Here is a 101151-nt window from a genome sequence, read left to right on the forward strand (position 1 = left end):
GCTTTTCTGCGATTCCACACCAAAGACTTTTAGCCGCTCCATAATGGCCTCTCCTGCCCTGTCCTCGCCTTTTCCTTTGGAAATGGTATCGGAACAAACGACAACATCCGCAGTCAGTCCTTCTGAATTTATTTTGAAAGAGGATTTTCCTCCTTTTTTCGATTTGAGGCGAATGGTGCTGATTTCAATATTTTTATCAATGGGTTTGAGCATATCGTACATCGTGAGGGCAACAATGCTTGCTCCATGCATCGCCTCTACCTCTACCCCTGTTTTGTAAATGGTCTTCACCGTCATCGAAATGATGATGTCCAACCCATCGATTTTATAATCAATTCCCGTGTATTCAATGGGCAACGGATGGCAATCGGGTAAAAGGTCGGGTGTTTTCTTCACCCCCAACAAGCCGGCTGCCTTGGCCATTTCAAACACATTCCCTTTGGGAACATCGTTGTTTTTGATAGCATCTATCGTAGCCTGACTGCTCGTTTTCACGATAGCTTCCGCCGTGGCTTCCCGTAAACTGGTTATTTTATGTGTAATGTCTACCATTTACTTGTTTACTTTCCATTGATGGGTTTCGTCCTCAAAAATCTCTTTACCGAATACAGGCACTTTCGCCTTGATTTCCTCCACAAAAAAGTTGGTGGCTTCAATCGCAATCTTTCGGTGAGCGGAGGATGTGAACACAAATAAACAGAGTTCTCCAACCTTCACCTTGCCCAAACTGTGATAAATATGGGCGCAAGTTATGTCGAACTTGGCAAATGCGGTTTCCCGTATTTCGTGGAAGACTTTCTCCGCCATTTCCTCATAGGCCGTGTAATCGATAGCGGTCACGGTTTTTCCATCCACTTCGTCGGCCCTAATTTGCCCCAAGAAAATACTGTGGGCACCAATTTTGGTCTTGCTTTGATGATTCGCTACCGAATTGGCTATTTTTTCGGGAGGAATTGCTCCTTGTACAAATACTTTTTTTGGTTTCTTCTTATCCATCAATTATTGTTTCTATTCCGCCTTCCACATTTTTGAGGTTGTGAAAGCCAAATTCATTTTCAAGGATTTCAATTGCGTTTTTGCTTCTTTTTCCTGACTGGCAGAACACAAAAACTTCTTGATTGTTCGGTATTTCCTCGTGCCGAGTTACCAAATCGTTCAAAGGGATACTCAACACGTTTTTCCCTTTTGGCTTGGGCTGCTCGAACACTTCGCGGACATCGAGGTACCAATGCTCCTTATGCTTTAAATCGCAATCAATATAAACAGGGGCAATCCCTTCTTTGCGTATTTTTTCAACTTCTTCGGGGCGCTTGTTTATTTTGATGGTCTGCTCGCTGGCCTGCATCATGTTGATAAGCTTAATTTTGCCCGAAAGCACCTCACCTGCACCCAAAATAATTTTGAGCACTTCCGCAGCTTGCAGGGTTCCCAGAATACCTGGCAGTACACCCAATACACCCGTAGCTTCGCAACTGATATTCTGTCGCGTACTTTTCGGGAACACACAGCGATAAGTCGGCCCATCGTTATAATTGAAGACTGATAATTGTCCTTCATTTTTATAAATGGAGGCAAAAACCCAAGGTTTGTCCACTAGTATACAAGCATCGTTGATGAGATACTTGGTTTCAAAATTGTCGGTTCCATCCAGGACAACATCGTATTGGTTGATGATTTTTTCTGCATTTTCAGTGGTCAACGGCTCTTCATAAATCTCAAACTGTACCTCACTGTTCTGTTTTTCCAAACGTTGTTTGGCCACCACTGCTTTGGGCCTCCCCACATCCGATTCTTGGAACAATACTTGCCTGTGCAAATTGGACATTTCGACTTTGTCGTGGTCCATTAGACCAATTTTGCCCACTCCGGCTCCCACCAAATACATCGCGGCGGGACAGCCCAAACCACCAACACCAACAATCAAGACCTTGGCATTGCGAAGTTGTTCTTGCCCTTCCGGCCCAACTTCCTTGAGTTTTATTTGTCTATCGTATCTGCTCATCCTCCTGCGAACGGTGGCAATAAGGCCACTTCGTCCCCATCTTTTAGGGTTATTTTATCGTCCAAATTTTGATTCACCGCAATCTGCACGGAATCTTTATCCGCAATGGCAAGTCCGTTCAGGCATTGTGCTTTCAGCTCCGAGGCCGTGAGCTCTCCGTTGAACTCCAAAACCTCTTCGAACTTGTCGGCTGCTTCTGCCACCAAACCAAAATATTTGACTGTCACTTTCATACCTCCATTTGCTTTAGTTGCTGTACATCTTCTTCGGTATCCACATCAAATCCTCCATTTTTGAAGGTTTCCGTACAGAAATTAAACTCTTCTAAGTGCATTAGTTTTTTAGCTCCTTCGTCACCTTTCAATTTCAATAACAGCGGAAACGCTGCTTTACCAAAAATGGCCGGCACTCCAATATTATCACCATACTTTGAATACGTCGCTTTAGGATTCTTGGTCAGTTGGGTGTGCACCAACTTGATTAGATTGGTAGGCTCCAAAAAGGGTTGGTCCGAGACCAAGAAAAGTATGTGGTCCAATCCATTTTCTTCTGCAAGCGCAGCTTCTAGTCCAATTTTAATACTAGAGGCCATTCCTTGCTCCCAATCAGGGTTGGTTGCAACTTTAAAACCATCCGAGCTTATCTTTTGCTGAATTTTGTCTTGATTGGCACCCAGCACCAAAATCTTGATCTGGAAACCTAACATATCCACCTGGTCCAAGGTGCGTTCCAAAAGGGTTTTTCCGTTGAATTCCACCAATTGTTTGGGTCGACCCAATCTAGATGAGCCTCCTGCCGCCAAAACAACAACTGCTATGTTTTCTTCTGCACTCAAATGGATATTTTTTGAAATTCGTTTGCTGTAGTATCGTGAATGGGTTCGGTTTTTTGCTTTAAGGGTCGGGCATCTTTTTGCTTCAAAACACTTTGAATTTCAGCCAAAATGGACAATCCAATCTCTGCCGGTGTCTCTGCTCCGATTTCCAAGCCTACTGGTGCGTGAATTTTGTTCAAATCGTCCTTGGAAACTACTATTCCTTCGTCTGCAAGCTCGTTGAGCATACGGTTGTATTTTTTTAATGGCCCGAGTATGCCTATATAGGGTGTCTCCGTTTTTCCCAACAATAGCTTTAGCACTGATAGATCATAATTATAATTATGGCTCATCAATACAAAACAAGTGTGCTGGTCTATATTAATGTTTTCCAAAGTTTCCTGAGGTTTGGCGACAATCACTTGGCAAGACCCGACAAATCGCTCTTTGTTGGCGTGCGTGGGACGTCCATCGGTTACGGTTACGTTCCAGCCCAATAAATCGGCTTGTTGCGCCAAAATTTGGGCATCGTTCCCTGCTCCAACCAAAACCACTTTAACGGGTGGTTGATGCATTTGAATAAATAGATAATGCTTCTCATCATCAATCTCTAGCTCACCAAAACAGGAATAACCTTCATTGATAACCTCTTTGCCTTTTATAAACAAAGCTTTGTGCAAATCATTATGGATTTGTTTGCTCAAAACAACCTGATTTTCATCGGACACTAAAACTGTTCCTGATTGCTTTTGGGTTTTATCCAAATTAAAAAGTACGGAAATAGCCATGGGTACTTCCTGTTCGGAAACGGCTCTCAAAAGCTCGCAGGGATTATTTGCATCAGTATAATCAATAGGCTCAAAAAGCACCTGAATGATTCCATTGCAGCCTAATTGTGCTCCGATTATTGCATCATCTTCGTCGCTGGTATCATAAGTCACCAGTTTGTTTTCTTGTTTGTCCAAAGCAAAAAGTGCCTTTCTTAGTGCATCTCCTTCCAAACAACCTCCGCTGATGGCTCCCGTAATATTCCCGTATTCGTCCACCAACATTCGTGCACCCGGCCTACGGTACGATGAACCATCAACATGAACCACAGTGGCCAATACGCAGCGAATGTGCTGTGATTTCAACTCCAAATAACGTAATATGATGGTATCCAACTCTCTCATAGACTGACAGTTTTTAGTTGGTTGACGGCTTTTTTGATTTCGTACACGGCCTTTTCAATATCTTCGGAAGTGGTATTTAGCCCTGTGCTGATGCGTAAGCTCGCCAAAGCTGTTGCATCATCGTACCCCATGGCTTTTAGCACGTGCGATGGTTTTACAAGGTTCGCATTACAGGCTGAACCGCGAGATACGGCCAACTTGTTGAGATACCGCAGCAATTTAGAACCGTCCATATTTGAAAAAGAAACGTTGGTAGTATTGGGCAAGCGTTCCTCTACATTACAATTAATTGTTGCTCCCCCGATAGCCAAAAGCTCTTGCTCCAATTGGTTTCGCAGGTTTAATTGCTTTTGATGGTCTTCTTCAATGCTTTGTTGGGCAATGGCACAAGCTTTTCCAAAACCGACTATTCCAGGAACGTTTAAAGTTCCTGGTCGAACTCCTTTTTCATGATTTCCTCCGAAAAGATGTTTCGCAATTGATATTTTGTTGTTTTTGTTCAAATAAAGTGCTCCGACCCCTTTAGGACCATATAGCTTGTGAGACGAGAAAATGGCTAAATCAATTCCTAAATCCTGAAGATCAACGGGAATTTTACCAACAGCTTGCGTAATATCGGACATTACAGAAACTCCTTTGGAATGCGCTAATTCGGTGATTTTTCTTATGGGGTGAATCAGGCCTGTTTCGTTGTTGGCCAACATGATGCACACCAAAATTGTAGATGGTTTAAGAGCAGTTTCTAACTCGTTCAAATCAATATTTCCATGATTGTCCACATCCAGGTAGGTGACCTCAAATCCATCGGCTTCCAACGCATCCATACATTCGAGTACGGCTTTGTGCTCTGTTTTACATGTAATAATATGATTGCCTCTACTCCTATTCCTCCTGCAAAACCCAAACAAGGCCAAGTTCGCAGCTTCCGTTGCGCCCGAAGTAAAAGTTATTTCTGTAGGTCTGCAGCTCACAAGCTTTGCCACTTGGTTGCGCGCAGTCTCTACCGCATCATCAGCACACCACCCAAAGGAATGGTCGCTACTTGCATTACCAAAATTCTCGGTAAAATAAGGCAGCATCGCCTCCACTACCTCCGGGGTCGTAGGAGTAGTTGCATTATAATCCAGATATATTTTTTCGGTCAGAGACAAATTATTATCGTTATGTACAGATATGCATAACGCAATTTAATAAGAATAACAATGAATTCATTACATTTTTCAAACCATTATGAAATTAATTTCATTTTTTTTTGGCTCGTCAGTTATTAATCGTAATATTGCAATGAATAAATATTAAAAAGTGGGATTAACCAAGACTGAAATATTCACCGATAAGCAGAACCAGATTGCACTGTACGCCAAAGCTTTTGGTCACCCTGCCCGTGTCGCCATATTGCAGTACTTGTTTAAACTGAACGCCTGTGTTTGTGGGGATTTAGTGGATGAAATCGGTTTGGCCCAGCCTACCATTTCACAACATTTAAAAGAACTTAAACATTTGGGCTTGATTAAAGGCAACGTTGAAGGTACTAGCGTTTGTTATTGTATTGACGCTGAAAATTGGAAAAAGATGAAATCGGTAATGTTCGATTTCTTGGACCAAGACCTCACCTCAAAAGAGTGTTGTTAAAAAAATTTGAATCTATTAATCGCAATATTACAATAAATATATATAATCATGAAGTTAGAAGAAGTAAAATCAGCCTTGCAACAATTGAATACCATCGCCTTTCAATTACCTAACGGCGAATTGGTCCCCAATCATTTTCATGTTACCGAGGTGGGTAAAATAACAAAACATTTTATCGATTGTGGCGGAACTGTCCGTAACGAAGAAGTTGTCAATTTTCAACTTTGGAACGCGAATGATTATGACCATAGGTTACATCCTGAAAAATTGGTCCATATTATTGAACTATCCCAAAAAACTTTGGATATTGGAAATTTAGAGGTGGAAGTGGAGTACCAAGGGCAAACCATAGAGAAGTTTTCTCTTGATTTTGACGGTACCAACTTTTTGTTGACCACCAAGCAAACCGATTGCTTGGCTAAGGACAAATGTGGTGTGCCCGACGAAAAGCCCAAAGCAAAATTGTCCGAATTACAAAGTTCTGAATGCTGCACCCTGGGTAGCGGATGCTGCTAATCCCACTAAAACACTCTGGACTTGAGGTTCATAGGTTTAGAAAGACAATGAAATTGCCGTGGTTATTAGGTTTTTGCCTGCTTGCCGCAAGCGGGAGTTATTCAGCAAGCACAGATTAACCCAGTCACCTAATAACTTAATAACTCATAGGATGCACAAAATAAACCATGTATTTGAAATCCATAGTTTAAAGAAAAGAATAAAATTCTTTGTCCATCCAGTATCAAGTCCTCCCTTAATCCCTCCCTTTGGGGGGGCTGGAGAGGGGGCATCTATAAATTTATAGTAACCAAAGTAATATGGCACTTTTTAAAGTATTGACCGATTTTGTCTTAGCGTTGGACATACAATCCATTGCAACGGAAAGAAAACAAACCTTATCATCCCTTGTAGATTATATTCAGCAAAAGGTAGATGATGGAAAATCCATACGCATCAATTTTATTTGTACACACAATTCCCGACGGAGCCATTTGTCCCAAATCTGGGCACAGACCCTGGCGTATCAATTTGGAATAGAAAACGTGACCTGCTACTCTGGAGGAACCGAAGCTACCGCCCTATTTCCAATGGTGGCAGAAACCTTGACAAATACAGGGTTTGAGGTGAAAACGCTTTCCGAAGGAAACAATCCCGTGTACAGCATTAAATTTTCAGAGAACGAGCATCCCGTAATAGGTTTCTCCAAACGAATGGATGATGATTTCAACCCAAAATCAAACTTTGTAGCCATTATGACCTGTTCCCAAGCAGATGAGGGATGCCCTTTTGTTCCAGGGGCCGAAAAACGGATTCCAATCACTTACGAAGACCCTAAAGCTTTTGACAATACTTCCCATCAAGCTGAAAAATACAGCGAGAGGAGTACTCAAATCGCAGCGGAAATGTCGTATGTTTTCTCTCAAATAAAAAAATAATGGCAACCAAGAAATTAAACTTTTTAGATAGAAACCTGACCCTTTGGATTTTTGTTGCAATGGCCTTTGGTGTTGCAATAGGTTACTTTTTCCCCAACTTTCCGGATTTTGTGGATTCTTTTAGCAGCGGAACAACAAATATTCCCATTGCCATTGGGTTAATTTTAATGATGTACCCTCCATTGGCCAAGGTTAAATATGCATTGTTGCCCAAAGTATTCAAAAACACCAAAATCCTATCCATTTCGCTTATTTTGAACTGGATTGTAGGACCTATTTTAATGTTCGCTTTGGCCATTATCTTTTTAAGGGATTATCCGGAATACATGGTTGGGCTTATTTTAATTGGTTTGGCCCGTTGCATTGCCATGGTGCTGGTCTGGAACGATTTGGCCGAAGGCAGCAGCGAATATGGGGCTGGATTGGTGGCGCTCAACAGTGTTTTTCAGGTATTTGCGTATAGTTTTTATGCCTGGATTTTCATCACTGTTCTCCCTCCCTATTTCGGGTTTGAAGGAGCCATTGTCGATATTTCCATCGGTACCATTGCCGAGAGCGTGGCCATCTATCTTGGCATTCCGTTTTTAATGGGAATTTTAAGTCGACAAATTCTGGTGAAGCTAAAAGGCGAGACTTGGTATACGGAAAAGTTTATCCCTGCCATTTCCCCTATTACATTGATTGCCCTGTTGTTCACCATTGTGGTTATGTTTTCGTTGAAAGGAGAACTGATCGTTGAGATACCCATGGACGTTTTGATTATAGCGGTGCCATTACTGATCTATTTTGCGTTGATGTTTATTATCGGTTTTTTCACCACCAAAGCTATGGGAGCCGAATACGACAAAACAGCCTCGGTCGCCTTCACGGCTGCAGGTAACAATTTTGAATTGGCCATTGCCGTTGCTATTGCCGTATTTGGATTGAATTCAGGACAGGCCTTTGCTGGAGTAATCGGTCCATTGGTAGAGGTACCTGCACTCATTTTATTGGTAAAGGTTTCATTCTGGTTGAAAAAGAAATACTACGGCAGCGCTAAAGTCAAGGCTTAAAGTCAAATCATCATTTTAAAAATGCGAAGAGTTTAGTAAATTCAACCCTGTAAAAATTTCAAACAAACTAATTTTATCATGGGTAAAGGAGTTACTATTCTTGGAGTCCTGGCATTACTGCTGTCCTGTAATTCAAAAAAGGACACTTCCCAACACGAATTGGGGCTGGTTTACAATGTTTTAAGGGATGTTGATATTGATAATTACGAGGTTTACTCGATGAATCTTGATGGTTCCAACAAAAAAAACATCACAGACCTTTATAATGTGGAGTGGACCTATTATTCTTACGAGGACACTTTGTATTTTATTTCTGATAGAGGTTCCTGCAAGCGTTGCTACTTTTTGTACAAGAGCAATTTTAAAGGAGAAAATCCAAAGAAAGTTAGCGATTTGGAATTGGCCGATAGCTGGATGAGCTCTAGAAAAGATGGAGATGAACTTATTGTAAAGCCAAAACTGATTACCGAATCCACGTTTTATATTCTTGACAGAAATGGGAAAATCATCAATCGATTGGATACCGGACTACCTTTTGCCGCAGACCCGTTGTTCGTTAATGATGGAAAACAAATAGTGTTCAGGGGCGGCAAAACTGTAGGTAAACATATTAATGGGTTTGAAGAGGAACTTTATATTATGGATGAAGATGGGCAAAACCGTAAACAATTGACCCATTACCCCGAAAAGGATACCACCGCCGGGAAATTTGGTTACAGGGCGGGAGCACCTAAATTACACCCAACGGAAAACTTCGTTTCTTATCAAAGCAAACAGAACGGAAAGTACAGTTTATATGCCGTTAGCTTGGATGGTAGCAAAACATGGAAATTGACAGAAAATAGCGAGAACGAAGGATGGCATGATTGGAGCCCAGATGGCAAATGGTTGGCTATAGAACTTTTCGACGATGGACAACAATTTCATATTGGTTTGATGAATTGGGAAACAAAGGAAATGGAAATTTTGACCGATACTACCTTTCAATATCAACAGGCTCCACATTTTATATATAAAAACTGATTGTCCGCAATCAATCATATAGAACTCGTCTTGAGTTTTCAGATTCATGCGAAAATCCCAGATTTTGGGTCCAGATGAAGGCTTTTTCGAGGTGCATAGCGGAGCTACGGACCGAGAAAAAGACAAAATATGGGCGCAAAAGAGGTATTTGCAGCGAATTATGGAAACTTAAGACGAGTTCATAAACAAAAAATGTCAGGTCGAGCGCAGTCGAGACCTCATTTTTAAGACGTTGGATCCAATAACTTCTCGACTTAAGTTTATCTTGAGCGGAGTCGAAAGGCTCGAAGTGACAGTGTACCATGATTGATTGCGGATATTAAATATAAAAATTAATTTTTGTAGGAAAAATACCTCTTTTTAAGCATCTAAAGTGCATTTCGTCGATAAAATTGACATTTTTTATTAAAAAAGTAGGGTTTTTTAAATTTTGATTGTTTAACACATATAAAATCAGAACAGGGATAGTTATGCCCTGAAAAATTTAAAACCCCATACTATGAGAACAAAGTTAATTTTTAGTTTACTAACGACGCTGGCCCTAATTATAATGGGCTGCTCAGATGGTGAAGGTGAAGGATCAGGAAATGCTGAAGATACAGGTACATTATCAGTACAATTAACAGATGCTCCTTTTCCTTACGAACTGATGGCCGAGGCCAATGTAACAGTTTTTAAAGTTGAAGCTCGCCTAGTAGACGACGATGAAGATGATTCCGGAGATGATTCAGACGACAGCTCCGATGAAGGCTCCCCTTTCATAACATTAATGGAAGAAGAGATTGAAGTAAACCTATTGGAACTTACCAACGGATTAACACAACAATTGGCAGAGATAGATGTTCCTGCCGGATCCTACGATCTTATTCGTGTTTATGTTAAAGGAGTGAATGTGGTTTTGACCGATGGAACAGTTTTCGATTTACAAGTTCCGAGCGGCGGTGCCTCTGGAATAAAGGTTTTTGTTGACCCAGCTATCACGGTTGCCGGTGGTCTTTCTTCCGATTTGTTATTGGATTTTGATGTAAGTCAATCTTTTGTTGCCAAAGGAGACATTAGCACGCCAGCAGGAATCAATGGATTTAATTTTACCCCAGTGATCAAAGCAAGTAACCTATCTACTTCGGGTACACTTTCTGGTAATGTAAGTACCGTTGAAGAAGAAGCGTCAGTTGCCTTGGAAGGTGCCCAAATCTCTGTAATTGCGGCAGACACTTTGAATACGACTTCCTTTTCCGATGTAGATGGCAACTATGCCATTCTTGGACTTGAGGCCGGTATGTACAAAGTAGTGGCAGAACTCGATGGCTATCTGGCAAGTGATACTCTTGATGTACAAGTCGATGCTGCCAACATTACAACTCAAGATTTTGTACTGGAAGTGGATCCTGAAGCCACCGAAGGTGAAAATACTGATGATGGTTCTACCGATGGTGGGAACTAATAAATTCTAGATATAATTATAGAAGAGCCCCGATAATTATCGGGGTTTTTCATTTTAACGTAAACTACCTCGGGATAAGCCCACGAGGCACTTGCCTACCGGCAGACAGATTGGCAGGAAAACATATTTTGATTTCGAGGCAAGCCTCGGAGCATTTATCCCGATACCTATCGGGACGATTATCGAGTAAAAAATCAATCTAAAGATTGATAGTTTAATTCTTCTCCATATAATCATCCACAAAATCAATCAAATCCTGCCCATGAAGGTTTTTTGCCAGTACCCTGCCCTCCTTATCCAGTAGAAAATTAGCTGGAATCGTTTTTAAACGCAATGCATCCATAAAAGGATTTTGATCGCCCTCCAAATGAGAAGCATGCAGCCATCGATGGGCTCCATCTTTTTCAATGGCATTATTCCAAGCTTTTTCGCTGCTTTCCAAAGCATAAGCAACAATCTGAAAATTTTGGGGGTTATATCTTTCCCAAAGGGGCACCAAGATGTCTCGGTTCTCCACTCTGCATGGAGCGCACCAAGACGCCCAAATATCCAACAGGATTAATTTTTTACCATTGATTACTTCTTGCAATGAGACATCTTCCCCATTCTTCATCGGGAATTGTAACTCAGTAATTGTGTCTCCGATCAAAATGGGAAGTGCTCCCTTATCGGCCACGGAAACAAGTTCCTTTACCCAATCATGTTCAAGGAATATGGCATTCCATTTTTGGGCCTGAGCGTAAATAAGTTCAGCAATGCGTTCATAATCCCCTTCGGGACTTGCCCACCTCAAGGCCATCAAAGCCGGTAATAATTCTACTGTGGAATCCGAAAAATGAATTAATTTTTCTTGATAAGAACGGAGGTTTTCTTCGCGCTCCAATAAATTGTCATCAACATTATGTTCACTTGCTTGTCCTTTTAAATACTTTTTAAAAGCGGCCATTCGCTCGTCCCTTAATTGCAGCATGGCTTTATTTGCTTGGGACGGCTGTTCCAAGGAAAAAGAACTTTGAAAACTAGCGATAGCTGCATCTATTTTAATTTTAGCATTGGGTTCATAAACCAATGGGAAATAATTATCTGTTTCAGGGTTTTGGTTGATTAACCTATTGGGAAACTTTTCATTCTTTCTTTGGACCACGACTTTCAGCAATACTGGTTCTTGAAATCCCGGCGAATTCACAAATTGAAATTGACCATTGCCATTTACTTTGGCAGAATCCAAGATTTTAGCTCTAAAGCTTTGGGCAACCTCATTAAATTTTTCAGGCTGCACCAAATATACCATCGGCTTCCAATCGGTTCCATCCGACATGTTTAGCGTACCTGTCAACCATGCTTCTTGCGAGCAGGATATCAAAAAAAATATGAGCAATATTGAGGCTCTGAACAAATATTTCATACCGATAAAATTAACTTTTTAAAAGATAGTATTTCTAATTTCCTGCCTTTAAAAATTGCCCTTGTCTCTTTATACTTCTTGCATAAAGGTTATTTAAGCGATAAAACAACGACCAATTCATCAAACAAACTATTCAGTAACATTATGACAGCTAAGTCCATAGCAACTACAATTTTGAGAATTATCCCAGCAGTTATCTTATTGCAGACCTTATTTTATAAGTTTTCCGCAGCCCCGGAATCCGTTTATATTTTTGAAACATTGGGGCTAGAGCCTTGGGGACGAATAGGCTTGGGCGTATTGGAGCTGATAACGGCCATTCTTATCCTTGTTCCTAAAACTACATGGCTGGGCGCGCTGTTGGGTATTGGCATTATGGGCGGTGCCATTTTTTCGCATTTTGCTATATTAGGAGTGGTCGTCCAGAACGATGGAGGCACATTGTTCCTTCTTGCATGGATCACCTTTGTTTGCTGTGTGGTTTTGGTTTGGATTTCCCGCCATCAAAATCCATTGTTGAAAAAATAAACCTCAAAACGACCGTAATTGAAAAATATACAATCTGGTTTATAAAATGTTAATTGGTTTTTCTTATTTGGAACAGAAGAAACTCTGGGCATATATTTATAAGCATAAATATATTTTAAACCGTAATCATCTTCATAGGAATAACTAATGAAATCAAGAGTTTTGATACCAAACACTGGAACAGATAATACTGTAATTCAACGATTAATGGATTATCTGTTTCAAAACTCTATCCCCAAAGAAAATTTTATAGGAGCACACGAAAAACTTATAGAGCAGTATAAAGTTATGGCCAAAATAGCTGAAATACCTCTTGTACTTTTAAATTATTGGAAAGTATTTGGCTGCAATAATGGTGGACTTTTTAATGAAAAATTAATAGACACAAACTTAGAACATATCCTTGACCTCTATCAAGAAGGGTTAAAGTGGGGGTATGATCTAGAAAAATTTCCTGTCTTTGCGTTTTATTTAATTGGAGGTGAAATCTCTTTGGATATCAAAAAAAATGCGGACAATCCCCCAGTACTGTCAACAGACCAAGGTGAGGTTTTTGAAATAATCTCTAGTTCTCTTGAACTCTATCTGATGCGTTCCGCAATAAAATATGTTGAAAAAAGAAAGCGAAAATATGGAATTTGGTTTTCCAACTCCTGTAATTCTGCCAAAAAGCATCTCCCATATAGAGAAGGAAAGCAATCTGCTAGTGATGAAATAAATCGTTTGGCCAATAATTTAGCTTTGAAGAAAGTATGGGTCAGTGATCCCTATTGTCAAATATTTATGGACAATAATATTTGCCTTTTCAGCCTTATTGAAGAAGAAAACAGAATCATGATCTATTTATTTTCAGACATTGAATTAGATGATAGCACACTTCACAATATTGAGGTAACATTTGGTGCTACTAAAGGAACAACTCATATATTAGGAACATAAAAAACTACTAATGTAAATCCTCAACTAAATGTAGGTGAACTTGTTTTAGGTTTTTGTTACCTGTAATCAGAACGATGGGGGGCACTTTGTTCCTTCTTGCATGGATTACCTTTGTTTGCTGTGTGGTTTTGGTTTGGCTGCACCGTTCCCGTATTCCTATTAATAAAAATTATTCTGATTTATAATACCCTTGGCCCTGTCGTTTTTACCTTTGGGATAAAATTATTCGGAAGTGAACAAAAAAATGCCCAACGAATTATCCTGGAGCGACTTTACAAAGGTAGAGATGCGAATAGGAACCATTATTGAAGCTGAAATTTTTCAGGAAGCGAGAAACCCTGCCTATAAAATGATCATCGATTTTGGAGCCATCGGCAAAAGAAAAACCTCTGCGCAGGTTACAAAACTATACACCCCTGACGCACTTTTAGGAAAACAAGTGGTGGCTGTGGTCAATTTTCCCCCTAAACAAATTGCCAACATAATGAGCGAGTGTCTTGTTTTAGGTGGTGTTGTCGGGAATGGGGAGGTAACGCTGATCCAACCGGAAAGGGAAGTGAAAAATGGAACAAAAATCGGGTAAGCCTATATAGCACACTTTACGCAGAGTACACTCTCAGGGCGAATCATAAGACGGCCATCGGGAATGGGCTGCTTACATTTACGGCAAATGCCAAAATCTGGCTCTTTGACCTTGTCGAGTACCAATTTCAGTTTTCTTTGACGAAGTTCGGCCTCCCGAAGAGCTGCATCGTTCACACTTTTATTGTTTTATGGCATCCATCCGCGACACACGCCCAATGGCATCATTGGGTGCAATCGGGTTGGTCATATCTTTGTACATGGAAATGGTTCGCTCCAACCTTTCAAGCTCCTTTTTTACGGTCGCTTTAAATTTCTCCTTATCTTCCAAACCAGCAAAAAAATGGCACGTTCACGGGTTATTCCAAGACATTGACATTGATCATCTTGTCCGCTTTGATCAACAGCTTGTGGCTCGCGCTCGATAGATTGGTAATATATACCTTTTTGTCCACTTTGTGGTACCGTTCGGTAAGCTTGTTCACCGCCTCGATTGCGGACATATCCACGATACGGCTTTCCCTAAAGTCGATGATGATTTCCTTGGGGTCGTTGAGCACATCGAACTTTTCATTGAACATTTTTATGGAACCAAAGAACAAGGGGCCATAAATTTCGTAATGCTTGATGCCCTTTTCGTCGATTCGCTTTCTGGCACGGATACGTTTGGCGTTGCCCCAGGCATAGACCAAGGCAGATATAACGACTCCGATTAAAACAGCAAGTGCCAAGTTGTGCAAAAATACCGTTACAAGTATCACGATGACCATGACGATGATATCCGATTTGGGGTATTTATCGAGCACTTTTAAGCTTACCCACTCAAAAGTTCCGATGGCCACCATGATCATTAGCCCGGTCAAGGCCGCCATGGGCAATTTTTCGATCAAGGGTGCGCCAAACATGATAAAGATAAGCAGGGCCACAGAGGCTATAATTCCAGATAGTCGAGCACGTGCCCCATTGGATATGTTGATCAAACTTTGTCCCAACATGGCACATCCGCCCATTCCTGAGAACAGACCAGAAGCAATATTGGCAAGGCCCTGGGCGGCAGCCTCTTTGTTGGTGCGTCCCCTGGTCTCGGTAATCTCGTCGATAAGTTCCAAGGTTAGCAAACTTTCTATCAAACCAACACCGGCCACAATGGCCGCATAGGGGAAAATAAGCGTCAAAGTTTCCAGTGTAAAGGGAATGTCGGGGATATGGAACGGGGGAAACCCACCTTTAATGGATGCAATGTCCCCAACCGTCTTGGTGTCTATCCCAAAAACGACCACAATACCAAAAACCACCAAAATAGCGGCTAAGGATGCCGGGAATGCCTTCGTGATCTTGGGCAGTCCCCAGATAATCAGCATGGTCAATACCACAAGTCCCAAAATAATGTACAGTGCATTGCCAGTGAGCCAATTACCGGAGGGATCCTTGAACTGATCCAATTGAGACATGAAAATGATGATGGCAAGACCATTTACGAAGCCATATACCACAGGTAATGGTACCAATCGCATTAACGTACCCAATCTCAAAGCTCCTGCAAGAGCCTGTATAATACCTGCCAATACCACGGTGGCAAACACATATTCTACTCCGTGGCTATTTGCCAAAGTTACAATCACTACTGCAACGGCTCCTGTTGCCCCAGAGATCATCCCGGGCCTACCACCAAAAACAGAGGTCACCAGACCCATAACAAAGGCGGCGTACAGCCCGACCAATGGAGACAAGCCCGCGATTAAGGCGAAGGCTACAGCTTCGGGAACCAATGCTATGGCAACGGTAAGCCCTGAAAGCACCTCGGTCTTATAGTTTACTTTCTGTGAGAAATCAAATAGTTTTAAATATTGTTTCATAATGATCGTGGATGATGGTCAAGACCAAACGGTCAAAACCGTATGTAATATGGTTAAAAATATTAAACTGAAATGCTTTGGACGATAATGTCCAATAAGGGAGAAGCTTTAGGGCGGAGTCGCCACTGGCAATACAAAATGATATGTAACTGAGGGCTTACTCATTTTTTGAAGCTGCAAATTTAATACAATTAATAAATCTTCAAAATAAAAATGACAAATGCTTTGCGGTGTAAAAACCTTGCCAGCCAAATCCCCGAATAGGAAAAGGTGCGAATGAGTTCTATCCTTGATGCTATCATTTTTTATTCCTCGGTACCATCCAGCTATTCAGCTCTGGACAGTGAGAGTGAAGCATACACTTTCTCCAAAATTTCTGGTTTGTCCGTAAGCACCACCAATTTATCATTTGCCTTTATCACCGTTAACCCATTTGGGGTAATGTAATTGCCATCACGTTCTATCATGGCAATGATCGCTTTTTTGGGAAAGTTCAAGTTTACGATTTTCTCCCCAGTAGCCGGGCAAGATTCACCAATCATAATTTCTTTCATAATTGCTTTGGGATGCTCGGACAATAGTTCGTCTGTTGGTGAAAGGGGCTTGGCACTTTCTGGAAGCCCAACATGCAACCATTTTGCAACAATGGACAACGTACTACCCTGAATAAGTACTGAGGTCAAGGAGACAAAAAAGACAATATTGAATATAATGTTGGCCTTTTCAATTCCTGCCAAAAGTGGGTAGGTAGCAAATACAATGGGTACTGCTCCACGCAAACCTACCCAGGAAATGTAGAATCTTCGTCTCAACTTCATCTTAAAAGGAGACAGAGAGATAAAAACCGCCAACGGCCGGGCGACAAAAATCAGGAACAAAGAAATTAACAAACCTATTCCCATATAAGGAACAATTTGAGTGGGAAATACCAACAATCCCAATGTTAGGAACAGTACAATTTGCATTAACCAAGCCAAGCCATCAAACATTCGCATAATGGTTTTCTTGTGAATCAAATTTTGGTTGCCCAAGTAAACTGAACATATATATATGGCCAAAAAACCGTTGCCTCCTATAAAATCCGTTGCAGAAAAAGTAATGAACATTAGGGCTATGGTAAGCACGGGGTAAAGTCCCTCAAAATCCAACCTAATCTTATTTATTATAATTTTACTGAGTTTTCCAAATAGGAATCCTGCCGCTCCACCCAGTATCATTTGAAGGAAAAACATGGGCAAAACGGATGCAATATTTTTCTCGGGGAACTGCACAAGAGTCAAAAAAGCAATGGTAAGTACATAGGCCATGGGGTCGTTACTTCCACTCTCAAGTTCCAGAGTGGGCCTTAAGTTCTTTTTTAAAGCCAGATTCTTACCTCTTAAAATGGAAAAAACCGCTGCAGCATCGGTAGATGATACAATGGCACCCAACAACAAACTTTCATAAAGGCCAAAGTCGGTAATCAAATAAACAAAGTACCCCAGTCCCACCGCCGTGAGCAATACACCTACGGTTGAAAGTACAATTCCTTCCCGAAGTACGGGTTTTACCGATTGCCAGTTTGTGTCCAGCCCTCCGGAGAAAAGAATAAAGTTTAGGGAGACCACACCGATGAACTGCGCGATTCTTGGGTTGTCAAAATAAATACCACCAATACCGTCCGATCCCGCAAGCATCCCAATGGTCAAAAACAACAAAAGGGTGGGCACACCAAAACGATAGCTCGTTTTACCAGCCAAAATACTGATCAGCAGGAGTACAGAACCAATTAAGATGATATTTTCAATGGTAATATTCAAAGGATGGTCTATCTAGGTTTGAGGTTACTTTAAAGAAGTTAATGAAATAGCTTCCTAATAATAGAAGATATTTATCAAAAAAAGCGAAGTTAATTCAATTTGTATGATTTAAAGTCCAAAAAATGTCGTGGGCACCATGAAAAATAAATATATAATCCTTTAATGTTGATAAAATTGACCAAGGTTTCTACAATCAAGATCAGTCCGTTAAAACACACAAAAGACCGTTTAAACGCATTTTTGATACTCCAAACATGTTAAATTCCGAAAAAATATTCGTTGAAATACACTTTTTAGTCGTTAAAAGTGAAAACCTATGAAAAATTGATAAGTATTCGCTCCGATTGTTTTTGATCTTTGTAATGTATTAACCCCCAAATCTATACATCATGACACGATCTATTATTTACAGTCTACTTGTTTCAGGAACTATGCTAGTCAGTCAAACTACTTTTGCACAGGCCAATGAAAAAATAATCAATGACACTATGAACGGTAGTGTTTCCACTATTGATGGATACGTACCAAATATGTCCATTACCGAAGATGGGAAAACGGCATACTTTAGTAAGGGCACCTATGAAAAGCCCCTTTATGGTGTATTCTCCAAAAAAGAATTGGTGTACCACGTTTACCGTGCTGAAAATATAAACGGCGAATGGACCAATGTTACCCAATTGGATGTATGTCCAAGATACTATTCGGCCAAACACCCTACAGTTACTTCTGATGGATCTCGTTTGTTCTTTGCGTCCAACATGAAAGGCACTTTTGGCAAATACGATATTTATGTAGCTGATATCGCTGCAGATGGAAGCCTTGGTGTATCTAAAAATCTTGGACCAAAGGTAAACACCAAAGAAGACGAGCTTTACCCTAGCATATACAACGAAACCCTATTGTTCTTTGCCTCAGAAGGTAGAGATGGTTACGGTGGATTGGACCTTTATGCTTCACAGGTTGTTAATAACACACTTACCACATCTGTAAACTTAGGTGGACACATCAATAGCAATAGCGATGAGTATGCCATTCAATTGAGCCCAGAGAAAAAATTAGGATTTGTAGTATCCAACAGAGGATTCAATAACACCATTTCACAATATACTGTTGCTTATGGACGTTCAAAGAATCAGGATCAGTACAACGATGTTGCTAAGAACGATGAGGAACTAGAGACTGTTATGAACAATGAAGCCTATGAATATGTAGGTACCTCATTCCAAGACGAAGAATAAACTACTTATTGAATCGGTCAATAAACCTGAAAAGTGTCTTATGATGTTGTTTCATAGCCGAACTTAGAAACACTCATGGCAATGATAAGAAAGACAGGGGGAAACTGACAGACTATCATTAGAAAGCGGGTTGTATTATTTCAATCTGACCGATTTACACCAAGAATAGGATGCCGATGGGACGGCATCCTATTTTTTTATGCAAATAACTGAAATACAGCCACCTACAATTTAAAGGATTGCTCCTGCCCTCCTCTATTTCAAGCAAATCGAATTTTCCAGAAGTGCATTTGAACGAAAACAACTACAAAAATTGCCCTCAATTGTTAAAAAATTCTAATTTAACTCTTGAAATAATACAATCCCAAATCTATTATGTCATGAACAAAAACTACAACATTCGAAAAAAAGGCGTCCCAAAACCTCTTTTCACCTTACTTTTTTGATGAGGCAACACCTCAACTAAACAGAAATTTTAGCGCTTAATCCCTTTAGGGATTACACCCATTTTTGAAGTAAACTTAAATGGAACTGTGATTGTTTTTGCTCCAAGGGCAAAGCGATGGTTTTTCATTTGTTTATCCCAACTTCAATAATGTGAAGCAGGACATTATGTCCTAAAACTTAACCTACAATACATTATGTAAGAGTATTAATCCCCCAAATCTTTCTTATCATGAAAACAAATTCATTAAAAATTGCCATTATCGACAATGATGATGCTATCGGCGGCATTTACAATCAGTATTTTGAGGAAAATGAAGCATACGAACTTCTTGGCACTTACAGCTCCGTTCAAGACTTGCTTTCCAATTTTGGGCGTTCCCATCCGGATATTATTATCTGCGAAGCCATGCTCAACGGAATTTCGGGCATTGACGGTCTGGAATATTTTTACCGCAAGAACAAAAACCTGAAGGTATTGATGATGAGCCAAAAAAATGATTTCAAACTCATAAAAGAAGCCTTTAAAAAAGGGGCTAGCGGCTACCTCATTAAACCAATCACCAAGGATAGATTGTTCAATGCATTGGACGCGCTTAACCAACACGGGGTTGCTTTGGAACTGGACGTGGCTAAAAAAATCATTGATTCCTTCCAAACAAAGTCGTTCGATGTGTTCTCGAAAAAGGAAAACCAAATCATTGACCTCCTTACCCAGGGGTTTACTTATAAAATGATTGCGGACAAGCTTTTTGTAACACCCAGCGCGGTCAATTTTCACATTCAGAACATTTATGTAAAGCTCAACGTAAATTCAAAATCGGAAGCTTTACGAAAACTCAAGGAAATGGAAATGCAACAATTGAATGCGGCGTAAACCCAGTTTATTCCTCTTTTAAAACAAAAAACCCTGACGAAATCGTCAGGGTTTTTCTATTTATATGAATTAAGTAAGCTTATTTCACTTCTTCGAAGTCAATCCTTCGGCTTCGCTCAGGACAGGCTACTTGACTTCTTCGAAGTCTACGTCTTCCACGTTGTCTCCTTCAGAGGCTCCCTTTCCAGCGCTATCGCCACCGGTTGCGTCTCCTCCAGCAGCTCCTGCTCCTGCAGCGCCGCCTTGTGCTTCAGCTTGTGCTTTGTACATTTCTTCGGAAGCTACTTTCCAAGCTTCGTTGATTTTTTCCAAAGCAGGCTCAATAACTGCTAGGTCCTTGCCTTCAAAAGCTTTCTTCAGTTCTTCCAAAGCATCTTCGATCGGCTTCTTCTTGTCATCGGACAATTTATCGCCAAACTCGCTCAATTGCTTTTCAGTTTGGAAGATCATGGCATCTGCCTCGTTCAATTTATCGGCAGTTTCCTTAGCTTTTTTATCCGCATCGGCGTTAGCTTCTGCTTCAGCTTTCATCTTTTCGATTTCTTCCTCGGTCAAACCTGAAGAAGCTTCGATTCGGATGTCCTGTGACTTGCCAGTGGCCTTGTCAGTTGCTGAAACCTTGATTATACCGTTCGCATCAATATCGAAAGTCACTTCAATTTGAGGTGTTCCTCTTGGTGCTGGTGGAATACCGTCCAAGTGGAATCTACCAATGGTTTTGTTATCTGCCGCCATAGGTCTTTCCCCTTGCAACACGTGGATTTCAACCGAAGGTTGATTGTCAGCCGCAGTGGAGAACACCTGTGATTTCTTGGTTGGGATGGTGGTGTTCGCCTCTATCAATTTAGTGAACACGCTTCCCATAGTTTCGATACCCAAAGAAAGTGGGGTTACATCCAACAAGAGCACGTCTTTTACATCTCCCGTCAAAACACCACCTTGAATAGCAGCACCAATGGCCACAACTTCATCTGGGTTTACTCCTTTGGATGGTTTTTTATTGAAGAACTTCTCCACTGCTTCCTGCACCGCAGGGATACGGGTAGAACCACCTACCAAGATAATTTCGTCGATATCGCTTTTGGAAAGTCCCGCAGATTTCAATGCTTTCTCACAGGGCTCAATGGTTCTTTTTACCAAATCGGCGATCAATTGCTCAAATTTAGATCTGGACAATGTTCTTACCAAGTGTTTTGGTCCTGAAGACGTTGCTGTTACGTAAGGCAAGTTGATTTCTGTCTGTGCAGAAGAAGACAACTCAATTTTTGCCTTTTCGGCAGCTTCCCTCAAGCGCTGAAGTGCCATTGGGTCTTCACGAAGGTCCATATCTTCATCTTTCTTGAACTCTTCGGCCAACCAATCAATAATTTTTTGGTCAACATCGTCACCACCTAAATGGGTATCACCATCTGTGGCCAATACTTCAAACACACCGTCACCCAATTCAAGAATGGAAACATCGTGTGTACCTCCACCAAAGTCAAACACCACTATTTTTTGCTCGGTATCTTTTTTATCGAGTCCATATGCCAAAGAAGCGGCGGTTGGCTCGTTAATGATTCGTTCCACGGTAAGACCTGCAATTTCACCAGCTTCTTTGGTGGCCTGTCTTTGTGAATCGTTAAAATATGCTGGAACGGTAATTACCGCTCTTGTTACATCTTGCCCCAAGTAATCCTCAGCAGTTTTCTTCATTTTTTGAAGAATCATCGCTGAAAGCTCTTGAGGTGTGTACATACGTCCGTCAACATCCACTCTAGGAGTATCGTTGTCTCCCTTTACCACTTTATAAGGAACCCTTTTGGCTTCCTTGCTGGATTCTGAGTATTTGTTACCCATAAATCGCTTAATGGAATAAATCGTTTTGTGAGGGTTGGTCACGGCTTGTCTTTTTGCAGGGTCACCGACCTTGATCTCCCCTCCTTCAACAAATGCGATCATCGATGGAGTAGTACGTTTACCTTCGGCATTTGGAATTACCACAGGCTCGTTACCTTCCATAACAGAGACGCAGGAGTTGGTCGTACCTAAGTCTATACCTATAATCTTGCTCATCGTATCTAAAGTTATATCTGTTTAAAAATTCGTTTTCGTTTCGTTCAGTAAAATGTCAATGATTATGCCACGAGCAAGAATATGACAAGGTGTCAGATTGTTGTCAAAACCCTTGAATATCCCAGCATAATTACTGATGTCATAAAAATTATGGGGAAAGCAGCTTAGATATTTAAATATTCAAATTTTTATACCGTTTAGCTTCCTATATTTGACACTGTAAATTGAGTTTATGGAGTGCATAAGTTTGTTTGATATGCTTAAGATTGGTGTAGGACCTTCCAGCTCGCACACCCTTGGGCCTTGGCGTGCCGCCGAACGCTGGACAGCCGAACTTGAAGAACAAGCGGTTTTTGATGATGTTCAATCCATCAAGGCATACCTCTATGGGTCACTCTGCCTCACAGGAAAAGGTCATGCCACCGATATTGCCGTGGTGATGGGATTGTTGGGTGCTGACCCTGAAACTGTTGACATTGACAGCATTTCAGGAAGTATTGACAGGATTAAGGCTGAGAACAAACTAAATCTTGGTGGAAAAAGAGCGATTTCTTTCAGTTTTGCAAACGATATTGTGTTCAAAAAGGAGTTTTTACCATTTCATGCCAACGGTATGCGGTTTGAAGCTGAATTGGCCAATGGCGAAACCGTTGCCGAAACCTATTACTCCATTGGTGGTGGATTTGTGGTGAAAGAAGAACGCATTCACGCCAAAGAGAACAAGGAGACTTTTAAAACCTTTCCACATCCTGTAAGAACCGGTGAGGAGCTACTGCAACATTGCAACGCCCAAAACAAGTCCATCTCCACTATTGTGATGGAGAACGAGCTTTCTCTACGAACCGAATCAGAAATAAACGAAGGCATTGCCCGCATCTGGAATACGATGTTGGAAAGCATCTATGTTGGTTGCCACACCGAAGGTAAACTCCCTGGTGGATTAAATGTGAAGCGACGTGCCTTCGAGATGCATCAAAAACTTAAAGGGGATGTCCCCTACTCCAATCCACAGGAATGGTTGGAGAGTATCCGTGATACCGAAGTTAGGTTTAGGCAAATCATCAAATGGGTCAGTTGTTTCGCGCTCAGTGTAAACGAGGTCAATGCATCATTGGGGAGAGTGGTTACCGCTCCCACCAACGGAAGTGCTGGGGTTATTCCTGCCGTTTTAATGTATTATATGGTTATTGAAAACCACGATGCTAATTTTGACGACGTAAAACAATTCTTATTGGTGGCCAGTGAGGTGGGAAGCATCTTTAAAAAAGGAGCTACCATTTCAGCGGCCATGGGTGGCTGCCAAGCAGAAATTGGGGTATCCTCGGCCATGGCCGCAGCTGGATTGACAGAACTTATGGGTGGTTCTCCCGAACAAGTATTGATTGCTGCTGAAATTGCCATGGAACACCACTTAGGTTTAACCTGCGACCCTATTGGCGGACTGGTACAGGTTCCATGCATTGAAAGAAATGCCATGGGGGCCATTAAAGCCATCAACGCAGCAGAATTGGCACTGGACACCGACCCAAGTGAGGTGAAAGTACCATTGGACAAAGTGGTAAATACCATGTGGGAAACAGCAAAAGACATGAGCTCCAAATACAAAGAGACCTCCGAAGGTGGGTTGGCCGTAGGCGTATTTTTAAGTGATTGTTAATCCATACAGCCTTCCTTGCCCCTAGTATCAATCAAGTAAATAATCTTCCACTTCCCATCAAAATTGACGAGTTGGAACGAATTGATACCACAGTGACTGAACTCGCCGTTCACCCAAAATTCGTACCCCACCCAAGCATTGGCCATCGTCCTATCCACTTGAATGGAAAAAGACGTGAGTTTTTCTTCAAACCTTGTGGTTTCAGGTATGCCGACAATGGACTTTAAAAATTTTGAAAATTCTTCCGTTTTGAAAAGTGTTTTACCTTCTGGGGTTCTCCCCGTTGTCTGCAGTACAATCTCGTCCGCAACGGTACTTTTAATTATTGTTGAATCTTGCTTGTGAAAACCATCAAAAAAAGTTTCGATTACTTGTTTTACTTGGTTTTCAGCTTCTCCGTTTGATGGATTAGGTCCTTGGGCATATCCTAACGTACCCAAAGCAAACAGTACTACGCAACTTAACAGTTTTCTCATTTGATTAGTTTTTTGATTGAAGCCTAAATTAAACAAATCTGCTTACTTTTAGCCATCAAATACAATTACGATGTCTACAGCTAAAAAAGAATATAAAAGGGTAACAGTAAAATCGCTGGTGGAAATGAAAAAGCATGGGGAGAAAATTAGCATGCTCACCAGCTACGATTATTCCATGGCCAAGATTGTGGATGGAGCCAATGTAGATGCCATTCTGGTAGGTGATTCCGCCAGTAACGTAATGGCCGGCCACGAAACCACCTTGCCCATTACCCTAGACCAAATGATTTATCACGCCACTTCCGTGGTCAGGGCTGCCAAAAGAGCACTTGTAGTTGTAGATATCCCTTTTGGAAGCTACCAGAGCGATTCCAAGGAAGCCCTGCGTTCGGCAATCCGGATCATGAAAGAAAGTGGCGCCCACGCCATCAAAGTAGAGGGTGGCAGTGAAATCAAGGAATCCGTAACACGAATTCTTCAGGCAGGCATTCCCGTGATGGGACATTTGGGGCTTACCCCACAATCCATTTATAAATTTGGAACGTACACCGTACGTGCTAAAGAAGAAGAGGAAGCCGAAAAGCTAAAATCTGACGCCAAACTACTGGAAGAATTGGGCTGTTTTGCCATTGTTTTGGAGAAAATTCCAGCCAAATTGGCCAAACAAGTTGCGGAAAGTGTTTCCATTCCCATTATTGGAATTGGCGCTGGCAACCACGTGGACGGACAGGTTTTAGTAGTGCATGATATGTTGGGTATGACACATGAGTTCCATCCAAGATTTTTGAGGCGATACCTCAATCTTTATGATGAGATGAGCAATGCCATATCCCAATACGTGGATGATGTAAAAAGTCAGGATTTTCCGAATAAGGATGAATCTTATTAAATGTATAATAAAACCGTCAGTTCGAGTTTTTTCGGAAGAAAAAAGTATCGAGAACCAGGTTTGAGTTAGCATGAATTCTTTTCTCGATACAATTTTTTGAACTTGGGTTCAAAAAACCACTCGAAATGACAAATTTTTCATCAAAGTGATTTCTAAATTCAAATCCTCGCTAAAGTGAAATCCAAAAATCCAAAAATCGAAGAATCCAACAGGTCCACTCCCTCCAACCTTCAAGTGCTCTTTGAGGATAACCACCTAATTGTTATTAATAAGCGAGTTAGTGATATTGTACAGGGTGATAAAACTGGCGACGACCCCCTCAGCGAAGTGGTAAAGCAATATCTTAAAGAGAAATACAACAAACCCGGAAACGTGTATTTGGGCGTGGTGCATCGATTGGACCGCCCTACTTCGGGAATTGTGCTTTTCGCCAAAACATCCAAAGCCTTGCCCCGACTCAATAAAATGTTTGCCCAAGGGGAAACCAAAAAAATGTATTGGGCGGTTGTTAAAAATCCCCCAGTCCCAGAAAGTGGAACCTTGACCCATTGGTTGGTGCGCAACCCCAAGCAAAACAAATCCTACGCCCACACCAAAGAAGTGTCCAATAGCAAAAAAGCCGTTTTGGATTATAAAATCATAAAAAAACTGGACAGCTATTTTTTGTTGGAAATTGACTTAAAAACGGGCAGACACCATCAAATAAGGGCACAATTGGCAGCCATTGGCTGTTCCATCAAAGGAGATTTAAAATACGGTGCCGACCGTAGCAATAAAGATGGTGGCATTCATCTACATGCTAGAAGTTTGGAGATTGTGCACCCCGTAAAAAAAGAACCCGTTGCTTTTTTGGCGCTTCCACCAGAGGATCCTGTTTGGAACGCCTGTATTAGCGAGTAAGTGCTAAGGCTTTTTCTCTGATTATCTGTCCTACGGGCTTGTTCTGCAAGTGACTTTCCAACCACGAAAGGATATCCAAATACAAGAATGCCCTTTTCTCATAAGGATGGTTCTCGTATTTCTTTAACTCGTTGTACAGTTTCTGAAATTCACTCTTCAAATCGGTTGGGTAGATGTCCCCAAGGTTTCTCAAGAATTTGATCATTTCCTTTTGCACCTCGTGTAAGTCGTTCATTTTCAGCAAGAATTTGTAGGTGCTCTTAAGCTGCACTTCCAAATGATAGTCCATTCCTGCTTCGTAATGTGCCACAAGGCTCAACACCCTCGCAAAACACATCAAATCCTCGCGCATCTTTAATTTTTTGTTGGAAATTATTTTTTTGAGGTAGGCAATACAGTTCTTATTGTCCCCATTTCCAAAGTAAAGGCAAGCAATCTTGTAATAGAGCAACATAACATGATGCTCATCTATTTGCTGTCTGTGCTTTTTGATGCCATAATCAATAATGTTCACCAAATAAATGCCCTTATCAAAAGTTCCCTCTAAAAAATGAAGGTTCAATTTGTTTGTGTTGATATACAAAAAGGCCAATGAGCTTATGTTATCATTTTTGGGAAACTTAGGGTCTTGCACCTGATTCTCCAATCGCTCCAAGGTTTCCCTAAACTGCGATGCGTATTTTACAAAGAAAAGCGACTCCAACAAGTAATGATTGCCCTTTTAAAAAAACACAGGGTTCAGTGGAATCATGTGTTTGTTTTCGTAAAATAGGTCCACCCATTTACTGGCGTATTTGTAGGCTGACAAAAAGTCCTGAATCAAAAGGCTATACCACAAATGTGCCTTGTACAACCATAGTTTTTCACGGAAACCAAGTTTTTCAATTTCGTATTTGGGCAAATGTTCATCAAAATAACTTTTTACTTTTTGAAGATCCTCGTCACTTCTGACATAACCCACTTTCAACATCATTCCATACAACTGCAACGAAAGATTGGAAAGTTTGCTTGTCATTACGTTTAGTGCAGAAAGTTGCTTGGCCTCTATCGCAAGTTCATCCGCCCTATCCGGGATACTTCGGGTGATGTATTGTGTTTCAATCACCTTTTCCAGTTCCACAATTTCATAGGCAACGTTTTTCTCTTCATTCTCAATGGCGAAACTCTTTGCCTTTTCCAAAATCTTCAAGCTTTGCTTGTACAATCCCTTTTGATAAAGAATGGTGGCAAAATCCAGTTGTTCCCTAATCTGAATCCGCACATTTTGGTTCACGGGATTCAAACGTAAACTCACCAAAATTTGCTTGTACAAATGTGCCTTAAGATTGGAAAGCTGTGATTTCTTGACAATGCCACTGTCCAAAATCTGACGCTCATCGTACTTCCGCATCTTATCCAACAAATTAAAAAGAGCCAAAAATTTAGCATCCGTATTAACCCCCAATCGGCCAACATAAAGCTTAAATTGCCGTTTTTCTGATTTGGAAAGCGAATTTACCAATACAAACAAAGCGTCCTTATGGGCATTTGTCATCGTAAAAAATGTTATTTAAACTATTGTTTATCAGTTATTTAAATCCTGCCAAAAGCAGTTAAACGTTGTAACATGCTCTCAGCTGTTTTTCGTCTTCAGCCTTCCTTTACTACTTTCGTTAGCCATAGTAAAAAACAGGTTGAGATAATGGGTAAAGATAAGGTAGAAATTTTTGACACAACACTAAGAGATGGAGAACAGGTACCAGGTTGCAAACTGGATACCGAGCAAAAATTAATCATTGCCGAACGATTGGATGAACTAGGAGTTGATGTAATCGAAGCAGGGTTTCCCATATCCAGTCCCGGTGATTTCAAATCCGTGAACGAAATTGCCAAATTGATCAAAAATGCAACGGTCTGTGGATTGACCCGTGCAGTGAAAAAGGACATTGAAGTAGCCGCTGAAGCTATCAAAGATGCCAAAAGACCAAGAATACACACGGGAATCGGAACTTCCGAATCACATATCAAATACAAGTTCAACTCTACACAGGATAAAATTATAGAACGTGCCGTTGATGCCGTGGCTTATGCCAAAACTTTTGTAGAGGATGTTGAATTCTATGCAGAGGATGCTGGCCGTACCGACAATGAATTTTTAGCCAGAATCTGTGAGGCTGTTGTAAAAGCCGGAGCAACCGTACTTAACATTCCTGATACTACAGGATACTGCCTTCCAGAAGAGTATGGTGCCAAAATGAAGTATTTGAAAGAAAATGTAAAAGGTATAGACAGGGCCATTCTTTCCTGCCATTGCCACAACGATTTAGGATTGGCCACCGCCAACTCCATCGCAGGTGTTGTGAACGGTGCAAGGCAAATTGAATGTACCATCAACGGTATTGGGGAAAGAGCCGGAAACACTTCCTTGGAAGAGGTTGTGATGATAATGAGACAACATCCGCACTTGAATTTGGATACCAACATCAACAGCAAATTGCTTTGGGACACCAGTACCATGGTTTCTCAAAAAATGGGAATGCCTGTGCAGCCCAACAAAGCGATTGTTGGTTCCAATGCATTTGCACACAGTTCCGGTATTCACCAGGATGGGGTAATCAAACGCCGGGAAACCTACGAAATCATTGATCCTAAAGATGTTGGGGTCAGCGAATCTTCCATTGTATTGACTGCAAGAAGTGGACGCGCGGCATTGGCTTACCGTGCCAAAAATGTAGGTTACGAGCTCACAAAACTTCAATTGGATACGGTTTATCAAAACTTTTTGAAGTATGCCGACGTTAAAAAAGAAATTTTGGATGAGGACATCCACGAGATTGTTGAAACCAGCAATATCGGAATGAAGAGCATGGCTTAAATCATGGTTGCTGCTATATGGTATTGAAAATCGCGTTGCTTGCTGGAGATGGAGTTGGACCTGAAGTGTTGGCTCAGGCGGTAAAATGCCTAAAGGCCGTTGAAGAGACCTTTAATCACCATTTTATTTTTAAAGAAGCTCCTGTTGGCGCCATTGCCATGGACAAAAAGGGAGTACCTCTACCCGACTCCACACTCAGATTATGCCAAGAGTCGGATGCCGTTCTTTTTGGCGCCATTGGCGACCCAAAATACGATAACGACCCCGATGCAAAAGTGAGGCCCGAGCAAGGATTGCTTCAATTGCGAAAGGAGTTAGGGCTATTTGCCAACATTAGACCAGTGTTGTCCCATCCAACTTTATTGGATAAATCCCCTTTAAAGAAAAGGGTAATCAAAGGAACCGATTTTGTAATCTACCGAGAACTTACTGGAGGTATTTATTTTGGGGAGAAAAAATCGAACCCAGAGGGCACCGTAGCTTCTGACCTTTGCGAATACTCCGAAGATGAAATTAGCCGTATTGCCCATTTAGCCTTTAAGGCTGCAAAGGGTCGCAAAAAGAAGCTTACTTTGGTAGATAAGGCCAATGTACTTGAATCTTCAAGACTTTGGCGCAAAGTTGTTACACGAATCGGTGAAAGTTATCCCGAAGTTACCTTGAATTTTTTGTTCGTGGACAATGCCGCAATGCAAATCATCCTCAACCCCAAACAGTTTGATGTTATTTTAACGGAGAATATGTTCGGGGACATTATTTCTGATGAAGGTAGCGTAATCGGTGGTTCCATCGGATTATTGGCTTCAGCTTCTGTTGGTGAGGAAAATGCGTTGTTCGAACCTATTCACGGTTCCTATCCGCAAGCCACAGGTAAAGATATTGCCAACCCGATTGCTTCCATTCTTTCCGCAGCCATGCTATTGGAGCATTTTGGACTCGCCGAAGAAGCGATGGCAGTTAAAATGGCCGTGGACAAGTCTTTAAGGAAAGGGGTTGTTACTCCAGATTTAAGAGAAAACAGTCAATACGGCACTAATCAAGTTGGGGATTTTATTGCCCATAATATTGTGGATATTGAAGATGACTCCCTAATGAACGATGAAAACATCGATTTGGGTAAGTCTACGATTATCTGATGCCCTTATCAAGTGTAAGCACCAAGCTCCAAATCCCCAAATTCCAAACTCCAAATCCCAAATAACTCACCCCCTTGAGGGAATCTTAGGGATGTTTCTTCCGGAATGGACACTCCCGTATGCAGTGGACACGAATTTCACTAATTGCTCGAATCAGGTTTAAGTGCAAGAACAAAAGAAAGAAAAACATGAACCAAGACTCACGACTAAGTTATTGAGTTACTGTATTACTGCCCACTGCAACTGAGAACTGCTAACTGGCTTCCGACATCCAACCTCTAACACAAAACCCAAGCCGTAGCCTTCTTCACTGGTAAGTCCACAATATTTTAACTAGCTCTCAGTTTCAGGTGCTTCAGAAGTCAGCTCTTTGATTATTTTATTGAACTCTTTTTTGAATTCCACAAATTTTTTGCCTGTTGCGGGGCCATTAAAACCTGTATGGATTTTACGTACCTCTCCTTTTTTATCAATGTAAATAGTAGTAGGGTAAGAAAGTATATGGTTCAGCATCGGCAATTTTTCGTTGGCCTTTTGCTTGTTAGATGTTCCGTATTGCGCCAATAGAACTGGATAAGGTACTTCCTCTCGCTCCTTGAGTCTTTTTATGCCCTCAAAGGCTTTCTCCTCCGTTTTTGCGTATTCGAACGCCAATCCCACAAATTGCAAATCCAAATCTGGATTGTTTTTGAGGAAATCCACATAAAACCGTGTTTCATCCAAACAATTGGTACACCAGGTTCCCATTATCTGAACCAGCACTACCTTGTTATCAAACATTGGGCCGTCCAAACCCACCATCTCTCCATCTGAATTTGGAAAAGAAAAATCGAACTTATCATAACCTTCACGCAAATAAGTGAGGTCGTTGGAATCTGGAAGTTCAAAAGCTTCATTTCTGGCACCCATAAATTCTTGGACAGCATGTTTTCCAGAATAAAACTTACCATCCAAAGTGCTATCGGTCACTTGTGCCAAAAACAAAAATACGTGCGAACCATCAAAAGCGGAAAGTTTCATACTATCCCCGGTAACAACGCCATCCAAATAGCGATAATCCCCTGTTTTGGTCCTAAAAGTACCTTTAACCTTGTTCCCGTTCTGCATAAAAATGCCTTTTGCAGGATATTCATCTTCAGTATTTACCTTAAAATAGGTTTCCCAAATACCCGAAATATTAACAACTGCGTCCTTTTCTGCCTCAAAACGATCTTTTGCTCCGTAAGTGGCCCTAAAGGGAACACTTCGCTCCTTACTTTCCTCAATAAACTTCCCTATTATTTCATTGGATGTATAGGTGCCAGATATATGACCTTCAAAAATCGGCATCCGAATATCGATGGAATCTCCATTAAAGGTGAATTCATCAATAGTGATAACTTCTTCTGCATTGAATACTTTCATCTCGTATCCGCCATCTTCATTTTGTGAAAGCGTAAATTCAAAAGGCAACTGTTGCGATTCGGAAACTTCAATTTTTCCCAGCCAATCGCCCACCTTCAATTTAGTTTTTCCATCATTTACACAAGAGGTCAATAAGACTATAAGTCCTACCATTGCCAACCCTATCTTATTCATACAGTAAAAGATTTTACCTAAATGTAGGAAATACATTTTAAAACAAAACAGACCTTACGGTTTATGGTTATTATTATCGTTGAATCTGTTCCCCTATTGTTATATATTTGTCCCCTCTAAAAATGGGGTATGAAGATTTCTTACAACTGGTTGAAGCAATTTTTGCAAATTGATTGGGATGCTCAAAAAACAGGCGAACTTTTAACGGATTTAGGTCTGGAAGTTGAGGGCATATCACAATTTGAATCAGTTAAGGGTGGTTTAAAGGGCATTGTCGTGGGACATGTGCTTACTTGTGAAAAACACCCAAATGCGGACAGACTTAAATTAACCACTGTTGATGTTGGGCAAGAAGCCCCGTTACAAATAGTTTGTGGTGCACCCAATGTGGCAGCTGGGCAAAAAGTGCCTGTGGCCACTGTTGGCACTACTCTCTATACCAAAGAAGGTGAGGCTTGGGCAATCAAAAAAGGAAAAATTCGTGGCGAGGTGAGCCAAGGCATGATTTGTGCCGAAGACGAAATAGGACTTGGAGAAAGCCATGATGGAATTATGGTGCTAAACGCAGAGCTGGTGCCCGGCACGCCTTGCTCCAAAGTTTTTGAAATTGAAAACGATGAGGTTTTTGAGATAGGACTCACCCCCAACAGATCCGATGCCATGAGCCATTTTGGTGTGGCTCGCGACCTTAAAGCAGGTTTGGAGCAAAAAGAAATTCAAAAGGAGTTGGTAACCCCTTCGGTCAGTAATTTTTCTATTGACAACCGCTCGTTAAAGGTTGATGTAGAGGTTCTGGAAAGTGACCTTGCCCCAAGATATTGCGGGGTTACGATAAGTAATCTTGTAGTTCAAGACTCTCCAGATTGGTTAAAAAACAGATTGAAGGCGATTGGATTGGCTCCGATAAACAATATTGTGGATGTTACCAACTACGTACTTCACGAATTGGGTCAGCCGTTGCACGCTTTTGATGCATCCAAAATAAAAGGGAACAAAGTAGAGGTAAAGACCTTGCCCTCTGGCACCAAGTTTACGACCTTGGACGAGGTAGAGCGCGAACTGCATGAAGATGATTTGATGATCTGCGACGCAGGTAGCCCTATGTGTATTGCTGGTGTTTTTGGTGGGCTTCACTCCGGAGTTACCGAGCACACTACCTCTATATTTTTGGAAAGTGCCTATTTTGACCCAGTTTCCATAAGAAAAACAGCTAAAAGACATGGCTTGAACACGGATGCCTCCTTTAGGTTTGAAAGGGGCATTGACATTGAAATGACCAAGTATGCCCTTAAAAGGGCTGCACTTTTAATCAGGGAAATTGCAGGAGGGTATATTACTTCAGAAATTGCTGATTTATTCCCCAAAAAACCACAGGAGAGACAGGTCTTCTTAACTTTCAATAAAATCAACTCACTGATTGGGCAGGAAATTCCGCAGGATACCATAAAATCCATACTTTCCGCATTGGAAATACGAATCAACAACGTTACGGAGTCTGGACTGGGCCTTACCATACCAACATACAGGGTAGATGTTACCAGAGAGGTTGATGTGATCGAGGAGATTTTAAGGGTTTATGGTTACAACAATATTGATTTTAAGGAAAAACTGAACGCCTCCATTGCCAAATCATCACGTTTTGAAAACTACAGGATTCAAGATGTGATCGGAGATACATTGGCCGCGAAAGGGTTCTTTGAGATTATGACCAATAGCCTGGTCTCGTCCGATATTGCTTCAGAAGATGAAAGCGCCGTACAGATGTTGAATCCGCTGAGTTCAGATTTATCTGTTCTTAGAACATCAATGCTACATTCTGGGCTTCAAACGGTCAGCTACAACCACAACAGGCAAAAAACAGACCTCAAGCTGTTCGAGTTCGGTAAAACCTACCACAAAGTGGGTGGAAATCACCAAGAAAAACAGCACTTAGCCATTTTCATTTCTGGGGAACGCACACAAAGTAGTTGGGCCGTTGCCTCAAGAAGGTCAGAGTTTTTCTATTTAAAAGGTATTGTAGAGAATGTTTTTGAGCGTTTGGGCATAAGGGATATTGACACAAAACCACTAACGGACTCGGATTTTGCCGAGGGAGTTTCCTATGTGAAGAACGACAAGGTTTTGGTGTCTTTGGGACTGGTCGGAAAGACAGCTCTAAAGCGATTCGACATTAAGCAAGAGGTATTTTATGCTGATTTGGATTGGGATGCCATTCTGGAATGTGTCAGCACCCAAAATATAGCTTTCAAGGAAATTCCTAAGTTCCCAGAGGTAACAAGGGATTTTGCTTTGTTATTGGATGATTCCGTTTCTTTCCAAAAAGTGTACGACATAGCCTGGAATACCGAGAAAAAACTGCTTAAAAAGGTAAACCTGTTCGATGTGTATACTGGTAAAAACCTTCCTGAAGGAAAAAAATCCTATGCGGTGAGCTTTACTCTAATGGACGATAAAAAGACTTTGACAGACAAGCAAATCGAAAAGATAATGGGTAAACTATTGTCGCAATACCAAAAGGAATTGGGGGCGGAACTTCGCTAATTACATTTGTGCAGGTAGGATAACACTATCAATTTCGTGAACCACACCTTCATTTTCTAATTTTAGATCGGCCGCTGTGATTCTAGCAGTATTGCCAATGGGGTCGGTGAGCACAATATCATACCCATCCAAATGTGCAGTTAATTTTTTCCCCTGAACGGTTGTGAAACTGGCCATTCCATTGCCTCTTCCAATGGCACGCAACATACGGGAAGCCGTAAGTTGCCCAGCAACAATATGGTAAGACAGCAAAGATTTTAAGGCCCTTTTATCTTCCGATTTGATCAATTCCGCTATTTTATTGTTCGAAAATTTCTCAAAGGCGGCATCTGAAGGTGCAAAAATGGTAAATGGACCTGATTTTTGAAGCAAAGCACCCAATTCGGTGGCGTTTACAGCACTCAATAAAATTTTATGATTGTCCAGCTTACTGGCGTATGATAATGCGTTGGAAGTATTTTGAGCAGTAGTCGTATAAATAGAAAAAGCCAAGCAAAGGCCGAGCAAAAATTTTGTTACGGGGGTACTCATAAAGTTGGTCGAATTTTAGGGCTTGTTCTTTTTAGTATGCTTATACGATTAACTACCAAAAACTTCGATAAGATACATTTTTTTTAATGATATCACTCACATTTTTTACCCCTAAAATCCATTTAACACAAACTTAACATTGTGTTTTTCTGACAAATGTCAGAATCGAAAATTCAATTCCTTAAATTTGAGTGTATTACTAAAAAACTGCGCGATTTTGAAAGGAATAAACATAGAGCACAAACTTCAAAACAGGAGAGGTAAGAAATGGGATAGCGAGCAAATTTTGGCCGAAGTCCAGCAGATTTTGAGCGAAGATTCCAAAAAAGAAGAGCAAATAGCCCATCAATTGGGTTCAAAAAACAATGTTCGCGCCAATGATTTTGATTTTGACCTATTGAAAACGGAAAAAATCTTCCATATTGATCAAATCAAAGAAATCTGTATTGATTACCGACTGCGATTTTTGAACAGCTCTTATTTTAAAGGTAAGATTCCACAAGAAGCTATTTCCAAAATCAAACTCTTAGAAACTATCCACAATACATCGCTAAAAGGTTTCAAAGTTATGGCTCCTTCCAAATTGTTTAAGCTGGAAGACAAGGACGACCCACTCCTCTTTGCCCCAATCGGAAACGATTATTACTATTTGATCCACAAATGGGGCAACGACCTTCATCCATTGAGAAAACTGTTTGTTTGGCCCTTTAAAAACATTTCGAATTTGGTTCTCGTGGTGCTATTGATCAGTTACTTTGTAACGCTTATGGTTCCAGAGGGGCTGTTCTCCAAAAAAAATTCTACGGCAGAGTTTTGGATCATCTTCTTTTTTATGTTCAAATGCATTGCGTCCATAGTAATTTTCTATGGATTTGCACTGGGCAAAAACTTTAACCCAGCCATTTGGAAAAGTAAATATTATAACGCTTAAACAGTAACGGCGTACATTTTTTCACGCTGCTCCTTAATGGATTTATCGGACATATAATCGTCAAACGTTAAGTAGCGATCAATGGCTCCATTTGGCGTCAACTCGATAATTCTATTGGCTACCGTGTTCACAAATTCGTGATCATGCGTAGTAAGCAGAATGGTGCCCTTAAAGTTTTTCAATGAATTGTTGAAAGCGGTAATACTTTCGAGGTCCAAGTGGTTTGTAGGCTCGTCCAACATAAGAACATTGGCACGAAGCATCATCATGCGGCTGAGCATACAACGCACTTTTTCACCTCCAGAAAGTACCGTACATTTTTTAAGTGCCTCTTCACCGCTGAAAAGCATTTTTCCCAAGAAACCTCTAATGTAAACCTCTTCTCTTTCTTCTTCGGTCTTGGCCCACTGACGAAGCCAATCCACAAGATTAATATCTTCTTGGAAATAGGATGAGTTATCCGCAGGCAAATAGGATTGAATGGTGGTCACGCCCCATTGAAACTTGCCGCTATCGGGCTTAACTTTATCTGCAATAATATCGTAGAACGCTGTTGTAGCACGCGAATCTTTAGACAGAATGGCCACTTTATCGCCTTTGGCCAAGTTGATGTTCACATCTTTGAACAACAAATCTCCATCCTCTGATGTAGCAGATAGCTTCTCTACGTTCAAAATTTGATCCCCAGCTTCTCGCTCGCGGTCAAAAATAATGGCAGGGTATCTTCTACTCGATGGTTTTATATCCTCTATCTTAAGCTTGTCCAACATTTTTTTACGGGACGTGGCCTGCTTACTTTTGGCTACGTTGGCACTAAAACGCTGAATAAACTCATTGAGTTCCTTGGCTTTTTCTTCGGCCTTTTTGTTCTGTTGGGCTCTTTGGCGGGCAGCCAGTTGGCTACTCTCGTACCAGAACGTATAGTTTCCGGAGAAAAGATTGATTTTTCCAAAGTCGATATCCGCAATAGTAGTACAAACGGCATCCAAAAAGTGCCTGTCGTGAGAAACCACAATTACCGTATTGTCGTAATTGGCCAAAAAGTTTTCTAACCAGTTGATGGTATCGTAATCCAAATCGTTGGTAGGCTCATCCATGATCAGCACATCTGGGCTACCAAACAAGGCCTGGGCCAAAAGCACCCGTACCTTTAATTTAGAATCCAAATCGCCCATATTGGTATAGTGCAGGTCTTCCGTAATTCCAAGATTGGATAGCATGGCGGCGGCATCACTATCCGCGTTCCAACCGTTCATTTCCTCGAACTTTACCTGTAACTCACCAATCTTTTCTGCATTTTCATCGGTATAGTCAGCATACAGGGCATCTATTTGCTTCTTTATTTCGAACAATGGCTTGTTTCCCATCACCACAGTTTCCAAAACAGGGTATTCATCGTGAGCATTGTGATTTTGCTCCAAGATGGACATTCTTTTTCCTGGCTCTAAATGTACATGGCCCGAAGTGGGATCCATCTGTCCAGATAAAATTTTAAGAAACGTGGATTTACCAGCGCCATTGGCGCCAATAATGCCGTAACAATTCCCTTGGGCAAAGGTTACGTTAACTTCATCGAACAAAACTCTTTTGCCAAACTGTACGGATAAATTCGATACTGATAACATGCAACTATCTTTATTTTTTGCAAAAGTAGCTAAATGTGATTCGTAATTCTAATTTTAAAACGCATATTTAAACGATGTAAAATAACCGTTCAGCAACATTTAACTACCCCTTAACAAGTTTAGCTTCTTGGGTTGCTTACTTTTGGTTGTCAAATGAATCGTTCCCTGTATATGGTAAGATTTTTACTCGGCCTCACCTTAATGTCAACTTTTGTATCGTGCTCTGATTCTTCAGAAAGCGGTTCCTCAGTTTTTTTTGGTGGTGAAATTGTAAATCCGACTAGCGATTATGTGGTACTTTACCACAACGATTCTTATGTGGATTCCGTAAAGCTCGACGATAAAAACCACTTTTCTTTCAACTTGAATAACATTGAGGATGGGCTCTATCATTTTGATCATGCCCCAGAACTTCAGTATGTATACTTGAGCCAAGGCGACAGTCTTTTGGCCCGCTTGAACACTGTAGAGTTTGATGAATCTTTGGTGTTCTCGGGAACAGGTAGCGAAATCAATAACTTTTTGATAGAGATTTTCTTAGCCACCGAAAAAGAGGAACCGATCATAAAAAGGTATTACAGCCTAGATCCTGAAGGTTTTAGTAAAAAGATAGACTCCTTGCATGCCCTAAAAATCAAACAGCTTGAAGAGTTGTCAACGGACAATTTGCTCTCAACCAAAGTTTTGGCCATGGCAGAGGCTTCCATAGATTACAACACCTATATCAACAAAGAAAAGTATCCCTTCTATCACAAAAAGGAAACTGGTGAGGAAACCATTCATGAACTTGGGGATGATTTTTATGGTTATCGAAAAAGAATAGACTTCAACAATAAGGACCTTACCTATTTTAGGCCCTATTTTGATTTTATGAAGTGGCATTTTGGCAATATGTCCTACATGATATGTTTGGAAGATTGCTCCACGGATAAGAAACCTGTAAGTGACCGTCTGCACTTTAACAAGCATAAACTTGCCCTAGTGGATAGTTTGGTGAACCAAACAGAGCTTAGGGACATTCTTTTTAGGAACGTTGCCGTGGACTACCTACTACGGGAACACAACCCAAGTAAAGAGGCCACTATTTTTATTGATAAGTTTAAATCCCTCTCCACCAACGAGGAGCACAAGGAAGAAATTGAACTGTTGTACAACGGCATCAAAAACTTACAGCCAAACACAACACTTCCAGACATCATGGTCAAAAATTTTAATAACGAAGAGGTCTCTCTAAAAGATTTGGCCAATAAAAGGAAGAGTACCGTATTCTATTTTTGGACCGCCGACCAAAAGAGACACTTTATTAATGTAAACAAGCATATTATTACTCTGGAGGAAAAATACCCACACTACAACTTTGTAGGCATTAACCTAAGAACCAGTCACTCGCAATGGAAACAACTTATGGACGAGTACAAGCTGGACAAAAACAAGCAATTTTACGGGGAAAACTTCAAAGAACTACAAATGGCCATGATCATTGACGGGCTCAATAAGTGTGTTATTGCAAAAGACACAGTAGTAGTTGATGGCTTTGCCAACCTTTTCACTTCTTTATAAATAAAAAAACCCCGAATTTACATTCAGGGCCTCTTTTTAAATTTTTTCTAGATTCCTTATTAGGAATTTCCTTTTTTGTAATCTTCCAGAAACTTGGCCAAACCAATATCGGTCAATGGATGTTTCAACAATCCATCAATAGAAGATAGTGGACCTGTCATAACATCGGCGCCCAATTTAGCGCAATCGATCACGTGCATGGTGTGGCGGATGGATGCAGCCAATATTTCGGTTTCAAATCCGTAGTTATCATAAATTAAACGGATTTCTGCGATTAGGTTAAGACCGTCTGTGGAAATATCGTCCAATCTTCCCAAGAAAGGGGAAACATAATTGGCACCTGCTTTGGCTGCCAATAAGGCCTGACCCGGCGAGAACACCAAAGTACAGTTGGTACGGATACCCTTATCCGAAAAATATTTCAATGCTTTTACACCATCTCTGATCATGGGAACCTTCACCACAATTTGCTCGTGCAGTTCAGCTAGTTCCTCGCCTTCTTTGACCATTCCATCAAAATCGGTGGCCACTACTTCGGCAGAAACATCTCCATCAACAATATTGCAGATGTCCACGTAGTGCTTTAAAATATTATCTTTTCCGGTAATACCTTCTTTCGCCATAAGGGAAGGATTGGTGGTTACACCATCCAACACACCCAGTTCTTGGGCTTCCTTAATTTGATCAAGGTTGGCAGTATCAATAAAAAACTTCATTTCTAAGTATTTATAAATTGTTCACTAATACGTGTAAAATTACAACTTATAATGGTTGAGGAGTAATTTTTCGTAGACTTTGTCGGGTAATATCTTCTTTAACCTAAGGGAAAACTTTTGCAAAAATGCTCCGACAGGGTTGTGTACTTTTGGTTTTTCCTGGTTGATGATTCTATGTACGGCCTCAGCTACCTGTATAGGGTCTCCCCCACTATCCACATCGTTATTAATGGCTTTTAAGGTTTGAGAATACCTTTCTTCGTAGGCCGAACCTTCTATTACGGGGGAATGGTACCTGCCCGATGCAATGTTTGTTGCAAAATCCCCTGGCGCCACATTGGTTATAGTGATGCCAAAATCCTTGGTCTCCATACGCAACGCTTCGGTAATAAGTCCTAAAGCACCTTTGGTGGCGGAATAAAATCCGCGATAAGGCAACCCCATATATCCGGCAATGGATGTTATATTGATGATGGCTCCCCCACCCTGTTTGCGCATTTGTGGCAAAACGGCCTTCATCACATGTACGGGGCCATGAAAATTAGTATCAAAAACATGAAGTATTTCCTCGTGTGGTGTTTCTTCAATAGGACCTGTAATGCCAACACCTGCATTGTTGATCAACACATCCAATCTGTTTTCTTTGGAAATTACATAGGAAACTGCCTTTTGAATGCTTTCCACATCCTTTACATCCAACTGAACAAGTTCAAAATCCTTAAAATCGGGATAGTTTTTTGGATTGCGTGTAGTACCATAAACGGTAAATCCTTTTTGGGTCAAATATGTTCCGATGGATTTACCAATACCTGAAGAACCGCCGGTGATCAGTACAATTTTTTTATCCATGATCATCTGATTTTTGGGTACAAAAAAAGGCAAGCTACCTACATCGCACCGCTACGACCACATACCCTTGCTGCGTTCCCGCCCTGGGGGATTCTGCAGGAGCTGGTCGTGTAGGACTTGCCGACTGCAAATATACGACCTTTTATATTTGTGACAATCCCAATTCATTCTTAATTTCGGTGTTTTGGATCAATAGCGTCCTAAACGTTTTTTATACCCAGCCTTGTATTTTACTAGTGATACCAGTATATCAAGAGGGTAAGGGGGGATTTTTAGGCCGCTGACTTATGACTTCAAGACTTAAGACGTATGACTTATATGTTTTGTAACACACAAAACATCAATATATTATCTAGGCTCAGTCATATATCTTATGTCCTACAGTCCTATGTCAAAAATATTTTGGACATTATCAGTTTTAGGATTAACAACTTATGATACAAGCAATAAGAACAATGGGCAAACTTTTTTCTATAACCGGGGTATTGCTCTTCTTTTTGGGCTGCGGTGGCAATGCCGATCCTGCCAAGCATTTTTCCATTCAGTTGGAAAACAAAAATATACAGCAAAACCAGCAAGTGGGTGTGACACTGAAGAACAAAAAGGACATTGAAATTTCCGATCTTCGTTATTATATGGACGGGAAAGAATTACTCGTTGAAAACGGAAAACTGACCTTGGATCTACCAACTTTGGGAAACAAAACCTTGGTGGCCAAATTCAATATTGAAGAACAAGCCGTAGAAGTTGAAAAAAAACTAAGATTACTGGCTGCCGCTGCCCCAGAAGTATATACCTACGAAATCATAAACAGTTATCCGCACGATACGGGGGCTTACACACAAGGACTGGAGTTTTACAAGGGAACACTTTATGAAAGCACTGGTAAACGAGGCGCTTCAACAGTGAGGAAAGTAAATTTTGAAACTGGGGAGGTGGTTACCAATATTCCCATGGACGATTCCGTATTTGGAGAAGGCATCACTATAATGAACGATAAATTGTACCAACTTACTTGGCAAAGTGGCATGGGGTATGTGTACGATATCTCCAACTTGGAAAAGATAAAAAACTTTACCTATGGTAAAAGTCGTGAAGGTTGGGGGCTCTGTAACGATGGCAAAAAAATATTTAAAAGCGATGGTACTGAAAAAATATGGTTCCTAGATCCAGAGACCTTGGAAGAACAAGGCCATATTGAAATCGTGACCAACAAATCCATATTTAACAGCGCCAACGAACTGGAATATGTAGCTGGTAAAATCTATGCCAATGTGTACCAAAAAGAAAGTATGATGATCATTGATGCCACTTCCGGTGCCATAGAAGGGGTCATTAATTTTGGTGGCCTTAAAAACAAAGTAAGCAAGGGACCTGAATGGGACGAAGGAAATTCCGTGCTAAACGGTGTAGCTTATCACCCAGAAAGAGAAACCTTTTTTGTTACCGGCAAAAACTGGGACAAGCTTTTTGAGGTGAAAATCCGTAAAAAGGACTAATGAAAAACTACTCCGAAGTTTTTGATGTAGTCCCAGATGATTTGGACGACCTAAACCATGTAAACAATATTAGGTATGTGGAGTGGATTCAGGATATTTCCAAAAAGCACTGGATGCAGGTTGCTCCCAAAGACATTCAAAAATCCATGATATGGGTGGTTCGGCACCACAGCATTACCTACCACAAATCTGCCGTATTGGGCAATACCATTAAAATAAGAACCTATATTAAAAGCAACAAAGGGCCCATTTCTACCCGTGTGGTAGAAATTAAGAACGATAATACCGATGAGCTATTGGTTAAATCGGTTACCGAGTGGTGCTTGTTGGATGCAAAGACTTTCCGCCCCAAAAGGGTTCCTGGGGAAATAAAGGTGTTATTTGAATAATTCAAAATAAACTACATCCATTACTTGTTTTAAAAAAAATTATTAACTTCAGGACATTGAAAAAGTAAAAATCGTGGACTTTTATCTTACCTCAACCTCATAGTCGGTTTTTATTTTTCAATATTCTCAACCTCAACATAATTTAATATAGCCTAGTTTGATTTATCTCAGAGAGGAAACCTATGCTCAAAATTTTAAAAGAAGGCAATTATTAACCTAAATCTTTTATCTATGTCTAAATCAGATGAATTTAAAGTTGAGGAACTTGAACAGCGCCTTGAGATGGCAAAATGGTCGAACACCTCAAAAGCCGCATGCACTAGTGGTGATTGTAGAGGATACATCGGTTTTAAAGTTTCAATTTAATCGATGGTTTTATTCAACAATGGGGTCATTGACCCCATTGTTGCCATAACAAAGATCAATTATTCTGTAGGTATGTTGTCAAAAAAAATATTCATTTATCCCCTGCTATTATCAGTTTGGACATTGTCTTCACAAGTTTTGGTTGATTCAGTTTCAAAGGCTCCAGTACCTTATGTTGAAATTTTCAACAATAGTAAAATAGGTACCATATCCGATGAACAAGGAAGGTTTTCTTTGGAAATGTTCAATCCAACAGATAGTGTTTTCTTCAAACATCTAACATACTTAAACATTGAAGGTACGGCCAATGAGTTTTATCCAAAAGACACCATATTTATGGGTCCCCAAGCAATAGAGTTAAATGAGGTTTTCATAAATAGCTTCAATGCTCGAGATAGTGTAAAAAAAGCAGTATTACTGGCAAAAAAAAACCATCTTACAAGCACATACAAAACTATGGGCTTTTATAGAGAATATGTCAAAGAGGAAGGTGATGGAGTTTTTCTTGCAGAAGCCTCTTATGTCGGAAGTGTTGAAAATTCAAAAAAGGGAATTGACTATCAGATTAAAATTTTAGAAGGCAAAAAAACTGAAAACCTTTCCACTCTTGGAATCAACCTAGAGGGCGGCCCACAAAGACTGTTTGAAATGGGTGATATAATAGCTCAGGAAAACCTACTTTTTGACAAATCCAAAATCGATGAGTTTCAGTTTAATCTCGTTGCTATTAAAAATAAAGATGGTGACAAGATATATGAAATCAACTTTGAACCAATAACCAATAATTTGGAAAATAATCTTATGGGCACCATATTCTTGGAAGCGGGCAATCTATCATTCGTTGAATTTTGTGCAAAACGAGACCCTGTTAAATTGAGGCAATTAGGGAAAATAGTAGAGGCTCGAACTAAAGATAAAAAGTCTCCCGCTCCAAATTTCAATTTAGTTCAATCGGAATTGATGCTCCGTTTTAGGAAAGAAAGCGGTAAGCAAATTCTAAGTTTTATAAAAATATTCAATCAACTTATGGTTCCCCAAAAGAGCAAATATTTTTTAATAGACATTAATGCCGCCACCTTAATAACTTCAATAAGTACCAATAAAAAACAAATCAAAACAAATTATAATCCTGAGCAATCATTTGGATATGAACTTGACAAAGTGCCTCAAGGAGTTTCTTGGAGACCTGACTACACCATATATTTTGGGGAAACCGAAAAAAAAATTCTGAATGATATTACTAGAAAAAAATAATTCAATCTCAAAAACCCAATCCAATGATATGAAAAAATGAATTGAGAAATGCTAAAACAGACCTACTTATTGCAGGATGATTCGGCCTTAAAGGACAAAATTTTTCAAAAAACAAAGCTTCGTCTTTCATCCGCAGCCCTTCCTGCAAAAATTATTGATGCTATCGTAAGCATGGGATTTGTCCTAGAAAACCCCGATTATTATATTTCTTACCCTTACCTGTTCAAAGATGCTTTTGCAGTGGATGATGAAACTCTGGACTTGCTTTCCGTGGCCGGTTTTCTTTACTACCGATCAACGATGGCCATTGACGGTGTATTTGATAATAAAAACAGTGATGGCTCTTTTGACCAATACATCATTGCGAATATCTGTCAAGAGCAGACTATAGCAATTCTATCAAGGATTTTGGGCGGCAACAAAGTATTTTGGCAATCATGGACCAGACGGAAACTGGAATATATTAAAGCATACCAAATTGATTTTAATCCAAATAATGAAATAAAAACCTTCGATGAATTTTTACAACTGGCTGATTTAAAATCAGCTATAGGCAAGATTAGCTTGGATGCCCTCAACATCCTGTCCACACCAAAAACAGATAGAATTGTTTATCAAAACCTTCTTGATTCACACCGTTATTTTTATGGAGCCTTTCAAATTTTGGACGATCTCTATGATTTTGAGGAGGACACCATTTCTGGACAGGCCAATGTGGCAAGAACAATCTTGTTTAGAGAATATCCCAATAGCATAAAATATCCATTAAAGGAACAAAAGGAATGCATCTACACAAAAGGAATTGCCGATTTGTTGTATGACAAAGCATTGGGGTTTATCGACAAATCTCTTGTTGGTATAGAAAAATACAATGTTCCCAGATGGAAATCAGAAATCCAATCACTGCATAATACAATTGTTATACATAGGTCCAACGTTTTTGGTTACTTATTTCACTCCAAAAAGAAACAAATCAATGATTACGACAAGAAAGAATTCACCAGTCAAAAGGACAGTATACAAAGTGCAAAACTCTACCTTGAAAGAAGCTTTGTAAATGATAATGGTTGGAAGGATTACTTAAATGGAGCGGGAGTTAGTGATGTTTGGGTGTCTTACTTTGTTCGTTTCTTTTACCATGAAGCATTTCCCGATGACAGAATCCTTGAAAATGGAGACCCTCATTTGTCACTAAAGTCCGAATCGGGGAAAAGACCTTTATTGGGATATAATAAATATTGGATTCCAGATGCTGACACAACTTCATTCTATATCCTCTCAAGGTATATTCATGATGGGGTAATTGAAAATGAAGTTTTAGAGGAGTGGCTTGGATACCAAAACAGAGATGGTGGATTTAGAACCTACAATAACGATGAGCAGCTTTATGCATCCCTTAACGACAAATCAGCTTCAGATGTTTCAGGTTGGCTCAGTTCCCATTTTTGTGTCAGTGCAGTTGCATTTTATGCCATGTGCCGATTGAACCTTGAAATAGAGCGAAAATCAGCTTTAAGAGGATATTTATTGAATAGTATAACAAATGGATATTATCAATCTTATTGGTGGTGCTCTCCGGTTTATGGCCTTTCATTTATAGTTCTATCCTGTTCTGTTGAAAATGACAAACCCTTGTTGGAATACTCCGTTGATCTTATTAAGGATGAATTTCAAAAAAATCCGGACCTGAAAGAGAATTCTTTTTTTTCCGGCCTTGTACTTTATGCACTTTCCAAAACCCCGAAAAAAGCGAAAATGGCCAAAGACCTGTGCATTATGCTCAAAGAACAATTGATTAACAGTCAAAAAAAGAATGGTTCTTGGGGTCCAAATTTAAGCCTAAGGATTCCTAGTCCCTCAATTATAAATACAACTGAAGTTAATAATTGGTCAACAGGGACAATAGGAACTAACATTATACTAGAAGACTTCAACTGCCTTTTTTCAACTGCTGTTTCAATGGCGGCATTGGAGAGCACGATATAAAATGAATAAAAAAGCAGACAAAATACCACTTAAATCATCTTGTATCTCAATATGTGAAATAGGAGATAAATTTTTGCTCCACGAAACTAATCATGGCCATCGCATTAGGGTCAATCAAACTGTAATCAGACTATTGGAACTTGTGGACGGGAAGTCCAATATAGACTACATAAGAGAGCAAATGAGCTCTTACGGTTCTTTTTCCAATGATGAAATTCATAACCTTTTATATCATACTTTGGGCAAGTTTGGCTTTATTGTTAATGGGAATGTTGAGGTCATTAAAATCAATAAGCCAGAATACCTTAAATTGAGCCTAACTTTGCTCAGTGAAGAAAAAGTATCTTTTATAGCAAGATATTTAAAATGGCTTTTTTCAAAGAATTCTTTTTTTACTGTTTTTTTTCTTTTATTTCTCACTTTGCTATATGTTCAATACAATTATTTTGATAGGGCATTATATTTTTTAGAAACCATGACGATGAAAGAATGGTTAGGAATAATTTTGTTTGCAGGTGCAAGCCTTTTTTTCCATGAGTTTGGACATGCCTCTTCTTGCAAGGCATTTGGAGCAAAACCTGGCGGGATAGGTTTTGGTTTTTACCTATTGAGTCCTGTAATGTATGCTGACGTATCTGATATATGGAGATTACCTGTTAAAGAAAGAATAATAGTGAATCTATCTGGTATTTACATGGAAATGCTATTGAGCGTTCTATTGTTTGGAGTATATATACTTACCAAAGACCTATGGTTTTTGGTGTTAACCTCTTTCTGTTTTTTATCACTTTTTGCTAATCTTAATCCATTTTTAAAATATGATGGTTATTGGGTTCTTTCGGACTTAACTGGATGTCACAACTTAAGAAAACAATCAAACTTTCACCTTAACAGTTTATTGAAAAGTCGTGGCAAAATGGAAAAAAACAACATTTTACTAGCCCTATATGCCGCCATTGCCAATATAATGATAGTTACCTTTATTATTATTGTTTTAATTACCGATTCAACTGGACTTATCGATTTTCCGAAAAATTTGTTTCAGACCGTGACCTCATTATTCGGTACAGAAAAACAGTTTTTCATTAAGGACATTTATCCTCTCTTGGTACCTACAATTTTTTATTTCATCTTAATCAAATTGTTGTTTGTGAATGTCAAGAAATTTTTTAGAAAAGTATAACAATAGTGGTGTTGCAAAATATATTCAAAGTAGTGTTCATCGCTTTGGATGGAATAGAATGTTTTTTCTATGTTTTGTCCTGTTTGCCAACTGTATTGCTGCACAAAAAAATGAAGTGTTACATGGTAAGATAACTAACAATGAAGCCCATGGTATCCATATTCTGAACGCAACCCAGAATGTAGGCACTATTACCGATGACTCAGGAAACTTTTCCATTTCTGCCAAAAAACACGATACGATAATTTTCTCGGCCATAAACCTTGAACCGTTGAAATTGATTGTTACCGATAGGGTTTTGGAAATCGAACTGAACATTACATTAGATCAAAAGGTTATTGAATTGGATGGCGTCACCCTTAATCCATATGGACTGACAGGTTCTCTTTCCAAGGATGTTTTGAACATCCCAAACCCCATAACAGCAGAATCCCTCAACCTTCCCAACTCCTCCACCCCTATCATAACATCTAATCAAAGAAAATTATACGAGGCTGATAGCGGTAATTTTATAGAGTTATATGGTAGTTTTCCGGAAGCTGGCATTGCTATCAATCTACATAAAATTTTAAATAGAGTGTCGGGAAGAACAAATAAAATCAAGAGAATAATCAATTATGAAAAAGGAGAAGAAATTATAAATCAGCTTAATACAAAATTCAAGCATCTTTATCCAAATCTAACTGAATCCGAAACCTATAATTTGGCTTTGATAGAGTTTTATAAAAAATACGATTAGAAGGATGGTATAGGTTGATTCATCCCCATACTACCCAACAGACTAAAAAAACCTACCGGCGTAATCCTAAAGATCAAACAAAATCAAAGTTTTGAAAAGCTGTTTTATTCATTTTTAATAAAAAAGCTGTGCATTTCATCGAATTTTAAACGAATATTTGAAAAAGCACCAACCAAAATTTTGATGCCCACGCAACAAATCGTAATATAGTACATAACCAAAACGCAAACTAAACCTATTTGTTCAACCAATTAAATGCAAAACACCCCCTTTTTACATTTTATATTTCCCTTGATTTGATTCTATAGAAAACAGTTCTTTTTTCGCAGTTGAATATGATGTGGAACAAGCACGCTAAACTTTCAAATTTGGTGTTGTTATCCGTGTTTTAACGATTTTTTATAAGGAATTGTAGGAAAAAAGCCCATTTTAGGGAGAAACCCATAGTTTTTTTAAGGGAAAACTGCAATGAGTTTTTTTTCTACGTTAGTAACTTGCAGTCAGCATTTTGCACATGGAATACACCTATAACATAATCGACTCGGATGCCTCCTCAAAGCTTCAGTTGCAGCTTTATTTGGAAGAGTATGAAGACTTGGTTTGTGCCAGGGTGGAAACCAATGCATCGGCAGGGCTCAATTCCATTTTAAAATACAATCCAGACCTTGTACTTGTCAATCTTGGGGAAGGTGGTATGGATTACTTTCAAATGGTTACGGAACTGAACCAGTACATGCAAAGCCTTCCTATTATAATAGGATATGCCAAATCAAAAAAATATGCCTACAACGCCATTAAATGTGGTTTTTTTGATTATTGGATCCTGCCCCACAACGAGTTCGATATACGCAAAACAATGCTGCGCTTAAGAAAACTGCACCCAAAACAGGAAACTCCGTCCACGATTTGCTTAAAATCTTACAAGGATTACCGGTATTTGGACACCAAAAACATTCTATACCTAAAATCTGATAATAACACCACGGATTTCTTTATGAAAGATGGCAGTGTGATAAGCGCCTTTAAAACCTTAAAATCTTTTGAAGATAAACTCCCCAAGGACTTTATCCGCGTGCACCAGAGTTACATTCTCAATAGCCGCTATGTATCGCGAATCAATTATGGAAAATCCATTTGCAGTTTAAATTATGGGCGAGAGGAAGAGCTTCCTTTCTCCAAAACCTATAAAGATAAGATAGACAGCTTAAAGGAAATGCTCTCCAAAACGGCCACAAAGGCCCTTAATTAGCAAAATTCTTGCAGATCATACAAGAATACTAGCAGATTACACAAGAATACTATCCCCTTACCAAAAATACCCGAGCCACTAAAAATGCCACATACTTTAGCGGTACAAACTTAACATTCATACCTAAAACCTAACATTATGAAAAAAGTATTTAGCATTTTAGCCATGGCATTATTAACAGTTGGTTTCTACTCTTGTGAAACCGAAACCGACGTACAGGAAACCGAAGCGTTGTTCGAGCAACTAACGGTAGACCAGAACGCTACGGATGACGATGAGATGGAGACAGATGGTAGAGGAGATAATGAATAATTAACCATATATTCTTGAGCAGCATAACCAATTTAATTCGAAATATTTTTTTATCGCTGATTTTGTTAGGGATGTTCTTTTATCAAAAAGATGAACCACTAATCAACGATAACACCACCAAATGGAACCAAATCGACTTTTTGAAGAATCATCAAAAAAGATTACTTAAGCACCGAATAAACATTGGTTTTTCAAAACAAAGTGCAATCAGGCTTCAACAAAGTACCAATGATGGCCGCCAACCCTAGTTTGGAAATAAAAATATAACTCAGCCCCAAACCTTGACGGATTTGGGGCTTTTTTGTTACCTTGGATTTATAATTGAACCAAATCAGCTTGAAAAACGGAGCCTTCATACTAATGCTAATACTTTTTTGGGGATGCGCCAGACAAAAACCTAAAGAGAAAGTAACTTCCAGCCCACAGATAGACTCTATTCAAGAACTGTTGTCTATCGCCAAAACAGCCAAAGAACTATCATTGGAAGATCGCAAAGCGTATGTAAAAGAAGCCGAATCCAAGGCCATGGAGTTATCTAAGGACAGTGTTCAACTGGAACAGCTATCCAAGATTTCCCTAGTGTATATGAGACTTAAAGACTCGCTTGGTTTTAGAAAGTCGAACGCGCAACTTTTAAAATTATCCGAAGAAGCCGGTGCAGACAAAACATTGGGGTACTCCTATTGGGACCTAGCAGGTTTTTTACAATCCTACGGCGTTATGGACAGTGCTTTTTATCACTATAAAAATGCATTAAATAGCTTTGAGCAATTACCCGTGGATTCTACCTCGCAATCGCTTAGAGGTCGAATGCTATATGGTATGGCACGGGTTCAAGATTCCTATAAAGATTATTTGGGAGGGGAAATCAGTGCTACCGCTGCCATTAAAATATTTGATGAATTAGAAGATGAATACAGGCTATATAATGCTTATAATGTCTTAGGTGTTCTGGCCAATGGTTTAGGGGATTCCGATAAATCCCTCAAATCTTACGAAAAAGCAAGGGAATATCTTGATAAATCAGATATTGCCAATAAAAGAAACCTACTTTGGAAAAACCAAAATAATATTGCTAGTGTTTATTTGAACGCAGGGGATTTTGTAAAAGCTAAAGAGGCCTATAAAGAATTACTTTCCGATAAAGATTTAAAAGAGGAACTGCCCGGCACATACGAAAAAGCACTGGGTAGCTTGGCATATCTCATTCTTAAAGTTGATAAGGATGAAGAACTGGCCGAGGAACTTTTAAATGAAGCTTTTGCCATTAATTCTGCAACCAAAGACTTATACGACAGGGCCCGACTCAACTACTTTTATGCCGAAATCTTGGCCGCCAAAGGAGATAGTGCACAAGCCATAGCGCAAGCCAAGGAATCCTATGTCGTTGCCAAGGAAACCTATAACAACGACCGTTCGTTGGATGCATTGCGGTTGTTGACCAAGTTGGACACGGCCAATGCCAACTCTTACGCGGAAGAATATTACCAACTCAACGAAACCATTAAAGTTGAGGAACGTACCAAAAGGGACAAGTTTGCCCGAATCCGAATGGAAACGGATAATATTATTGAGGAAAACCAAATCCTTACCAAGGAAAAACAAATTTGGGTGGGAGCTTCCCTACTGCTCGTTTTGTTCGGGACAACCGCTATGATCATTGTTTCGCTCTATGTAAGCAACAGTCAGCTAAAATTTAAACAGAAACAGCAAGAAAGCAACCAGGAAATCTACAACTTAATGCTTTCGCAACAAGGAAAACTGGAAGAAGGAAAACAATTGGAGCAAAAACGTATTTCCGAAGAACTGCACGATGGTATTTTGGGTGAAATGCTCGGGATCCGTTTAATATTGAGCGGCCTAAACGAGCGCGAAGATCAAGCTTCCATTGAGCAACGTGCAGCCCTTATCGAGAAGCTACGAGAGTTGGAAGAAGAAATACGGACCATTTCCCACGAGCTGAACCACGCTTCGTATGAAAAATTTCATAATTTTATCGTGTCGCTGGAAGATATGATCCAGGGCATCGAAAAATCTTCTGGCATTTCGTGTTCCTTTACCTATAACGACAAGGTTCCTTGGGACAATTTGTTGGGAGACATCAAGATCAATGCTTACAGGATTATACAAGAATCGCTCAAAAACTGTGTTAAACACGCAAAATGTCAACATGTGTCCATTTCGTTTCAAGCCATGGACAATCAATTAAAACTCGTTATTACAGATGACGGCGTTGGGTTTGACATCAACAGAAAAAAGAAAGGAATTGGCCTTAGGAACATTATTTCAAGAACAAAAAAGATACAAGGAGTCCTGGATATTGACAGTGAATCCGGAAAAGGCACTACCATTAAGGTAACCATCCCTGTTAAATACGTGGAATTGCAAATTCCCGAGAAAACAAATGCATTAAACGCTTAAATCCCCCAAATAAAGCAATAAACCTACCATGAAAACACTGAGAATATTAGCCATAGATGATCATGAAATGACCATGCTCGGGTATAAGTTTATACTCGAAGGCATAGAGTTTGAAGGCCATAATATTATTGTGGATACCGCTACATCTTACCAAACAGGTAAAAAACTTATTGAGGACTCTGTAAATACGTTCCAGTATGATATTTTGTTCTTGGATGTACAATTGTTTGCACCAAACGAGGAACAACCCTACACAGGGGAGGACTTGGGCATCTTGGCCCGGAAAATTGTTCCTGAAAGCAAGATTGTGTTCATGTCGTCTTTCAGTGATAATTTTAGGATCAACAGTATACTAAAATCCGTTGACCCGGATGGGTATTTGGTAAAAACGGACATAGACCCCAAGACCCTCGAAGATGCGGTGAAGACCATTATGCTAGACCCTCCCTATTATTCATCCAAAGCACTTGGTGCCATTAGAAAAAAAATGGCCAACGACCTCGAAATTGATGAAAAAGACAAACAGATACTTTACCACCTTTCCAAAGGAACCAAGAACAAAGACCTGGAGAAATTCATCAGGCTCTCCCCCTCCTCCATTGAAAATAGAAAACGGCATTTAAAAACCTTGTTCGGCACTGAGAACGAAAATGATATGGCCCTAATATTGGCTGCCAAAAACAGAGGCTTGATTTAAAAAAATTGACAATTGTCATATAACGAACAGTATATTTGTGGCTTGATTAAACCTAAAAAATCGTAAAAATCTTACAAACAAAAGGAAAACCCCAGAATTTTTAAGGATTATCTGCAATCCTATAAAAAAGATTCATCCTAACTTTATGTTGAAAGAAAATTAGAATTCTATCAGCATGGCTTTCCCCAATAAAAACAATGGTAAAAACAACCATCTAGGCCCAAAAGTTTTTCAGGCCACAGAAGGTTTAGATGACTTTATAAAGGATCTGGAAAGATACTTTTTTGCAACTGCGAAGCTTAAATGCAAGCAAGATGTTTTGAACAACCGTCTGGATTTGGTGGTGGAACTACATTTTAATTTTAGTATTTCTGATTGTCTTCGCCATTTTAATAACGGTGATTGGAGCGGTTACACTATTACCGAAGAAAGTAAATCCGATATGTGCATGACAATGGCAAATGCATTGAAAAAATTAAACGAAAAAAGCACCTATCCCGCCGATATTATGGAAACATCCCTTCATTTTACAGATACTTCCATTGTCATATCCAGACTCTATCCAAATAGCATTCCAGAACATTTGGGGAAAATAATATCAATGATCAATCAACACTTTATATATTTCACCAAAGGGTTGACTGAGATGCCCTATGAAATTTTTGTTCCGATTTTTGAAGATAATACTTCCATACTTTCCAAACAACCAAGCACAAGCAATAAATGTGGATATTATAACTATTGGGGGCTATACTTTTTTGATAAAGGACAAGAACACGAAGCCTTAATATACTCCCTTAGAAAAAAGAAATTTTACGAAGAGAATATTTTCCTCTTTGAGTAGAATCCACTAGCAAATACTAAACACTGAACAAAGGTCGCGATTTCATTAAATCGTTGACCTTTTGTTTTATACCAGCTATTTTTTTCTCGTTTTCGGCATCGGTGATAATTTCATCGATAAACCCAACAATGGTCTCCATATCTTCTTCCTTGAGGCCTCTAGTAGTGATAGCGGATGTGCCAAAACGCACTCCAGATGTTATAAACGGCGATTTATCATCAAACGGAACCATGTTTTTGTTGGCCGTAATATCTGCCTTGACCAACACTTGTTCGGCTTCCTTGCCCGAAATATTCTTGTTTCTAAGGTCAATCAACATCATGTGATTGTCCGTTCCACCGGAAATTACTTTGTAATCCTTGTCCATAAAGGCTTTGGCCATGGCAGCGGCATTTTTCTTAACCTGAACCATATAGTGTAAATATTCATCGGTAAGTGCTTCTCCAAAAGCAATGGCTTTCGCGGCTATAATATGTTCCAAAGGTCCGCCTTGGTTTCCTGGGAATACCGCCAAATCCAACAAACCGGACATTTTTCTTAGGTTTCCGTTCTTTAGTTTGATACCAAACGGATTTTCGAAGTTCTCGCCCATTAAAATTAGGCCTCCACGGGGGCCACGCAAGGTTTTGTGCGTAGTGGTGGTAACAATATGGCAATGTGGAATGGGGTCGTTCAAGATTCCCTTGGCAATCAATCCGGCAGGGTGTGAAATATCGGCCAAAAGCAAAGCCCCAACACTATCCGCAATTTCTCGGAAACGCTTAAAATCCATATCCCTGGAATAAGCGGATGCCCCAGCAATAATCAATTTGGGCTTTTCCTTATCTGCAATCTCTTGAATTTTATCATAGTTCAACAAACCCGTTTCCTCGTCCACGCCATAAAAAACAGGGTTGTATAATTTTCCGGAAAAATTGACAGGGGAACCATGGGTAAGGTGACCTCCGTGCGACAAATCAAAACCTAAAATGGTATCTCCCGGGTTTAGGCAGGCATGATAAACCGATGCATTGGCCTGTGAACCCGAGTGCGGCTGAACGTTGGCATAAACAGCCCCGAACAATTCCTTGGCGCGGTCAATGGCCAATTGCTCTACTTGGTCCACCACTTCACAACCACCATAATAGCGCTTCCCAGGGTATCCTTCGGCATATTTGTTCGTAAGTACGGAGCCAGCGGCTTCCATTACCTGTGGACTTACAAAGTTTTCAGAAGCTATCAGTTCAATACCTTCCAACTGTCTGTCCTTCTCTTGCGCTATCAGTTCAAAAATCTTGTGGTCTCGTTGCATGTTGCCCATTGTTTAATTAAGGGCGTAAAATTACGAATTGAAAGGGGATTTTCATTCATAAAAAAACAATTGGAACTTAATTTTATTAAACGACAATTAACAATTTTTAAAACAATCCATTCCCCCTACTACTATTGGTTTTTCAAGCTTTTTAGCCAAAATATACTACCGTCCACGCTTTTTCGTTTAAAGATTAAGGATTTTTGGCACAGCTATTGAATTCCCAAAAATACCAATCCATAAAGTTGACCAGTATGAAAAGATTTATACTCTTAACCGCAATTATTGTTTTAAGCGCCTGTAGCGGCGTAAAGAAAACCCAAGAGGCCCTGAACACGGGCAATTATACCGCGGCAATGAACAAGGCCATTAAAAACCTGACCGAAAACAAGACCAAAAAGGGCCATCAGGAATACATTGTTTTACTTGAAGAGGCTTTTGCCAAGAATACGGCAAGAGAGCAACAGGAAATTGCTTTTCTTCAGAACGATGGCAACCCTGCCAATTTGGAAACCATCTACAACAAATATTTACAGTTGAAGCAAATTCAACAACGTATTCGACCTTTATTGCCTTTGTACATTAATGATGAAGGCAGAAATGCGGAGTTCAACTTTGTGAACTACGACAATCAAATTTTAAATACCAAGGACGATCTTGCCGAGCACTTGTATCAAAATGCTACGAACCTATTGGAATCGGCCAAATACAAAGCGGATTACAGGGCCGCCTACGAGGATTTAAAATATTTGGAGGAAATAAATCCGGGCTATCGCGAAACAGCTGCCAAAATGGATGAAGCCTATAACAAAGGGTTGGAATTCGTAAGAGTCGAAATTGCAAACCAAACAGAACAGATTATCCCAGAGCGTTTGGAATCGGAACTTTTGGATTTTAATGCTTTCGGAATCGATAACTTCTGGTTGCAGTACCACACCAATCCGCTTTCCAATGTCAAATATGATTACGCCATGAACTTGGATTTTATGGAAATCAATGTCTCCCCAGAACGAATCAACGAAACACAGGTAATCAAGGAAAAACAAATTAAAGATGGATGGGAATATCTATTGGATCGTGACGGCAACGTGGTAAAAGATAGTTTGGGCAACAAGATAAAAGTGGACAAAATGCGGACCGTTACTTGTAAATTGTTCCAGTTTACCCAAACCAAGAGCGCACAAATTGGGGCCAAAGTAAGTTTCACAGACTTGAGGAACGGGCAGGAAATCAATTCCTATCCCCTATCCAGCGAATTTATATTTGAGCATATTTTTGCCAATTACCAAGGGGATAAAAGAGCTTTGGAAGATGATTTAATGTTGTACCTCAATGCTCGGGAAGTTCCTTTCCCATCCAACGAGCAAATGGTCTATGATGCAGGTGAAGTCCTTAAATTGCGTCTCAAGAGCATCGTCTCCAAATATCAGTTCAACTAAAAATAATGTCACATCGAGCGCAGTCGAGATGCTTTAAGTTCTCGACTGTGCCCGAAATGACATAAACTTCTTTGTTTTTATTTATAGGTACTGTGTAAAATCCGTATCCGCAATGGCACCGTGCGAAGTGTGAAAAACAACCTCGCCATTTTTTAACACCAATAATTGGGGAGACTCGTGCCGAACACCAAACTTATCTTCGATTGCATTGGATACATCCCTGTGATGCTGAATCGTCAAAAAATAAAGGTCAATATCCAAGTCTGTGTCATATCCCTCCGTAAACATATTCAACACCATTCTGCTGATGCCGCACGTACTGGAGTGTTTGTAAATCACTTGCGTTTTACTTTTTGAGTTTTCCGCAATCGCTTCCAACTGATCCATAGATTCCAATTGAATCCATGGCAATTCCTTCTTTTCCTTTACGGTTTTATCCTTCTTCCCGAAGACACTGTCAAATATTCCCATGTTGCAAATTTACAGCTTAAGTCGTAAGCAAACAAAAAGCTTATAACTGACGAAATGTCCTGTGTTTGTTGAATTCACAAGACATTTTGACGGTGTGGGTGCATTGGTAAGATTGTTGACATACTAGAGGAAAACGATAACTATGAACTTTAATAATTTTACAATAAAATCACAAGAAGCCATTCAAAGGGCCCAGCAATTGGCCCAAGAATTTGGGCATCAACAAATCGAAAACGAACATTTGTTCAAGGCCATTGCCGAGGTCGATGAAAACGTGCTCCCCTTCATTTTGAAAAAACTGAATGTCAACACCAACCTCATCAATCAAATATTGGACAAGGAACTCCAAAGCTTTTCAAAAGTAACAGGAGGAGACATTATGCTTTCCAGAGAGGCTGGAAAAACGGTGAACGAAGCCAATATCATCGCCAAAAGCCTTGGGGATGAATACGTTTCCGTTGAGCACTTGTTATTGGCCATTTTCAAGTCCAAAAGTAAAATCGCTCAAATACTAAAAGATCAGGGCGTAACCGAAAAAGATTTGAAAGCAGCCATTCAAGAACTGCGCAAAGGGGGCAAAGTCACTTCGCAAAGTGCCGAGGAAACCTATAACTCGCTGGACAAATACGCAAACAACCTCAACCAAATGGCCGATAGCGGTAAATTGGATCCTGTAATCGGTAGGGACGAGGAAATCCGTAGGGTTTTGCAGATTTTGTCCAGACGTACCAAGAACAACCCGATGCTTGTGGGTGAACCCGGAGTGGGTAAAACCGCCATTGCCGAAGGTTTGGCACACCGAATCATTCAAGGAGACATACCCGAAAACCTTAAGGACAAGGTCATCTATTCTTTGGATATGGGAGCGCTCATTGCTGGAGCCAAATACAAAGGTGAGTTTGAGGAGCGTTTAAAAGCTGTGATCAAAGAGGTAACTTCATCAGACGGGAACATTGTGCTCTTTATTGATGAAATCCACACTTTGGTAGGTGCAGGTGGCGGACAAGGCGCCATGGATGCCGCAAACATCCTAAAACCTGCCTTGGCCCGTGGTGAACTTAGAGCTATCGGAGCAACTACATTGGACGAGTACCAAAAGTATTTCGAAAAAGACAAGGCCTTGGAGCGTAGGTTCCAAAAGGTCATAGTGGACGAACCCGATACCGAGAGCGCCATTTCCATCCTAAGGGGTATTAAGGAAAAATATGAGGCACACCATAAGGTTCGCATTAAGGATGATGCCGTAATTGGGGCCGTAGAGCTATCCCAACGCTACATCACCAACAGATTTTTGCCCGATAAAGCCATTGACCTTATGGACGAAGCAGCTTCCAAACTTCGAATGGAAATCAACTCCAAACCTGAAGAATTGGATGTACTCGACCGTAAAATAATGCAGTTGGAGATTGAATTGGAGGCCATCAAAAGGGAAAACGACACTTCCAAGTTGAAAACGTTGAATTTGGATTTGGCCAACCTTAAAGAAGAACGAAATGAAATCTTTGCCAAATGGGAAAGTGAGAAAACCGTGGTGGACAACATCCAAAAAACCAAAGAGGATATTGAAAACTACAAAGTAGAAGCCGAACGTGCCGAACGAAACGGGGATTACGGAAAGGTAGCGGAATTGCGCTACGGTAAAATAAAAGAGTCCCAAGAAAGATTGGAAAAACTGCAAGATGAACTTGCTGAACAGCAAACCGCGGGCACTTTGATAAAAGAAGAAGTGACCTATGAGGATATTGCCGAGGTTGTGGCCAAATGGACAGGAATTCCCGTGAACAAGATGATGCAGAGTGAACGCGAAAAATTATTGCAACTGGAAGACGTGCTGCACAAACGCGTGGTAGGCCAAGATGAGGCCATAATCGCCGTTTCCGATGCTATCCGAAGGAGTAGAGCGGGCTTGCAGGACGCCAAGAAACCTATCGGTTCGTTCCTGTTCCTAGGTACTACAGGAGTTGGTAAAACCGAGTTGGCCAAAACCTTGGCCGCCTATCTGTTCGATGATGAAAATTCCATCACACGGATAGATATGAGCGAATACCAAGAACGTCACTCCGTGAGCCGTTTGGTAGGTGCGCCTCCAGGATATGTGGGTTATGATGAAGGCGGACAGTTGACCGAAGCGGTGCGTAGGAAGCCCTATTCTGTCATCTTGTTGGATGAGATTGAAAAAGCACATCCGGATACCTTCAACATTCTATTGCAAGTGTTGGACGAAGGTAGGCTGACCGACAACAAAGGTCGTGTGGCGGATTTCAAAAACTCCATCATTATTATGACCAGTAATATGGGCAGCCACATTATTCAAGAGAAGTTTGAAGATGCCGTAGACTTGGAAAGCGCTTCGGAGTCAGCACGGATAGAAGTTTTGGGATTGCTGCGTAAGACCATCAGACCCGAATTCTTGAACCGTATTGACGATATCATTATGTTTACTCCGTTGAGCAAATCGGACATCAAAGATATTGTAGGACTTCAATTGGACAACTTAAAGAAAATGTTGACCAAGCAAAACATCACCTTGGATGCCACCGAAGAGGCAATAGACTATTTGGCAACAAAAGGTTTTGATCCACAATATGGTGCCCGACCTGTAAAAAGATTAATTCAGAAAGAGGTTTTGAACAACCTTTCCAAAGAGTTGCTCTCAGGAAAAATAACTGCTGATAGCATCGTACTCTTAGACTCTTTTGATGATCAATTGGTATTTAGAAATCAAGATGAACTTGTAGAGTAAGTTCTCAAAATAAATTTCAGTCAGGAAAACCTCTCCCATAGCTTTTTGGGAGAGGTTTTTTTATGAAAAATTCGTCATTTCGAGTGGTTTTTTGAACTGCAAGTCAAAAAAATGTATCGAGAAAAGAATTTTTTAAAGTATCAACCTCGCTCTCGATACTTCTCCTTCTGAAAAAACACGAACTGACGGTTTTTTTATTTCTTTCACAATCTTAAACCATATCCTTAGAAATTCGCAATAATCAATGCCTGTAATATATAAATCCTTATTTTAGCCCAAAACCATATCCTAAATATGCCACTAATCATTGCCGTTCTAGGTATTTTTCTGCTTTTCTTACTCATCGCAAAATTTAAACTCAACGCCTTCCTATCCTTCATTATCGTATGCCTCTTTGTAGGTATTTTTCAAGGAATGGAACTGGAAAGTTTAGTGAACTCCATTCAACGAGGTATCGGGAATACCTTAGGTTTTCTGGTTCTAATTCTGGGACTGGGTGCTATGTTGGGGAAATTGGTCGCCGATAGTGGCGCCGCACAACAAATCACCACCCAACTTGTAGCCAAGTTTGGAGTAAAGCACGTACAATGGGCAATGGTGGTTACGGGATTTATCGTGGGAATACCGATGTTCTATTCCGTAGGCTTCGTTATTTTAATTCCTTTGGTTTTTACCATAGCATTTTCCACGGGACTGCCCTTACTCTACGTAGGATTGCCAATGCTGACTTCTTTATCGGTCACACATGGGTACCTTCCTCCCCACCCTGCTCCTACGGCCATCGCAGCCATGTTTAATGCGGATATTGGAAAAACATTATTGTACGGACTTATCGTAGCTGTTCCCGCTATCATCGTGGCAGGTCCTTTATTTGCCCGTACCATTAAAAATATAGAAGCCAAACCCCTAAAGGAATTTTACAATGCCGAACCTATACCAGAAGAGGAACTCCCATCCACAGCAGTAAGTATTTTAACTGCGCTCTCCCCTATTATTTTTATTGGGATAGGCATCGCAGCAGAACAATTCTTGGAAGAAGGCTTGTTGCAGAACATACTAGTCTTTATTGGTAATCCAGTAATTGCTTTGCTGCTATCCGTGCTCATTGCCATCTATTCTCTGGGATTGGCCAAGGGCAAGGAAATGGGTGATTTAATGAATTCGCTTTCCACCTCGGTTTCCAGTATTACGATGATTCTATTGATTATTGCAGGGGCCGGAGCTTTAAAAGAAGTTTTGATAGATAGTCAAGTGAGCGATTATATCGCCAATAGTTTAAAAGGTTCGAGTGTTTCACCATTAGTGCTTGCTTGGCTCATAGCCACCGCCATTCGTGTAAGTGTAGGGTCCGCCACCGTAGCAGGGCTCACTGCAGCGGGTATTGTACTACCTTTGGCTTCGGGCACAGGTACAAGCCCAGAATTAATGGTACTGGCCATTGGTTCCGGAAGTTTGATGCTCTCCCATGTCAACGATACAGGTTTTTGGATGTTCAAGGAATATTTTAACCTGTCCGTCAAAGAAACGCTCTCCACTTGGACCGTCATGGAAACCTTGGTTGGTATTATGGGACTCTTGGGCGTTTTGGCAATCAACAGTATAATCTAACGATACAATTTATGGAAAAATCACCATCGCAACGTTTGGAGGCGTTAAACCTCCAATTACCTCCTGCCCCACCACCTGCAGGAGTTTATCGACCTGTTTTAGTGGTAGGCAACTTTTTATATGTGTCAGGTCAAGGCCCTGTTAATCTCGATGGCTCTCTGATGACCGGTAGAGCCGGCGATGACCTCGATGAAGAACAGGCAAAATTGGCAGCCAGACAAGTCGGTTTGACCATGTTGTCCACCATTACCACTCACTTTGGCAGTTTGGACAAAATCAAAAGAATGGTGAAAGTATTGGGAATGGTAAATTGCACTCCAGATTTTGGCAAGCACCCCTATGTGATCAATGGTTTTAGTGAATTAATGGCGGATGTCTTTGGACAAGAAAACGGTATCGGGGCACGGAGTGCCGTAGGTATGATGCTCCCCAACAATATTGCCGTAGAAATTGAAGCTATTTTTGAACTTCACCCATAAAGACAGCATATGTTCGTATTTGATGCGCATCTAGACCTTGCCATGAATGCCTTGGAATGGAACCGCGACCTTACCCTGCCCGTTTCGGAAATAAGGGAACGTGAACAAGGAATGATCGATAAACCCGACCGTGGCAAGAACACCGTTTCCCTTCCGGCTATGCGAGAAGGCAATATAGGCCTTTGCATGGCCACACAAATTGCTCGTTTCGTAAAAAAAGGAAGTCCAATCCCTGGTTGGAATTCACAGCATCAAGCTTGGGCACAGACCCAAGGGCAATTGGCGTGGTACAAAACCATGGAAAAGGCCGGTGAGATGGTTCAAATCAAGGACAAGGAAGGTTTGGAGAAACATCTCAAACTTTGGAACAGCGATGAACCCAAAAAGCCCATTGGATACATTTTAAGTTTAGAAGGTGCCGATTCCATTGTGGACTTGAGCTACTTGGAACAATCTTACGAATCCGGGCTCAGGGCTATTGGTCCCGCTCATTATGGGCCGGGAATTTACGCCCATGGAACGGATTCCGTTGGCGGCATTGGGCAAAAGGGTCGTGAGTTGCTCAAAAAAGTGGAGGAACTCAACCTAATTTTGGATGCCACCCACTTATGCGATAAGAGCTTTTGGGAAACTATGGATGTGTACAACGGTCCCGTTTGGGCGAGCCACAACAATTGCAGAGCATTGGTGGACCACAACCGCCAGTTTTCCGATGAGCAAATCAAGGAACTTATCCACAGAAAGGCTGTAATCGGTGTTGCTTTGGATGCCTGGATGATGGTTCCCAATTGGATTCGGGGAAAATCAACCCCAAAAGAAATGAATGTAACCCTGGAGATTGCGGTGGACAATATTGACCATATCTGTCAATTGGCAGGCAACACCAATCACGTTGGTATTGGAACCGATTTGGACGGTGCTTTTGGGAAAGAACAGAGTCCATGGGATTTGGAAACTATCGCAGACCTTCAAAAAATTCCAAATCTTTTGAGAAAAAGAGGCTATAGTAATTCGGATATTGAGAAAATCATGAATCAAAATTTCATCAATTTTTTAAGAAAAGTTTGGTCCTAATTGTTGAATTGAATCAGACGCCTTATGAACAAGTGGGAAAAATACCTTTCCCAAGCCTAAAATTTCACTCCAGAGAGCAAGGAACATGTTAAAATAGGGGCTTTTACCCAGTTAAATACCAAACAGTATTTGATTTTTTATATCTTAGATTCGACCAACAGTAACCCACAAGATGACCAAGAAAGCAGAAAAAACCACCGCTTACATTATTGAGACCGTGGCCCCCATTTTTAACAAGCACGGCTATATTGGTACAAGTATGAGCGACCTTACCGAGGCCACAGGCCTTACCAAAGGTGCGATTTACGGGAATTTTGAAAATAAAGAAGCCTTGGCCCTTTCGGCATTTGAGCACAATCGAAACGTATTGCTTGAAACCATTGATAACAAGCTGGAAATCGGTGTAAAAGCATTTGATAAATTGTTTTGCTTATTGAGTTTTTACAAACAATACGATATGTTTACACTTCCCTTGGGTGGATGCCCCATATTAAATGTTGGGGTAGATGCGCAAGCCAACAATAAACTTCTATCGGCAGCCGTAAAGGAAACCGTCAAAGAAATTGAAGGTAAAATTGCCCTTGTTTTGGAAAATGGAGCCAATAAAGAAGAAATCCGTTTGCCTGTGCCTCCCTTACAATTTGCCAAACAACTGTTCACTATGATTCAAGGAGCGGTAGCGATGAGCACTATTACTCAGGACCGAAAATATTTGGTCAACACCATCACCTACTTGGAGTATTTGGTGAAGCAGGAGCTGAAGAAAAAAGCTAACTTAGATTTTTAATCCATAGTTTTTTTAGAGAATGATGTAAACAAGCTAAAGAATATTAAATGATAGATAATAATTCCAATAGCTATGCGACACTTGAACTTCCTGTACAATGGAGTGACATGGATGCTGCACAACACGTAAACAATACGGTATATCTACGGTGGATAGAATCCGCACGCATACAGATGTTTCGAAAAATGCAGGAAGGTAAGTTAGAGTTTGGGAAAGTTATCCCAATCCTGGCTTGGCAAGACTGTAAATATATTTTTCCGGTTACCTTTCCCGATCAGGTTGTTATTACTTTAGACGTAATAGAATTGCTGGAAGATAGGGTTCTTTGCGAGGGGAAAATCCATAGCAAAAAGCATGAGCGAATTGTAGCCATATCCAAAACGTTGTTAGTTGCTTTTGATAGAGAAGAATCAAAAAAACAACAATTGCCTCAAAAATGGAGAAAATCGTTCACTGACTTTTATGGAGACTCTATTTTGAAATAAACTTAAAGTTTAATTAAATAAAGGATGTAATTCTTTTTTGAGTATAGTTGTCATTCCGACAGAGCGAAGCGACGAGGAATCTCCTATCCTTGAATCTGGGAAGAGATTTCTCACTATGTTCGAAATGACACGATACCTTAAAATCAATTTCCCTTCACACGGAATATCCAAGTTTTATCCTCGTATTTTCCAAAAAACTTACTATCCCGGGCCTTTCTTGCCTCTTCCATGGTGTTGTAGCGCTCCAAATACACGTAATTGTATTTATTGAAGCTCCTGTAAAAAGACTTTGGTTCCAGTCCTTTTTCTCTGAGGGTCTTCATAAAATTATTGAAGTACTTTTTAGTTCCGTACACATTGGCAATCAAATAGAAACCGGGCTCTAGACCGTCCTCGCTTTCTACCTCTTCATATCTTTCGTTGGGTAGCACGGCTACTTTTTGGTTCTGTAGGCTAGCGATACTGTCTTTTACGCGTTGTAATTCCAGTTGTTCGTTAATTCGCTGTACTTCGGCCAAAGAATCCCTTTCACGTTGCAATTGTCTTCTTGCTTCGAGTTCTCTTTGTTCTTGCTCCCTGCGCTGTTGTTCGATTTCTTCTTCCCTTCGATTTAGCTCGGGCAGTACTTTTTCTTTTGATTTTGTTTTCCCAAAGTGATAGGAAGCAATAATTTCGATAGTGGCATCTTCTTCACTCAATGCGCTATCCGTGCCAAATTCCATAAGTCCACCAACTGAAAATGCATTGGAAATTGTAATGCCCAATCCACCAGAAGGTCCATAAAAACTATTATATCCGCCTTGAACCCAAAACTTTGACGTCGAGAACAATCCGTTCAACCCAAATTGGGTATCACCGTTGGGAACTGATTTAAGGTAAAGCACAGGACGAACGTAGCTGCTACCGAGGCTTTGGGACAACATTAAGGGAAAATCATTACTAAGGGTTCCAGTAACGCTTTGAAAGCTCTCTATACTTTCTCTATTATTTCCAGAAACGTTAAAACCAATGGCATTCTCAAAAGCCAATCCTACACTAAATTGGTTGACCGACAAACGTAATCCAGGTGAAAATCGAACTTTAAAACCTTCCAAATCTTCCAAAGCTACGGGGTCTACCTCATCTCCTTGAACAAATTGTTCATCCGCAACGGTCTGTTGAAAAGCAAATGTATTGAGTCCTGCCATTAAGCTCACCCCCTCATCCAATTCAAAAGTCTGGGCAAAATTCAAATTACCTCCCGTGTAGAGAAATAACCCTGTATTGTGTTGCAAAAAGCCGACCGAGGCAACCGAAGCTGTATTTAATTGATGCGTGTAATTGGCAAAAATGGATGTTGGGTCACCATCTATACTTTGCCATTGCCAACGGGTCCAAACGGAAAGGGAATTGGGGTTGTTCCAATCCAGCGCATAAGTTGGATTGAACAAACTGGCATTGAATTGCGTCAAAGAATGTTGCCTAAAATCTGATGGCAACGCAGATTCCTGCCCCCAACTTAGGGTGCAAATTACCATTGTAAACAAACAAACCAGAAACCTTGGCATACGAGAAAATGGAAATTAAACGTTACTTTTAAAACTGATTAACAAAAATACACGGGAACTTTGAATAGAACTATGCGAACCATCAAACCTCTAATCGCCCTTGCAATTATACTCGTTGGATGTATTGGCTGCAAAAAAGATACGAAAATTGGGGAAGACCCCGTTATTTCCACCTTCTATTTTATTCGCCATGCCGAAAAAGACAGAACCGACCCAGAAAATCCAGACCCGGAACTTAACCAAAATGGATTGGACAGGGCAATTCGATGGGCAGAGGTGTTCGACCCCATTCCTTTGGATATGGTTTATTCCACGAATTATGAGCGCACTCAAATGACAGCTGCCCCAACATCTATAAAAAAAGACATCGACATAAAATATTATGATCCAAACGCTTTGGATATTGAAGAGTTTAAACTTGCAAACGAGGGTAAAAATGTGCTAGTGGTAGGCCATAGCAACACAACCCCCATGCTCGTAAACAAAATAATAAGCTTAGAAAAATACGACCAGATGGACGATACGGATAACAGCAGCCTCTTTATTGTTCGGATTATTGATGGAGTGCCCACTGATATCCGTCTAAAAATGGACTAGTTTTTCTCGACAGAAATGTTTTTGAGTTCTATTTTTGATAATAGTTCCAACCCGCCCTCGTTGTATTGCTGACCGATTTCCAAAATTCCTGAGGAATCATTTTTAGGTTTGTAGTTTTCATAATCCACAAAACGGATACCTTTTACGTAACGCTCATTATAGGCTTTCCTGAAACGTTGCCCTCCCCCATCCGCATGAAAGTCATAAGCTAAGTAAGTGGGTTTAAAAGTCTTCAAATCAAACCAATACAAGTAAGTATCTTCAAAGTCATCGCCCCCGCCCTGTTGGTCAAAAGTGACTTTTACTTTGTAATATTCCTTGTCTTCAATAGTTTCTTTGCCCAAAAGCTCTTTGTTAACGGCAGCATCATTTAACCCATAGGGCAATCGCACAAAATAGTGTACGGAATTTATGGAGTTGGCGTATTTCACCGCCATGGTATCGTGGACCATGACCAAAGAATCGTTCATATAACGCTCAAAGTCATCACCGCGCTTGATATCTATAATGGTTGTGGAGTCCAAATCGGATATTCTTTTAAAAACACGTTGACCATCAATACTTTCTGAAACATAGGTCTTGTCCCGGAAATCAAAAGTTACTTTGTGATCGTCGAACAACTTTCCTCCACTATCGGCAATGGAATTGTCAATAATTGCTTGGGCCGTCAAGGCTTTCTTTGGTTCTTGTTTGCATCCAATGGCTAAAACAAGCATTAGGGGGATTAAAATTTTTTTCATGAGTTGGTTTTGGTACTTATTCGTAAAATCTACCATAACATTACAATTTTCTTGGCAAAGAGTTTATATTTTTGTCCACGATGCAGAAAAATATCAATATAAAAAATAGAAGGGCCCGATTTGATTACGAAATATTGGACACCTATACGGCAGGTATTGTTTTGGGTGGTACCGAAATAAAATCACTCCGATTGGGCAAAGCTTCCATTTCACAAAGCTTTTGTGAATTCAATGACAAAGGCGAACTTTTTGTTGTCAACATGCAGATTGATGAATACAGTCACGGAGGACATTACAACCATGCCCCAAAGGCTGTACGTAAACTGCTGCTCAACAAGCGTGAACTAAAAAAGCTTCAAAAGGAGGTGGCCGCCACGGGCCTCACCATTGTTCCGCTCAAAGTTTTTATAAATGATAGAGGTCTAGCCAAAATGAACATTGGCCTAGCCAAGGGTAAAAAACTATACGACAAACGCGAAACCATTAAAAGTCGGGACAGCAAGCGAAACTTGGACCGAATCAAAAAGAGTTTCAACAACTAAAATTGTTGGGGTATTGGAAGTCTGAAGTCAGTATACAGTGCGCAGTCAGCAGTAATTCCTGCCTTTAATGTTTGCCTGCCTGCCGTTCCATGTTTCAAGTTTCAGGTTACTGCCCACTACGTTATTTTGTTATTGAGTTATCGCCTTCTTCATACTACTTCCTATTTGATGCTCGATGTCAGAAATCGGAAGCACGAAGAAAAAGTTCAAGAGCACAATCTATTCGTGGTCATTAGTGAAATCCGTGTCAATTATAACCAATCGTCATTCCGAACTCGTTTCGGAATCCCATAAGAGTGAGACCCTGAAACCAGTTCAGGGTGGCGAGATTTCTCACGCTCCCGTCGGTTGGTTCGAAAATGACAAGATTGTTCGATCACTAAGTTACTGCAACTGCCAACTGCGTACTGCTTACTGCACATACATGGTCAATTAAACAGTTAGCTATCAATTCTTGTCTTCCAGCAAAGGAACAAATCGGAAAGACCCAAATTCCTTTTTCTCAAACTCTTTTTCTGACTTTCTCTCGAACAAGGTCATAATCTGTTCATCCACTCCAACAGGAATTACCAACCTACCCCCTACTTTCAATTGGGACAATAGTGGTCTAGGTACCTCGGGAGCGCCCGCTGTCACAATGATCCCATCAAAAGGAGCTTCTTCAGGCAATCCTTTGTAGCCATCGCCAAAAATCATTTTCTTGGGACGATAATGCATTTTATTGAAAAACAATCGGGTTGTCTTAAACAATTCCAATTGACGCTCAATGGTGTACACCTTCGCCCTTAAATGTAACAGAACAGCTGTTTGATATCCGCTTCCCGTACCAATCTCCAATATTTTGGCATTGGGTTTCACCTCCAACAATTCACTTTGGAAAGCAACGGTGTATGGTTGGGATATGGTTTGGTCCGCACCAATGGGAAACGCTTTATCCTGATAAGCGTGGTCCTCAAAACCACTGTCCAAAAACAAATGCCTCGGAATAGTTTTTATGGCTTCCAATACTTTTTTGTCCGTAACTCCCTTGGCAGCAACAATCTCGGCCAAGTTATTCCGCATTCCCTTGTGCTTGTGCGTATCCTTCATCGTCTGTAGTCTGGTGGCACGAATTTATAAAGTTCCCCCAAATATCAACGTAGTTCCGTTCAAAATTTTGTGGAAACTGCCATCATATCCGTATTTTTGACAAAAACAGGTAATATGCTAAAAGTTGGTGTCCTGGGAGCAGGACATTTAGGAAAAATACACCTAAGGCTCTTAAACCAATCGGACAAATACGAACTCGTTGGATTTTATGATCCAGACGAGATAAATGCTAAAAAAGTAGCTGCTGAATTTGGTTATTCCCACTACGAAAATATCAACAATTTGATTGACACTGTAGATGTTGTTGATATTGTAACGCCAACCTTATCCCATTTTGATTGTGCCAAAAAATCCATCGAAAAAGGCAGGCACATTTTCATAGAAAAGCCTATTACCAACACGCTTGAAGAAGCTGAAGAACTGCTAGAGCTCTCTAAAAAACACGGTGTAAAAGGCCAAGTAGGCCACGTGGAGCGCTTTAATCCCGCATTTTTGGCCGTGAAAGACAAAATCGAGAACCCCATGTTCATCGAAACGCATCGTTTGGCGGAATTTAACCCCAGAGGCACGGATGTCCCCGTAGTATTGGACCTGATGATCCACGATATTGATGCGATTTTGAGCGTGGTGCCTTCGGAAGTGGAGAAAATAAACGCAAGTGGCGTTTCCGTAATCAGTCAATCGCCCGATATCGCCAATGCACGCATCCAGTTTAAAAATGGTTGTGTCGCCAACCTTACTTCCAGCCGTATTTCGTTGAAAAATATGCGTAAGTCACGCTTTTTTCAACGGGACGCTTACATTTCTGTTGACTTTTTAGAGAAAAAGGTGGAAGTGGTAAAAATGAAGGATGCACCCGAAAACCCTGGAGATTTTGATATGATTCTTCAAAATGCCGAAGGAGAAAAGAAACAAATCTATTTTGAAAACCCTGAAATAGATGTCAACAATGCCATTTTGGACGAATTGGAAACTTTTGCCGACGCCATCAACAACGATACTACCCCAATCGTGAGTTTGGAACAAGGAACCAACGCTCTCCGAGTGGCCCTTCAGATAATTGAGTCTTTTAAAGATTAATAGGTGTCGTCATTCTCGACTGCGCTCGAATTGACGACATTTTTTTAAACAACAAACTATGAAAAAAATAGCAGTGATCGGCGCGGGGACCATGGGCAACGGTATTGCCCATGTTTTCGCACAAAATGGTTACAAAGTAAATCTGGTGGACATTGCACAGGCATCTTTAAATAAAGGCTTGGCGACCATTACGAAAAATTTGGACCGTATGATTGCCAAAGAGGTAATCGACGAGGCCAAAAAAGAGGCAACCCTAGCCAACATTACCACATACACCGATTTAAAAGATGGTGTTTCCGATACGGATTTAGTTGTTGAAGCTGCCACGGAGAACTTGGATATTAAACTGAAGATTTTTGAAGATTTGGATGCAATCTGCAAAGCAGAAACCATTTTGGCCACCAACACATCTTCTATTTCAATAACTAAGATTGGTGCTGCAACAAAACGTCCAGAGAAAGTAATTGGAATGCACTTTATGAATCCTGTTCCAATTATGAAATTGGTCGAGATCATACGTGGATATAGCACATCGGACGAAGTAACGGAAACCATTATGGAACTTTCCAAAAAATTGGGCAAAACTCCAACAGAGGTAAACGATTACCCGGGATTTGTGGCCAATCGTATTTTAATGCCGATGATCAATGAATCCATTGAAACCCTGTATAATGGGGTTGCTGGTGTTGAAGAAATTGATACCGTAATGAAGTTGGGTATGGCGCATCCCATGGGGCCACTTCAATTGGCCGATTTTATTGGATTGGATGTATGCCTTTCCATTTTGAACGTAATGTATGATGGGTTCAAAAACCCAAAATACGCCCCTTGCCCCCTACTCGTTAATATGGTGATGGCCGGCAAATTGGGCGTAAAATCAGGTGAAGGTTTTTATGATTATTCCGAATCCAGAAAAGCTGAAAATATTTCCGTTCAATTCAAATAAGATTCAAAGAACTTGGTTGTCATTCCGACAGAGCGAAGCGACGAGGAATCTCATAACCTTAAATTTGTTTTGTAATGAGATTTCTCACTGCGTTCGAAATGAGAAAAAAACACTAAATATTTTTAAAATTAAAGTAGCAATAATAAATCGCAGGGCAGGTGCCCCTTTAACTATATAACGAATTTATGGCCATTGTAAAGCCTTTTAAGGCCATTCGCCCTACAAAGGACAAAGCATTTTTTGTAGCATCACGCTCCTACGAAGAGTATTCCAAAGAGGAATTGAAAGCGGTATTACAGTACAACCCTTTCTCATTTTTACACATCATCAACCCTGGGTTCAAGTTTGAAAAAACCATCAAAGGAAAGGAACGTTTTGGCCTTGTTCACAATCGGTATTTGGAGTTTTTGGAGGAAAACATCTTTCAAAAAGACGATGAACCTAGCTTTTATCTATATCAAATTGAAAAAGATGATTTTAAGAGCTTGGGGTTCTTTTGTGCCTGCAGCGTGGATGATTACCGAAATAACGTCATTAAAAAGCACGAAGATACCATTCAGGATCGAGAAGAGCTTTTTGCGGACTATTTGCATACCGTAGGGTTCAACGCAGAGCCCGTTTTAATGACCTATGAGGACAATGCGCTGGTTGATGAAATCTTTCAACGTAAAATTGAACGGCAGCCAGAATACGATTTTACCACAACAGATAGAGTGAACCATAAACTTTGGAAGATTTCGTATCTCGAAGGGATTGAAAAACTGGAAAAGGCCTTTGGCGACCTCAATGCGCTCTATATTGCCGATGGACATCACCGTAGTGCATCATCGAGCTTATTGGCTGATCTAAAAAAGTCTGAAAACAACGACCATACCGGTGAGGAAGCCTACAACTATTTTATGGCCTACCTTATTCCCGAATCACAAATGAGGGTCTTTGAGTTCAACCGTATGGTAAAAGATTTAAACGGATTTTCTAAAAAAGAATTCTTAATTCGACTGGATGAACATTTCAGAATAGAAAAAAGAGAGGACGGACTGTCCAAACCATCCAAAAAGCATGAATTCAGTATGTGTTTGGAAGGTGAGTTCTACACCCTTCATTTTCGAAAAACCAATCATGAGTTTACCGATGCGTTAAGCAAATTGGATACTCAAATCCTTTACAAAACCATTCTGGAACCTATTTTGGGCATCACAGATTTAAGAAATGACAAACGGATTTGCTACGGGTATGGCAAAAACAACCTTATTCAGATGAAAGATTTAGTGGATTCTGGCAACTATGCCGTCGGTTTTAGCCTAGTTCCCACCACTATTGAAGAAATTAAGGCAATAGCCGATGCAGGTTTGGTAATGCCCCCAAAAAGCACGTATATTGAGCCTAAGCTCCGTAGCGGGCTAGCTATTTATGAATTATAAATTTTAAAACACAGTACATTTTGATAAAAAATTCGTCATTTCGAGTGGATTTCACGACAGCATGAGTGAAATTTGTATCGAGAAAAAGAATTTTTATCTAAAAAAGTTCTCGATATGATTTTTCGTTCCTCAAAATCACTCGAACTGACGGTTTTTGACCATAATATTATCAAAATACACTCACTACGAGTAATTTTATTATCATTCCTGCACCCCGTTTATGGAAGGGATAAAAAAGCAGGAATCCATTAACCAAAAAAGATTCCGTATCAAGTGCGGAATGACATTAATTAAACTATGTCCGTAAAAGATAATATTGACAAAATAAAATCCGAACTTCCCGAAGGAGTCACCTTGGTTGCCGTTTCCAAAACCAAACCCAACGAGGATATTTTGGAAGCCTACGAGGCAGGACAACGGGTGTTCGGGGAAAACAAAGTGCAGGAGATGGTCCAAAAATGGGAAGATTTGCCCAAGGACATTGAATGGCACATGATTGGCCACGTACAGCGCAATAAGGTCAAATACATGGCCGAGTTTGTTTCCTTGATTCATGGGGTGGACAGCCCAAGGTTGTTGAAGGAAATCAACAAACAGGCTAAAAAGCACGACCGAGTAATTCCTTGTTTACTTCAAATTCATATTGCCGAGGAGGATACCAAATTTGGTCTGGACGAAAAGGAATTGTACGAACTTATCGATTCCGATGCGTTCAAAGCGATGGCAAACATCAAAATAGTTGGCTTAATGGGCATGGCCACCTTTACGGACGATATGGGTCAAGTGAAAAGAGAGTTTGCCCAGCTCAAATCCATGTTTGATACACTTGAAGATAAACAGATGGGTATCTCCATCCTTTCCATGGGCATGAGCGGTGATTATGCAATTGCAATTGAGGAAGGTAGCACTATGGTACGAATTGGAAGCAGTATATTTGGGGCAAGAAATTATTCATAAACCATTAATTTTCCATGTACGCCATACTCGACATTGAAAGCACGGGAGGAAAATACAATGAGGAAGGCATTACCGAGATTGCCATCCACAGGTTTGATGGGTACCAGATAGTTGACAAATTCATCTGTTTGGTCAATCCTGAAAGGGAAATACAACCTTTTGTAGCAAAGTTGACAGGTATCAACAACAAAATGCTACGTTCCGCACCCAAGTTTCACGAAGTAGCCAAACGTATTGTAGAAATAACGGAAGGAACTATTTTGGTGGCGCACAATGCCCAGTTTGATTACCGGATCCTCCGAACCGAGTTCAGAAGACTTGGCTACGATTATCAACGAAAAACGCTTTGTACGGTCGACCTATCCAAACAACTGATACCGGAAGCAGAATCGCATAGTTTGGGGAAATTAGCCCGTTCGCTCGGCATTCCCATGAGTGACAGACATCGTGCCAATGGCGATGCACTTGCTACCCTGAAACTCTTCAAGTTGTTGTTGAACAAAGATTCGGACAAAAGAATCATCACCGAAGTTATTCGCGAGGAAACGCATGGAGAACTTTCGCCAAATCAATTGGATATGGTTTTCAGCTTACCGTCTGAAACCGGCGTGTACTATATGCACGACAAAGATGGGGAAATCATCTTTTTGGGAAAAACCAAGAACATCAAAAAAAGAGTGAACCAGCACTTTACCAATGTGGGCAAACTGGCACGGAAACTTCAAAAAGAAACAAAAAAAGTAACATACGAAACCACGGGAAGTGAGCTTATAGCCATTTTGAAGGCTTATTTGGAGCAAAAAAAGAACAAACCAAGATACAACCACGTTTCCAATAAAAAACTTTTTACCCACACCATAGATTTTAGTCAAAACGGAACCGAACATATTGTTTTGGGGGTAGAAAAAAACAAGTTGCTCGAGCCTAAAAAAATGGCATTTAACGGAACTCAGGCGGCAAAGAGCTTTTTAAACAAAATATCAGACGAATTTGAGCTTTGCCCTTCCTCTTTGGGAACAGATGTGTCAAGTTATCATCAAGAACCTGTAGGTGCCAACGCATTAGCCTGTAACGAAAAAGTACTTTCCGCTTTTGATAGGTACAGCATCCGAAATAAAAATATGGCGTTGATAGACCGCGGCAGGGAAACCGGGGAGCGCAGTTTTATATTGATCAAAAATGGTAAACTTCAAGGATTTGGTTATGTGGAACTCAACCATCAAATCAATAATATTCATATCTTGGAGTCTATTATGACCCCAATGCGGAGTGATGAAAACACTACATTTATCGTAGAAACCTATCTGAGAAAAAACAACCGACTTAAAACCATACCACTAACCCCCTGATCATTGAAAGAACACAAGCCACAATCTAAATGGAAAAACAAACTTCATGAAGTTATTTATGAAGCGGACACTCCATCGGGTAAGCTTTTTGACATTGTTCTTTTTATCCTGATCATCATCAGTGTTATTTTGGTGATGTTGGAGAGTGTTGATGAATTTGACCAACGCTACCATAAAACCCTGTTGACCCTTGAATGGGTGATTACAATTTTCTTCACTCTAGAATACATCGCCCGCTTGATAAGCATCAAAAAACCATTAAAGTACGTTTTCAGTTTTTATGGCATCATTGATTTCTTATCAACAATACCGCTTTACCTCTCCTATATATTAGCAGGTTCGCAAGTGTTGTTGGCAGTAAGGGCGTTCCGCTTACTACGGATTTTCAGGATACTGAAACTCGTTAAATTTATGGGCGAAGCTTCCCAATTGCAGTCAGCTTTAAAGGCCAGTCGGGCCAAAATTGCAGTCTTCATCTATGTGGTTTTGATTTTATCCGTGATCATGGGTACATTAATGTATCTTGTTGAAGGAGACAAGGCAGGTTTCACCAGTATTCCAAGGAGTATTTATTGGACTATAGTTACGCTCACCACCGTTGGGTATGGAGATATTGCACCACAGACTAATTTGGGCCAACTTCTCGCCACGGTAATCATGATTTTGGGTTACGGAATCATTGCCGTACCTACCGGAATCGTTACTGCGGAATTTACCCGCAACAAAAAAAACAAAGAGGTAGATGACAAAAGTGTTTTAGTGCATGTAAACACCCAAGCCTGCCCCAGTTGTAGTATAGAAGGGCACCGAGACGATGCTACGCATTGCTTTAATTGTGGACATCCGCTATGAGCACAAAAGTTTTATTAGCTGTGGTAGGACCTACCGCCATCGGGAAAACCTCGCTTGGAATCCAATTGGCGAAGCATTTTGATACTGAAATAATCTCTGCCGACTCCAGGCAGTTTTTTAAGGAAATGGAAATAGGGACGGCTGTTCCGTCCAAAGAGGAATTGAACGAGGCACCCCACCATTTTATACAGCACAAAAGTATTTTTGAACCCTATTCCGTTGGTGATTTTGAGAAAGAAGCCATTAAGCTGTTGGATGGTTTATTTCAAAAAAAAGATATTGCCGTAATGGTAGGCGGTAGTGGCCTGTATGTTGATGCGGTTGTATCCGGATTGGATGAATTTCCGGAGGTTAACCCAAAAATAAGGGAATTGTTGAATCAAAAACTAGAGGAGCAAGGATTGGAAAGTCTTCAAAAAGAATTGAAGCAAAGAGACCCCGACTATTACAAAACTGTTGATCAGGACAACCCTCATAGGCTGATTCGAGCTTTGGAGGTGTCCATAGCCGCCAACAAACCTTACTCATTGTTCTTGGGCCAACCCAAAACCGGAAGGGGCTTCAAAACGCTTTATATTGGTATTGAAGCACCAAGAGAAGTTGTTTATGAGCGGATAAATGCCAGGGTGGACCTTATGATGAAGGTCGGATTGCTGGAGGAAGCTGAAAAACTATATCCTCACAGAAAACTGAACGCCTTGCAAACAGTTGGTTACAAAGAACTTTTTGAATATATTGATGGGCATTGCAGTTTAGACTTTGCTGTTTCAGAAATTAAAAAAAACACAAGACGATTTGCAAAGCGGCAACTTACATGGTTGCGGAAAAATGAAGCTATTTTGTGGGTACCTTATAACGGCGAGCCCGGTCAAGTACTGCAAATGGTTACAGACCAACTAAAAAACAACCTCTATGCCTAACGGTAAAACTGTGATAGTAGTTATGGGAGTAAGCGGCTCCGGAAAAACAGAAATCGGAAAACTGCTTTCGCAAAAACTCTCCCGGCCATTTTACGATGGTGATGACTTTCATCCCGTAGCGAACATAAAAAAAATGAGCTCTGGGAATCCTCTAAATGACGATGACCGTAAAGAATGGTTGATACAGCTCAATAAATTGGCCATAAAACATCGGGACAAGGGTGCTATAATCGCTTGTTCTGCCCTAAAAAAGAACTACAGAAGCATTTTACGGGCAGGAATGGGGGATAGCATGGTCTTTGTTTATTTAAACGGGTCTTTTAAATTAATACAATCTAGATTGAACAAAAGAAAAGGGCATTTTATGAGTGCTCAACTTTTACAATCACAATTTGATACGCTGGAACCCCCATCCAAAGCAATTACCGTTTCCATTGAGCACCCACCAGAAAAGATTGTTGAGGAGATTATGAAAAAGCTTTAAATTTTGATATAAAAAAAGCCGCCAGAAGGCGGCTTTATATTGGGGTGAAACTTGTTTACTGCTCGTTTTCAGCTTTTACAACAAGCCTAAAACCTTCTCCGTGAATGTTAAGGATTTCCACCAAGTCATCTTTTTTGAGATATTTTCTCAATTTGGCGATGTACACGTCCATACTTCTGGAAGTGAAATAGTTGTCATCTCTCCAGATTTTGGTCAACGCCAACTCTCTTGGCATCAAATCGTTTTCGTGAAGTGCCAACAAACGTAACAGTTCGTTCTCTTTTGGAGATAGTTTGATGGGCTCTTCATCCTTATATTTTAAAAAACGAAGTTTGGAGTTCAAATGGAAATTTCCAATTTCGAATTCAAATTGCTTGCTATCGGCCAAAGAACTTGAAGCTTTTCTTTGAAGGATAGCCTTCAGCTTCATTAGTAAAACCTCAGAATCGAAAGGTTTGTTCAGGTAATCGTCTGCTCCCGCTTTGTAACCTTTTAGAACATCCTCTTTCATGGTCTTGGCAGTAAGAAAGATAATCGGAACGTTTTCGTTCTTCTCACGGATTTCCTTTGCTAAGGTAAATCCATCCTTGTAAGGCATCATTACGTCCAAAATACATACATCGTAGTTGTCTTTTTTGAACTTCTCAAAACCTTCCATTCCGTTTTTGGCCAGAACGACATCAAAATCGTTCATGTTCAAATAATCTTTCAGGACAATTCCAAAATTTGGATCGTCCTCTACCAATAGTATCTTCTTTTTCTCTGTTTCCATAGTTTGCTTTTAAATTAAAGGTAGTTTAATGAAGAAGGTGCTTCCTTTTCCTTTTTCACTTTCTGCATAAACTTCACCTTGATGATCATCTATAATTCGTTTTACGTAGGCCAATCCTAATCCATGGCCTTTAACGTTGTGTATGTCGCCGGTATGTTCCCGGTAAAATTTTTCAAATACTTTTTTGAGCACCGCCTTGCTCATACCTGCTCCTTGATCCTGCACTTTTATAATGATGCTGTTTTTCACCACTTCGGTATATACATCAATTTTAGGCGTTTCTGGTGAATACTTTACCGCATTGTCCAGAATGTTTACCATCACATTGGTCATGTGCATATCATTCGCCAATACTTCCGAACGTTCGGCATCAAGGTGGGCGTTTGCATATCCTCCCCTATCCTGTACAATCAGTTCAATGTGGGCGATGGCGTCAGTAATGATATCATGCATATTGACCCTGTCTTTACTAATGTCCAACTGGTTTTTTTCCAATTTGGATATTCTTAGTACATTTTCCACCTGTGCATGCATACGTTTGTTCTCATCTCGAATCATGCCCAAATAACGTAACACTTTTTCCTTGTCCTCAATGGATTTTGGGTTTCGAATTGCCTCTACCGCCAAATTTATGGTTGCAATGGGCGTTTTGAACTCGTGAGTCATATTATTGATGAAATCGGATTTGATCTCAGAGATGCGCTTCTGCTTGATCAATTGGTAAATAGCGCTAGAGTATGCCAGCATAATCACCAATGTAAAAACCAGTGACAGTAATGCCATTCCCATGACCGAACCAAATATGTAGCGCTTCATACTGGGGAATGTTAGCAATAGTGAAAAGTTGGACATTCCTTCACTATCCTTAAAAATGGGTGCCTTGTACATTTTGGAATCGGAAAATTTAAATTTCCTAGATCGCACTTTGGTGGGGTAACCTTGACTGTACACTCCATATTCATAGTCTATATCTATGTTTCTATTGCTGAGTTCTTGACTAAGGAGCAGTTCCAATTCTTGATTGGAAACTCGTTTATGAATAGGTTGAATTTTAGCATATTCCATGAAAACGTCTTCATACTGGGCCTTCTCTATGCTGCTGAGGTTCCCGATTTTCGTTATTTTCTCAATGGGGGTCAAATGAGAAATTCTACCATCCAAACCAGACTCTTCCTTGAAAATTTGTTTGGTTCTTCGGCTTGTAATGTTTTTAAGCGTAGTGGTGTCGTTACCAACTAACGTATTATCAAAGAACGCTGAGTTTATTTTGTAATCTTCTTCAAGAATTCCATGGGAGTAAAAAAGGATTTCGTCGGAATTGAGGTCCCTTTCCACAAACATAAAATTTTTGAACTGGGCACTTTTCGGCTCACCAATACTATCAATCATAGAAGCTATAAGGTCTGAGTAATCCTTCATCTCGCGCTTCTCCACCCTACTCGCTACCTTGTCCAATATGTCCGTGATTGTTCTTGAGAATTGTTCCTCTTTATCGTTTATGGATGTACGTATCCAATAAACTTGCACGAAAATTATCCCTAAAAGGGATAAGCTCATAAGGACAACCAGAAGAACGAATAGCTTCTTGTTCATCGATGTAAAATTAAAAATTTAACATTTAGTAATTTTAGCGTTTAACCAAAACTTAACATAAATGTTAAAATTTAGATGCTAAAGCTAAAAGTTTGAGGTGTAGTTCTTTAACCTTTTTTTGGGTTTTGTCCAATTCAAGGTTTTCTATTGAAAAATTGGTTAAGTCGAGCTTTTGTTCATCTTTCAATTGGTTGTTTATCCGATCAACAACAGCTTGCTTTTCAACTTTATCCCTGTCCATTACTCTTTTAATCCGAGTTTCTACAGGTGCTGTTACTAAGATAGTACAATCATATTTGTCCTGGGCATCATTTTCAAAAATCAATGCAGTTTCTTGTATTACATAGGGCGATTTTTGACGGTTGGCCCACTCCAAAAAATGTTTTCGAACGGCCGGATGTACAATCCCATTGAGTTTTTCGAGCAACTCAGGCTCTTTAAACACCTTGTCCGCTATATACGACCTGTTCAGGCCATCATCGCTATAAGCCTCTTTACCCAACAAATCCATGATGGCTGCTTTAACTTTTGTTGATGTAGCCATCAACTTTTTGGCCTCCATGTCAGAATCATACACAGGAATGCCAAGTTCCATGAACATTGTGGCCACGGTACTTTTTCCACTTCCTATCCCTCCTGTGAGTCCAACTATCATCATTGCTGTTCCAAAACAAAATTTACAGTGTTTTCTTCAAGCCTTATATCGTATACTTTTTGTGGGCTTTGTGTAATCTCCAAGAACAAAGTACTACTTTCAGCTCCATTTAATTGCCCATAATCTGCAACAATTTCAAAGTCGGAGACCGAAATTTCCTTTAAACGCTCAATAGTCGCCTTGCACAATACCGTTACTGAATTGGGAAAGGTCCTTACTTGGTACCCTTCGGGAATATTCAGCACTTGCACAGGTACCTCAAAAATCTTTTCTGAAAACTTTGAGACCTTGCCAAAAACCTTTGCCCTACCTACCGAAAAAATACTGTTGTCCAGTCCTTTTGGGAAAATCAGGGTAACTTCGTTGGAAAAATCGGCATTGACATTGGTTAGTTGTATGGATGATGTTTTTATTGATTTGATGGTATCAATTTCATTTTTTGGTCCTTTCACCTCAACCGAATCTGGTGAAACCTTAATTTCCCCATCAAGAATATAGTTTTGCTGAAGCTGTAAATCCACCCTCGCCTGTATGGGTATCTTCTTGGAATCCACTTGGTAGAGATCTACTTCCAATTGGTTCCTGTCCAAATCCAAAAGTGATATGTTCTGTGATAATTGCTGATCCATTTGTTTGATCAACACCTCTTTGCTCAACACAAAATCACCATTTTGGAATTCTACTTCAGAGACATCAATATCAATACGGCGCTTAAAAATTTTATAGTATAAAAATTGAAAGCCACTGGTTCGGAGTTTGGCCTCAATTTGATCATTTGAATTCTTCCCCAACAACAACGAGTCGGGAAGATTTCGATAATTTAGTGTAAAATAGGCCCTTGACTCATACGTTTCAGAAAGGTTGCTGATAAACCAAGCAAAAAAGGAGCACAACAGGAACAACGAAAATACTTTCGCTTTCTTTTGATTGAGGCCGTTCAATAGCTTTTTTAACACTTTTATTTTTTCTTGAAAAATAGTTTGGGAAACAGTTCCTCTGCTTCCTTATTACTAAAGTTAAGCAACATTGTGGACTTGAAAAAACCAATTCCATATCCCGTAAATTGGACCAAGGCAGCATAAATGGTTAAAATGGCCACCTTTATGTCTTTGTTCCGTATTAAGGCATCCAAGAATAAAATTGAAAAATAGAACACGTACAACATCAAGGGCAACCAAAGTCCTATTATAGCCAAGATTATGGCAACGCACATTCCCAGCATAAACAAAGTTGGAAACCAGTAGGTGGGCTTGGCCGTTCCAGGATGCCATTTATTTAGAATGGGCCGAACCATACCAAATTTATTCACCTGAATATAGAACTTGTTCCAGTCTATGCGTCTTTTATGGTACACAAAAGCTTTTGGAAACAATCTGGTTTCAAACCCTGCTTTCCAAACCCGGAAGGTAAGGTCTGGGTCTTCGCCTGGATGAATTCTGCCAAAACCTCCCGCTTTTTCAAAAGCATCTTTGGAAATGCCCATGTTAAAACTACGAGGTTGAAACTTTCCCACAGTCTTTTCCCCTCCCCGTATGCCTCCAGTAGTTAAAAAAGAGGTCATTACATAGTTTATGGCCTTTTGTACAGTGGTGAACGAAGCATCGGCTGCATCTGGTCCTCCAAAGCAATGAACAAACTCCCTTGCAAGTTCCTTGTCCACTTCGGTCAAATACTGTTTTGGGAGGATACAATCCGAATCCAAAATGATGAAATAATTCCCCTTGGCCTTTTGCATCCCAAAGTTTCTGGAATCCCCAGGACCTGAGTTTTCTTTGAAATAGTAGGAAATGGTGAGTTTGTCCCGAAACTTTTCCACGACGTCCTCCGAACGTTCCGTAGAGCCATCTTCCACAATAACCACTTCAAAATCTTTTTGGAAATCTTGTTGCTGAAGACTCTCCAAAAGCTCACGAACTTCTTCTGGCCTATTGTAAACCGGAACTATTATGGAGAAAAGCATGTTCATTTTTTAAATAGGAACTCTAGAAAGAAGTTTGTCAGTTCGAGCGCAGTCGAGAACCTTTAAAAGTTATAATTAACAAAAGAAATCTCGACTGCGCTCGATTTGACACTATTTTTTAATGCAAAGTGGTTTACTCCGAAAATTCATCAATAACCTCTTGGCTTACCCCTGTATTGGAGAACCCTCCATCGTGAAAGAGGTTTTGCATAGTCACCTTTTTGGTCAAATCGGAGAAAAGTGAAACAGTGTAGTTGGCGCAATCATCTGCTGTGGCGTTGCCCAATGGCGACATTTTTTCCGCATAATTGATAAATCCATCAAATCCTTTTACGCCTTGCCCTGCAGTGGTTGGAGTCGGAGATTGGGAAATGGTGTTCACTCTTACTTTATGTTCCTTTCCAAAAAAGTAACCAAAACTTCTCGCCACAGACTCCAAATACGCCTTATTATCGGCCATATCGTTGTAATCGGGGAAGGTTCTTTGCGCCGCCATATAGGTTAGGGCAACTATACTCCCCCATTGGTTCATAGCCTCCGCCTTGTAAAGTGATTGCATTACTTTGTGGAAAGATAGTGCGGATACATCCCAACCTTTCTCGGTAAAGCTGTAGTTCTCGTCTGTATAGTGCCTTCCCTTTCTAACGTTTACGGACATTCCTATGGAATGAAGCACAAAATCCAATTTTCCACCCAAAATCTCCATGGACTTCTCCACCAAGTTTTTCAGGTCTTCTTCGTTAGTGGCATCTGCGGGAATAATTTCTGAAATGGTTTTTCCCGCAAGTTCATTTATTTGCCCCATACGCATAGCGATGGGCGCATTGGTAAGTACAAATGTACCTCCCTCTTCATGAACACGTTCTGCGGTTTTCCAAGCAATGGAGTTTGCATCCAGAGCTCCAAAAATGATTCCTTTTTTACCTTTTAAAAGATTGTATGCCATAATTTTTTGCAATTGTTGATTGTGCGACAAAGATATTTAAACTATTTGAATGTTAACCCTACACAAATATATAGATTCCAGTCATGCTGAACTTGTTTCAGCATCTCATCCATTCAATGGCTTATTTAATGAGACCCTGAAATAAATTCAGGGTGACGGTCCTTAATTTTAATGGAGAAATTAACATGGAATATAGTTCTACTGCAACAGCTCCTTAGCATGGGCCAAAGCGGATTCGGATAAGGACTTACCACCCAACATTTCTGCCAGTTCTCGCACACGCTCATCAGTGCTTAATTGTTTGATGTGTGTGCTTGTTCCTTCCGCACCTTCTTCTTTATAGACCTTGAATTGGTAGTTTCCTTTTGATGCGACCTGCGGCAAGTGGGTAATGGAAAACACCTGCATGGTACTGCTCATTTGCTGCATAATCTCCCCCATTCGGTTCGATATTTCTCCCGAAACTCCAGTGTCAATTTCATCGAACATCATGGTGGGCAGGTTTTCATACTCCGCTAAAATGGATTTTATAGTCAACATAATACGGGAAAGTTCCCCGCCTGATGCTACTTTTTTCAGTTCGCCATAATTGGAACCCTTGTTCGCGGAAAATAAGAATACCAAATCATCCTTTCCGTTGGTTTTGAACGATTTGGATGGGCTCACCTCAATATTAAACGTAGCTGATGGCATACCCAAAGATGCCAAGTTTGCCTGAAGCCTTTCGTTCAACTTTGGGATGACGGATTTTCTACCGTCGCTTATTTTTTGCGCCCATGCATCCACTTTTTTGGCGATAGCTGAAACCTCTTCTCTTTTTTCTTTGATTTTGGACTCAATATTGGCCACGACATCCACTTTTTGAGCTAATTCCTCCCGAATAGCAATCAATTCTGATACCGAATCGGTATGGTGTTTTTTCTGAAGGTCGTACAATTGTTGTAATTGCCCATTAACCACCTCCAATCGCTCTGGATTGGCTTCCACCTTATCTTTTAATTGTTCCAGTTCAGAAGCGATATCGTCGGTTTCAATCAATACAGATTGAATCCTATCGCTCAACGATTTATAGTCAGCCCCAAAATCCGTTAAACCTTGAAATGCCCGTTTTAAATCGGTAAGCCTGCCTACAATGCCCAATTGTTCATCATTCAATAATTGATGTCCCGCGGACAATTGCTCCATAATCTGCTCCACATTGCTCAATTGCTCATATTCGGCCTCTAACTCTTCCTGCATGCCTTCTTTGAGCTTTGCAGCCTTTAATTCTTCAAGCAAAAAACTGTTGTAATCGTGTTCTTTATCTGCTTCAGTCTGAAAATCCTCCAACTTTTGAAGCTCCTTGGAAGCCGTTCTCAACTTTTCAAGTTCCTGTGTGTACCCCAAAAGATTTTCCGAGTTATCTGCCAAAGCATCCAACACCTTCATCTGGAAATCATTTTCGGTAAGGCGCATGGTCTGGTGCTGGGAATGCACATCCACCAATTGGTCGCCCAGTGCCCGCATCACATCCAAAGTAACGGGAGAATCGTTCACAAACGCCCTGGATTTTCCGCTGGGCAGTATTTCCCGACGAAGAATGGTTTTGTCATCATAATCCAAATCATTATCCTCAAAAAAAGACTGGAGTTGGTATTTGGACACATCGAACTCTGCTTCTATCACGCATTTTTGTGCCGTATTTTTTAGTGATGATAAATCGGCACGCTTTCCCAATACCATGGAAAGGCCTCCCAAGAGTATCGATTTTCCTGCCCCGGTTTCCCCAGTTATTGTGGTGAATCCGTTAGAAAACGAAACACTTACATCATCAATCAGTGCATAATTTTGGATGGATAGATTTACTAGCAATATTGAAGATTTTACCCGTAAAGATAAACCTCTTTATAGAACTGCACTAGTAATTTATTTCATTCCATGTGCTGGAATAAAATGGAGCCACTTTATTGAGGGTTTCCTTGAGTTTTACAATGTCCACTTTGGGACCATCGGAGAAGATGTTTTGGATTTCCTCTGATTTTGCATCAAAAAAAGTCTGAATCAAAAAGGCATTGGGTCTACGGCTAATGAGTGTTTCAAATAAACGTAGGCTTCCTGCTATAATTTGTTTGCCCGTACTGTTGTTGTCCGCCAAGATATCGAGTCCTTTTCTGTGGTAATTGTACATGGCGATTCGATATTCCCTAAAGGAATTGCTCAATAGGTTATCCACCAATTCAAAACGGCTGCGATCACCAGTGTCCTGACTCCATCCGCTATAACTGGAACTTTGTGCCTGTGTTACAATATTTTGGGCCTGACGGTAGAAGTCATTCCCGCCTTCCAGGGAAAAGGTGTCGGCATCCAACCCTAAAATAATATAGACGTAGTACGAAATAACACCTACTAGATTGGAATCGAAATTGTTTGGATTATACACCAAAGGTTGAAATTCCTGATACTGAAAATTAAAGGAATTGTCCTTGTAATTAAACACGGGGCTTTCGTAAGTGGTATTGAACACGGGTCTTGTTGACTGAATTTGGATATTGGCCTCAAAACGGTCCGATTCGTATTGGGTAACGGTAATGAACATCCGAGCATTTACCCGTTCATTATCGCGATATACCCTGTTCGTCCATTTGCTTTTGTTCACAAAATCATTGAGGGAACGCTCCAAAGTCCTAAAAATCTGCTGGTTGGTCTGGCCCACTTGATCAGAGTTCACGGTTACCTCACAATTCAGTTCCTGTGCCGGAAGAGCAAGGGTAACAAGCAATAGAAAAACGGAAAACAGTATTTTACGCATGGATTCTGGAGATGATTTCTTCCCAAATATCGGAAGCCACTTCGGGCTTCGTCTTCAAATCAAACGTTTTTATCTCCGAATTCTTATCTATAAAGGTGATTTTATTCGTGCTGCCTCCAAATCCGGCACCATCATCTTTTAATGAGTTAAGTACAATGCCATCCAAATGCTTTCTTTTGAGCTTGCCTTTGGCATTTTCCAGTTCGTTCTGGGTCTCCAAGGCAAAACCTACCAAAAATTGATTTTTTTTGTTTTCGCCGAGCGACATGAGAATATCCGGAGTACGTTCCAACTCAATGAACATTTCGCCCGCTTTTTTCTTTACTTTTTCCGTTGCGATGGATTTAGGTCGATAATCAGCTACGGCAGCAGCACAAATGGCAATATCCATGTCTGCATAATGATTATGACATACTTCGTACATTTCTTGTGCAGAGGTTACCCGTATCAGTTGAATGGAATTGTGGTTGATATTCAAGTGCGTTGGACCTGAAACCAAAACAACCTTTGCTCCCAAATCGCCTGCTTTTTTGGCCAGCTCAAACCCCATGGTTCCAGTGGAACGATTTCCCAAGAAACGAACGGGGTCAATGGCCTCATGGGTTGGCCCTGCCGTAATCAGTACTTTTTTTCCTGAAAGCGGGAGTCCTTTGCCCAAATCTTCCTGAATGAACGCTACAATGTTCCCAGGCTCTGCCATACGCCCTTCTCCATGCAAGCCGCTGGCCAGTTCGCCAGATTCTGCTGGAATCATCGTATTGCCAAAAGATTCAAGTTTATCCAGAGAGTTCTTGGTGGATGGATGTTTGTACATATCCAAATCCATGGCCGGAGCAAAGTAAACCGGACATTTTGCGGATAGATAAGTGGCCAAAAGCAAATTGTCGCAAGTTCCGTTGGCCATTTTAGATAGGGTGTTGGCCGTAGCGGGGGCAATCAGCATAATATCTGCCCAAAGACCGAGCTGCACATGGTTGTTCCAAGAGAGACTTCCATCTTCTTCGTTCACAAAATCCATCAAAACTGGATTCTTGGAAAGTGTGGACAATGTAAGGGGCGAAACAAAAGAGCTGGCACTCTGGGTCATTACAATTTTGACCTGGGCACCAGCTTTAATCAGTAAACGAACAAGAAATGTGGTCTTGTAGGCGGCAATTCCCCCGGAAATTCCTAAAAGGATATTTTTACCGCTAAGCATTTCTTAGGCGTCTTTCTCTGTATTCCTGTAGTAAATTTTATCCTCCAACCACTCTTGCACTGCCAAAGCGTGTGGTTTTGGCAACTTTTCGTAAAACTTGGAAACCTCGATTTGTTCTTTGTTCTCGAACACTTCTTCCAAGCTGTCGCTGTATGTGGCGAACTCTTCAAGCTTTTCCAACAACTCCTTTTTTATTTCAGAATTGATTTGGATAGCTCTTTTTGAAGCTATGGAAATAGCTTCATATATATTTTCGGTTTTTTCGTCAAACTCGTTTCTGTTGAGTGTTACTGTGGAAACCGGGGCCTTGGTGTTTTTCAAATCTTGCATGTGCAGTGGTTTAAAAACTAATTTTTATTTGGATAAGGAAGTTGTATATACACTCAATTCCTGTTGAATCGTTTCAGCAAGTTCATCAGCTTCTTTTTTGAATTTCGACTCTGGAAAATAGCGCATTAAATTATTATATGAGTCAAGAGCATCTTCCAATCGCTCTTTCTTCTTGTCCATTGTACTGTTCAAAGCCAGCTCTGTAGCTGCTTCAATTCGGTAATAAAGGGCTTCTTCCCTGTATACCGAACCTGGATTATCAGTTATAAAATTATCGAATGCCGTTATAGCAGAAATCAAAACAGGCAGGTTAAATTTTCCTAATTTGTTGAATTGTTTCGCTATTTCTATCTGTTTCTTCTCTTTCTTGGTGGTCAGCTCCTTGGCCATGGCATTGGCTTCCTCAAAATATTCCGATTCGGAATAATTGTTGATAAAGGTTTGGAGCTTCAACAAGGCTTTATCCGTTTCCGTCTGGTCCAAAGAATATTTTGGAGACAGCATGTAGTAACTTTTTGCTCCCAAAAAGCTCGCTTCTTGGATTTTATCACTTCGTGGATAAGATTTTATAAAACGTTCGAACTGATAACCTGACAAATAATAATCACCTTTCTTGAAATAACTGTCGGCAAAAAAGAACATTACCCGCTCTCCTTGGGGTTTACCAACGTATTTGGGCGCAATTTGCTCAAACAAACGAACTGCCCTTTTATAATCACCCTCGTTGTACAATTTCTCGGCCATATCGTATTTAGCCTTCACATCAGTTTCCTTCAGTACCTTTTGGTACTCGCTACAGGATACAAGAAGTGCCATTGCACAACAAAAAAGGAGTATTGACCTCATATTCAAAAACATTTTGCAAAATTAGTGATATTGAATGGATATAAAAAAAGAATTTTTACCACTCAAATGTAAAGGGTACAATAGCCAATCCCCAAGAATTTGGGCAACATTTAACGAATTTTAAACACGAGCCCTATCCAGTGACTTTAGCGACACGCTTATTTTTTCTTTCAATGCAGGGGTTGCCTCAACCAATGGTAGCCTAACAACTGCTCGTGAAATACCTTTGTTTTCAAAGATACTTTTGATGCCTGCTGGATTACCTTCCTCAAAAATAAGGGACATTAAAGCTGATAGTTTATGGTGGATTTCATAAGCATCCTTTGAGTTGCCTTCCAAACCCAGTTTGATCATATCCGAAAAAAGCGTTGGTAATCCCTGGCCCAAAACCGAAATAACTCCGGCCCCACCTGCCAAAACAGTTGGCAATGCCGTGGGGTCGTCGCCAGAAATAATTAAAAACCCTTTTGGTTTGTTTTTGACAATCTCACCTATCTGCACCATATCCCCACATGCTTCTTTGATTCCCACGATATTGGAAAAATCACGGGCCAGCCTTAAGGTAGTTTCGGGCAGCATATTGCTTCCCGTCCTAGAAGGTACATTGTATAGTACAATTGGTATGGGCGATGCTTCGGCAATTACTTTAAAATGTTGGTATATGCCTTCTTGCGTAGGTTTGTTGTAATATGGCGATACGGAGAGAATGGCATCAATCTCGGATAAATCCAATGTTTTTAATTCGTTGGCAACAGCCATTGTATTGTTGCCTCCCACACCAAGCACCAATGGAAGCCTGCCAGCATTGGCACGCACTACAATATCGACCACCAATTGTTTTTCTGCTTGGGAAAGGGTTGCAGATTCGGCCGTTGTTCCCAATACCACCAAATAATCCACACCTCCTTGAATATTGTGTTCAACTATCCTTTCCAATGCATCTACATCTACCGATAAATCTTCTCTGAACGGAGTTACCAATGCGACTCCTGTTCCGATCAACTGTTCCATTTGTTCAAATTTCGTTTAAGACCTTTAAATACTTTTTCAACTCACTCTTGAACAATTTAAAATCATTCAAGGGTATGTTTAAGATTAAATCGTTGACCTTGGAGTCCTGGGCACCTAACCCAACCTTGAGACGAGCGGGGGTTCTCACGGATAACAACTTCATCATTAAATTGTCCTCTTCGTAATAATTGACCAACATATCGTATTCCCTGCCCAAAAACTCAAGAACATAGCCGTTCTCTATTTGGCCTTTCCATCCAAGGTCCTTATCGGAGAACATTTGGATGGCATAAGGTGAATTTTTGTCGTACTCCCGCTTATAGCCAATAATTTTTATAGCGTTGGGCCTTAACCCGAACTCATCAATAAGCTCATAAAAGGCCTCCGCTTTCTGGAAATTGTCAACATCCACTATACAGCCAACGCTGGTTATTCCCTTCTCCCTGGTCACAGACTTTGAGGGCTTTTCCATTTCCCCCTGTAAATATTTAAGCCCGGATTTAACCTTAAATTTGTCTTGGAGTCCTTTCAAAAACATATTTTTGATGATTTTTACAAAGGTAAATAATCTACCAAGACGACTTAACAAAGATACGCACGTGAACAATCTAAAATTCAAACAATTTGTTGCATTTGTAACTTTTTGTTTTTTGATTTCCTGTAAAAATGATACGGGGAAACTTACCGAAATCAAAGGCAAGCAAATTCCCATCAACTCTACCATTGCCCAAACCGATTCCATAGCCAGTTTTGTGGAACCCTACAAAAAAAGGATCAACGAAGTACTGGACAGTACCTTGGCCTATGCCCCTGCTCCTCTTTTGCTGGACGATGGGGAACGTACCTCTTCCATGGGCAACCTAATGGCCGACATTGTTTTTGAGCAGGCTACTCCCATTTTCAACTCTAGATCGGGGGAAAAGTTGGATTTTGTGGTGCTGAATGCCGGCGGGGTACGTTCCGTAATTTCCGAAGGTAACGTCAGTGCCCGTAATGCTTATGAGGTGATGCCTTTTGAAAATTATATTGAAGTGGTTGAACTAAGTGGTTCCGCAACAAGAGAGCTTATCAACTTTGTGGCAAAGTCCTCCCGAAGACATCCAGTATCGGGCATACAGATTGTTACTGATAAAAACCGCTCACTTGAATCCGTAAATATACAAGGACAGCCTTTTGATGAAAACCGAAATTACTACGTGGCCACTTCCGATTATTTGGTAAATGGTGGTCCAAGTGTTGGTTTTTTTGATGAAATTATTTCAACAACCAAAACCGATTACCTTTTACGAAATGCCATAATCGATTATTTAAAAAAAGTAGATACGCTTAAGGCAGTTGCGGACGATCGCATAAAAACATTGAACTAGCAATGAAGAGAAGAGATTTTATAACAAATACAACCGCAGCCTCCACCCTTATTGGTTTGGGGGGACTAAGCTTAAGCTCTTGTTCCAATTTGGGCAAAAAACAAATCACAATACTGCACACTAACGATGTGCACAGCCATATTGACACCTTCCCTTCTTCACACTCTAAATTTCCGAACTTGGGAGGAATTGCGCGCAGGGCCACTTTGGTGGAACAGATTCGAAACGAAAACCCGAACACCCTTCTTTTTGATGCGGGTGATATTTTTCAAGGAACGCCCTATTTCAATTTTTATGGAGGTGAATTGGAGTTTAAATTGATGAGCAAGCTCAAGTATGACGCATCCACTATTGGGAACCACGATTTTGACAATGGCATAAATGGACTGTTGGCACAGATGCCCCATGCCACTTTTGAAATGATTTCCGCTAACTACGACTTTTCCAATACCGTGATGGATGGTTATGTAAAACCTTATAAAATCTACATGGTTGATGGTGTAAAAATCGGAGTATATGGTCTTGGTATTGAGTTGGATGGTTTAGTAACCAAAAAACTATATAAAGAAACCAAATACTTGAACCCATACGAAATTGCCCTAGATACAGAGAAGCAATTGAAAGAGGAAGAACAATGCGATTTGATAGTCTGCCTTTCGCACTTGGGCTACGATTACAAAAATCCCGAAAGACCGTGTGATACCCGATTGGCACAACAAACCTACCATACCGATTTGATTATTGGCGGACATACACATACCTTTTTGGACAAACCCGATGTGCGCACCAACCAAAATGGAAATTCCGTATTAGTGAATCAAGTGGGGTGCTTCGGCATTAATCTGGGTCGAATCGATTTTTATTTCGATACGGACAAAAATGCTTCTGCTAATGGGGTAAGTATTACTGTTTGATGTTTGTAAGAAACAAAAATATCAAATAACCTGAGTTCGATTATTGTTATGAAATTAAATATATTGAAAATCAGCGGTTTATGATGTCGAAGATTATGTCACTTCGAGCCTTTCGACTGCGCTCAAGATAAACTTAAGTCGAGAAGTCTTTTAAATTTTCGAACTGTTAAATAGGTCTCGACTGCGCTCGACCTGACACTTTGGGATTAAAACTCTGATTTACTTTTCATTAACAATCTAACTCAGGTAAATATCTTTTCGAGCGACCGCCTACCGGCAAAGACAGGTTTCAGGGTCTCACAACCTGTGTCATTCTGAACGAAGCGAAGAATCTCACCAACTTTACTGTTTTGGATCTCTATGAGGATGGATTCCTGCCTTCGCAGGAATGACAAACTCAAGCGTCAAGTTCAAGCACTAAGGGAAGAGAAACAATAGCCAAGACCCAAGACTCAAGTTCAGAGTTCAGAGTTCAGAGTTACGAAGTTATTTGGTTATTGCGCTTTGACACTAATTTCTCAAATTTGCACGAACAGGCATGCTTTTGAACTTCGGGCATCGGGCTTCCAACATCTAGCAGCAAATAACCGAATAACGCAGTGGGCGGTCAACAGTGTCATTTTGAGCGAAAGCGAAAAATCTCCACCTCCTTAATGTCTGGGAAATTCTTCAATCGATCTGCTCTTTCAGAATAACAGGTACCAAGTGTCAAGTGCAAACATCAAACTCAGGTAACCTAGTAACGCAATAACAGAGTAACCAAGTGACTGAAAAAACCAAAAAACTAAACCACCGAGAAACCCGAAGGCCTCAGTGGCATGTTTTAAATATAATTTTGCTCACTTTATCATGGACAAGGAGTATCCCCAACAATGGTCCACCCTTTGTTTATGATCAATGAATTTCTTGCAGCAATAATATCAGGGGTACATAGAATGGCCATACCCGAAGCACCCAACTCTATATCAGTGGGCATATTAGCCAAATTATTTGCCCAACCCAACAATGTGGCACTATATGCGGAAGGCGTCATTCCTGAATTATTTAACATGACTTCCAGACCATCCACATTGTTGATATTCCAATTACCCAAATTTCTATTAAATGACGAGGCTCCAGAGAACATAGCGGTCATTTTCACCACATTGCTTACATCCCAAGTACTGATATCCCCATTAAAAACATCCGCGAATTGGAACATACCTTGCATATTGGTCACATTGCTCACGTCCCAATTGCTAAGATCTCCGTTAAAGGATTCGGCTTCATAAAACATATACCTCATATTTGTTACACTTGTTGTATTCCAATCACTAATGTTCCCACTAAAGGAAGTGGCTCCGCTAAACATACTACTCATGTTAGTGACATTGCTTACATCCCAACCGTTAAGGTCACTATTAAAAGAAGGAGCGTTATAGAACATAAAACCCATATCCTTCACATTGCCTAACTTTGTGCCCCAAGCATTTAAATCCTTGTTAAAGGAAGTGGTTCCAGCGAACATACTGTTCATATCAGTAACATTGCTTACATCCCAAGTACTAAGATCTCCATCAAAGGAAACGGCGCCTCTGAACATTTCGTTCATATTGGCAACATTGCCCACGTTCCATCCGCCGATATCCCCATTAAAGGATTCGGCATTTCGAAACATAAAATCCATCTCCGTTACATTGCTTACGTCCCAAGTACTAATGTCCCCATTAAAAGAAGTGGCCCCATCAAAAACACTACTCATATTGGTCACGTTGCTCAGTTTTGCCCCCCAAGCACTTAAATCCCCGTTAAAGGAGGCGGCACCATCGAACATACCGCTCATATCAGTCACGTTGGAAAGATCGGGGACATCCGTGGCATTATAGACCATGTTTTCACAATCGGCAAAAGCACCCCAAAAACTCTTCCACTGAATGTTGCCCCATTGTTCCAAGCTTAAAAGCTTCGAAGAACTTTCTTCTCCCAAACTACCCATTTTAATAGCAGGAAACTCCCCCTGTATGGCCACGGTATAGGTGCCCGATGTGTCGTAAACATGGGTCGGTTTTCCATCTGCATCGGTAAGCTCTTCCTCCGTGCCATCGCCCCAGTCTATAGCGTAGTTGTAGGAGTAGTCACCGTTAATGCCGATAATAATCTCCTCGCCATCGGTCTCGGTCTTCCAAATGGTGATAAAGGAGGTTGGGTCCTCGGCCATGCTCTCATTTACATCCTCCACGGTTATTGTTATTGTGGCCTCGGCGGTCTCCTCTCCATCGGTTACGCTTATGGTAATAGTGTGCTCCGTGGCGGTCTCGTAGTCCAGTGTCTTGCCCTCGGCGAGGGTGAGCTCCCCTGTTGTGGTCAGCAAAAAGAGGTCATTGTCATTCTCGGTCAGCTCAAAGGAGAGCCCGTCCCCGTCTGCATCGGTGGCGGTCACCGTGCCGATGATATCGGCATCCGTAATGCTTTCCCCTGCGGTGAACTCCTGTGCCTCGATTACGGGAGGCGAGTTGGTCTCCTCAACGGGCTCAGGTTCTGGCGTTGGGTTCGGTGCTGGCGGTATAGGGCCATCGTCTTTGCCACAGCTCCAGAGCATGACCGTGGCCATCAGTGCCACACCTAATTTCCTTTCAATGTGTTTCATAACATTTTTGTTTTTGATTATAAGTATTGGGACAAGATGCGATGTTCGCGGGAGAGTTTTGGGCACGATCTTACCAATGCCCCGTTTGGATTGATGGATGCAGGGGTTGGGTTGATGGGGAAGTTTGCAGTATGCAGTGGGGAGTCAAAAAAGTTCAGGCTCAAGCACCAAGTTCAAGAGCGAAGAAAAGAGAGACAAGACCGCTGCGCTTTGGACACAAGAACCAAGACTTCTGAAGTTTGGGGTTTAGAGTTAGGGGTTATTCAATTACTGCGGACTGCTTACTGCGTGCTGCAAACTGCTTACTGTAAATTGATCAAAGGTTAGCCTCGACCAACACTTTCAATTCTTCTTCCAAACTATATTCAGGAAAGGGCTTGTCCGCTCTACCGTACCAATAACCAGCATTCCACTTGTCACCTTCTTTTCGGTGTAAATAGGCGTGAATCCAACTACCCATTGGCGAATGGATATCTTGGGCAATGTCATGGGAAGATTCCCAATCTCCCCTCGCATCAAACCAAAGGGATTGCAAAGCTCTTGGCCATTCTTTTGGAGGTTCGTGTTGATCTAGTGTAGATTCAAATTCTTCGAACGTTTTGGGTTTCATACTTCCAGTTTTTGCAAAAATTCCTGTTCCGAGATTATGGGTACTCCCAAGGTTTCCGCCTTTGTTTTTTTACTTGGACCCATTTTGTCCCCAGCCACCAAAAAACTTGTTTTTGAAGATATGGACGAAGACACTTTGCCTCCGTTGTCCTCGATCATCTTCTTTAAATCGTTTCTGCTGATAGATTCAAACACGCCGGACACCACAAAGGTCTGCCCCTTGAATTTATCCGTTTGGTTTTCCAATTGCTCCTCGGACAATGAGAATTGCAATCCGTAGGATTTTAATCGGTCAATAATCTCCACATTAGCGGGCTCCGAGAAAAAGTTCACCACACTTTCCGCAATCCGCTCACCAATTTCATCCACTGCAATCAATTGTTCTTGAGAAGCAACCATCAAAGCATCAATATTTTTGAAGGCTTTTGCCAGTTTTTTGGCAACCGTTTCACCTACATATCGAATCCCCAAAGCAAAAAGCACCCGTTCAAACGGAATTTCCTTGGATGCCTGTACGCCATTCACCAAGTTCTCGGCCGATTTATCAGCCATACGTTCCAATGGCAAAATTTGTTCCTTGGTCAAGGTATAGAGGTCTGCATAATTACCGATTAACCCTTCTTTAAAGAGCAATTCCACCGTTTCGCCCCCCAAACCTTCAATATCCATGGCCTTTCGGGAAATAAAGTGTTGGATGCGCCCGGTTATCTGAGGGGGGCAACCCATATCGTTTGGACAAAAATGCTGGGCCTCGCCTTCTTTACGGATCAATTCAGTGCCACATTCGGGACAGTGGGTAATATACTCGGTAGGTTTGGAGCCAGCATCCCGTTTGGTAAAATCGACCTTAATAATTTTAGGTATGATTTCACCTCCTTTTTCCACAAATACGGAATCCCCTTCGCGAACATCAAGCTTGGCAATTTGGTCCGCATTGTGCAAAGAAGCACGTTTTACCGTGGTTCCTGCCAACAAAACAGGAGCTAAGTTGGCCACAGGGGTTATCGCACCTGTACGCCCAACTTGATAGGTGATTTTGTTTAAAGTTGTGGTGGCCTGTTCCGCCTTGAACTTGTAGGCCATGGCCCAGCGCGGTGATTTGGCCGTATAGCCAAGCTCGTCTTGGTGCTGGATGCTATTTATCTTCACTACTACTCCGTCTGTTTCGTAGGGCAGATTGTGACGGTTCACTTCCCAATAATCCGCAAACTGCATCACTTCTGTTGTGGATTTGCAAAGTTTGGCCACCGTCGGCACTTTAAACCCCCATGATCTTGCTTTTTCCAAGACTTCAAACTGAGAGCTTACCCCAAGATCATCACCTGCGATGCTGTACAAAAGACACTCCAACGGGCGTTGGGCCACCAAGGCACTATCTTGAAGTTTTAAACTTCCGGATGCGGTATTTCTAGGGTTCATATAAGGGTCTTCGCCTGCTTCAACACGCTCTGCGTTCATTTTTGCGAAGCCCTCGAGGGTTAGGATAATTTCCCCACGAATATCAAATTTTGGCGGATAGTCTCCTTTTAGTTGCAAAGGAACCGATTTAATCGTTTTGATGTTGTTGGTCACATCATCACCTTGAAAACCATCGCCCCGAGTGACGGCTTTCACCAATTTTCCGTCCTCATAAGTTAGACTGATGGAAGCCCCATCATATTTCAACTCGCAGGTAAATTCCACTTCTGCATCCCCAAGAATACGCTGAACCCGTTTCTCCCAATCCTCCAAGTCTTCCTTGGAATACGAATTGTCCAAGGAATACATGCGATGTTCATGTGGAACGGTCTCAAAGTTTTTGGTAACCATTCCCCCCACTCGTATGGTGGGCGAAGTGGGATCGTAAAATTCAGGGTGCTCCGCTTCCAATTTCTGAAGCTCTTCGAGTTTCATATCAAACTCATAATCGGAAATGGAGGGCTCATCGAGCACGTAGTATTTATAATTATGCTCCCTTAGCTCATTGCGTAGGGAGGTTATTTTATCTTGGATGTTCATTTCTTAATTGCTTTTAGCATTCTATCGTTGCCAAAGATGTCTTTTCGCAGTTCAATTTCCGAAAAATTATGGGCTTTGAAAAGTGCTTCGGTTTCCTTGCCCAAATATTGGTTGATTTCAAAGTACAATCTTCCATTTTCCTTTAGATGCTTTTTCGAAAAGTCCATGATGGCTTTGTAAAAAAGCAATGGGTCTTCGTCGGATACAAAAAGGGCCGTGGATGGTTCAAAATCCTTTACATTTTTTTTGATTTTCTCCTTTTCCAACTCCCTAACATAGGGGGGGTTGGATACGATGATGTCGAAATCAAGTCCAAATCCAAGCTCAAATTCAGGGGCAAGGATGTCATGTTTTAAAAAAATAACATCAACTTTGTTGGATTCCGCATTTTTTTGTGCCACTTCCAGAGCTTTTTCCGAAACATCCAATGCATAGACCTGCGCACTAGGGAGGTTTTTTGCTAAAGCAATGGCAATACATCCGCTTCCTGTTCCGATGTCCAGAATTCGTAAAGAACGGTCATTGAGCGGAGTCGAAATGACGCTTCGACTCCGCTCAGCGTCCAATTTAAACTGTTTTTTTACCTGACTATCCTCCAAAATCCATTGTACAAGCTCTTCGGTCTCTGGACGCGGAATCAGCACATTTTCGTTTACCTGAAGCTCCATATCCATAAAATGGGCCGTTCCCAAAATATATTGAAGGGGTGTTTCCAACTTCAATTCTGAGAGTGCTTCAAAAAGGGGCTGTTCTTCTTCTTTGGTCAAAACAAGATTAGGTTGAATGGCCAAAATAAAGCGTTCCAGTTTTAGGTAATGCTCAATACAAGCGTAAAAAAAAGAATCGACTTCTTCTTTGGGGTAGATGTCACCCAGTTCCTTATGGAAAATATCTTTGATTTCTTTGAGGAGCATTACAACTTTTTAAGCATCCAAACCGGGCAGGAATAATGTCCCGTGTTCCCCATTGGGGCGTCTATATATTCAAAACCGTGCTTTTTGTACAGTTTTTGGGCGGCTTCCATATAGGGCATGGTCTCCAAATAGCATTGCTCAAAACCAAACTCCTTGGCTTTTTCCAAGCAGACGGCAATCATTTTGGCGCCAAGACCTTTGCCCCTGGCCTCTTCCAAAAAGTACATTTTTTGAAGCTCGCAAACATTCCAATCATAGTTGTCCAATTGTGCAACACCGGCACAACCAATAATTCGTCCCTTGTGCTCCACCACAAAGTAAACTGCCTTTGGCACATTGTAATTGGAATACATATCGTCCAAAGCTTTGTCCGCATAAGCGGTTCCTACTTTGGGCACACCCATATCCTCGAAAACTTTCCGGATTACTTGGGCCACCTGTGTGTTGTCTTCGGGGGTTATTTCACGAATCACCGTATCTCCCATATTCTGTTTTTAATGTTCTATTTTTGCGGGGTGAATATACATCAAAAATACATCCTTCGTTGCATTGAGCTGGCCAAAAAAGGCCTTGGAACCACGGCTCCCAATCCAATGGTGGGTTGTGTGATTGTTCACAATAAAAAAATTATCGGTGAAGGATTTACCGACCCCTACGGAAGTCCCCATGCCGAAGTGAATGCCATCAACTCGGTCAAGGACAAGAGTTTGCTGAAGGAATCATTATTATATGTTACCTTGGAGCCTTGTTCCCATTATGGAAAAACACCTCCTTGTGCGGATTTGATAGCCAAGCACCAACTCAAAGAAGTATTTATCGGGTTACAGGATCCCCACGATAAAGTGGCGGGCAAAGGCATCAAAAAATTGGAAGATGCGGGATGCAAGGTCACCATAGGTGTTCTTGAGGATGAATGCCGTAAACATCACAAACGATTTTTGACCTTTCAAGAGAAAAAAAGACCTTACATTATCTTGAAATGGGCAGAGTCCGATGATGGTTTTTTGGCACCCGATGCATCTTTACGAAAAGAGAGTCCTGAGCCTTTTTGGATTACCAATGCCCATTCCAAGCAGTTGGTGCACCAATGGCGTAGTCAGGAACAGGCCATTCTGGTGGGAACCCGTACCGTTTTGGAGGACAATCCTAAACTGACCACGCGCAATTGGGCTGGCAAAGACCCGATTCGCGTTGTTTTGGACAAAAATTTAAGGATTGATTCGAGTTTTCATATTTTGGATACATCGGTACAGACAATTGTTTTGACAGAGGTAAGGGACGAATCGTTATATATTAAAGGTATGGATTATGCTGTGCTAGATTTTTCAAAACCATTGGCCGCTCAAATTTGTGATGTGCTTCATCAACATAACATCACCAGCGTAATTATTGAAGGTGGGGCAAAAACGCTTCAAACCTTTATGGATGAAAACCTGTGGGACGAAGCACGCGTTTTTAAAGGCGCCATTTGTTTTAAAAGCGGTCTGCCAGCTCCGAAATTACTAGGAATTTTACTGCATCAAAACAAGATATTGACCGATACCTTAACCGTTTATTCCAATGATTAAAAACATTATTCTTGATTTTGGCGATGTACTCATCAATCTGGACAAACCGGCAACGGCCAAGGCAATGGTACAACATGGTTTTACCGGATTGACCCCTGATCTGGATAATTTATTTCAAACGTATGAGAAAGGGTTTATAAGCTCGTCAAATTTTTTAGACGAAGTATCCGAACATTTTCCCAATGCAAGTAGGGAATATTTAATGCAAGCGTGGAATTCCATTTTATTGGATTTTCCAGATTATCGATTAAGGTTTATTGAGAAATTGGCAGCAGAAAATCAGTTCAAAATGATTTTGTTAAGCAACACCAACGACCTACATATCGAATGTGTGAAGGAGCAAATGGGCATGGAACGGTTCAATCGGTTTAAAAATGCGTTCGATGTATTCTACTTGAGCTACGAAATGGGGATGCGCAAACCAGATTCTGATATATTTGAATTTGTGTTGGAAGAACATAAACTTAACGCTCCTGAAACTTTCTTTGTGGATGATGTAAAAGAGAATACCGATTCCGCGGCAGTACTCGGCATTAATGTCTGGAACTTGCAAGTGGGCAAAGAGGACGTAACCGAGCTAAAATCAAAACTGTAAATGGTATACCTTATCTTGAGTGTTCTGAGCTCCACCTTGATTTTTGTGGTCTTTAAACTGTTTGATGTTTTTAAAATCCAGACGCTATATGCCATTATCACCAACTATGTTGTGGCCTGTACGGTGGGTTTCTTTTTGTATGATGGCCCCGTTGGCATAAGCGACCTCACTAACAAATCGTGGTTTATCGGCCCTATAGTACTAGGTGTACTTTTTATTGTAATCTTCAACCTAATGGCCAAAACTGCCCAAGTTTCTGGTGTTTCCGTCGCCTCTGTAGCTACCAAAATGTCATTGGCCATTCCCGTGGTTATGGGTGTTGTGCTCTATGGGGAACATTTGAGTTGGCTTCAGATTATTGGAATTCTATTGGCATTGGTTGCCGTATACTTGGCCTCAATTAAAGAGAAGAGTATCAGAATCAATAGAAAGGCGCTGATACTTCCTTTATTAGTGTTTTTAGGTTCCGGTGTTATCGATACCAGTATTCAGTATTTTGAGGAAGTCCATTTGACCGACCAAGAGATTCCTTTTTTCTCTTCTATGATTTTTGCTTCTGCCGCTTTGACCGGGTTTATCTTTATTGGAATGAAAGCGGTAAAAACTCCGTTGAAAATCAACTTAAAAAATATAGTGGGGGGAATTGCCCTCGGCGTACCCAACTATTTCTCCATCTATTTTTTGATTCGTGCGTTGCGTGCAGACATTTTGAGCAGCGCTGCTATCTTTACTTTAAATAATGTCGCCATTGTAATGTTCTCTACTATATTCGGAATCTTACTCTTTAAGGAAAGGCTAAGCCCAAAAAACTGGGGCGGTGTTGCCTTGGCCATTTTGAGTATAATATTGGTAGCTTTGTTCTGATGGATAAAAAAGAAGATGTTTACAAGACCGTCAACAAACCTTCACCCGAGATTTTGTACAAGGACCGAAAGAGTAAATTCTATGCTGCGGTACATCCCATTGCTTCGGAAGATGATGTAAAACTGATTGTCGAGGAACTTCGAAAAAAACACCATACGGCCAACCATGTTTGCTATGCTTGGCAATTGGGAACCGAAAAAAAAACATACCGGGCCAATGATGATGGGGAGCCCAACAATTCGGCGGGAATGCCCATTTACGGGCAAATACAATCTTTTGGTGTGACCAATGTGCTGGTTACCGTCACCCGAATTTTTGGCGGTACCAAACTTGGGGTCGGCGGTTTGATTCAGGCATACAAAACTGCTGCACAGATGGCCTTGGAAAGTGCCAAGATCGTCACAAAGACCATTAAAGCTCAATTAAGGTTACAATTTGAATATCCGATTATGGATCTTGTAATGCGAACCATCAAACAGAAAGATTTGGACATTGTTTCCCAAAAAATGGAGTTGGATTGTGAGCTTGTTATTTCGGTTCGGTTAAGTGAATCAGAAGAAATATTTCAACTTTTCGACGAAATGCATGGTGTAGATGTGATCATGATGGATTGATTGGGTCAAGACCGCTTTGCTGTTGGACAAAAGACCGCTGCGCTGTTAGACATAAGAACAAAGACTCCCAACACCTGACTTCTGACTTCTGACTTCCGACTTCTGAAAAAATTCAATCATCCAGTTTTTCCAAAATATAATCCGGACATTTTATGGGCCTCCCTGTTTTTTTATCCATAAAAGCCAAAACGGTATTTGCGGTGGCCAACAACTCACCTGACTCATTGATTAAGGTATAATCGAACTCAATTTTTACCATTGGTTTGGATTTGAGTTGCGTCTTTACAGTTAACAAATCATCGTACAGCGCAGACTTTTTGTAGTTGATGTGTAAGGAAATTACGGGTAGCATTATGCCATTATCCTCCATACTCTTGTAGGTAATCCCCATGGCTCTCAACCACTCTACCCGACCCAATTCAAAATACTGTGCATAGTTTCCGTGGTAAACAACCCCCATTTGGTCGGTTTCTGCATATCGAACCCGAAAAGAATATGAATTTAGACCCATTTTTAACTGAAAAATTATATATTTAAAGGCTTGCTTATTTTGAGAGTAACATGCGAAAAAAAAACAAAACTTTCAATGCCGATTTCATTTTTTT

General features: G+C 40.7%; 98 protein-coding genes, 1 other RNA gene and 1 pseudogene (1 of these 100 running past the window's edge). 55 read left to right on the top strand and 45 right to left on the bottom strand.

All coding sequences use genetic code 11. The features are described from left to right. The 7 genes in view from moaCB to MURRU_RS16765 are tightly spaced (each overlapping or abutting the next) and all read right to left on the bottom strand, a layout consistent with a single transcriptional unit that may run on beyond the window. Positions 1-552, bottom strand: the 5' portion of a protein-coding gene (gene moaCB, locus MURRU_RS16735) for a bifunctional molybdenum cofactor biosynthesis protein MoaC/MoaB (RefSeq protein WP_014034667.1). Its footprint begins 345 nt before the window's first position; 552 of the gene's 897 nt are visible here — the first part of the coding sequence; it begins with the start codon at positions 550-552; its stop codon lies off the left edge, out of view. After that, entirely contained in the window at positions 553-996 is a 444-nt protein-coding gene (locus MURRU_RS16740; protein ID WP_014034668.1) for a molybdenum cofactor biosynthesis protein MoaE, read from the bottom strand. Further along, a complete protein-coding gene (locus MURRU_RS16745) occupies positions 989-2002 on the bottom strand; it encodes a HesA/MoeB/ThiF family protein (protein ID WP_014034669.1) in 1014 nt (337 codons plus the stop codon). The genes MURRU_RS16740 and MURRU_RS16745 overlap by 8 nt, the downstream gene beginning before the upstream one ends. After that, positions 1999-2235, bottom strand: coding sequence for a MoaD/ThiS family protein (locus MURRU_RS16750; RefSeq protein WP_014034670.1), 237 nt, complete (start codon positions 2233-2235; stop codon positions 1999-2001). The genes MURRU_RS16745 and MURRU_RS16750 overlap by 4 nt, the downstream gene beginning before the upstream one ends. Further along, positions 2232-2837, bottom strand: coding sequence for a nucleotidyltransferase family protein (locus MURRU_RS16755; protein ID WP_014034671.1), 606 nt, complete (start codon positions 2835-2837; stop codon positions 2232-2234). The genes MURRU_RS16750 and MURRU_RS16755 overlap by 4 nt, the downstream gene beginning before the upstream one ends. After that, positions 2834-3988 (bottom strand): XdhC family protein, encoded by a 1155-nt coding sequence (locus MURRU_RS16760; RefSeq protein WP_014034672.1) that lies wholly within the window; start codon positions 3986-3988, stop codon positions 2834-2836. The genes MURRU_RS16755 and MURRU_RS16760 overlap by 4 nt, the downstream gene beginning before the upstream one ends. Further along, positions 3985-5139: a cysteine desulfurase family protein gene (locus MURRU_RS16765; RefSeq protein ID WP_014034673.1), complete on the bottom strand. Its 1155-nt coding sequence runs from the start codon at positions 5137-5139 to the stop codon at positions 3985-3987. The genes MURRU_RS16760 and MURRU_RS16765 overlap by 4 nt, the downstream gene beginning before the upstream one ends. Before the next feature lie 151 nt (positions 5140-5290). Here MURRU_RS16765 and MURRU_RS16770 point away from each other — a divergent pair, with 151 nt between their 5' ends. From MURRU_RS16770 to MURRU_RS16795, 7 genes are all read left to right on the top strand, one after another. Beyond that, entirely contained in the window at positions 5291-5620 is a 330-nt protein-coding gene (locus tag MURRU_RS16770) for an ArsR/SmtB family transcription factor (RefSeq protein ID WP_014034674.1), read from the top strand. 48 nt (positions 5621-5668) lie between these two features. Next, a complete protein-coding gene (locus tag MURRU_RS16775; protein WP_014034675.1) occupies positions 5669-6136 on the top strand; it encodes a DUF6428 family protein in 468 nt (155 codons plus the stop codon). Between the two features lie 299 nt (positions 6137-6435). Next, entirely contained in the window at positions 6436-7053 is a 618-nt protein-coding gene (locus MURRU_RS16780) for an arsenate-mycothiol transferase ArsC (protein ID WP_014034676.1), read from the top strand. Beyond that, a complete protein-coding gene (arsB, locus tag MURRU_RS16785) occupies positions 7053-8105 on the top strand; it encodes an ACR3 family arsenite efflux transporter (protein ID WP_014034677.1) in 1053 nt (350 codons plus the stop codon). The genes MURRU_RS16780 and arsB overlap by 1 nt, the downstream gene beginning before the upstream one ends. A gap of 78 nt (positions 8106-8183) precedes the next feature. Beyond that, the gene (locus tag MURRU_RS16790; RefSeq protein ID WP_014034678.1) at positions 8184-9128 is read left to right on the top strand and encodes a TolB family protein; all 945 of its coding nucleotides are present in this window, start codon (positions 8184-8186) and stop codon (positions 9126-9128) included. 46 nt (positions 9129-9174) lie between these two features. Further along, positions 9175-9300, top strand: coding sequence for a hypothetical protein (locus MURRU_RS18175; protein WP_281023849.1), 126 nt, complete (start codon positions 9175-9177; stop codon positions 9298-9300). A 327-nt stretch (positions 9301-9627) separates the two neighbouring features. Further along, positions 9628-10572 carry a DUF4382 domain-containing protein gene (locus MURRU_RS16795; protein ID WP_014034680.1) on the top strand — a complete coding sequence of 315 codons (945 nt, stop codon included), beginning with the start codon at positions 9628-9630 and terminating at the stop codon, positions 10570-10572. Positions 10573-10786: 214 nt separating this feature from the next. Here MURRU_RS16795 and MURRU_RS16800 read toward each other — a convergent pair whose 3' ends face one another. Beyond that, a complete protein-coding gene (locus MURRU_RS16800; protein WP_014034681.1) occupies positions 10787-11977 on the bottom strand; it encodes a TlpA family protein disulfide reductase in 1191 nt (396 codons plus the stop codon). 144 nt (positions 11978-12121) lie between these two features. Here MURRU_RS16800 and MURRU_RS16805 point away from each other — a divergent pair, with 144 nt between their 5' ends. The 3 genes from MURRU_RS16805 to MURRU_RS16815 all read left to right on the top strand — a co-directional run bounded on the left by MURRU_RS16805 (position 12122) and on the right by MURRU_RS16815 (position 14027). Then, positions 12122-12505, top strand: coding sequence for a DoxX family protein (locus MURRU_RS16805; protein WP_014034682.1), 384 nt, complete (start codon positions 12122-12124; stop codon positions 12503-12505). A 147-nt stretch (positions 12506-12652) separates the two neighbouring features. Beyond that, positions 12653-13444: a hypothetical protein gene (locus MURRU_RS16810; RefSeq protein ID WP_014034683.1), complete on the top strand. Its 792-nt coding sequence runs from the start codon at positions 12653-12655 to the stop codon at positions 13442-13444. A gap of 244 nt (positions 13445-13688) precedes the next feature. Further along, entirely contained in the window at positions 13689-14027 is a 339-nt protein-coding gene (locus tag MURRU_RS16815; protein ID WP_041801665.1) for a tRNA-binding protein, read from the top strand. A gap of 2 nt (positions 14028-14029) precedes the next feature. Here the strand turns inward: MURRU_RS16815 and MURRU_RS17720 are convergent, their stop codons facing one another. The 4 genes from MURRU_RS17720 to MURRU_RS16830 form a co-directional block, all read right to left on the bottom strand. Further along, positions 14030-14203, bottom strand: a complete 174-nt coding sequence (locus MURRU_RS17720; protein ID WP_083816292.1) for a TraR/DksA family transcriptional regulator — start codon at positions 14201-14203, stop codon at positions 14030-14032. A gap of 4 nt (positions 14204-14207) precedes the next feature. Further along, positions 14208-14357, bottom strand: coding sequence for a hypothetical protein (locus MURRU_RS18000; protein WP_187289867.1), 150 nt, complete (start codon positions 14355-14357; stop codon positions 14208-14210). Positions 14358-14385: 28 nt separating this feature from the next. Beyond that, positions 14386-15882: a SulP family inorganic anion transporter gene (locus tag MURRU_RS16825; protein ID WP_014034685.1), complete on the bottom strand. Its 1497-nt coding sequence runs from the start codon at positions 15880-15882 to the stop codon at positions 14386-14388. A 326-nt stretch (positions 15883-16208) separates the two neighbouring features. Continuing rightward, the gene (locus tag MURRU_RS16830) at positions 16209-17681 is read right to left on the bottom strand and encodes a potassium/proton antiporter (protein ID WP_014034686.1); all 1473 of its coding nucleotides are present in this window, start codon (positions 17679-17681) and stop codon (positions 16209-16211) included. Between the two features lie 389 nt (positions 17682-18070). Between MURRU_RS16830 and MURRU_RS16835 the strand changes: the two genes are divergently transcribed. After that, complete coding sequence (locus tag MURRU_RS16835) at positions 18071-18919, top strand: TolB-like translocation protein (RefSeq protein ID WP_014034687.1); 849 nt, start codon at positions 18071-18073, stop codon at positions 18917-18919. A 676-nt stretch (positions 18920-19595) separates the two neighbouring features. Further along, positions 19596-20240: a response regulator transcription factor gene (locus MURRU_RS16840; protein WP_014034688.1), complete on the top strand. Its 645-nt coding sequence runs from the start codon at positions 19596-19598 to the stop codon at positions 20238-20240. A gap of 126 nt (positions 20241-20366) precedes the next feature. Here the strand turns inward: MURRU_RS16840 and dnaK are convergent, their stop codons facing one another. Then, a complete protein-coding gene (dnaK, locus tag MURRU_RS16845; protein ID WP_014034689.1) occupies positions 20367-22295 on the bottom strand; it encodes a molecular chaperone DnaK in 1929 nt (642 codons plus the stop codon). A gap of 232 nt (positions 22296-22527) precedes the next feature. Here dnaK and MURRU_RS16850 point away from each other — a divergent pair, with 232 nt between their 5' ends. Beyond that, a complete protein-coding gene (locus MURRU_RS16850; RefSeq protein WP_014034690.1) occupies positions 22528-23952 on the top strand; it encodes an L-serine ammonia-lyase in 1425 nt (474 codons plus the stop codon). On the opposite strand, the gene MURRU_RS16855 is transcribed toward MURRU_RS16850, so the two are convergent. Then, positions 23949-24428, bottom strand: coding sequence for a nuclear transport factor 2 family protein (locus tag MURRU_RS16855; RefSeq protein ID WP_014034691.1), 480 nt, complete (start codon positions 24426-24428; stop codon positions 23949-23951). The two genes, MURRU_RS16850 and MURRU_RS16855, sit on opposite strands and share 4 nt — an antisense overlap. A gap of 70 nt (positions 24429-24498) precedes the next feature. On the opposite strand from MURRU_RS16855, the gene panB reads away from it, so the two are divergent. Together panB and MURRU_RS16865 are read left to right on the top strand one after the other, a co-directional pair. After that, on the top strand, positions 24499-25317 hold the full coding sequence (panB, locus tag MURRU_RS16860; protein WP_014034692.1) for a 3-methyl-2-oxobutanoate hydroxymethyltransferase: 819 nt from the start codon (positions 24499-24501) through the stop codon (positions 25315-25317). 174 nt (positions 25318-25491) lie between these two features. Then, positions 25492-26217 carry an RluA family pseudouridine synthase gene (locus MURRU_RS16865; protein WP_014034693.1) on the top strand — a complete coding sequence of 242 codons (726 nt, stop codon included), beginning with the start codon at positions 25492-25494 and terminating at the stop codon, positions 26215-26217. On the opposite strand, the pseudogene MURRU_RS16870 reads toward MURRU_RS16865, so the two are convergent. After that, positions 26207-27751: pseudogene (locus MURRU_RS16870) on the bottom strand (hypothetical protein). The gene MURRU_RS16865 and the pseudogene MURRU_RS16870 sit on opposite strands and share 11 nt — an antisense overlap. 147 nt (positions 27752-27898) lie before the next feature. Between MURRU_RS16870 and MURRU_RS16875 the strand changes: the two are divergent. Both MURRU_RS16875 and leuB read left to right on the top strand, forming a co-directional pair. Continuing rightward, positions 27899-29071, top strand: a complete 1173-nt coding sequence (locus MURRU_RS16875; RefSeq protein ID WP_083816293.1) for a 2-isopropylmalate synthase — start codon at positions 27899-27901, stop codon at positions 29069-29071. Positions 29072-29088: 17 nt separating this feature from the next. Beyond that, entirely contained in the window at positions 29089-30207 is a 1119-nt protein-coding gene (leuB, locus tag MURRU_RS16880) for a 3-isopropylmalate dehydrogenase (RefSeq protein WP_014034695.1), read from the top strand. Positions 30208-30540: 333 nt separating this feature from the next. Here leuB and MURRU_RS16885 read toward each other — a convergent pair whose 3' ends face one another. Next, positions 30541-31785 (bottom strand): peroxiredoxin family protein, encoded by a 1245-nt coding sequence (locus MURRU_RS16885; RefSeq protein ID WP_014034696.1) that lies wholly within the window; start codon positions 31783-31785, stop codon positions 30541-30543. A gap of 129 nt (positions 31786-31914) precedes the next feature. Between MURRU_RS16885 and pheT the strand changes: the two genes are divergently transcribed. Beyond that, positions 31915-34326 (top strand): phenylalanine--tRNA ligase subunit beta, encoded by a 2412-nt coding sequence (gene pheT / locus MURRU_RS16890; protein WP_014034697.1) that lies wholly within the window; start codon positions 31915-31917, stop codon positions 34324-34326. On the opposite strand, the gene MURRU_RS16895 is transcribed toward pheT, so the two are convergent. Next, positions 34327-34857 (bottom strand): fasciclin domain-containing protein, encoded by a 531-nt coding sequence (locus MURRU_RS16895; protein ID WP_014034698.1) that lies wholly within the window; start codon positions 34855-34857, stop codon positions 34327-34329. It lies immediately after the preceding gene. A 217-nt stretch (positions 34858-35074) separates the two neighbouring features. On the opposite strand from MURRU_RS16895, the gene MURRU_RS16900 reads away from it, so the two are divergent. Then, positions 35075-35788 carry a membrane protein gene (locus MURRU_RS16900; RefSeq protein WP_014034699.1) on the top strand — a complete coding sequence of 238 codons (714 nt, stop codon included), beginning with the start codon at positions 35075-35077 and terminating at the stop codon, positions 35786-35788. On the opposite strand, the gene MURRU_RS16905 is transcribed toward MURRU_RS16900, so the two are convergent. Continuing rightward, complete coding sequence (locus tag MURRU_RS16905; protein WP_014034700.1) at positions 35785-37413, bottom strand: ABC-F family ATP-binding cassette domain-containing protein; 1629 nt, start codon at positions 37411-37413, stop codon at positions 35785-35787. The genes MURRU_RS16900 and MURRU_RS16905 overlap by 4 nt on opposite strands. Positions 37414-37584: 171 nt before the next feature. Here MURRU_RS16905 and MURRU_RS16910 point away from each other — a divergent pair, with 171 nt between their 5' ends. After that, entirely contained in the window at positions 37585-38973 is a 1389-nt protein-coding gene (locus MURRU_RS16910) for a TlpA family protein disulfide reductase (protein WP_245545046.1), read from the top strand. Positions 38974-39032: 59 nt separating this feature from the next. Here the strand turns inward: MURRU_RS16910 and fsa are convergent, their stop codons facing one another. The 3 genes from fsa to ffs form a co-directional block, all read right to left on the bottom strand. Beyond that, on the bottom strand, positions 39033-39689 hold the full coding sequence (gene fsa, locus MURRU_RS16915) for a fructose-6-phosphate aldolase (RefSeq protein ID WP_014034702.1): 657 nt from the start codon (positions 39687-39689) through the stop codon (positions 39033-39035). Positions 39690-39728: 39 nt separating this feature from the next. After that, positions 39729-40538, bottom strand: a complete 810-nt coding sequence (locus tag MURRU_RS16920; RefSeq protein ID WP_014034703.1) for an SDR family oxidoreductase — start codon at positions 40536-40538, stop codon at positions 39729-39731. A 24-nt stretch (positions 40539-40562) separates the two neighbouring features. Further along, an RNA gene (gene ffs / locus MURRU_RS17525) (signal recognition particle sRNA small type) lies at positions 40563-40661 on the bottom strand. A 332-nt stretch (positions 40662-40993) separates the two neighbouring features. Between ffs and MURRU_RS16925 the strand changes: the two genes are divergently transcribed. The 11 genes from MURRU_RS16925 to MURRU_RS16970 all read left to right on the top strand — a co-directional run bounded on the left by MURRU_RS16925 (position 40994) and on the right by MURRU_RS16970 (position 53477). Then, positions 40994-42037 (top strand): glutaminyl-peptide cyclotransferase, encoded by a 1044-nt coding sequence (locus MURRU_RS16925; RefSeq protein WP_014034704.1) that lies wholly within the window; start codon positions 40994-40996, stop codon positions 42035-42037. After that, the gene (locus tag MURRU_RS16930; protein ID WP_014034705.1) at positions 42037-42426 is read left to right on the top strand and encodes an acyl-CoA thioesterase; all 390 of its coding nucleotides are present in this window, start codon (positions 42037-42039) and stop codon (positions 42424-42426) included. Before MURRU_RS16925 ends, MURRU_RS16930 begins: the two co-directional genes overlap by 1 nt. Positions 42427-42795: 369 nt before the next feature. Beyond that, positions 42796-44046, top strand: a complete 1251-nt coding sequence (locus MURRU_RS16935; RefSeq protein ID WP_014034707.1) for a peptidase associated/transthyretin-like domain-containing protein — start codon at positions 42796-42798, stop codon at positions 44044-44046. A 48-nt stretch (positions 44047-44094) separates the two neighbouring features. Further along, complete coding sequence (locus MURRU_RS16940) at positions 44095-46032, top strand: prenyltransferase/squalene oxidase repeat-containing protein (protein WP_014034708.1); 1938 nt, start codon at positions 44095-44097, stop codon at positions 46030-46032. 1 nt (position 46033) lies between these two features. After that, positions 46034-47215 carry a zinc metalloprotease gene (locus MURRU_RS17510; RefSeq protein ID WP_014034709.1) on the top strand — a complete coding sequence of 394 codons (1182 nt, stop codon included), beginning with the start codon at positions 46034-46036 and terminating at the stop codon, positions 47213-47215. Beyond that, a complete protein-coding gene (locus MURRU_RS16950) occupies positions 47187-47954 on the top strand; it encodes a carboxypeptidase-like regulatory domain-containing protein (protein WP_014034710.1) in 768 nt (255 codons plus the stop codon). The genes MURRU_RS17510 and MURRU_RS16950 overlap by 29 nt, the downstream gene beginning before the upstream one ends. A gap of 514 nt (positions 47955-48468) precedes the next feature. Beyond that, a complete protein-coding gene (locus MURRU_RS16955; RefSeq protein WP_014034711.1) occupies positions 48469-49203 on the top strand; it encodes a LytR/AlgR family response regulator transcription factor in 735 nt (244 codons plus the stop codon). A gap of 138 nt (positions 49204-49341) precedes the next feature. Beyond that, a complete protein-coding gene (locus tag MURRU_RS18005) occupies positions 49342-49515 on the top strand; it encodes a hypothetical protein (RefSeq protein WP_014034712.1) in 174 nt (57 codons plus the stop codon). A gap of 360 nt (positions 49516-49875) precedes the next feature. After that, positions 49876-51936 carry an ATP-binding protein gene (locus MURRU_RS16960; protein WP_014034713.1) on the top strand — a complete coding sequence of 687 codons (2061 nt, stop codon included), beginning with the start codon at positions 49876-49878 and terminating at the stop codon, positions 51934-51936. A 28-nt stretch (positions 51937-51964) separates the two neighbouring features. Further along, positions 51965-52633, top strand: coding sequence for a response regulator transcription factor (locus tag MURRU_RS16965; protein ID WP_014034714.1), 669 nt, complete (start codon positions 51965-51967; stop codon positions 52631-52633). 175 nt (positions 52634-52808) lie between these two features. After that, positions 52809-53477: a hypothetical protein gene (locus MURRU_RS16970; RefSeq protein ID WP_014034715.1), complete on the top strand. Its 669-nt coding sequence runs from the start codon at positions 52809-52811 to the stop codon at positions 53475-53477. Positions 53478-53493: 16 nt separating this feature from the next. Here the strand turns inward: MURRU_RS16970 and glyA are convergent, their stop codons facing one another. Further along, positions 53494-54768 carry a serine hydroxymethyltransferase gene (glyA, locus tag MURRU_RS16975; protein WP_014034716.1) on the bottom strand — a complete coding sequence of 425 codons (1275 nt, stop codon included), beginning with the start codon at positions 54766-54768 and terminating at the stop codon, positions 53494-53496. 254 nt (positions 54769-55022) lie between these two features. On the opposite strand from glyA, the gene MURRU_RS16980 reads away from it, so the two are divergent. Further along, a complete protein-coding gene (locus MURRU_RS16980) occupies positions 55023-56207 on the top strand; it encodes a hypothetical protein (protein WP_014034717.1) in 1185 nt (394 codons plus the stop codon). Positions 56208-56288: 81 nt separating this feature from the next. Here the strand turns inward: MURRU_RS16980 and ytxJ are convergent, their stop codons facing one another. Further along, positions 56289-56678: a bacillithiol system redox-active protein YtxJ gene (gene ytxJ / locus MURRU_RS16985; RefSeq protein ID WP_014034718.1), complete on the bottom strand. Its 390-nt coding sequence runs from the start codon at positions 56676-56678 to the stop codon at positions 56289-56291. 142 nt (positions 56679-56820) lie between these two features. Between ytxJ and clpB the strand changes: the two genes are divergently transcribed. The 6 genes from clpB to MURRU_RS17015 all read left to right on the top strand — a co-directional run bounded on the left by clpB (position 56821) and on the right by MURRU_RS17015 (position 63854). Next, positions 56821-59421, top strand: coding sequence for an ATP-dependent chaperone ClpB (clpB, locus tag MURRU_RS16990; RefSeq protein ID WP_014034719.1), 2601 nt, complete (start codon positions 56821-56823; stop codon positions 59419-59421). A gap of 294 nt (positions 59422-59715) precedes the next feature. Then, on the top strand, positions 59716-61029 hold the full coding sequence (locus MURRU_RS16995; protein WP_014034720.1) for a gluconate:H+ symporter: 1314 nt from the start codon (positions 59716-59718) through the stop codon (positions 61027-61029). An 11-nt stretch (positions 61030-61040) separates the two neighbouring features. Beyond that, a complete protein-coding gene (locus MURRU_RS17000; RefSeq protein WP_014034721.1) occupies positions 61041-61508 on the top strand; it encodes a RidA family protein in 468 nt (155 codons plus the stop codon). Positions 61509-61517: 9 nt separating this feature from the next. Then, positions 61518-62582, top strand: a complete 1065-nt coding sequence (locus tag MURRU_RS17005) for a dipeptidase (protein WP_014034722.1) — start codon at positions 61518-61520, stop codon at positions 62580-62582. 172 nt (positions 62583-62754) lie between these two features. Beyond that, positions 62755-63369 (top strand): TetR/AcrR family transcriptional regulator, encoded by a 615-nt coding sequence (locus MURRU_RS17010; RefSeq protein ID WP_014034723.1) that lies wholly within the window; start codon positions 62755-62757, stop codon positions 63367-63369. Positions 63370-63416: 47 nt separating this feature from the next. Then, the gene (locus MURRU_RS17015) at positions 63417-63854 is read left to right on the top strand and encodes an acyl-CoA thioesterase (protein ID WP_014034724.1); all 438 of its coding nucleotides are present in this window, start codon (positions 63417-63419) and stop codon (positions 63852-63854) included. Between the two features lie 143 nt (positions 63855-63997). Here MURRU_RS17015 and MURRU_RS17020 read toward each other — a convergent pair whose 3' ends face one another. Further along, positions 63998-65401 carry a PorP/SprF family type IX secretion system membrane protein gene (locus MURRU_RS17020; RefSeq protein WP_014034725.1) on the bottom strand — a complete coding sequence of 468 codons (1404 nt, stop codon included), beginning with the start codon at positions 65399-65401 and terminating at the stop codon, positions 63998-64000. A gap of 72 nt (positions 65402-65473) precedes the next feature. Here MURRU_RS17020 and MURRU_RS17025 point away from each other — a divergent pair, with 72 nt between their 5' ends. After that, on the top strand, positions 65474-65998 hold the full coding sequence (locus MURRU_RS17025; RefSeq protein WP_014034726.1) for a SixA phosphatase family protein: 525 nt from the start codon (positions 65474-65476) through the stop codon (positions 65996-65998). On the opposite strand, the gene MURRU_RS17030 is transcribed toward MURRU_RS17025, so the two are convergent. Then, a complete protein-coding gene (locus MURRU_RS17030) occupies positions 65995-66738 on the bottom strand; it encodes a DUF6503 family protein (protein WP_041802174.1) in 744 nt (247 codons plus the stop codon). The two genes, MURRU_RS17025 and MURRU_RS17030, sit on opposite strands and share 4 nt — an antisense overlap. 80 nt (positions 66739-66818) lie before the next feature. Here MURRU_RS17030 and smpB point away from each other — a divergent pair, with 80 nt between their 5' ends. Beyond that, positions 66819-67280, top strand: coding sequence for an SsrA-binding protein SmpB (gene smpB / locus MURRU_RS17035; RefSeq protein WP_014034728.1), 462 nt, complete (start codon positions 66819-66821; stop codon positions 67278-67280). Positions 67281-67727: 447 nt separating this feature from the next. Here smpB and MURRU_RS17040 read toward each other — a convergent pair whose 3' ends face one another. Next, positions 67728-68369 (bottom strand): protein-L-isoaspartate(D-aspartate) O-methyltransferase, encoded by a 642-nt coding sequence (locus tag MURRU_RS17040; RefSeq protein ID WP_014034729.1) that lies wholly within the window; start codon positions 68367-68369, stop codon positions 67728-67730. Between the two features lie 114 nt (positions 68370-68483). On the opposite strand from MURRU_RS17040, the gene MURRU_RS17045 reads away from it, so the two are divergent. The 8 genes from MURRU_RS17045 to MURRU_RS17080 all read left to right on the top strand — a co-directional run bounded on the left by MURRU_RS17045 (position 68484) and on the right by MURRU_RS17080 (position 76378). Then, on the top strand, positions 68484-69449 hold the full coding sequence (locus MURRU_RS17045) for a Gfo/Idh/MocA family protein (RefSeq protein ID WP_014034730.1): 966 nt from the start codon (positions 68484-68486) through the stop codon (positions 69447-69449). A 58-nt stretch (positions 69450-69507) separates the two neighbouring features. Beyond that, a complete protein-coding gene (locus MURRU_RS17050; protein ID WP_014034731.1) occupies positions 69508-70395 on the top strand; it encodes a 3-hydroxybutyryl-CoA dehydrogenase in 888 nt (295 codons plus the stop codon). 185 nt (positions 70396-70580) lie between these two features. Further along, the gene (locus tag MURRU_RS17055; protein ID WP_014034732.1) at positions 70581-71816 is read left to right on the top strand and encodes a DUF1015 domain-containing protein; all 1236 of its coding nucleotides are present in this window, start codon (positions 70581-70583) and stop codon (positions 71814-71816) included. Between the two features lie 297 nt (positions 71817-72113). Next, positions 72114-72773, top strand: a complete 660-nt coding sequence (locus MURRU_RS17060) for a YggS family pyridoxal phosphate-dependent enzyme (RefSeq protein ID WP_014034734.1) — start codon at positions 72114-72116, stop codon at positions 72771-72773. A 14-nt stretch (positions 72774-72787) separates the two neighbouring features. Further along, positions 72788-74122, top strand: a complete 1335-nt coding sequence (locus tag MURRU_RS17065) for an exonuclease domain-containing protein (protein WP_014034735.1) — start codon at positions 72788-72790, stop codon at positions 74120-74122. A 3-nt stretch (positions 74123-74125) separates the two neighbouring features. Then, complete coding sequence (locus MURRU_RS17070; RefSeq protein WP_014034736.1) at positions 74126-74974, top strand: ion transporter; 849 nt, start codon at positions 74126-74128, stop codon at positions 74972-74974. Next, the gene (gene miaA, locus MURRU_RS17075; RefSeq protein WP_014034737.1) at positions 74971-75894 is read left to right on the top strand and encodes a tRNA (adenosine(37)-N6)-dimethylallyltransferase MiaA; all 924 of its coding nucleotides are present in this window, start codon (positions 74971-74973) and stop codon (positions 75892-75894) included. The genes MURRU_RS17070 and miaA overlap by 4 nt, the downstream gene beginning before the upstream one ends. Then, positions 75887-76378 carry a gluconokinase gene (locus tag MURRU_RS17080; RefSeq protein WP_014034738.1) on the top strand — a complete coding sequence of 164 codons (492 nt, stop codon included), beginning with the start codon at positions 75887-75889 and terminating at the stop codon, positions 76376-76378. Before miaA ends, MURRU_RS17080 begins: the two co-directional genes overlap by 8 nt. 55 nt (positions 76379-76433) lie before the next feature. On the opposite strand, the gene MURRU_RS17085 is transcribed toward MURRU_RS17080, so the two are convergent. The 13 genes from MURRU_RS17085 to MURRU_RS17145 all read right to left on the bottom strand — a co-directional run bounded on the left by MURRU_RS17085 (position 76434) and on the right by MURRU_RS17145 (position 89015). Continuing rightward, positions 76434-77150: a response regulator transcription factor gene (locus MURRU_RS17085; protein ID WP_014034739.1), complete on the bottom strand. Its 717-nt coding sequence runs from the start codon at positions 77148-77150 to the stop codon at positions 76434-76436. Positions 77151-77159: 9 nt separating this feature from the next. After that, complete coding sequence (locus tag MURRU_RS17090) at positions 77160-78743, bottom strand: sensor histidine kinase (RefSeq protein WP_014034740.1); 1584 nt, start codon at positions 78741-78743, stop codon at positions 77160-77162. 64 nt (positions 78744-78807) lie between these two features. Then, positions 78808-79401 carry a dephospho-CoA kinase gene (gene coaE, locus MURRU_RS17095; protein WP_014034741.1) on the bottom strand — a complete coding sequence of 198 codons (594 nt, stop codon included), beginning with the start codon at positions 79399-79401 and terminating at the stop codon, positions 78808-78810. Further along, the gene (locus tag MURRU_RS17100) at positions 79398-80354 is read right to left on the bottom strand and encodes a CdaR family protein (RefSeq protein WP_041801672.1); all 957 of its coding nucleotides are present in this window, start codon (positions 80352-80354) and stop codon (positions 79398-79400) included. Before MURRU_RS17100 ends, coaE begins: the two co-directional genes overlap by 4 nt. 2 nt (positions 80355-80356) lie before the next feature. Then, positions 80357-81364 (bottom strand): glycosyltransferase family 2 protein, encoded by a 1008-nt coding sequence (locus MURRU_RS17105; RefSeq protein WP_041801674.1) that lies wholly within the window; start codon positions 81362-81364, stop codon positions 80357-80359. A 127-nt stretch (positions 81365-81491) separates the two neighbouring features. Continuing rightward, positions 81492-82304 (bottom strand): enoyl-ACP reductase FabI, encoded by an 813-nt coding sequence (locus MURRU_RS17110; protein ID WP_041801676.1) that lies wholly within the window; start codon positions 82302-82304, stop codon positions 81492-81494. A gap of 198 nt (positions 82305-82502) precedes the next feature. Beyond that, positions 82503-84155, bottom strand: coding sequence for a DNA repair protein RecN (gene recN / locus MURRU_RS17115; RefSeq protein WP_014034745.1), 1653 nt, complete (start codon positions 84153-84155; stop codon positions 82503-82505). 46 nt (positions 84156-84201) lie between these two features. Further along, positions 84202-85092: a type IX secretion system protein PorD gene (porD, locus tag MURRU_RS17120; RefSeq protein ID WP_014034746.1), complete on the bottom strand. Its 891-nt coding sequence runs from the start codon at positions 85090-85092 to the stop codon at positions 84202-84204. Continuing rightward, the gene (gene coaBC / locus MURRU_RS17125) at positions 85085-86290 is read right to left on the bottom strand and encodes a bifunctional phosphopantothenoylcysteine decarboxylase/phosphopantothenate--cysteine ligase CoaBC (RefSeq protein ID WP_014034747.1); all 1206 of its coding nucleotides are present in this window, start codon (positions 86288-86290) and stop codon (positions 85085-85087) included. Before coaBC ends, porD begins: the two co-directional genes overlap by 8 nt. 3 nt (positions 86291-86293) lie before the next feature. Further along, on the bottom strand, positions 86294-86620 hold the full coding sequence (locus tag MURRU_RS17130) for a DNA-directed RNA polymerase subunit omega (protein WP_014034748.1): 327 nt from the start codon (positions 86618-86620) through the stop codon (positions 86294-86296). Between the two features lie 24 nt (positions 86621-86644). Then, positions 86645-87478 (bottom strand): outer membrane protein assembly factor BamD, encoded by an 834-nt coding sequence (locus MURRU_RS17135; RefSeq protein ID WP_014034749.1) that lies wholly within the window; start codon positions 87476-87478, stop codon positions 86645-86647. Between the two features lie 108 nt (positions 87479-87586). Then, on the bottom strand, positions 87587-88477 hold the full coding sequence (gene dapA / locus MURRU_RS17140) for a 4-hydroxy-tetrahydrodipicolinate synthase (RefSeq protein WP_014034750.1): 891 nt from the start codon (positions 88475-88477) through the stop codon (positions 87587-87589). Positions 88478-88481: 4 nt separating this feature from the next. Next, entirely contained in the window at positions 88482-89015 is a 534-nt protein-coding gene (locus MURRU_RS17145) for a DUF6913 domain-containing protein (RefSeq protein WP_014034751.1), read from the bottom strand. 7 nt (positions 89016-89022) lie between these two features. On the opposite strand from MURRU_RS17145, the gene MURRU_RS17150 reads away from it, so the two are divergent. Together MURRU_RS17150 and MURRU_RS17155 are read left to right on the top strand one after the other, a co-directional pair. After that, positions 89023-89844 carry a 5'-nucleotidase C-terminal domain-containing protein gene (locus tag MURRU_RS17150; RefSeq protein WP_014034752.1) on the top strand — a complete coding sequence of 274 codons (822 nt, stop codon included), beginning with the start codon at positions 89023-89025 and terminating at the stop codon, positions 89842-89844. 2 nt (positions 89845-89846) lie between these two features. Beyond that, on the top strand, positions 89847-90758 hold the full coding sequence (locus MURRU_RS17155) for a metallophosphatase (protein ID WP_014034753.1): 912 nt from the start codon (positions 89847-89849) through the stop codon (positions 90756-90758). Positions 90759-91605: 847 nt separating this feature from the next. Here the strand turns inward: MURRU_RS17155 and MURRU_RS17515 are convergent. Further along, positions 91606-93384 carry a BspA family leucine-rich repeat surface protein gene (locus MURRU_RS17515; RefSeq protein WP_014034754.1) on the bottom strand — a complete coding sequence of 593 codons (1779 nt, stop codon included), beginning with the start codon at positions 93382-93384 and terminating at the stop codon, positions 91606-91608. Between the two features lie 36 nt (positions 93385-93420). On the opposite strand from MURRU_RS17515, the gene MURRU_RS17165 reads away from it, so the two are divergent. After that, complete coding sequence (locus MURRU_RS17165; protein WP_014034755.1) at positions 93421-93711, top strand: hypothetical protein; 291 nt, start codon at positions 93421-93423, stop codon at positions 93709-93711. Here MURRU_RS17165 and MURRU_RS17170 read toward each other — a convergent pair. From MURRU_RS17170 to MURRU_RS17185, 4 genes are read right to left on the bottom strand one after another with little or no spacing between them, the layout of a single operon-like run. Then, complete coding sequence (locus MURRU_RS17170) at positions 93701-93994, bottom strand: hypothetical protein (RefSeq protein ID WP_014034756.1); 294 nt, start codon at positions 93992-93994, stop codon at positions 93701-93703. The two genes, MURRU_RS17165 and MURRU_RS17170, sit on opposite strands and share 11 nt — an antisense overlap. Then, the gene (ligA, locus tag MURRU_RS17175) at positions 93991-95991 is read right to left on the bottom strand and encodes an NAD-dependent DNA ligase LigA (protein WP_014034757.1); all 2001 of its coding nucleotides are present in this window, start codon (positions 95989-95991) and stop codon (positions 93991-93993) included. Before ligA ends, MURRU_RS17170 begins: the two co-directional genes overlap by 4 nt. Then, the gene (gene prmC / locus MURRU_RS17180; protein ID WP_014034758.1) at positions 95988-96905 is read right to left on the bottom strand and encodes a peptide chain release factor N(5)-glutamine methyltransferase; all 918 of its coding nucleotides are present in this window, start codon (positions 96903-96905) and stop codon (positions 95988-95990) included. The genes ligA and prmC overlap by 4 nt, the downstream gene beginning before the upstream one ends. Further along, positions 96905-97390: a GNAT family N-acetyltransferase gene (locus MURRU_RS17185; protein ID WP_014034759.1), complete on the bottom strand. Its 486-nt coding sequence runs from the start codon at positions 97388-97390 to the stop codon at positions 96905-96907. The genes prmC and MURRU_RS17185 overlap by 1 nt, the downstream gene beginning before the upstream one ends. Positions 97391-97402: 12 nt before the next feature. On the opposite strand from MURRU_RS17185, the gene ribD reads away from it, so the two are divergent. Genes ribD through MURRU_RS17205 form a run of 4 tightly spaced genes read left to right on the top strand, consistent with a single transcriptional unit; the run spans position 97403 to position 100546 of the window. Next, on the top strand, positions 97403-98473 hold the full coding sequence (gene ribD, locus MURRU_RS17190) for a bifunctional diaminohydroxyphosphoribosylaminopyrimidine deaminase/5-amino-6-(5-phosphoribosylamino)uracil reductase RibD (RefSeq protein WP_014034760.1): 1071 nt from the start codon (positions 97403-97405) through the stop codon (positions 98471-98473). Beyond that, positions 98466-99068 carry an HAD family hydrolase gene (locus tag MURRU_RS17195; protein WP_014034761.1) on the top strand — a complete coding sequence of 201 codons (603 nt, stop codon included), beginning with the start codon at positions 98466-98468 and terminating at the stop codon, positions 99066-99068. Before ribD ends, MURRU_RS17195 begins: the two co-directional genes overlap by 8 nt. Beyond that, complete coding sequence (locus MURRU_RS17200) at positions 99069-99932, top strand: DMT family transporter (protein WP_014034762.1); 864 nt, start codon at positions 99069-99071, stop codon at positions 99930-99932. Continuing rightward, positions 99932-100546, top strand: coding sequence for an IMPACT family protein (locus MURRU_RS17205; RefSeq protein ID WP_014034763.1), 615 nt, complete (start codon positions 99932-99934; stop codon positions 100544-100546). Before MURRU_RS17200 ends, MURRU_RS17205 begins: the two co-directional genes overlap by 1 nt. Positions 100547-100658: 112 nt before the next feature. On the opposite strand, the gene MURRU_RS17210 is transcribed toward MURRU_RS17205, so the two are convergent. Then, positions 100659-101057, bottom strand: coding sequence for an acyl-CoA thioesterase (locus tag MURRU_RS17210; RefSeq protein WP_014034764.1), 399 nt, complete (start codon positions 101055-101057; stop codon positions 100659-100661). Positions 101058-101151: the final 94 nt, after the last annotated feature.

Source organism: Allomuricauda ruestringensis DSM 13258, from assembly GCF_000224085.1.
Lineage (GTDB): Bacteria > Bacteroidota > Bacteroidia > Flavobacteriales > Flavobacteriaceae > Flagellimonas > Flagellimonas ruestringensis.

Coding starts and splice junctions, on each gene's coding strand:
- leuB (WP_014034695.1), top strand. CDS start 29,089: ATGGTATTGAAAATCGCGTTGCTTGCTGGAGATGGAGTTGGACCTGAA.
- MURRU_RS16815 (WP_041801665.1), top strand. CDS start 13,689: ATGCCCAACGAATTATCCTGGAGCGACTTTACAAAGGTAGAGATGCGA.
- MURRU_RS17025 (WP_014034726.1), top strand. CDS start 65,474: ATGCGAACCATCAAACCTCTAATCGCCCTTGCAATTATACTCGTTGGA.
- MURRU_RS17060 (WP_014034734.1), top strand. CDS start 72,114: ATGTCCGTAAAAGATAATATTGACAAAATAAAATCCGAACTTCCCGAA.
- MURRU_RS17055 (WP_014034732.1), top strand. CDS start 70,581: ATGGCCATTGTAAAGCCTTTTAAGGCCATTCGCCCTACAAAGGACAAA.
- MURRU_RS17050 (WP_014034731.1), top strand. CDS start 69,508: ATGAAAAAAATAGCAGTGATCGGCGCGGGGACCATGGGCAACGGTATT.
- MURRU_RS16920 (WP_014034703.1), bottom strand. CDS start 40,538: ATGGATAAAAAAATTGTACTGATCACCGGCGGTTCTTCAGGTATTGGT.
- porD (WP_014034746.1), bottom strand. CDS start 85,092: ATGCGTAAAATACTGTTTTCCGTTTTTCTATTGCTTGTTACCCTTGCT.
- MURRU_RS16905 (WP_014034700.1), bottom strand. CDS start 37,413: ATGTTATCAGTATCGAATTTATCCGTACAGTTTGGCAAAAGAGTTTTG.
- MURRU_RS17515 (WP_014034754.1), bottom strand. CDS start 93,384: ATGAAACACATTGAAAGGAAATTAGGTGTGGCACTGATGGCCACGGTC.
- MURRU_RS17045 (WP_014034730.1), top strand. CDS start 68,484: ATGCTAAAAGTTGGTGTCCTGGGAGCAGGACATTTAGGAAAAATACAC.
- MURRU_RS16910 (WP_245545046.1), top strand. CDS start 37,585: ATGGTAAGATTTTTACTCGGCCTCACCTTAATGTCAACTTTTGTATCG.
- MURRU_RS16825 (WP_014034685.1), bottom strand. CDS start 15,882: ATGAAACAATATTTAAAACTATTTGATTTCTCACAGAAAGTAAACTAT.
- MURRU_RS16745 (WP_014034669.1), bottom strand. CDS start 2,002: ATGAGCAGATACGATAGACAAATAAAACTCAAGGAAGTTGGGCCGGAA.
- MURRU_RS16775 (WP_014034675.1), top strand. CDS start 5,669: ATGAAGTTAGAAGAAGTAAAATCAGCCTTGCAACAATTGAATACCATC.
- MURRU_RS17135 (WP_014034749.1), bottom strand. CDS start 87,478: ATGTTTTTGAATATGAGGTCAATACTCCTTTTTTGTTGTGCAATGGCA.
- MURRU_RS17090 (WP_014034740.1), bottom strand. CDS start 78,743: ATGAACAAGAAGCTATTCGTTCTTCTGGTTGTCCTTATGAGCTTATCC.
- MURRU_RS16835 (WP_014034687.1), top strand. CDS start 18,071: ATGACACGATCTATTATTTACAGTCTACTTGTTTCAGGAACTATGCTA.
- MURRU_RS16840 (WP_014034688.1), top strand. CDS start 19,596: ATGAAAACAAATTCATTAAAAATTGCCATTATCGACAATGATGATGCT.
- MURRU_RS17150 (WP_014034752.1), top strand. CDS start 89,023: ATGATTTTTACAAAGGTAAATAATCTACCAAGACGACTTAACAAAGAT.
- glyA (WP_014034716.1), bottom strand. CDS start 54,768: ATGCAACGAGACCACAAGATTTTTGAACTGATAGCGCAAGAGAAGGAC.
- MURRU_RS17020 (WP_014034725.1), bottom strand. CDS start 65,401: ATGCCAAGGTTTCTGGTTTGTTTGTTTACAATGGTAATTTGCACCCTA.
- MURRU_RS17015 (WP_014034724.1), top strand. CDS start 63,417: ATGATAGATAATAATTCCAATAGCTATGCGACACTTGAACTTCCTGTA.
- MURRU_RS16965 (WP_014034714.1), top strand. CDS start 51,965: ATGAAAACACTGAGAATATTAGCCATAGATGATCATGAAATGACCATG.
- coaE (WP_014034741.1), bottom strand. CDS start 79,401: ATGATGATAGTTGGACTCACAGGAGGGATAGGAAGTGGAAAAAGTACC.
- ytxJ (WP_014034718.1), bottom strand. CDS start 56,678: ATGGGAATATTTGACAGTGTCTTCGGGAAGAAGGATAAAACCGTAAAG.
- ribD (WP_014034760.1), top strand. CDS start 97,403: ATGTTCTATTTTTGCGGGGTGAATATACATCAAAAATACATCCTTCGT.
- dapA (WP_014034750.1), bottom strand. CDS start 88,477: ATGGAACAGTTGATCGGAACAGGAGTCGCATTGGTAACTCCGTTCAGA.
- MURRU_RS16885 (WP_014034696.1), bottom strand. CDS start 31,785: ATGAATAAGATAGGGTTGGCAATGGTAGGACTTATAGTCTTATTGACC.
- MURRU_RS16805 (WP_014034682.1), top strand. CDS start 12,122: ATGACAGCTAAGTCCATAGCAACTACAATTTTGAGAATTATCCCAGCA.
- MURRU_RS16800 (WP_014034681.1), bottom strand. CDS start 11,977: ATGAAATATTTGTTCAGAGCCTCAATATTGCTCATATTTTTTTTGATA.
- coaBC (WP_014034747.1), bottom strand. CDS start 86,290: ATGCTTAGCGGTAAAAATATCCTTTTAGGAATTTCCGGGGGAATTGCC.
- MURRU_RS17030 (WP_041802174.1), bottom strand. CDS start 66,738: ATGAAAAAAATTTTAATCCCCCTAATGCTTGTTTTAGCCATTGGATGC.
- panB (WP_014034692.1), top strand. CDS start 24,499: ATGTCTACAGCTAAAAAAGAATATAAAAGGGTAACAGTAAAATCGCTG.
- MURRU_RS17080 (WP_014034738.1), top strand. CDS start 75,887: ATGCCTAACGGTAAAACTGTGATAGTAGTTATGGGAGTAAGCGGCTCC.
- MURRU_RS17205 (WP_014034763.1), top strand. CDS start 99,932: ATGGATAAAAAAGAAGATGTTTACAAGACCGTCAACAAACCTTCACCC.
- MURRU_RS17170 (WP_014034756.1), bottom strand. CDS start 93,994: ATGAAACCCAAAACGTTCGAAGAATTTGAATCTACACTAGATCAACAC.
- MURRU_RS16740 (WP_014034668.1), bottom strand. CDS start 996: ATGGATAAGAAGAAACCAAAAAAAGTATTTGTACAAGGAGCAATTCCT.
- MURRU_RS16940 (WP_014034708.1), top strand. CDS start 44,095: ATGCTAAAACAGACCTACTTATTGCAGGATGATTCGGCCTTAAAGGAC.
- MURRU_RS16795 (WP_014034680.1), top strand. CDS start 9,628: ATGAGAACAAAGTTAATTTTTAGTTTACTAACGACGCTGGCCCTAATT.
- MURRU_RS17005 (WP_014034722.1), top strand. CDS start 61,518: ATGTTCGTATTTGATGCGCATCTAGACCTTGCCATGAATGCCTTGGAA.
- MURRU_RS16950 (WP_014034710.1), top strand. CDS start 47,187: ATGTCAAGAAATTTTTTAGAAAAGTATAACAATAGTGGTGTTGCAAAA.
- MURRU_RS17010 (WP_014034723.1), top strand. CDS start 62,755: ATGACCAAGAAAGCAGAAAAAACCACCGCTTACATTATTGAGACCGTG.
- MURRU_RS16970 (WP_014034715.1), top strand. CDS start 52,809: ATGGCTTTCCCCAATAAAAACAATGGTAAAAACAACCATCTAGGCCCA.
- MURRU_RS16925 (WP_014034704.1), top strand. CDS start 40,994: ATGGGCAAACTTTTTTCTATAACCGGGGTATTGCTCTTCTTTTTGGGC.
- miaA (WP_014034737.1), top strand. CDS start 74,971: ATGAGCACAAAAGTTTTATTAGCTGTGGTAGGACCTACCGCCATCGGG.
- arsB (WP_014034677.1), top strand. CDS start 7,053: ATGGCAACCAAGAAATTAAACTTTTTAGATAGAAACCTGACCCTTTGG.
- MURRU_RS17200 (WP_014034762.1), top strand. CDS start 99,069: ATGGTATACCTTATCTTGAGTGTTCTGAGCTCCACCTTGATTTTTGTG.
- MURRU_RS16760 (WP_014034672.1), bottom strand. CDS start 3,988: ATGAGAGAGTTGGATACCATCATATTACGTTATTTGGAGTTGAAATCA.
- MURRU_RS17040 (WP_014034729.1), bottom strand. CDS start 68,369: ATGAAGGATACGCACAAGCACAAGGGAATGCGGAATAACTTGGCCGAG.
- MURRU_RS16955 (WP_014034711.1), top strand. CDS start 48,469: ATGGAATACACCTATAACATAATCGACTCGGATGCCTCCTCAAAGCTT.
- MURRU_RS16895 (WP_014034698.1), bottom strand. CDS start 34,857: ATGAGTACCCCCGTAACAAAATTTTTGCTCGGCCTTTGCTTGGCTTTT.
- smpB (WP_014034728.1), top strand. CDS start 66,819: ATGCAGAAAAATATCAATATAAAAAATAGAAGGGCCCGATTTGATTAC.
- MURRU_RS18005 (WP_014034712.1), top strand. CDS start 49,342: ATGAAAAAAGTATTTAGCATTTTAGCCATGGCATTATTAACAGTTGGT.
- prmC (WP_014034758.1), bottom strand. CDS start 96,905: ATGCTCCTCAAAGAAATCAAAGATATTTTCCATAAGGAACTGGGTGAC.
- MURRU_RS16935 (WP_014034707.1), top strand. CDS start 42,796: ATGGTTTTATTCAACAATGGGGTCATTGACCCCATTGTTGCCATAACA.
- MURRU_RS17130 (WP_014034748.1), bottom strand. CDS start 86,620: ATGCAAGATTTGAAAAACACCAAGGCCCCGGTTTCCACAGTAACACTC.
- MURRU_RS17185 (WP_014034759.1), bottom strand. CDS start 97,390: ATGGGAGATACGGTGATTCGTGAAATAACCCCCGAAGACAACACACAG.
- MURRU_RS16780 (WP_014034676.1), top strand. CDS start 6,436: ATGGCACTTTTTAAAGTATTGACCGATTTTGTCTTAGCGTTGGACATA.
- MURRU_RS17065 (WP_014034735.1), top strand. CDS start 72,788: ATGTACGCCATACTCGACATTGAAAGCACGGGAGGAAAATACAATGAG.
- MURRU_RS17210 (WP_014034764.1), bottom strand. CDS start 101,057: ATGGGTCTAAATTCATATTCTTTTCGGGTTCGATATGCAGAAACCGAC.
- MURRU_RS17000 (WP_014034721.1), top strand. CDS start 61,041: ATGGAAAAATCACCATCGCAACGTTTGGAGGCGTTAAACCTCCAATTA.
- MURRU_RS17085 (WP_014034739.1), bottom strand. CDS start 77,150: ATGGAAACAGAGAAAAAGAAGATACTATTGGTAGAGGACGATCCAAAT.
- MURRU_RS16930 (WP_014034705.1), top strand. CDS start 42,037: ATGAAAAACTACTCCGAAGTTTTTGATGTAGTCCCAGATGATTTGGAC.
- MURRU_RS16855 (WP_014034691.1), bottom strand. CDS start 24,428: ATGAGAAAACTGTTAAGTTGCGTAGTACTGTTTGCTTTGGGTACGTTA.
- MURRU_RS16810 (WP_014034683.1), top strand. CDS start 12,653: ATGAAATCAAGAGTTTTGATACCAAACACTGGAACAGATAATACTGTA.
- MURRU_RS17110 (WP_041801676.1), bottom strand. CDS start 82,304: ATGGCATACAATCTTTTAAAAGGTAAAAAAGGAATCATTTTTGGAGCT.
- MURRU_RS17195 (WP_014034761.1), top strand. CDS start 98,466: ATGATTAAAAACATTATTCTTGATTTTGGCGATGTACTCATCAATCTG.
- MURRU_RS18175 (WP_281023849.1), top strand. CDS start 9,175: ATGCGAAAATCCCAGATTTTGGGTCCAGATGAAGGCTTTTTCGAGGTG.
- MURRU_RS17105 (WP_041801674.1), bottom strand. CDS start 81,364: ATGAACATGCTTTTCTCCATAATAGTTCCGGTTTACAATAGGCCAGAA.
- MURRU_RS16995 (WP_014034720.1), top strand. CDS start 59,716: ATGCCACTAATCATTGCCGTTCTAGGTATTTTTCTGCTTTTCTTACTC.
- dnaK (WP_014034689.1), bottom strand. CDS start 22,295: ATGAGCAAGATTATAGGTATAGACTTAGGTACGACCAACTCCTGCGTC.
- MURRU_RS17510 (WP_014034709.1), top strand. CDS start 46,034: ATGAATAAAAAAGCAGACAAAATACCACTTAAATCATCTTGTATCTCA.
- MURRU_RS16980 (WP_014034717.1), top strand. CDS start 55,023: ATGAAAAGATTTATACTCTTAACCGCAATTATTGTTTTAAGCGCCTGT.
- MURRU_RS16850 (WP_014034690.1), top strand. CDS start 22,528: ATGGAGTGCATAAGTTTGTTTGATATGCTTAAGATTGGTGTAGGACCT.
- ligA (WP_014034757.1), bottom strand. CDS start 95,991: ATGAACATCCAAGATAAAATAACCTCCCTACGCAATGAGCTAAGGGAG.
- fsa (WP_014034702.1), bottom strand. CDS start 39,689: ATGAAGTTTTTTATTGATACTGCCAACCTTGATCAAATTAAGGAAGCC.
- clpB (WP_014034719.1), top strand. CDS start 56,821: ATGAACTTTAATAATTTTACAATAAAATCACAAGAAGCCATTCAAAGG.
- MURRU_RS16790 (WP_014034678.1), top strand. CDS start 8,184: ATGGGTAAAGGAGTTACTATTCTTGGAGTCCTGGCATTACTGCTGTCC.
- MURRU_RS16960 (WP_014034713.1), top strand. CDS start 49,876: ATGCTAATACTTTTTTGGGGATGCGCCAGACAAAAACCTAAAGAGAAA.
- MURRU_RS17145 (WP_014034751.1), bottom strand. CDS start 89,015: ATGTTTTTGAAAGGACTCCAAGACAAATTTAAGGTTAAATCCGGGCTT.
- MURRU_RS17165 (WP_014034755.1), top strand. CDS start 93,421: ATGCGATGTTCGCGGGAGAGTTTTGGGCACGATCTTACCAATGCCCCG.
- MURRU_RS16750 (WP_014034670.1), bottom strand. CDS start 2,235: ATGAAAGTGACAGTCAAATATTTTGGTTTGGTGGCAGAAGCAGCCGAC.
- pheT (WP_014034697.1), top strand. CDS start 31,915: ATGAAGATTTCTTACAACTGGTTGAAGCAATTTTTGCAAATTGATTGG.
- MURRU_RS17155 (WP_014034753.1), top strand. CDS start 89,847: ATGAAGAGAAGAGATTTTATAACAAATACAACCGCAGCCTCCACCCTT.
- MURRU_RS16875 (WP_083816293.1), top strand. CDS start 27,899: ATGGGTAAAGATAAGGTAGAAATTTTTGACACAACACTAAGAGATGGA.